This is a genomic window from Nocardioides agariphilus (assembly GCF_015352445.1).
Lineage (GTDB): Bacteria > Actinomycetota > Actinomycetes > Propionibacteriales > Nocardioidaceae > Nocardioides > Nocardioides agariphilus.
Map to the genome: position 1 here is coordinate 1 of NZ_JADKPO010000009.1, position 111,608 is coordinate 111,608.

At 70.0% G+C, this 111,608-nt stretch carries 111 protein-coding genes, 3 tRNA genes and 1 other RNA gene (1 of these 115 running past the window's edge); 64 read left to right on the top strand and 51 right to left on the bottom strand.

What is annotated here, in order from left to right; genetic code table 11:
• Nucleotides 1-623 precede the first annotated feature (623 nt).
• Nucleotides 624-1,355, bottom strand: a complete 732-nt coding sequence (locus ISU10_RS08140) for a methyltransferase (RefSeq protein WP_194695894.1) — start codon at nucleotides 1,353-1,355, stop codon at nucleotides 624-626.
• Nucleotides 1,356-1,398: 43 nt separating this feature from the next.
• Between ISU10_RS08140 and ISU10_RS08145 the strand changes: the two genes are divergently transcribed.
• Both ISU10_RS08145 and ISU10_RS08150 read left to right on the top strand, forming a co-directional pair.
• Nucleotides 1,399-2,592 (top strand): cysteine desulfurase-like protein, encoded by a 1,194-nt coding sequence (locus ISU10_RS08145; protein ID WP_194695895.1) that lies wholly within the window; start codon nucleotides 1,399-1,401, stop codon nucleotides 2,590-2,592.
• A 62-nt stretch (nucleotides 2,593-2,654) separates the two neighbouring features.
• Nucleotides 2,655-3,203 (top strand): DUF3455 domain-containing protein, encoded by a 549-nt coding sequence (locus tag ISU10_RS08150; RefSeq protein WP_194695896.1) that lies wholly within the window; start codon nucleotides 2,655-2,657, stop codon nucleotides 3,201-3,203.
• A gap of 115 nt (nucleotides 3,204-3,318) precedes the next feature.
• On the opposite strand, the gene ISU10_RS08155 is transcribed toward ISU10_RS08150, so the two are convergent.
• From ISU10_RS08155 to ISU10_RS08165, 3 genes are all read right to left on the bottom strand, one after another.
• Complete coding sequence (locus ISU10_RS08155) at nucleotides 3,319-4,041, bottom strand: C40 family peptidase (protein ID WP_194695897.1); 723 nt, start codon at nucleotides 4,039-4,041, stop codon at nucleotides 3,319-3,321.
• Complete coding sequence (locus ISU10_RS08160) at nucleotides 4,038-5,117, bottom strand: mandelate racemase/muconate lactonizing enzyme family protein (protein ID WP_194695898.1); 1,080 nt, start codon at nucleotides 5,115-5,117, stop codon at nucleotides 4,038-4,040. Before ISU10_RS08160 ends, ISU10_RS08155 begins: the two co-directional genes overlap by 4 nt.
• A 521-nt stretch (nucleotides 5,118-5,638) precedes the next feature.
• Nucleotides 5,639-6,019: an HIT family protein gene (locus ISU10_RS08165; protein WP_370864982.1), complete on the bottom strand. Its 381-nt coding sequence runs from the start codon at nucleotides 6,017-6,019 to the stop codon at nucleotides 5,639-5,641.
• A 37-nt stretch (nucleotides 6,020-6,056) separates the two neighbouring features.
• On the opposite strand from ISU10_RS08165, the gene ISU10_RS08170 reads away from it, so the two are divergent.
• Complete coding sequence (locus ISU10_RS08170) at nucleotides 6,057-6,875, top strand: purine-nucleoside phosphorylase (RefSeq protein WP_194695899.1); 819 nt, start codon at nucleotides 6,057-6,059, stop codon at nucleotides 6,873-6,875.
• Between the two features lie 4 nt (nucleotides 6,876-6,879).
• Nucleotides 6,880-8,409, top strand: a complete 1,530-nt coding sequence (locus tag ISU10_RS08175) for a purine-cytosine permease family protein (RefSeq protein ID WP_194695900.1) — start codon at nucleotides 6,880-6,882, stop codon at nucleotides 8,407-8,409.
• Between the two features lie 5 nt (nucleotides 8,410-8,414).
• On the opposite strand, the gene ISU10_RS08180 is transcribed toward ISU10_RS08175, so the two are convergent.
• The gene (locus ISU10_RS08180) at nucleotides 8,415-9,068 is read right to left on the bottom strand and encodes a response regulator transcription factor (RefSeq protein ID WP_370864984.1); all 654 of its coding nucleotides are present in this window, start codon (nucleotides 9,066-9,068) and stop codon (nucleotides 8,415-8,417) included.
• Between the two features lie 123 nt (nucleotides 9,069-9,191).
• Here ISU10_RS08180 and ISU10_RS08185 point away from each other — a divergent pair, with 123 nt between their 5' ends.
• The 4 genes from ISU10_RS08185 (at nucleotide 9,192) to recD (ending at nucleotide 18,107) form a co-directional block, all read left to right on the top strand.
• The gene (locus ISU10_RS08185; protein ID WP_194695901.1) at nucleotides 9,192-9,335 is read left to right on the top strand and encodes a hypothetical protein; all 144 of its coding nucleotides are present in this window, start codon (nucleotides 9,192-9,194) and stop codon (nucleotides 9,333-9,335) included.
• A 145-nt stretch (nucleotides 9,336-9,480) separates the two neighbouring features.
• Nucleotides 9,481-12,927, top strand: coding sequence for an exodeoxyribonuclease V subunit gamma (gene recC, locus ISU10_RS08190; RefSeq protein WP_194695902.1), 3,447 nt, complete (start codon nucleotides 9,481-9,483; stop codon nucleotides 12,925-12,927).
• 54 nt (nucleotides 12,928-12,981) lie between these two features.
• Nucleotides 12,982-16,335, top strand: coding sequence for a UvrD-helicase domain-containing protein (locus ISU10_RS08195; RefSeq protein WP_194695903.1), 3,354 nt, complete (start codon nucleotides 12,982-12,984; stop codon nucleotides 16,333-16,335).
• Nucleotides 16,332-18,107: an exodeoxyribonuclease V subunit alpha gene (gene recD / locus ISU10_RS08200; protein ID WP_194695904.1), complete on the top strand. Its 1,776-nt coding sequence runs from the start codon at nucleotides 16,332-16,334 to the stop codon at nucleotides 18,105-18,107. Before ISU10_RS08195 ends, recD begins: the two co-directional genes overlap by 4 nt.
• Here the strand turns inward: recD and ISU10_RS08205 are convergent.
• The 3 genes from ISU10_RS08205 to ISU10_RS08215 are packed head-to-tail and all read right to left on the bottom strand — an operon-like array spanning nucleotide 18,094 to nucleotide 19,729.
• Complete coding sequence (locus tag ISU10_RS08205) at nucleotides 18,094-18,702, bottom strand: ACT domain-containing protein (RefSeq protein ID WP_194695905.1); 609 nt, start codon at nucleotides 18,700-18,702, stop codon at nucleotides 18,094-18,096. The genes recD and ISU10_RS08205 overlap by 14 nt on opposite strands.
• Before the next feature lie 48 nt (nucleotides 18,703-18,750).
• Entirely contained in the window at nucleotides 18,751-19,194 is a 444-nt protein-coding gene (locus ISU10_RS08210) for a nitroreductase family deazaflavin-dependent oxidoreductase (RefSeq protein WP_194695906.1), read from the bottom strand.
• 37 nt (nucleotides 19,195-19,231) lie between these two features.
• A complete protein-coding gene (locus ISU10_RS08215) occupies nucleotides 19,232-19,729 on the bottom strand; it encodes a ribonuclease H family protein (RefSeq protein WP_370864986.1) in 498 nt (165 codons plus the stop codon).
• 34 nt (nucleotides 19,730-19,763) lie between these two features.
• Here ISU10_RS08215 and ISU10_RS08220 point away from each other — a divergent pair, with 34 nt between their 5' ends.
• Both ISU10_RS08220 and ISU10_RS08225 read left to right on the top strand, forming a co-directional pair.
• A complete protein-coding gene (locus ISU10_RS08220; protein WP_194695907.1) occupies nucleotides 19,764-20,681 on the top strand; it encodes a 1,4-dihydroxy-2-naphthoyl-CoA synthase in 918 nt (305 codons plus the stop codon).
• A 248-nt stretch (nucleotides 20,682-20,929) separates the two neighbouring features.
• Nucleotides 20,930-21,625, top strand: a complete 696-nt coding sequence (locus ISU10_RS08225; RefSeq protein WP_194695908.1) for a DUF3800 domain-containing protein — start codon at nucleotides 20,930-20,932, stop codon at nucleotides 21,623-21,625.
• A gap of 87 nt (nucleotides 21,626-21,712) precedes the next feature.
• Here the strand turns inward: ISU10_RS08225 and ISU10_RS08230 are convergent, their stop codons facing one another.
• The 4 genes from ISU10_RS08230 to glgX all read right to left on the bottom strand — a co-directional run bounded on the left by ISU10_RS08230 (nucleotide 21,713) and on the right by glgX (nucleotide 28,391).
• The gene (locus tag ISU10_RS08230) at nucleotides 21,713-21,910 is read right to left on the bottom strand and encodes a YfbU family protein (protein ID WP_194695909.1); all 198 of its coding nucleotides are present in this window, start codon (nucleotides 21,908-21,910) and stop codon (nucleotides 21,713-21,715) included.
• Between the two features lie 65 nt (nucleotides 21,911-21,975).
• Nucleotides 21,976-23,727 (bottom strand): malto-oligosyltrehalose trehalohydrolase, encoded by a 1,752-nt coding sequence (treZ, locus tag ISU10_RS08235; RefSeq protein ID WP_194695910.1) that lies wholly within the window; start codon nucleotides 23,725-23,727, stop codon nucleotides 21,976-21,978.
• On the bottom strand, nucleotides 23,724-26,099 hold the full coding sequence (locus tag ISU10_RS22970; RefSeq protein WP_370864988.1) for an alpha-amylase family glycosyl hydrolase: 2,376 nt from the start codon (nucleotides 26,097-26,099) through the stop codon (nucleotides 23,724-23,726). The genes treZ and ISU10_RS22970 overlap by 4 nt, the downstream gene beginning before the upstream one ends.
• Nucleotides 26,100-26,165: 66 nt before the next feature.
• Entirely contained in the window at nucleotides 26,166-28,391 is a 2,226-nt protein-coding gene (gene glgX / locus ISU10_RS08245; protein ID WP_194695911.1) for a glycogen debranching protein GlgX, read from the bottom strand.
• Nucleotides 28,392-28,548: 157 nt separating this feature from the next.
• On the opposite strand from glgX, the gene ISU10_RS08250 reads away from it, so the two are divergent.
• The gene (locus ISU10_RS08250; RefSeq protein ID WP_194695912.1) at nucleotides 28,549-28,776 is read left to right on the top strand and encodes a hypothetical protein; all 228 of its coding nucleotides are present in this window, start codon (nucleotides 28,549-28,551) and stop codon (nucleotides 28,774-28,776) included.
• Here ISU10_RS08250 and ISU10_RS08255 read toward each other — a convergent pair.
• Complete coding sequence (locus ISU10_RS08255) at nucleotides 28,758-29,525, bottom strand: endonuclease/exonuclease/phosphatase family protein (RefSeq protein ID WP_194695913.1); 768 nt, start codon at nucleotides 29,523-29,525, stop codon at nucleotides 28,758-28,760. The genes ISU10_RS08250 and ISU10_RS08255 overlap by 19 nt on opposite strands.
• 47 nt (nucleotides 29,526-29,572) lie before the next feature.
• Here ISU10_RS08255 and thpR point away from each other — a divergent pair, with 47 nt between their 5' ends.
• From thpR to ISU10_RS08280, 5 genes are all read left to right on the top strand, one after another.
• A complete protein-coding gene (gene thpR / locus ISU10_RS08260; protein ID WP_228500199.1) occupies nucleotides 29,573-30,139 on the top strand; it encodes an RNA 2',3'-cyclic phosphodiesterase in 567 nt (188 codons plus the stop codon).
• Complete coding sequence (locus tag ISU10_RS08265; RefSeq protein WP_194695915.1) at nucleotides 30,136-31,278, top strand: NAD(P) transhydrogenase subunit alpha; 1,143 nt, start codon at nucleotides 30,136-30,138, stop codon at nucleotides 31,276-31,278. The genes thpR and ISU10_RS08265 overlap by 4 nt, the downstream gene beginning before the upstream one ends.
• Complete coding sequence (locus ISU10_RS08270) at nucleotides 31,278-31,595, top strand: NAD(P) transhydrogenase subunit alpha part 2 (RefSeq protein WP_194695916.1); 318 nt, start codon at nucleotides 31,278-31,280, stop codon at nucleotides 31,593-31,595. Before ISU10_RS08265 ends, ISU10_RS08270 begins: the two co-directional genes overlap by 1 nt.
• The gene (locus ISU10_RS08275; protein ID WP_194695917.1) at nucleotides 31,592-32,992 is read left to right on the top strand and encodes an NAD(P)(+) transhydrogenase (Re/Si-specific) subunit beta; all 1,401 of its coding nucleotides are present in this window, start codon (nucleotides 31,592-31,594) and stop codon (nucleotides 32,990-32,992) included. The genes ISU10_RS08270 and ISU10_RS08275 overlap by 4 nt, the downstream gene beginning before the upstream one ends.
• Before the next feature lie 71 nt (nucleotides 32,993-33,063).
• Nucleotides 33,064-33,237 (top strand): hypothetical protein, encoded by a 174-nt coding sequence (locus tag ISU10_RS08280; RefSeq protein WP_194695918.1) that lies wholly within the window; start codon nucleotides 33,064-33,066, stop codon nucleotides 33,235-33,237.
• A gap of 72 nt (nucleotides 33,238-33,309) precedes the next feature.
• Here ISU10_RS08280 and upp read toward each other — a convergent pair whose 3' ends face one another.
• Entirely contained in the window at nucleotides 33,310-33,951 is a 642-nt protein-coding gene (gene upp, locus ISU10_RS08285; protein WP_194695919.1) for a uracil phosphoribosyltransferase, read from the bottom strand.
• Between the two features lie 74 nt (nucleotides 33,952-34,025).
• Between upp and ISU10_RS08290 the strand changes: the two genes are divergently transcribed.
• Complete coding sequence (locus ISU10_RS08290; protein ID WP_194695920.1) at nucleotides 34,026-34,514, top strand: tRNA adenosine deaminase-associated protein; 489 nt, start codon at nucleotides 34,026-34,028, stop codon at nucleotides 34,512-34,514.
• 20 nt (nucleotides 34,515-34,534) lie between these two features.
• Entirely contained in the window at nucleotides 34,535-34,969 is a 435-nt protein-coding gene (gene tadA / locus ISU10_RS08295) for a tRNA adenosine(34) deaminase TadA (protein ID WP_194696027.1), read from the top strand.
• 6 nt (nucleotides 34,970-34,975) lie between these two features.
• Here the strand turns inward: tadA and ISU10_RS08300 are convergent, their stop codons facing one another.
• The 3 genes from ISU10_RS08300 to ISU10_RS08310 are packed head-to-tail and all read right to left on the bottom strand — an operon-like array spanning nucleotide 34,976 to nucleotide 37,526.
• The gene (locus ISU10_RS08300) at nucleotides 34,976-35,671 is read right to left on the bottom strand and encodes a hypothetical protein (RefSeq protein WP_194695921.1); all 696 of its coding nucleotides are present in this window, start codon (nucleotides 35,669-35,671) and stop codon (nucleotides 34,976-34,978) included.
• 59 nt (nucleotides 35,672-35,730) lie between these two features.
• The gene (locus tag ISU10_RS08305) at nucleotides 35,731-36,411 is read right to left on the bottom strand and encodes a response regulator (protein WP_194695922.1); all 681 of its coding nucleotides are present in this window, start codon (nucleotides 36,409-36,411) and stop codon (nucleotides 35,731-35,733) included.
• Complete coding sequence (locus tag ISU10_RS08310) at nucleotides 36,408-37,526, bottom strand: sensor histidine kinase (RefSeq protein WP_194695923.1); 1,119 nt, start codon at nucleotides 37,524-37,526, stop codon at nucleotides 36,408-36,410. Before ISU10_RS08310 ends, ISU10_RS08305 begins: the two co-directional genes overlap by 4 nt.
• A gap of 122 nt (nucleotides 37,527-37,648) precedes the next feature.
• On the opposite strand from ISU10_RS08310, the gene ISU10_RS08315 reads away from it, so the two are divergent.
• A tRNA-Ser gene (locus tag ISU10_RS08315) sits at nucleotides 37,649-37,738 on the top strand.
• An 81-nt stretch (nucleotides 37,739-37,819) separates the two neighbouring features.
• On the opposite strand, the gene ISU10_RS08320 is transcribed toward ISU10_RS08315, so the two are convergent.
• The 9 genes from ISU10_RS08320 to ISU10_RS08360 form a co-directional block, all read right to left on the bottom strand.
• Complete coding sequence (locus tag ISU10_RS08320) at nucleotides 37,820-38,647, bottom strand: serine hydrolase (protein ID WP_194695924.1); 828 nt, start codon at nucleotides 38,645-38,647, stop codon at nucleotides 37,820-37,822.
• A gap of 10 nt (nucleotides 38,648-38,657) precedes the next feature.
• A complete protein-coding gene (locus ISU10_RS08325) occupies nucleotides 38,658-39,314 on the bottom strand; it encodes an HAD family hydrolase (protein WP_194695925.1) in 657 nt (218 codons plus the stop codon).
• Nucleotides 39,307-39,498: a hypothetical protein gene (locus tag ISU10_RS08330; RefSeq protein ID WP_228500174.1), complete on the bottom strand. Its 192-nt coding sequence runs from the start codon at nucleotides 39,496-39,498 to the stop codon at nucleotides 39,307-39,309. The genes ISU10_RS08325 and ISU10_RS08330 overlap by 8 nt, the downstream gene beginning before the upstream one ends.
• A 126-nt stretch (nucleotides 39,499-39,624) precedes the next feature.
• The gene (locus tag ISU10_RS08335) at nucleotides 39,625-40,959 is read right to left on the bottom strand and encodes a Rieske 2Fe-2S domain-containing protein (protein WP_194695926.1); all 1,335 of its coding nucleotides are present in this window, start codon (nucleotides 40,957-40,959) and stop codon (nucleotides 39,625-39,627) included.
• 66 nt (nucleotides 40,960-41,025) lie between these two features.
• Nucleotides 41,026-42,831 (bottom strand): PEP-utilizing enzyme, encoded by a 1,806-nt coding sequence (locus ISU10_RS08340; RefSeq protein ID WP_194695927.1) that lies wholly within the window; start codon nucleotides 42,829-42,831, stop codon nucleotides 41,026-41,028.
• A gap of 22 nt (nucleotides 42,832-42,853) precedes the next feature.
• On the bottom strand, nucleotides 42,854-43,951 hold the full coding sequence (locus ISU10_RS08345; RefSeq protein ID WP_194695928.1) for a PEP/pyruvate-binding domain-containing protein: 1,098 nt from the start codon (nucleotides 43,949-43,951) through the stop codon (nucleotides 42,854-42,856).
• A 93-nt stretch (nucleotides 43,952-44,044) separates the two neighbouring features.
• Nucleotides 44,045-45,154 (bottom strand): histidine phosphatase family protein, encoded by a 1,110-nt coding sequence (locus tag ISU10_RS08350; RefSeq protein ID WP_194695929.1) that lies wholly within the window; start codon nucleotides 45,152-45,154, stop codon nucleotides 44,045-44,047.
• A gap of 10 nt (nucleotides 45,155-45,164) precedes the next feature.
• The gene (locus ISU10_RS08355; protein ID WP_194695930.1) at nucleotides 45,165-46,076 is read right to left on the bottom strand and encodes a catechol 2,3-dioxygenase; all 912 of its coding nucleotides are present in this window, start codon (nucleotides 46,074-46,076) and stop codon (nucleotides 45,165-45,167) included.
• A 40-nt stretch (nucleotides 46,077-46,116) separates the two neighbouring features.
• A complete protein-coding gene (locus ISU10_RS08360; RefSeq protein WP_194695931.1) occupies nucleotides 46,117-47,022 on the bottom strand; it encodes a catechol 2,3-dioxygenase in 906 nt (301 codons plus the stop codon).
• Between the two features lie 403 nt (nucleotides 47,023-47,425).
• Here ISU10_RS08360 and ISU10_RS08365 point away from each other — a divergent pair, with 403 nt between their 5' ends.
• From ISU10_RS08365 to ISU10_RS08415, 12 genes are read left to right on the top strand one after another with little or no spacing between them, the layout of a single operon-like run.
• Entirely contained in the window at nucleotides 47,426-48,205 is a 780-nt protein-coding gene (locus tag ISU10_RS08365; RefSeq protein WP_194695932.1) for a hypothetical protein, read from the top strand.
• Nucleotides 48,198-48,968, top strand: a complete 771-nt coding sequence (locus ISU10_RS08370) for an IclR family transcriptional regulator (RefSeq protein WP_194695933.1) — start codon at nucleotides 48,198-48,200, stop codon at nucleotides 48,966-48,968. The genes ISU10_RS08365 and ISU10_RS08370 overlap by 8 nt, the downstream gene beginning before the upstream one ends.
• Complete coding sequence (locus tag ISU10_RS08375) at nucleotides 48,965-49,762, top strand: 2-keto-4-pentenoate hydratase (RefSeq protein ID WP_370864993.1); 798 nt, start codon at nucleotides 48,965-48,967, stop codon at nucleotides 49,760-49,762. The genes ISU10_RS08370 and ISU10_RS08375 overlap by 4 nt, the downstream gene beginning before the upstream one ends.
• Complete coding sequence (locus tag ISU10_RS08380) at nucleotides 49,759-50,664, top strand: acetaldehyde dehydrogenase (acetylating) (RefSeq protein WP_194695934.1); 906 nt, start codon at nucleotides 49,759-49,761, stop codon at nucleotides 50,662-50,664. The genes ISU10_RS08375 and ISU10_RS08380 overlap by 4 nt, the downstream gene beginning before the upstream one ends.
• Nucleotides 50,661-51,683 (top strand): 4-hydroxy-2-oxovalerate aldolase, encoded by a 1,023-nt coding sequence (gene dmpG / locus ISU10_RS08385; RefSeq protein ID WP_194695935.1) that lies wholly within the window; start codon nucleotides 50,661-50,663, stop codon nucleotides 51,681-51,683. Before ISU10_RS08380 ends, dmpG begins: the two co-directional genes overlap by 4 nt.
• The gene (locus tag ISU10_RS08390) at nucleotides 51,680-52,438 is read left to right on the top strand and encodes a 2-keto-4-pentenoate hydratase (protein ID WP_194695936.1); all 759 of its coding nucleotides are present in this window, start codon (nucleotides 51,680-51,682) and stop codon (nucleotides 52,436-52,438) included. Before dmpG ends, ISU10_RS08390 begins: the two co-directional genes overlap by 4 nt.
• A complete protein-coding gene (locus ISU10_RS22975; RefSeq protein ID WP_228500176.1) occupies nucleotides 52,435-53,220 on the top strand; it encodes a 2-keto-4-pentenoate hydratase in 786 nt (261 codons plus the stop codon). Before ISU10_RS08390 ends, ISU10_RS22975 begins: the two co-directional genes overlap by 4 nt.
• Nucleotides 53,208-53,435, top strand: coding sequence for a tautomerase family protein (locus tag ISU10_RS22980; protein ID WP_228500178.1), 228 nt, complete (start codon nucleotides 53,208-53,210; stop codon nucleotides 53,433-53,435). The genes ISU10_RS22975 and ISU10_RS22980 overlap by 13 nt, the downstream gene beginning before the upstream one ends.
• The gene (locus ISU10_RS08400; protein WP_370864995.1) at nucleotides 53,432-54,907 is read left to right on the top strand and encodes an aldehyde dehydrogenase; all 1,476 of its coding nucleotides are present in this window, start codon (nucleotides 53,432-53,434) and stop codon (nucleotides 54,905-54,907) included. The genes ISU10_RS22980 and ISU10_RS08400 overlap by 4 nt, the downstream gene beginning before the upstream one ends.
• Nucleotides 54,904-55,275, top strand: coding sequence for a Rieske (2Fe-2S) protein (locus ISU10_RS08405; protein ID WP_194695937.1), 372 nt, complete (start codon nucleotides 54,904-54,906; stop codon nucleotides 55,273-55,275). The genes ISU10_RS08400 and ISU10_RS08405 overlap by 4 nt, the downstream gene beginning before the upstream one ends.
• Nucleotides 55,272-55,703 (top strand): GlcG/HbpS family heme-binding protein, encoded by a 432-nt coding sequence (locus ISU10_RS08410; RefSeq protein ID WP_194695938.1) that lies wholly within the window; start codon nucleotides 55,272-55,274, stop codon nucleotides 55,701-55,703. The genes ISU10_RS08405 and ISU10_RS08410 overlap by 4 nt, the downstream gene beginning before the upstream one ends.
• Nucleotides 55,700-56,449: an SDR family oxidoreductase gene (locus ISU10_RS08415; RefSeq protein ID WP_194695939.1), complete on the top strand. Its 750-nt coding sequence runs from the start codon at nucleotides 55,700-55,702 to the stop codon at nucleotides 56,447-56,449. Before ISU10_RS08410 ends, ISU10_RS08415 begins: the two co-directional genes overlap by 4 nt.
• A gap of 76 nt (nucleotides 56,450-56,525) precedes the next feature.
• Here the strand turns inward: ISU10_RS08415 and ISU10_RS08420 are convergent, their stop codons facing one another.
• On the bottom strand, nucleotides 56,526-57,128 hold the full coding sequence (locus ISU10_RS08420) for a TetR/AcrR family transcriptional regulator (protein ID WP_194695940.1): 603 nt from the start codon (nucleotides 57,126-57,128) through the stop codon (nucleotides 56,526-56,528).
• 36 nt (nucleotides 57,129-57,164) lie between these two features.
• On the opposite strand from ISU10_RS08420, the gene ISU10_RS08425 reads away from it, so the two are divergent.
• Entirely contained in the window at nucleotides 57,165-57,929 is a 765-nt protein-coding gene (locus ISU10_RS08425; protein WP_228500180.1) for an MBL fold metallo-hydrolase, read from the top strand.
• A 69-nt stretch (nucleotides 57,930-57,998) separates the two neighbouring features.
• On the opposite strand, the gene ISU10_RS08430 is transcribed toward ISU10_RS08425, so the two are convergent.
• Complete coding sequence (locus tag ISU10_RS08430; RefSeq protein ID WP_194695941.1) at nucleotides 57,999-58,658, bottom strand: hemerythrin domain-containing protein; 660 nt, start codon at nucleotides 58,656-58,658, stop codon at nucleotides 57,999-58,001.
• Nucleotides 58,659-58,782: 124 nt separating this feature from the next.
• On the opposite strand from ISU10_RS08430, the gene ISU10_RS08435 reads away from it, so the two are divergent.
• Nucleotides 58,783-59,592 carry a M10 family metallopeptidase domain-containing protein gene (locus ISU10_RS08435; protein WP_194695942.1) on the top strand — a complete coding sequence of 270 codons (810 nt, stop codon included), beginning with the start codon at nucleotides 58,783-58,785 and terminating at the stop codon, nucleotides 59,590-59,592.
• A gap of 56 nt (nucleotides 59,593-59,648) precedes the next feature.
• Complete coding sequence (locus ISU10_RS08440; protein WP_194695943.1) at nucleotides 59,649-59,870, top strand: hypothetical protein; 222 nt, start codon at nucleotides 59,649-59,651, stop codon at nucleotides 59,868-59,870.
• A gap of 6 nt (nucleotides 59,871-59,876) precedes the next feature.
• On the opposite strand, the gene ISU10_RS08445 is transcribed toward ISU10_RS08440, so the two are convergent.
• On the bottom strand, nucleotides 59,877-60,110 hold the full coding sequence (locus ISU10_RS08445) for a hypothetical protein (RefSeq protein ID WP_194695944.1): 234 nt from the start codon (nucleotides 60,108-60,110) through the stop codon (nucleotides 59,877-59,879).
• 97 nt (nucleotides 60,111-60,207) lie between these two features.
• Nucleotides 60,208-61,731: a hypothetical protein gene (locus ISU10_RS08450; RefSeq protein ID WP_194695945.1), complete on the bottom strand. Its 1,524-nt coding sequence runs from the start codon at nucleotides 61,729-61,731 to the stop codon at nucleotides 60,208-60,210.
• A gap of 63 nt (nucleotides 61,732-61,794) precedes the next feature.
• Here ISU10_RS08450 and ISU10_RS08455 point away from each other — a divergent pair, with 63 nt between their 5' ends.
• The 3 genes from ISU10_RS08455 to ISU10_RS08465 all read left to right on the top strand — a co-directional run bounded on the left by ISU10_RS08455 (nucleotide 61,795) and on the right by ISU10_RS08465 (nucleotide 65,779).
• Nucleotides 61,795-62,667: an AAA family ATPase gene (locus ISU10_RS08455; RefSeq protein ID WP_194695946.1), complete on the top strand. Its 873-nt coding sequence runs from the start codon at nucleotides 61,795-61,797 to the stop codon at nucleotides 62,665-62,667.
• A 17-nt stretch (nucleotides 62,668-62,684) separates the two neighbouring features.
• A complete protein-coding gene (locus tag ISU10_RS08460; RefSeq protein ID WP_194695947.1) occupies nucleotides 62,685-64,061 on the top strand; it encodes a vWA domain-containing protein in 1,377 nt (458 codons plus the stop codon).
• A gap of 218 nt (nucleotides 64,062-64,279) precedes the next feature.
• The gene (locus ISU10_RS08465; protein ID WP_194695948.1) at nucleotides 64,280-65,779 is read left to right on the top strand and encodes a potassium/proton antiporter; all 1,500 of its coding nucleotides are present in this window, start codon (nucleotides 64,280-64,282) and stop codon (nucleotides 65,777-65,779) included.
• Nucleotides 65,780-65,798: 19 nt separating this feature from the next.
• Here ISU10_RS08465 and ISU10_RS08470 read toward each other — a convergent pair whose 3' ends face one another.
• Both ISU10_RS08470 and ISU10_RS08475 read right to left on the bottom strand, forming a co-directional pair.
• On the bottom strand, nucleotides 65,799-66,311 hold the full coding sequence (locus ISU10_RS08470; protein WP_194695949.1) for a LytR C-terminal domain-containing protein: 513 nt from the start codon (nucleotides 66,309-66,311) through the stop codon (nucleotides 65,799-65,801).
• A gap of 20 nt (nucleotides 66,312-66,331) precedes the next feature.
• On the bottom strand, nucleotides 66,332-66,628 hold the full coding sequence (locus tag ISU10_RS08475; protein ID WP_194695950.1) for a type II toxin-antitoxin system VapB family antitoxin: 297 nt from the start codon (nucleotides 66,626-66,628) through the stop codon (nucleotides 66,332-66,334).
• A gap of 87 nt (nucleotides 66,629-66,715) precedes the next feature.
• Here ISU10_RS08475 and ISU10_RS08480 point away from each other — a divergent pair, with 87 nt between their 5' ends.
• Both ISU10_RS08480 and ISU10_RS08485 read left to right on the top strand, forming a co-directional pair.
• Nucleotides 66,716-68,422 (top strand): helicase HerA-like domain-containing protein, encoded by a 1,707-nt coding sequence (locus ISU10_RS08480; protein ID WP_194695951.1) that lies wholly within the window; start codon nucleotides 66,716-66,718, stop codon nucleotides 68,420-68,422.
• Nucleotides 68,423-68,445: 23 nt separating this feature from the next.
• Nucleotides 68,446-69,036: an HIT family protein gene (locus ISU10_RS08485; protein ID WP_194695952.1), complete on the top strand. Its 591-nt coding sequence runs from the start codon at nucleotides 68,446-68,448 to the stop codon at nucleotides 69,034-69,036.
• A 1-nt stretch (nucleotide 69,037) separates the two neighbouring features.
• On the opposite strand, the gene ISU10_RS08490 is transcribed toward ISU10_RS08485, so the two are convergent.
• Together ISU10_RS08490 and ISU10_RS08495 are read right to left on the bottom strand one after the other, a co-directional pair.
• Nucleotides 69,038-69,412, bottom strand: coding sequence for a cupin domain-containing protein (locus tag ISU10_RS08490; protein ID WP_194695953.1), 375 nt, complete (start codon nucleotides 69,410-69,412; stop codon nucleotides 69,038-69,040).
• Between the two features lie 125 nt (nucleotides 69,413-69,537).
• Entirely contained in the window at nucleotides 69,538-70,023 is a 486-nt protein-coding gene (locus ISU10_RS08495; protein ID WP_194695954.1) for a MarR family winged helix-turn-helix transcriptional regulator, read from the bottom strand.
• A gap of 108 nt (nucleotides 70,024-70,131) precedes the next feature.
• Here ISU10_RS08495 and ISU10_RS08500 point away from each other — a divergent pair, with 108 nt between their 5' ends.
• Nucleotides 70,132-70,470 (top strand): rhodanese-like domain-containing protein, encoded by a 339-nt coding sequence (locus ISU10_RS08500; protein ID WP_194695955.1) that lies wholly within the window; start codon nucleotides 70,132-70,134, stop codon nucleotides 70,468-70,470.
• 251 nt (nucleotides 70,471-70,721) lie between these two features.
• Here the strand turns inward: ISU10_RS08500 and ISU10_RS08505 are convergent.
• Nucleotides 70,722-70,809, bottom strand: a tRNA-Ser gene (locus ISU10_RS08505).
• A 106-nt stretch (nucleotides 70,810-70,915) separates the two neighbouring features.
• Here ISU10_RS08505 and ffs point away from each other — a divergent pair.
• The 7 genes from ffs to ISU10_RS08540 all read left to right on the top strand — a co-directional run bounded on the left by ffs (nucleotide 70,916) and on the right by ISU10_RS08540 (nucleotide 77,170).
• Nucleotides 70,916-71,006, top strand: an RNA gene (ffs, locus tag ISU10_RS08510) — signal recognition particle sRNA small type.
• A gap of 111 nt (nucleotides 71,007-71,117) precedes the next feature.
• Nucleotides 71,118-73,127: a DNA polymerase III subunit gamma and tau gene (locus ISU10_RS08515; RefSeq protein ID WP_194695956.1), complete on the top strand. Its 2,010-nt coding sequence runs from the start codon at nucleotides 71,118-71,120 to the stop codon at nucleotides 73,125-73,127.
• Nucleotides 73,128-73,142: 15 nt separating this feature from the next.
• Nucleotides 73,143-73,514, top strand: a complete 372-nt coding sequence (locus ISU10_RS08520; RefSeq protein ID WP_194695957.1) for a YbaB/EbfC family nucleoid-associated protein — start codon at nucleotides 73,143-73,145, stop codon at nucleotides 73,512-73,514.
• 11 nt (nucleotides 73,515-73,525) lie between these two features.
• Complete coding sequence (gene recR / locus ISU10_RS08525; protein ID WP_194695958.1) at nucleotides 73,526-74,125, top strand: recombination mediator RecR; 600 nt, start codon at nucleotides 73,526-73,528, stop codon at nucleotides 74,123-74,125.
• A gap of 21 nt (nucleotides 74,126-74,146) precedes the next feature.
• On the top strand, nucleotides 74,147-74,788 hold the full coding sequence (locus ISU10_RS08530) for a DUF5063 domain-containing protein (RefSeq protein ID WP_194695959.1): 642 nt from the start codon (nucleotides 74,147-74,149) through the stop codon (nucleotides 74,786-74,788).
• Nucleotides 74,789-74,862: 74 nt separating this feature from the next.
• Nucleotides 74,863-76,137: an aspartate kinase gene (locus ISU10_RS08535; RefSeq protein ID WP_194695960.1), complete on the top strand. Its 1,275-nt coding sequence runs from the start codon at nucleotides 74,863-74,865 to the stop codon at nucleotides 76,135-76,137.
• Nucleotide 76,138: 1 nt separating this feature from the next.
• Nucleotides 76,139-77,170, top strand: coding sequence for an aspartate-semialdehyde dehydrogenase (locus ISU10_RS08540; RefSeq protein WP_194695961.1), 1,032 nt, complete (start codon nucleotides 76,139-76,141; stop codon nucleotides 77,168-77,170).
• A gap of 134 nt (nucleotides 77,171-77,304) precedes the next feature.
• Here the strand turns inward: ISU10_RS08540 and ISU10_RS08545 are convergent, their stop codons facing one another.
• The 3 genes from ISU10_RS08545 to ISU10_RS08555 form a co-directional block, all read right to left on the bottom strand.
• On the bottom strand, nucleotides 77,305-78,426 hold the full coding sequence (locus ISU10_RS08545; RefSeq protein WP_194695962.1) for a glycoside hydrolase family 6 protein: 1,122 nt from the start codon (nucleotides 78,424-78,426) through the stop codon (nucleotides 77,305-77,307).
• A gap of 306 nt (nucleotides 78,427-78,732) precedes the next feature.
• A tRNA-Pro gene (locus ISU10_RS08550) sits at nucleotides 78,733-78,806 on the bottom strand.
• A 78-nt stretch (nucleotides 78,807-78,884) separates the two neighbouring features.
• Complete coding sequence (locus ISU10_RS08555; protein ID WP_194695963.1) at nucleotides 78,885-79,811, bottom strand: metallophosphoesterase; 927 nt, start codon at nucleotides 79,809-79,811, stop codon at nucleotides 78,885-78,887.
• Between the two features lie 35 nt (nucleotides 79,812-79,846).
• Between ISU10_RS08555 and ISU10_RS08560 the strand changes: the two genes are divergently transcribed.
• A complete protein-coding gene (locus ISU10_RS08560) occupies nucleotides 79,847-80,305 on the top strand; it encodes a GatB/YqeY domain-containing protein (RefSeq protein ID WP_194695964.1) in 459 nt (152 codons plus the stop codon).
• Between the two features lie 176 nt (nucleotides 80,306-80,481).
• Here ISU10_RS08560 and ISU10_RS08565 read toward each other — a convergent pair whose 3' ends face one another.
• A complete protein-coding gene (locus tag ISU10_RS08565) occupies nucleotides 80,482-82,884 on the bottom strand; it encodes a penicillin-binding protein (protein WP_194695965.1) in 2,403 nt (800 codons plus the stop codon).
• 288 nt (nucleotides 82,885-83,172) lie between these two features.
• On the opposite strand from ISU10_RS08565, the gene ISU10_RS08570 reads away from it, so the two are divergent.
• Nucleotides 83,173-83,466, top strand: a complete 294-nt coding sequence (locus tag ISU10_RS08570) for a WhiB family transcriptional regulator (protein ID WP_194695966.1) — start codon at nucleotides 83,173-83,175, stop codon at nucleotides 83,464-83,466.
• 19 nt (nucleotides 83,467-83,485) lie between these two features.
• On the opposite strand, the gene bagB is transcribed toward ISU10_RS08570, so the two are convergent.
• Both bagB and bagA read right to left on the bottom strand, forming a co-directional pair.
• Nucleotides 83,486-84,709, bottom strand: a complete 1,224-nt coding sequence (gene bagB, locus ISU10_RS08575) for an ArsA family ATPase (protein ID WP_194695967.1) — start codon at nucleotides 84,707-84,709, stop codon at nucleotides 83,486-83,488.
• Nucleotides 84,706-85,722, bottom strand: a complete 1,017-nt coding sequence (bagA, locus tag ISU10_RS08580) for an ATPase BagA (protein ID WP_370865004.1) — start codon at nucleotides 85,720-85,722, stop codon at nucleotides 84,706-84,708. The genes bagB and bagA overlap by 4 nt, the downstream gene beginning before the upstream one ends.
• A gap of 22 nt (nucleotides 85,723-85,744) precedes the next feature.
• Here bagA and ISU10_RS08585 point away from each other — a divergent pair, with 22 nt between their 5' ends.
• From ISU10_RS08585 to ISU10_RS08600, 4 genes are read left to right on the top strand one after another with little or no spacing between them, the layout of a single operon-like run.
• Nucleotides 85,745-86,575, top strand: coding sequence for a CoA transferase subunit A (locus ISU10_RS08585; protein ID WP_194695968.1), 831 nt, complete (start codon nucleotides 85,745-85,747; stop codon nucleotides 86,573-86,575).
• On the top strand, nucleotides 86,575-87,204 hold the full coding sequence (locus tag ISU10_RS08590) for a CoA transferase subunit B (RefSeq protein ID WP_194695969.1): 630 nt from the start codon (nucleotides 86,575-86,577) through the stop codon (nucleotides 87,202-87,204). Before ISU10_RS08585 ends, ISU10_RS08590 begins: the two co-directional genes overlap by 1 nt.
• Before the next feature lie 4 nt (nucleotides 87,205-87,208).
• Complete coding sequence (locus ISU10_RS08595) at nucleotides 87,209-87,838, top strand: DUF1345 domain-containing protein (RefSeq protein ID WP_194695970.1); 630 nt, start codon at nucleotides 87,209-87,211, stop codon at nucleotides 87,836-87,838.
• A 10-nt stretch (nucleotides 87,839-87,848) separates the two neighbouring features.
• The gene (locus ISU10_RS08600) at nucleotides 87,849-88,508 is read left to right on the top strand and encodes a dihydrofolate reductase family protein (protein WP_228500182.1); all 660 of its coding nucleotides are present in this window, start codon (nucleotides 87,849-87,851) and stop codon (nucleotides 88,506-88,508) included.
• A gap of 61 nt (nucleotides 88,509-88,569) precedes the next feature.
• Here the strand turns inward: ISU10_RS08600 and ISU10_RS08605 are convergent, their stop codons facing one another.
• Nucleotides 88,570-89,916, bottom strand: a complete 1,347-nt coding sequence (locus ISU10_RS08605; protein ID WP_228500238.1) for an MFS transporter — start codon at nucleotides 89,914-89,916, stop codon at nucleotides 88,570-88,572.
• A 210-nt stretch (nucleotides 89,917-90,126) separates the two neighbouring features.
• On the opposite strand from ISU10_RS08605, the gene sp36 reads away from it, so the two are divergent.
• The 4 genes from sp36 to ISU10_RS08625 are packed head-to-tail and all read left to right on the top strand — an operon-like array spanning nucleotide 90,127 to nucleotide 92,404.
• Nucleotides 90,127-90,285, top strand: a complete 159-nt coding sequence (gene sp36 / locus ISU10_RS08610) for a Sp36 family protein (protein WP_180935256.1) — start codon at nucleotides 90,127-90,129, stop codon at nucleotides 90,283-90,285.
• A 3-nt stretch (nucleotides 90,286-90,288) separates the two neighbouring features.
• Nucleotides 90,289-90,747: a RidA family protein gene (locus ISU10_RS08615; RefSeq protein WP_194695972.1), complete on the top strand. Its 459-nt coding sequence runs from the start codon at nucleotides 90,289-90,291 to the stop codon at nucleotides 90,745-90,747.
• Nucleotides 90,747-91,607, top strand: coding sequence for an NUDIX hydrolase (locus ISU10_RS08620; protein ID WP_194695973.1), 861 nt, complete (start codon nucleotides 90,747-90,749; stop codon nucleotides 91,605-91,607). Before ISU10_RS08615 ends, ISU10_RS08620 begins: the two co-directional genes overlap by 1 nt.
• Nucleotides 91,604-92,404, top strand: coding sequence for an MBL fold metallo-hydrolase (locus ISU10_RS08625; RefSeq protein WP_370865005.1), 801 nt, complete (start codon nucleotides 91,604-91,606; stop codon nucleotides 92,402-92,404). The genes ISU10_RS08620 and ISU10_RS08625 overlap by 4 nt, the downstream gene beginning before the upstream one ends.
• Before the next feature lie 81 nt (nucleotides 92,405-92,485).
• Here the strand turns inward: ISU10_RS08625 and ISU10_RS08630 are convergent, their stop codons facing one another.
• Entirely contained in the window at nucleotides 92,486-93,163 is a 678-nt protein-coding gene (locus tag ISU10_RS08630; protein ID WP_194695974.1) for a Crp/Fnr family transcriptional regulator, read from the bottom strand.
• 158 nt (nucleotides 93,164-93,321) lie between these two features.
• Here ISU10_RS08630 and nth point away from each other — a divergent pair, with 158 nt between their 5' ends.
• The 4 genes from nth to ISU10_RS08650 are packed head-to-tail and all read left to right on the top strand — an operon-like array spanning nucleotide 93,322 to nucleotide 96,561.
• A complete protein-coding gene (gene nth / locus ISU10_RS08635) occupies nucleotides 93,322-94,065 on the top strand; it encodes an endonuclease III (protein ID WP_194695975.1) in 744 nt (247 codons plus the stop codon).
• The gene (locus ISU10_RS08640; protein WP_194695976.1) at nucleotides 94,062-94,673 is read left to right on the top strand and encodes a TlpA family protein disulfide reductase; all 612 of its coding nucleotides are present in this window, start codon (nucleotides 94,062-94,064) and stop codon (nucleotides 94,671-94,673) included. The genes nth and ISU10_RS08640 overlap by 4 nt, the downstream gene beginning before the upstream one ends.
• The gene (locus tag ISU10_RS08645) at nucleotides 94,670-95,386 is read left to right on the top strand and encodes an NUDIX hydrolase (RefSeq protein ID WP_370865006.1); all 717 of its coding nucleotides are present in this window, start codon (nucleotides 94,670-94,672) and stop codon (nucleotides 95,384-95,386) included. Before ISU10_RS08640 ends, ISU10_RS08645 begins: the two co-directional genes overlap by 4 nt.
• Entirely contained in the window at nucleotides 95,386-96,561 is a 1,176-nt protein-coding gene (locus ISU10_RS08650; protein ID WP_194695977.1) for a MarP family serine protease, read from the top strand. Before ISU10_RS08645 ends, ISU10_RS08650 begins: the two co-directional genes overlap by 1 nt.
• 161 nt (nucleotides 96,562-96,722) lie before the next feature.
• On the opposite strand, the gene ISU10_RS08655 is transcribed toward ISU10_RS08650, so the two are convergent.
• A complete protein-coding gene (locus ISU10_RS08655) occupies nucleotides 96,723-97,142 on the bottom strand; it encodes a phage holin family protein (RefSeq protein WP_194695978.1) in 420 nt (139 codons plus the stop codon).
• Between the two features lie 163 nt (nucleotides 97,143-97,305).
• On the opposite strand from ISU10_RS08655, the gene nhaA reads away from it, so the two are divergent.
• The 3 genes from nhaA (at nucleotide 97,306) to ISU10_RS08670 (ending at nucleotide 100,430) form a co-directional block, all read left to right on the top strand.
• On the top strand, nucleotides 97,306-98,487 hold the full coding sequence (nhaA, locus tag ISU10_RS08660) for a Na+/H+ antiporter NhaA (protein ID WP_370865009.1): 1,182 nt from the start codon (nucleotides 97,306-97,308) through the stop codon (nucleotides 98,485-98,487).
• Between the two features lie 24 nt (nucleotides 98,488-98,511).
• Nucleotides 98,512-99,036: a CBS domain-containing protein gene (locus ISU10_RS08665; protein ID WP_194695980.1), complete on the top strand. Its 525-nt coding sequence runs from the start codon at nucleotides 98,512-98,514 to the stop codon at nucleotides 99,034-99,036.
• A gap of 92 nt (nucleotides 99,037-99,128) precedes the next feature.
• A complete protein-coding gene (locus ISU10_RS08670) occupies nucleotides 99,129-100,430 on the top strand; it encodes an ArsB/NhaD family transporter (protein ID WP_194695981.1) in 1,302 nt (433 codons plus the stop codon).
• Between the two features lie 9 nt (nucleotides 100,431-100,439).
• On the opposite strand, the gene acs is transcribed toward ISU10_RS08670, so the two are convergent.
• From acs to ISU10_RS08705, 7 genes are all read right to left on the bottom strand, one after another.
• Nucleotides 100,440-102,434: an acetate--CoA ligase gene (gene acs, locus ISU10_RS08675; RefSeq protein WP_194695982.1), complete on the bottom strand. Its 1,995-nt coding sequence runs from the start codon at nucleotides 102,432-102,434 to the stop codon at nucleotides 100,440-100,442.
• A gap of 110 nt (nucleotides 102,435-102,544) precedes the next feature.
• On the bottom strand, nucleotides 102,545-103,903 hold the full coding sequence (locus ISU10_RS23805; RefSeq protein WP_194695983.1) for a hypothetical protein: 1,359 nt from the start codon (nucleotides 103,901-103,903) through the stop codon (nucleotides 102,545-102,547).
• Nucleotides 103,900-105,276, bottom strand: coding sequence for a hypothetical protein (locus ISU10_RS08685; RefSeq protein ID WP_194695984.1), 1,377 nt, complete (start codon nucleotides 105,274-105,276; stop codon nucleotides 103,900-103,902). Before ISU10_RS08685 ends, ISU10_RS23805 begins: the two co-directional genes overlap by 4 nt.
• A 37-nt stretch (nucleotides 105,277-105,313) precedes the next feature.
• Nucleotides 105,314-106,879: a PKD domain-containing protein gene (locus ISU10_RS08690; protein WP_194695985.1), complete on the bottom strand. Its 1,566-nt coding sequence runs from the start codon at nucleotides 106,877-106,879 to the stop codon at nucleotides 105,314-105,316.
• Nucleotides 106,876-108,738, bottom strand: coding sequence for a PKD domain-containing protein (locus ISU10_RS08695; protein WP_194695986.1), 1,863 nt, complete (start codon nucleotides 108,736-108,738; stop codon nucleotides 106,876-106,878). Before ISU10_RS08695 ends, ISU10_RS08690 begins: the two co-directional genes overlap by 4 nt.
• A gap of 24 nt (nucleotides 108,739-108,762) precedes the next feature.
• Nucleotides 108,763-110,322 carry a PKD domain-containing protein gene (locus ISU10_RS08700; RefSeq protein WP_194695987.1) on the bottom strand — a complete coding sequence of 520 codons (1,560 nt, stop codon included), beginning with the start codon at nucleotides 110,320-110,322 and terminating at the stop codon, nucleotides 108,763-108,765.
• On the bottom strand, nucleotides 110,319-111,608 hold the 3' portion of the coding sequence (locus ISU10_RS08705; RefSeq protein WP_194695988.1) for a PKD domain-containing protein. It continues 288 nt past the right edge of the window; 1,290 of the gene's 1,578 nt are visible here — the last part of the coding sequence; its start codon lies beyond the right edge, outside the window; it ends in the stop codon at nucleotides 110,319-110,321. The genes ISU10_RS08700 and ISU10_RS08705 overlap by 4 nt, the downstream gene beginning before the upstream one ends.

Genomic DNA, 111,608 nt, shown 5'->3' on the forward strand with positions numbered 1-111,608 from the left:
ACCAACCAGGAGGTGGCCAAGCCCGAACTCATGACGGCATGATCAACTCACTGACCCCGCACGGTGTCGAGAAACTCCACCACTCAGCGGGACGTCACCCGGGCTGTCGACGAGCGGGAAGTAGAACTCCTCCAGCGGATCACGGGCGTTATGTCGGAGCGGGACACACGCCCGCCTCGCGGGTACCTGTCTGTCCTTCAGATGGCCTGCGATGCCGACGGTCTGGAACTTGATGAAGGGCAAGTCGAGCGTCTATGGCGAGCTGCTAGCGGCTCAGCGCATGGCATGTTCTGGCCGACACTCGAGCTCCAACACCTAATTGAGTTGGAGGACGAAGCCGGGGTGGTTCAGACGGTCCGGATGCCTGACGCAGATGGCATGACGGAAGTTCTACGCGCCGCCTACAAGATGACGCAGCATGCGGTGCTGCAGTACGCCAACTACGCAGGCGCAGACGTCCACGGTCTGATTGCCGATGCCATGGAATGGCTGATCGAACGCGTGCCGCTCAAAGCGGACGCAGACCCCACCGTGATCGGCCAGCTCAGGACAGCCGGGGGCTGGAATGCACCAGACGGAGTAGCGACGGCAGTGGCCGCCACGCGGCGGTTTGACGCGGACGCTCAGGATCGAGCTCTCCGGTGCACCACGACCACGTCGTCCCCGTCCTCCGCGACCACCTCGAAGCCCGGCGGCACTTGCTGGCGGGCTAGCAACGTGACGAAGGCTCCTCTTGGCGCCAGCCACGAGTCGGCATCGGCAAGCACGGCGCGCAGCGGGTCGAGGCCGTCGGGGCCGCCGTCCACCGAGAGGTCGGGCTCGTGCGCGCGGAAGTCGTGGTGGATGTCGGAGAGGTTCCCTGTGGGGACGTGAGGCAGGTAGGCGACCGCGAGGTCGACGCGGCCTCGCAGCGACGTGGGCAGACCGGACCACCAGGAGCCGTGGTGCACGTGGAAGCCGCCGGTGCGGCGGGCGCACTGCAGAGCGGCTTCGTCGACGTCGACGCCGTGGACCTCCGCAGACGGCAGCAGAGAAGCGAGCGACGCGGCCAGGGCCCCGGCGCCGCAGCCGAGGTCGACGACGACTCGCGCGTCCGGCTTCAGGGCGACCGCGGGTTCGAGGAGAGCTTCAGCTCGTCGGCGGGGCACGAAGACGCCGGGCGCGAGGGCGACGCGGACGGGACCGAACTGAGCCCAGCCGACCACCTGCTCCAGCGGGCGTCCTGACGAGCGGTCCGTGACAGCGCCGGCGCGCAACGAGGGCTCGTCGTAGGTCTCCCAGATCGCGGTGGCTTCGTCCTCGGCGTAGACGCAGCCGGCGGCGCGGAGCGCGAGCACGGCCTCGTCGAACGTCACGCCGCTCATTGTCGGGGACGGCAAGCCTGGCAGGATCCGCAGCATGTACGACGTCCAGGCACTGCGGTCGCACTTCCCGAGCCTCGCCGGCGGCACGGCGTACTTCGACGGGCCGGGAGGTACGCAGACGCCCGACGTGGTGGGTGAGGCCATGCGGCACGCCATCACGCAGCCGCTGTCCAACCGCGGCCGCCTGACGCCCGCCGAGCGTAACGCCGACGACATCGTGCTGGGTGCTCGCGCCGCGATGGCCGACCTGCTCGGTGGTGTGCCCGAGGGCGTCGTGTTCGGGCGCAGCATGACCCAGCTGACCTTCGACATCTCGCGGGCCCTGGCCAAGGACTGGGAGCCGGGCGACGAGATCGTGGTCAGCAAGCTGGACCACGACGCCAACGTGCGGCCCTGGGTGATCGCTGCCGAGAGCGTCGGCGTGACCGTGAGGTGGGCGGAGTTCGACCCCGAGTCGGGCGAGCTCGACCCATCAGCCGTCATCGACCTGCTCACCGACGACACGCGACTGGTCGCGGTGACGGCCGCCTCCAACCTGATCGGCACCCGCCCCGACATCCCGGCGATCGCCGCGGGTGTGCGTGAGGCCGGAGCGCTGCTCTACGTCGACGGTGTGCACCACACGGCGCACGTCGCCACCGACGTCGGCGAGCTGGGCGCCGACTTCTACGCCTGCTCGCCCTACAAGTTCCTCGGTCCCCACTGCGGCGTCCTCGTCGCCTCGCCCGACCTGCTCGAAGGACTCGACCCCGACAAGCTGGTGCCGGCGACCAACCAGGTGCCGGAGCGCTTCGAGCTCGGCACGCTGCCCTACGAGCTGATGGCCGGCACGACGGCTGCCGTCGACTTCCTGGCCTCGCTCGGTGACGGCGGTGACCGGCGGTCTCGGCTGCGCGCCGCGTTCACGTCGATCGAGGCCTACGAGGACGGGTTGCGCGATCGCCTGGAGGACGGTCTCTCCCGGCTACCGGTCGTGGTCCACTCGCGGGCGGGCCGTCGTACGCCGACAGTGCTGCTCACCTTCCCCGGTGTAGACGCCGCCGACGTCTCGGTCGCGCTCGCCGAGAGCGACATCAACGCACCAGCGAGCAACTTCTATGCCTGGGAGCCCTCTCATCACCTCGGCCTGGGTGCCGACGGGGGTCTGCGGGTCGGCCTCGCGCCGTACTCGACCGAGGACGACGTCGACCGCCTGCTGACCGCACTGGGGTCGCTCCTGGGGTCGTAGCCCCGGTTTCCTCAGGTCCTCCGTAGTTTCGGGCGACGTGGCATCGACGCGACCGTTGAGGCATGAAGCTCCCACTCTCACAACCGCACACCCGCCTGGGTGCTGCCGCCGCTCTCGCAGTCATCGCCATGGCGGCTCCGGCCTACGCCGGTCCGTCCTCGCCGGGCGCGCCCGGAGTCATCGCCCCACCCGCCGGGCACAAGGTGTTCCTGGTCGCACACGCGGAGGGCGTCCAGATCTACACCTGCAACGCGGCCACCAGCGCCTGGGCGCTGCAGGCACCGCGTGCCCAGCTCTACGCGCAGAACGGCAAGACCCTGGGCAGCCACTACCTCGGTCCGACCTGGGTCGCCAACGACGGCAGCTACGTCGTCGGTCGACGCGTGGCGGGCGTCAACGTCGACCCGTCGGCGATCGACTGGCTGCTCCTGGAGAAGGACGCCTCGGGCCCGGGCGCCGGTGGTGATCGCCTGACCGGCACGACGTACGTCCAGCGGGTCAACACCGTCGGCGGCCGCGCACCCGCTGCATCGCAGTGCCACGTGCCCGGCGAGACCGCCGAGGTGGAGTACTCCGCCGACTACTACTTCTGGAAGAGGAGCGGATCATGAGGAACAGGCTCAAGCGCTGCCGCGAGGTCGTGACGTCGCCCTGGGATCGGATCCCGTCGCGGGTGTACGTCGACTACGGCCTCTCGCCGCTGTCCACGAAGTTCTCCTAGCTTCGCTAGTGACCCAGGTCGAAACGGCCGGCCGCCACCAGGTGCGCTCGGCGCTCGTCGTCGAGGTCCTCGTCGACGATCCGGCCCGAGCCGTCGCGCTCGGGGGCGTGCAGCATCCGACCCTCGGCCGCGACGAACCCCACGTGGTAGATCCGGCCGTCGTCGCGGGCGAAGAAGTAGAGGTCGCCCGGCTCCTCGGTCCCGAGCGGCACGGGGGTGACCGCACGGGCCTGGTCGGGGGAGTCGCGTGGCACCACGACGCCCGCCTGCCGATAGCAGTAGTGCACGAGGCCCGAGCAGTCGAAGCCCGCAGGGCTGGTGCCGCCCCACAGGTAGGTGAGGCCCTGGAAGCGCTCGGCGTAGGCCGCCACCGCGATGCGGTCGGCCGGCACGTGAGCGGGCGGGACGTCGGGATCGTCGTCGTCTGCCTCGCGCAGGTGCGCGAGCCGGACCCAGCCCCGGTAGCCGTCCTGGCCGAGGACCGGCTGCCACGGCGCCACCACCTCGCACCAGCCGTCCCGCTGCTGGTCCACGATGACCGGCTCGCCCCCGAGGAGCTGGGTGAGCGTCCGACCGTGCAGCCCGAGGCGGTCCCCGGGCGTCAGGCCTGACAGCCAGGCAGCGACATCGGGTACGTCGGCAGCGGCTGCCGCGTCGAGGTCGCGAGGAGCCTCGGGAGAGGCCCACATCGTGGCCACAGGTACGCCGACGCGCAGGACGTCGCTCATCCGCTGAGACCCTCGATGCCCAGGCCTGCCGCATCGGGCAGCACGATGAACCCGCCGTCGTACGACGCGCCGCCGACCACGGGCGACTCCCTCGCCCACCAGAAGGCGTCGAGATCGCTGACCTGCGTGGTGCCGACTGCCGCCACCAGTGCCGCCGCAGCACCGACGCCGATCGGCCCCTCCATCATGGAGCCGACGATGGTGCCCATCCCTGCGGCGCGGGCCTGCTCGAGCAGTTGGCGCGCGACGCCGAGACCACCGCACTTGGCGAGCTTGACGTTGACCAGGTCGGCAGCCCGGCGGTCGATGATCGCCCGGAGGTCGCGCAGCGAGAAGACCGACTCGTCGGCCATCACCGAGGTCTCGACGGCAGCAGTCACCTCGGCGAGGCCGTCGATGTCATAGCGCTCCACGGGTTGCTCGACGAACTCGACGCCGAGACCGGCGTCCTCCAGGGCCCGGATCACCCGGATCGCCTCGTCAGGAGTCCAGCCCTGGTTGGCATCGACCCGGATCGCCGCCTGCGGAGCGGCTTCGCGAACGGCGCGTACGCGCGCCACATCGGTCGTCGCATCGGTGCCCACCTTGAGCTTGAGGACCGTGAAGCCCTCGGCGAAGCGCTTGGCCGCGGCCGCTCCCAGCTCGTCGGGCTCGCCGGCGGAGAGCGTGACGTCGGTCGCGATCCTGTTGGTGCCGGCCTCGCCGCCGAGCAGCTGCACGAGTGTCAGGCCGCCACACCTGGCGGCCAGGTCGTGGAGCGCGACGTCCATCGCCGCCTTGGCCCCGAAGTTGCCGACGACGGCGTCTTGCACCTCTCGCGTGAGGTCCTCCAGGTCATCGACCGACCGTCCGACCACGACGTCTGCGAGCGGTCCGCTGAGGCAGGCCTCCGCGCCGGCCAACGACTCACCCGTGACCCGCCAGACCTGCGGTGCCTCGCCGTACCCAGGGCGACCGTCGTCGTCCAGGACCTCGACCACCGTCGTCTCCAGGTGCTCGGTGCGCCTGAGCGCTGTGACGAACGGCGTGTGCAGCGGGGCCGTCAGCCGGTGACAGCGGACCTCGGTGATGGTCATCGCCGTCCAGCGTAGGGCCGTTCCTCACCGCTGGTTGAGGAGGTTGCGCAGCAACCGTCTCGAAACCATGGTGGTCGGCGTGGTCTGGTTTCGAGACAGGCGCTAGCGCGCCTTCCTCAACCAGCGGGTTTCGTGACAGGCGTTGGCGCGCCTTCTGCAACCAGCGGGTTTCGAGACAGGTGCTAGCGCGCCTTCTTCAACCAGCGGGTTTCGAGACAGGGGTTGGCGCGCCTTCCTCAACCGGCGGGTTGCGTGACAGGGGTTGGCGCGCGTTCTTCAAGCGGCGGGTTGCGTGACAGGGGTTGGCGCGCCTTCTTCAACCGGCGGGTTGCGTGACAGAGGTTGGCGCGCCTTCTTCAACCGGCGGGTTGCGTGACAGGCGCTCGCGTGCCTTCCTCAACCGGCGGGTTGCGTGACAGGCGTTAGCGTGCCTTCCTCAACCGGCGGGTTTCGTGACAGGCGTTAGCGTGCCTTCCTCAACCAGCGGGTTTCGAGACAGGCGACTTCCTCAACCAGCGGGCTCACCAGGCGTTCTCGTCGCCCTTGAGGTGGGCGCGGATCCCCTGTCCCGCAAGGGGTTCCCGGGCGAACCGGGGGATCACGTGGAGATGGGCGTGGAAGACCTGCTGGCCGGCGACTGCGCCGCAGTTCCAGCCGAGGTTGTACCCCGCGGGCTGGTGCTCGGCATCCAGCCAGGCCTTGGCCTCGGCCAGCATCGCGAACGTCGCCGCGATCTCGTCGGCCGTCAGGTCGAACACGGTCTCGGCGTGACGGACCGGCACGATGATCCCCGAGTGCTTGAGCGCTCCCTGCCAGCGTTCGTCGTCGAGGTACATCACCAGGTCGTCGGCGAACCGCACCACCTGCTGGGCTTCGAGTGGTGGGCAGTAGGGGCAGGGCACGCGTCAAGAGTGCCAAAGGCGGTGGGAAGGTGGGCGCGTGCGGACACCCGACGGGTACGACGAGGCGCACGCCGCCGCGGCCGTGCTCGCGCAGCTCACGGGGGCTGAGCGACACGACGCGCTCGTCGTCCTGGGATCGGGCTGGGGGCCGGCGGCCGAGGCGTTCGGCGAATCCCAAGCCAGCTTCGCGATGACGGAACTGCCGGGGTTCCACGCGCCCGTCGCCGAGGGTCACCGCGGAGAGGTGCGGTCGGTGGAGGTCGGTGACCACCGCGTCCTGCTGTACCTCGGTCGCACGCATCTCTACGAGGGGCATGGACCCGCGGTGGTCGCGCACCCGGTCCGCACGGCCGCCGCCGCCGGCGTACGCCTGGCGGTGCTGACGAACGCCAACGGCAGCCTGCGCGATGACGTCGCGCTGGGCGAGGCGCTGCTCATCAGCGACCACCTCAACCTTGCCCAGCTCAGCGGTGAGGGCAGTCCCCTGCAGGGGCCGAGGTTCGTGGACCTCACCGACGCCTGGTCGCCACGACTGCGGGCGATCGCCCGGGACGAACAGCCCGGACTCGTGGAGGGCGTCTACGCGCTGCTGCGTGGTCCGCACTACGAGACCTGGGCCGAGGCCGGGTGGCTGCGCCGGATCGGTGCGGACCTGGTCGGCATGTCGACGGTGTGTGAGGCGATCGCGGCGCGAGAGTGGGACGTGGAGCTGGCCGGGCTCTCCACCGTGACCGCGATCGAGGGGGCCCCGAGCGGGATCGACCCCGCCGAGGTCGTGGCGGTTGCGGAGACCACGGCAGGAAGGCTCGGCCCGCTCCTGGTACGACTGGTCCAGCGGGGACTAGACGAGAGGTGAGCCGATGAGCACCGAGACCGCACCCCAGGTCGACCCGCCCGAGCAGCGATCCCAGCCGGCCAAGCGCGGTGCGATCGAGACCAACGGCATCAACGTCATCGACGAGAGCGAGCGCAAAGGCAGCTCGTTCGGGCTGTTCTGGCCGTGGTGTGCCTCGAACATCTCGGTGCTCGCGGTGTCCTACGGCGCGTTCGTGCTGGGCTTCGGGATCAGCCTCACGCAGGCACTGGTCGCCACCGTCGTCGGCGCAGTGGTCAGCTTCTTCCTCGTCGGCCTGGTGTCGATCGCGGGCAAGCGAGGCTCGGCGCCGACGCTGGTGCTGAGTCGGGCGGCGTTCGGTCGCGTCGGCAACGGCCTGCCGGGCCTGGTGTCCTACCTGCTGCTCATCGGGTGGGAGACGGTGCTGGTCAGCCTGTCGACCCTCGCCACCGCGACGGTCTTCGAGCGGATGGGCTGGGCCTCGGGGGACGCGACGAAGGTGGTCGCGTTCGTGGTGGTCGCGCTGGTGATCGTCGCTGTCGGGATCCTCGGCTTCGAGGCGATCATGCGGATCCAGCTCTGGCTGACGGTGGCCATGATCGTGGTCACCGGCGTCTACGTCGGGCTCACCTTCGACCACGTCGACCTCGACGCCGCGCGGGCGCTGCCCGACGGCGCGACGACCGCCGTGATCGGCGCGACGGTGCTGGTGATGACGGGCTTCGGCGTGGGCTGGGTCAACGCCGCTGCCGACTACTCGCGCTACCTCCCGCGCTCGGTGCGCACGCCCGGCGTGGTCTTCTGGCCGACCTTCGGGGGCAGCCTTCCGGTCGTGGTGCTGGTCTCCTACGGGATCCTGCTATGCGCCAGCGATCCCGACCTGGCAGGCGAGGTCGGCGCCGACCCGATCGGTGCGTTGACGACCTTGCTGCCGGACTGGTTCCTGCTGCCGTTCGCCCTGGTCGCCGTCGGGGGTCTGGTCAGTGGCGCGATCCTCGACATCTACTCGTCGGGGCTGACGTTGCTCGCGCTCGGACTCAAGACACCGCGCTGGACCGCTGCCCTGCTCGACGGCGTCCTGATGATCCTGGGCACGATCTACATCCTCTGGATCGCCGACGACTTCTTGTCGGTGTTCATCGCCTTCCTGATCATCTTGGGCGTGCCGATGGCGGCCTGGTGCGGGATCTTCCTGGCCGACCTGTTCATGCGCCGCTACTCCTACGACGAGCGTGCACTGTTCGGTGCCACCGAGACCGGTGGCTACGGCCTGGTCCGCTGGGAGTCCGTGCTGGTGCTGCTGGCAGCAACCGCCGTCGGGTGGGGGCTGGTCATCGACACGACGGGCGCGGGCGACGGCCTCGGTTGGCTCGGCTATCTCCTCGAGCCGCTCGGGCTCGGCGGCCGCGACGGCGAGTGGGCCTACGCCAACCTGGGCGTCCCGGCGGCGCTGGTGGTCGGACTGCTCGGGTACGCACTGCTCGGTGCACCCGCCGTACGCCGGCAGGAGCACGAGCAGGTCGTCGCCGGCGTCAGGGCCGAACGTGTGGACTAGGTGGACTAGTTCGCGCCGGGGATGTCGGGGTCGACGACCCGGACCCGGTCGAGCTGCATGCCGTGGTCGACGCCCCACAGCACGGCGCGCGAGCGGCTGTCGACGTTGATCTTGCGGTAGCACGAGCGGATGTAGGACTTGATCGAGTTGATCGAGAGCTGGGTGCGATCGACGATCTGGGCGTTGGTGAGGCCCTGGGTGATCAGGCAGAGCACCTCGGACTCGCGCGCGGTCAGTCCCTCCTCGCGGCCCGGCCAGTCGCCACCGATCAACGGCAGCCGGGAGGGCTCCTCGCTCACCACGAGCTCGCCCTGCTGAACCTTCTCGAGCGAGGTCACCAGCTCGGAGGCGCTCAGTCGCTTGGACAGGTAGCCGGAGATGCCCAGTTCGAGCGAGGACTCCCGCAGCGCCCGGTCCGTGCTCCACGTGTAGACCACGACCTTGCCGACCCGCGGGTTCTCCAGCAGGTGCACCACGCCTGTGCCGTCGTCGCGCGACTGGGTGAAGGTGTCGAACAGCGCGATGTCGACGGGCTCCGCGACGCTGCTCGACGCATTGAGCTCGACGACCTCGACGCGGTGGGTGTGAGACCGCAGCATGGAGGCGATGCCGTGCACGACGACCTCGTAGTCGTTGACGATCGCGACGCGGATAGGCACCCGGCCAGACTAGGGCCCTGCACCTTCCCGCTCCACCCTCACGGGTGTGGCTCGCCCCCTGATGCCGGTCCATGCTCCGAGTAACCGCGCCATCCCAGGCGGCGAAGACAAGGAGGGCACCACATGATCGTCCTCGGGCTGATCCTGCTCATCATCGGCCTGGTCGCGAGCATTCCGATCCTCACGACCATCGGCGTGATCCTCATCATCGTGGGCCTCGTGCTCAACCTGGTGCCCATCGGTGGCACCCGGCGGAGGGTCTACTAGCAACGTCCGCACGGGCCGGCTCATCGCCCGTGTCGGCACTGCCCACCCCGCGTGCGGGGTGGGCCGTAGCCGTTTGGGGCACACCCCTCGCTTGCGCCTGTGTACGGCGGAGCTCGCCGTCGGTGCCACCGCATAGGGTCGGCCCGTGGCGCTGCACCTACACCGGGCTCCGCGCACCGACCTGCTCGCAGACGCCCTGGCTGACCTCCTGAGTCGGCCGCTCGACGACCCCCTGCTCCAAGAGGTCGTCGTCGTTCCTGCCCGGGGCGTGGAGCGGTGGCTGACCCAGCGGCTCTCCCACCGACTCGGCATCGCCGGCGACACCGCTGGCGGCGACGGTGTGTGCGCGGGGGTGCGGTTCCTCAGCCCGAGGTCCCTGGTGACGCTGGTGCTGGGCCGCGACCACGATGACCCCTGGGACCCCGAGCGCCTGGTGTGGCCGCTGCTGGCCACGATCGACGCCAGCCTCGACGAGCCGTGGTGCAAGCCGCTGGCCGACCATCTCGGCCACGGGCTCACCGGCGACGATGCCGAGCTCCGCCGCAACCGGCGTTACAGCGTGGCGATCAGGTTGGCGTCGCTGTTCGCCTCCTACGCCGCCCAGCGACCCTCGATCGTCACCGACTGGCGTGAGGGCCGAGACACCGACGGCGCGGGTGGTCGGCTCGACGCCGACCTCGCCTGGCAACCCGAGCTGTGGCGACGCGTGCTGACCAGGGTCGACGCCGCGCCACCCGACATCCGCCACACAGCCACGCTCGACCTCCTTCGGTCCGGTGGCACCGCGCTCGACCTGCCTCCGCGGCTCTCGCTGTTCGGCCACACCAGGCTGCCCGCCACCGAGGTCGAGCTGCTGGGCGCGTTGGGCGAGCACCACGACGTCCACCTCTACCTGCCTCAGGCCTCGCCCGCCCTGTGGGACGCGCTCGCGGGTCTGGGCGGCTCGGTAGCCCGGGTGGACGACGACTCCGCGACCCGCGTCGGTCACCCGCTCCTGGCCTCGCTCGGCCGCGACGCCCGCGAGCTGCGGCGCTCACTCGACGGGGCCGGGTTCCCGTCGGGTGACGCGGTGCCGCTCGCAGACGACGAGCCGGCCACGTTGCTCGCGATGCTCCAGCACGACCTCCGTGCCAACCACTCGCCGACCGTGGAGGAGCGTGCGGGCCGTCACCACGACATCGACGACCGCAGCCTCCAGGTGCACGCGTGTCACGGGCCCTCGCGTCAGGTCGACGTGCTCCGCGAGGTGCTCGTCGGGCTGCTCGAGGACGACCCGACGCTCGAGCCGCGCGACATCTTGGTGATGTGCCCCGACATCGAGACCTACGCCCCCCTGATCTCGGCCGGCTTCGGGCTCGCCCCGACCGGCCCGGAGGCCGCCGACGGAGTCGGCGTGGCCGCCCACCCCGCTCACCGCCTGAGGGTCAAGCTCGCCGACCGGGCACTGGTGAGCACCAACCCGCTGCTCGCGATCGCCGGAGTGCTGCTCGACCTCAGTGGCGGCAGGGTGACGGCTTCCGAGGTGCTCGACCTGGCCGCCAGCGACCCCTGTCGACGCAGGTTCGGATTCACCGACGACGAGCTCGAGCGAGCCGGCCGCTGGGTCGCCAGCACCGGCATCCGCTGGGGCCTGGACCGCGAGGCGCGGGCGGCCTTCTCGATGGAGCGCTTCCCCCAGAACACCTGGCGCACCGGCCTCGACCGGATCCTGCTGGGTGTGGCCATGAGCGGTGACGACCACCGGCACCTCGGCACCGGCCTGCCGCTCGACGACGTGGGCAGCAACGAGGTCGACCTGGCCGGTCGCCTCGCCGAGCTGGTCGACCGGCTCGGCCAGTGCCTGCACGCCCTCGACGAGGCCCGCACGGTCGCCGACTGGATGACGGCCTTGCGCGCCGGCGTACGCAGCCTGACCGACGTACCCGCCGACGACGCCTGGCAGTACCCCCAGCTCGAGCGCGAGCTGGCGCGCGCCTCGGCCACCGACTCTGGCCCCGACTCTGGCCCCGACTCTGGCACCGACTCTGGCACCGACTCTGGGTCCGGGCTGGAGCTGAGGCTCGCCGACGTACGCGCCCTCCTCGGGGGCCGCCTGGCCGGTCGGCCGACGCGGGCCAACTTCCGCACCGGCACGCTCACGGTCTGCACGATGGTGCCGATGCGCTCGGTCCCCCATCGGGTGGTCTGCCTGCTCGGCCTCGACGACGGGGTCTTCCCGCGAGCCGGGTTCGTCGACGGCGACGACGTGCTCGCCCGCCGGCCGCGCACCGGCGAACGCGACGGCCGCAGCGAGGACCGCCAGCTCCTGCTCGACGCCGTGATGGCCGCGACCGAGCACCTCGTGGTGACCTACACCGGCGCCAACGAGCACTCCGGTGCCCGCCGCCCACCCGCCGTCCCCCTGGGCGAGCTGCTCGACGCCGCCGACCGCACCACCGCCGCGCCCGTGCGCGACGAGATCCTCACCCGGCACCCGCTCCAGCCCTACGACCCGCGCAACCTCAAGGCCGGCGACCCGGCCGGTGATCCTCCCGAGTGGTCGGTCGCGGAGCTGCGCGGACCTGCGCAGCGCCCGTTCAGCTTCGACGTCTCGTCTCTGGCCGGCGCTCGTTCTGCTGCCGGCCCGCGCCGGCCCGCGCCACCGCTGCTCACCGGCGCCCTGCCGCCCCGTGAGGCAGAGGACGTCACGCTCGACGACCTGGTGCGGTTCTTGCTGCACCCGGTCCGCACGTTCCTTCGTGACCGCCTCGACCTGGCGACGCCGTTCGAGCCCGACGAGCTCGACGACGCGATCCCGGTCTCCCTCGACTCGCTCGAGGTGTGGCAGGTGGGAGACCACCTGCTGCGCGAGCTCCTGGCCGGACAAGACCCCGTGGCGGTGATGACGGCCGAGCAGCTGCGCGGCACCCTGCCGCCCTTCCGGCTCGGCGAACGAGCCCTGACGGGCGTGACCGAGGAGTGCCAGAAGCTGTGGAACGGCACCGCCGAGCTGCGCACCGGCACCCGCCGGTCGGTCGACGTCGATGTCGACCTGGGCAACGGCCGTCGGCTGACCGGCACCATCCCCGGGGTCTACGGCACCAAGCTGGTCTCGCTCGGCTACTCCCGGCTCAAGGCCAAGCAGCGCCTGCGCACGTGGGTGGAGCTGCTCGCTCTCTCGGCATCCGACCCCGACCAGAGCTGGACGGGTCACGCCGTCGGGCGCGAGCGGGCCGGACCCAAGAGGGCGCTGACCGGGCCACTCGACCAACGAGCTGCCGCCTGGCTGCGGTCGCTCGTCGAGCTGCGCGACCTGGGTCTGACCACACCGTTGCCGATGCCGGTCGCCACTGCCGCAGCCTGGGCCGACGCCCACGCCAAGGCCGAGCGCGGCATGGACATCGACGTCAAGCAAGCCGCTCGTCGCGAGTGGGAGACCGACCGCTTCGCGGGTGCGGCGTCGTTCGCCAAGGAGGACCAGGACGCCTACCACGTGCGCGTGTTCGGGCCACACCTCTCGGTCGAGGGGCTGATCGACCTCGGCCTGCCGCAGTACGCCTGGCAGGTCTGGGAGCCCCTGCTCAGTGGTGCCGAGAAGGTCGGGCCACTATGACGCGCGCGGACGGAACCCCCTGTGCCGTCAAGGCTCCAGCCACCGGGATTCCCTGTGGTTGAGCCCGTTCCCTTCTCCATCACAGACCCGCTGCCCCAGGGCACGGTGCTGCTGGAGGCGAGCGCCGGCACGGGCAAGACGTGGACCATCGGGGCGCTCGTCACGCGCTACGTCGCCGAAGGTGTCGCCAGGCTCGAGCAGATGCTGGTGGTGACCTTCGGGCGCGCGGCCAGCCAGGAGCTGCGTGAGCGGGTGCGGGCCCAGCTGGTCGAGGCCGAGCAGGCGCTGAGCGACGACGAGGCCGAGCGGGTCGCCGTACCCTCCTCGGAGCTGGTCGAGATGCTGCGCCGATACGAGCCCGACGAGCGTCGGGTCGCGCACCGCCGGGTCGTCGATGCCCTGGTGGGCTTCGACGCCGCGACCATCGCGACCACGCACCAGTTCTGCTCGATGGTGCTCGACTCGCTGGGCGTCGCGGGCGACTCCGACTCGCGAGCACGTCTGGTCGAGGACCTCGACGACCTGGTCAAGGAGACCGTCGACGACCTCTACCTGCGGGCGTTCGCTCTCGACGAGGAGGGTCCGGCGTTCGACTACGCCACCGCCCTCGACATCGCCCGCAAGGTCGTCGACGACCCGCAGGCCGCGCTGAGGCCGCTGGGTGAGGACCGGTCGACGACTGCAGGACGCCGGGTCTCCTTCGCCGAGGCCGTCCGCAAGGAGATGGAGCGCCGCAAGCGCCGGCTCGGCATCTTGTCCTACGACGACCTGCTCAGCGAGCTGGCACGTGCACTGGAGCCCGGTGAGGGCGGCGGCACCACGCCTGCTGCCCAGCGGATGCGCCAGCGCTGGCAGATCGTGCTGGTCGACGAGTTCCAAGACACCGACCCCGTGCAGTGGCAGGTGCTCGACCGGGCCTTCAGCGGCCACGCCACGATGGTGCTCATCGGTGACCCCAAGCAAGCCATCTACGCCTTCCGCGGCGGCGACGTCACGACCTACCTCACCGCAGCCGCCACCGCGGCGACCCAGCAGACGCTGTCGGTCAACTGGCGAAGCGACGCCCCGCTCCTCTCGGCGGTGCAGGAGCTACTGCGAGGAGCCGCACTCGGCGACGACCGCATCCTGGTGCGCGACGTCGACGCCCACCACGACGAGAGTCGGCTGCAAGGCGCTGGTTCCCCGTTCCGCGTGCGGGTCATCCGCCGCGGCGACATCTCCCGGCGACCCGTGCTGCTGTCGGTCGGCCAGGTGCGACCGCGCATCGCCCGCGACCTGGCCCACGACGTACGCCGGCTCGTCGACTCGGGGGCCACCTTCGACGGGCGTCCCGTGCGGCCACGCGACATCGCCGTGATCGCCTACCGTCACGCGGACCTCGCCGATGCCCAAGCGGCGCTGGCCGACGTCGGCATCCCTGGTGTGATCGCCGGCGGTGGCAGTGTGTTCGCAACGCCCGCGGCAGTCGAGTGGCTGACCTTGCTGGAGGCGTTGGAGCAGCCGCACCGCAGTACCCGCGTCCGCGCGGCGGCACTGACCTGCTTCTTCGGGCACACCGCCGCAGCCCTCGACGCGAGGTCCGGTGGCGGCGGCGACGAGCTCACCGACGAGGTCGCCGACGAGCTGCGGTCGTGGCTCGAGCTGTTCGGCAGCCGTGGGCTGGCCGCCGTGCTCGAAGCAGCCACGACCGGTGGACTTTCCGGGCGCGTGCTCGCCGAGGTGGGTGGCGAGCGGCGGCTGACCGACATCCGCCATATCGGCGAGGCCCTCCACGAGGCAGCGCTCACCGAGCGTCACGGGCTCGTCTCCCTGTTGTCCTGGCTGCGGGAGCAGGTCGCCGAGGGACGCGCCGGACGTGGTCTCGAGCGGACCCGACGCCTCGATAGCGACGCCGCCGCGGTGCAGCTGGTGACGATCCACGCGAGCAAGGGCCTCGAGTACCCCGTCGTCTACCTGCCTGCGCTCGCCGACCGACACGTCTCCGAGCCGGAGCTGCCGCGCTACCACGACGACGAGGGTCGCCGCTGTCGCAACGTCGGCGCCGGCGGAGCAGGCTGGGCCGATGGCGTGCGCCGGGCCCAGGACGAGGACGCCGGCGAGTGGCTGCGGCTGCTCTACGTCGCGCTCACGCGCGCACAGTCCCAGGTGGTGTGCTGGTGGTCGCCGACCAAGAACACCGAGGCGTCGCCGCTGCACCGGATGCTGATGCGTGCCGAAGGAGTCGCCGAGGTGCCCGAGCGGCCCTCCGTCCCGTCCGACGACGAGGTGGTCGCGCTCTTCGGGCAGTGGCGCGACCGCGGCGGCCCGGTTCCCGAGCTGGCGGTGGTCGCCGAGCTCACCGAGGCGCCCGAGGTCGAGGACATCCCCGTGCTCGGTGTGCGCACCTTCACCCGTTCGGTCGACGCCGCGTGGCGCCGCACGTCCTACTCCTCGTTGTCGGCCGTGCGCGCCGACACCGTGGTCGATGCCGTCACCAGCGAGCCGGAGGTGATGGGCAAGGACGACGAGCAACTCTCGCTGGTCGAGGAGGTTGCGCAGCAACCGTCACGAGACCCGGTGAGTGATCTGCCCTCGCCGATGGCGAACCTTCCCGTCGGCGCGACGTTCGGCTCGCTCGTCCACGCGGTGCTCGAGCACGCCGACCCGGCGGCAGCCGACTTCCGAGCCGAGCTGCTGGGTCACATCGACGAGCAGCGGGGCTGGTGGCCGGTCGAGCTCGACCGCGAGGAGCTCGCTGACGCGCTGGTGGCCGTGTGCGACTCGCCGCTCGGAGGGCCGGGTTCGGGGCTCGAGGGCATCACGCTGCGGGGCGTCTCCCTGAGCGACCGGCTGCGCGAGATGGACTTCGAGCTGCCGCTGGCCGGAGGTGACGTGCGGGGTCCGCGCTCCGACATACGTCTGCTCGACCTGGCGCCCCTCCTGGAGAGGCACCTGCCCGAGGGCGATCCGGTGCGCGCCTACTCCGGGCCGTTGCGCGGGCCGCTCGGCGACCAGACGTTGCGCGGCTACCTGACCGGTTCGGTCGACGTGGTGCTGCGGGTGCCGACGCCCGACGGTCCGCGGTTCCACGTCGTCGACTACAAGACCAACTGGCTCGGCCCGGCCGACGAGCCGCTGACGGCCGCGGCCTACCGTCCGCAGGCGCTCGACGCCGCCATGGGTCACTCCGACTACCCGCTCCAGGCGCTGCTCTACGCCGCCGTGCTGCACCGCTTCCTGCGCTGGCGGCTCCCGGACTACGACCCCGAGCGACACCTCGGTGAGGTGCTCTACCTCTACGTCCGCGGCATGTGCGGTCCCGCGACGCCGCTGGTCGATGGCGCCCCGTGCGGCGTCTTCAGCTGGCGGGCCCCCGTCGGCCTGGTCGAGGAGCTGTCCAGCCTCCTGGCGGGCAGGGTCACCGCATGACCGAGCTGTTCGAACCCACCAGCGAGCACGACTGGCGCCTGGCCACCGACCGGTCGGGCCTGCTGGGTGCCTTCAACGACGGACTGATGCTGACCTCGGGCGATCTCCACGTCGCCAGGCGGGTGGGCGCGCTCGGCGGCGAGGACGACGAACGCGTGCTGCTGGCCGTGGCCCTGGCCGTACGAGGCGTACGCCGCGGGTCGGTGTGCGTATCGCTCGACCAGGTTCGCGCCGACGCACCGGAGCTGCCGTGGCCCGACCTCTCGTCCTGGCAGCAGGCCGTGGCCGCGTCCGGCCTGACCGATGCGGGCGTGGTCAGGTCCGAGTTCGGCCTGCTCTACCTCGACCGCTACCACCGCCTCGAGCGGCAGGTCTGCGACGACGTGATGGCGCGTGCCGACCAACCGCCGCCGATGGTCGACGAGTCACGTCTGGCCGCCGCTCTCGAGCACGTCCGCGGCACGCGCGCGAGCGAGGAGCAGCTGGCCGCGGCTGCTGCGGCCGTGCGTCGCTGGACGACCGTCGTCACCGGCGGTCCCGGCACGGGCAAGACCACGACCGTGGCCCGGATGCTGGCGTTGATCGCCGACCAGGCGGTCGCGCGGGGGGAGCGCATCTCGGTGGCGCTGACGGCGCCGACGGGCAAGGCCGCGAGCCGGCTGCAGGAGGCGGTGTCCGGCGAGCTGGCCGGCCTGGCTGGCGTGCCCGACGCGGTCGCGGTCCTCGGTCGCCCGCTGGGTGTCACGCTGCATCGGCTGCTGGGATGGCGACCTGACAACACCACCAGGTTCCGTCACGACCGGGCCAACCGCCTCAAGTACGACGTCGTGGTGGTCGACGAGTCGTCGATGGTCGAGCTGACGATGATGGCCCGGCTGCTGGAGGCGCTGAAGCCCGACAGCCGGTTGATCCTGGTCGGCGACCCCCAGCAGCTGACCTCGGTGGGGGCCGGCGCAGTGCTCGGCGACCTCGTGCGCGGCTATGCGACGCGGACCGACTCGCCGGTCGTCGGGCTGACCCACAACCACCGTTTCAAGGCCGAGATCGAAGCACTGGCTGCCGCCCTCCAGGCCGAGGACGCCGACGCCGTGCTCGACGTCCTGCGGTCGGGCTCGCGTGAGGTCTCGTTCGTGGAGGCGGCGAGCGAGGAGGACCTGTCCGCGGCTCTGCGCCCCGAGCTCGTCGCCGCCGCGCGTCAGGTCCGCGACCTGGCGGAGGCCGAGGACGCACGCGGCGCGCTCGACGCGCTCGACCAGCACCGGCTGTTGTGCGCTCACCGTGAGGGGCCCTTCGGCGTGCGCCGCTGGAACTCCCTGGTCGAGCGCTGGCTGGCCGAGGAGGTCGGCGAGCTGGGCGGTCCGCAGGTCCGGGGCTGGTACGTCGGGCGGCCACTGCTGGTCACCAACAACGACTACGCCCTCGATGTCTACAACGGCGAGTTCGGTGTGGTCGTCCGCCAGGGGCTGCGCCGTCGGGTGTTCATCTCGGGATCGGGCGAGCTGCGCGACTTCGCGCCCGGCCGGCTCGACGCGGTGGACACCATGCATGCGATGACCATCCACAAGGCCCAGGGCAGCCAGGCCCGGCGAGTGACCGCGCTGCTGCCCGAGGAGGGCTCGCGGCTGCTGACGCGCGAGCTGTTCTACACCGCGATCACCCGCGCCCAGGAGCACGTCCGCGTCGTCGGCACCGAGGCCGCCGTGCGCGCCGCCGTCGAGCGTCCGGCCCAGAGGGCCTCCGGCCTCGCGGAGCGGATCGCTAGTCGCGGCTAGCGATCGAGGCGGCCAGCGCGGCGAGGTGACCGAGCCTGGCGAGCTCGGACTGCAAGAACTCCGGGCCGCCTCGGCGGCCCAGCACCACGATGTCCTTGCCGGTCAGCGGCGCCGCGCAGAGCAGGTCCTCGCCCTCGTGGGCGTCGAGGTGCACCGGCTTGTCGGCCCACGAGTACGGAACGTTCGGCGGTGCGCCCTCGGTGCCGCGCAGCACCTCGTCGCCCGGCCCGACCCACGCGCCCCACTCGCAGCGGAAGGTCACCGGCAGCATGTCGACCAGTCGCTCCAGGGCCACGTCGGGGGCGGCGGTCAGCTCCTCGACGACCTCGAGGTCGAGGAACAGGTTGTTGCCTGCGGCGTAGCGGCTGATCCACACGACCCGCACCCCGTCGAGCGCGTTGCACGCTGACACGATCGAGTCGGGCATCACGCCCGGCGGGGTCTCGAGGAGCACGTCGTCGACGGCCGTGCCGTCGTACCGCTTCTCGACGATCTCCAGGGCCTCGATGTCACCGCCGGCGCTACCGATCGCGGTGGCCAGACGGCCCAGCGAACCGGGCACGTCGGGGAGCTCGACCCGGAGCAACAGGCTCATGGCCCGAGCCTAGGCCCCCTGTGTTGCCCCGAGGTGAAGTCTCGGCAGTCAGATCTCCTCGAGCACGAAGAGCGGGATCTGCCGCTCGGTGCGGGTCTGGTAGACGGCGTAGGTCGACCAGGTCTGCACGGCGTAGGCCCACCAGTCCTCGCGCTCGGCGCCCTCGAGGAGGCGAGCGCGGTAGAGCTTGGCCTCCGGCCCGTCCTGCAGCTGGACGACCGGGTTGGCCAGGAAGTTGTAGTACCACTCGGGGTTGCTGGGGGCGCCTCCGATGGAGGCGACGGCGAGGTAGGTGCCGTCTCGCTCGACGCGCATCAGCGGGTTCTTGCGCAGCGCCCCGGACTTGCGGCCGACCGAGGTGATCACCACGATCGGGTCCTGGCCGCCGCGCAGGGTGTTGGCGCGGGCACCCCCGGAGGCTTCGTACTCCTCGACCTGGTCACGGACCCACTGCTCGGTGCTCGGCACGTACTCGCCCTGGAGAAGAGTCATGGTGCGCTCAACGACACCTATCCGGCTGGGATTCCCGTCACCGAGGGCAGGCGGCGACCGCGAGGCCGTCGACCAGGTCGTTCATCCGGTCGCCGGAGTGGCCCTTGACCCACGAGAACGCGACGTCACCGCGGTCGACGTAGAGGCCCACGAGCGGCTCCCACAGATCGCGGTTGGCCACCGGCTTCTTCGCGCTGTTGGTCCAGCCGCGGTCGAGCCAGCCCTGCCACCAGCGGTCGCGGAAGCAGTTCACGACGTACGTCGAGTCGCTGACGACCAGCAGGGGTCCCTCGTTGGCCAGCACCGCCTCCAGCGCGGCCTGGACCTCCATGCGCTGGTTGGTGGTGCGGACCGCGCTGCCGGCGGCGTACGTCGTCTCGTCCAGAGCCCAGGCCCAGCCGCCCGGCCCGGGGTTGCCCGAGCAGGCGCCGTCGGTCCAGACGCGAGTCGCGCCGACCGGGACCTCCATGTCGGGCGGTCGCGGCCGGCGTACGCGGGTGCCCTGGCGAGGGCTAGGGCTCGGGGCGGGGGTCACCCGAGCAACCTAGTCGCCCACTACGGTCACTCCCATGAGCGCCATCGACGGTGTGTCCGAGACGTTCGACGCATCCGCATGGGATGTCGTCGCGGGGTTCGAGAGTCTGACCGACCTGACGTACCACCGGGCCAAGGCCCATGGCACGGTCCGGATCGCGTTCGACCGGCCCGACGTCCTCAACGCCTTCCGGCCCCACACGGTCGACGAGCTGCTGCGGGTCCTCGAGCACGCGCGTACGTCGAGCGACGTCGGCTGCGTGCTGCTCACGGGCAACGGACCCTCGGACAAGAACGGCAAGTGGGCCTTCTGCACCGGCGGGGACCAGCGGATCCGCGGCCGCACCGGTTACCAGTACGCCGAGGGTGAGGACGCCTCGACCGTCGACCAGGCGCGCTTCGGCCGCCTGCACATCCTGGAGTGCCAGCGGCTGATCCGCTTCATGCCCAAGGTCGTCATCGCCCTGGTCAACGGCTGGGCCGCGGGTGGCGGCCACAGCCTCCACGTCGTCTGCGACCTGACCCTCGCCTCGACGGAAGAGGCGAGGTTCAAGCAGACCGACGCGGACGTCGGGTCCTTCGACGGCGGGTACGGATCGGCGTACCTCGCCCGCCAGGTCGGCCAGAAGATCGCCCGCGAGATCTTCTTCCTCGGCCAGGAGTACTCCGCCGAGGACGGCGTGCGGATGGGCACCGTCAACCGCGCCGTCCCCCACGCCGAGCTCGAGGCGACCGGCCTCGAATGGGGCCGGCTCGTCAACGGCAAGTCCCCGCAGGCCCAGCGGATGCTGAAGTACGCCTTCAACCTCCTCGACGACGGTCTCGTCGGTCAGCAGCTGTTCGCCGGCGAGGCCACCCGGATGGCGTACATGACCGACGAGGCCGTCGAGGGTCGCGACCAGTTCCTCGAGAAGCGCGATCCCGACTGGTCGCGGTTCCCCTGGTACTACTGACTCGCCGCGTTTCCGCTGGTCATCCCTGTAGGAGCGGGGCCGGTCAAGGGGTGTTCTTGGGTGCCGCGACGTAGTTGCGGGCGCGCCGGACCGGGTGTGCGGTTTGGTTGGGCGCTGACGGTGCCCGGTGTTACAGTTGTCAACCTGGGCTGGCCGAGAGGCCCTGGTCCAACCTTTAGGCGGGGACATCCCCCGCCACCCCTTGAGGCGGGTTCTTCCCGCCTCAAGTCGTTTCCAGGGGTCTTGTCGTGCGTGAGCTGAGCATCTTCATCGACGAGTCCGGTGACTTCGGCCCCTTCGAGAAGCACTCCCCGTTCTATGTGCTGAGCCTCGTCTTTCACGACCAGAGCGACGACATCGCTGGGCACTTGGACAAGATCCACGACGCGTTGGTAATGCGTGGCTTGCCGACAGACCACGCGATCCACACTGGTCCCCTGATCCGTCGAGAGCACGACTATCGGCTGCTCGACATGCCATCCCGCCGCTTGATCTTCCGGGTGCTTGTCGACTTCGTCCGGACGTGCGAGGTCACGCACCACTCGTGGGTGTTCAGCAAGCGCGAGCTTGGTGACACAGACCGGCTCGTGAGCGCGATGTCACGCGAGCTTGGCATGTTGATCCGGTCGAACTCCGAGTTCTTCAGTTCTTGGGAGCGCATCGTCATCTACTACGACAACGGTCAGAAAGAGATCACGAACCTCGTCAACAGCGTCTTCAACGCACACCTGAGTGTCGAGGTGCGCAAGGTGGTTCCGGCTGACTACAGCCTCTTTCAGGCAGCTGACCTGTGCTGCACGCTGGCGCTCCTCCGGCAGAAGATCGAGACTGGCGGGCTGTCACCGTCCGAGCGCGGTTTCTTCTCCACGCCCAAGGACAGCGCCGAGCGCGCGCTCAAGAAGGGCTACTTCAAGACGCTGGATCGCAAGCGCTTCGGCGCCTGAACCCGTAGGAAACGTAACCCCCGCTGGCCTGCAGATCGAACTACGTGTCAGTCACCGTCCGCCGTGGTGCGCCAGACGTGGGCCACGTCAGAGCGCGCGACGCCTCGACGGATGGGTTCGAGCGTCGCGGATCTGCTGCAGTTCGTCGGCCGAGAGCAGGTAGTCGAGCCTGTTGAAGTGCGCTCGATCCCGGCCATCCATGATCCGGCGGTACTCGTTCAACATCCGCATGTAGGTGTCCAACATCGGGAAGTGTGAGTTTCCGTCGTCGTGGCGCTTCAGCATGGACAGGATGCCGTCGTGCGCGCGCTTTCCCGCGCCGAGAGAGCGGCTCGTCCTGCAGCGGCCTTCTAAGCCACGGGTGCCAGCAGCGCGCCCGCGTGCGCGGGCAGCGACACGGTCGTGCCGTCGAGCTTGACCCCCGACTCCGTCTCGAACCTCAGATCCAGGCCGGCACCGACCTCGACTCGCGCCGGCTCGCTGCCGAAGTTGACCAGCACCACAACGTCTCCGCGTCGCATCGTGAAGAGGCCTGAGTCCTCGACCGTGCAGCGGACGTGGGCGAACGACGGGTCGGTGAGCTCCGGCAGCTCGCGTCGCAGCGTGACCAGCTGGCGGTAGACGGCGAGCATCCGGGCGTGCCGAGGCTCGTCCAGCTCTGACCAGTCGAGCTTGCAACGCTCGAACGTGGCCGGGTCCTGGGGGTCGGGCACCACCGCCGGGTCCCACCCGAGCCGGGCGAACTCCTCGATGCGCCCGCCGGCGGTGCCCGCCGCCACGTCGGGGTCCTCGTGCGAGGTGAAGAACTGGAACGGCCTCGCCGTGGCCCACTCCTCACCTTGGAACAGCATCGGCGTGAACGGGCCCGCGAGCGTGAGCAGAGCCGCGCAGGCCAGCTGGTCGTCGTCGAGGTGCGCGGTCATGCGGTCGCCGACTGCGCGGTTGCCGACTTGGTCGTGGTTCTGCGAGCAGACCACCAGCCGCCAGGTCGGCACGGCAGCCGTGTCGATCGGCATGCCGTGGCTGCGCCCGCGAAACGACGACCACGTGCCGTCGTGGAAGAACCCCCGCTCCACCACCTTGGCCAGGGCCGACAACGGCTCGAAGTCGGCGTAGTAGCCGCCTGTCTCGTGCGTCAGTGCCACGTGCACGGCGTGGTGGAAGTCGTCGCTCCACTGGGCGTCCAGTCCGTAGCCGCCGGCCTCCCGCGGCGTCACGAGCTTGACGTCGTTGAGATCCGACTCGGCGATCAGTGACAGGGGCCTTCCGAGGTGCGCCGAGAGGTCCGCCACCTCGACTGCGATCTCCTCGAGCAGGTGCACCTCTGACTCGTCGGCGAGGGCATGCACGGCATCGAGCCGCAACCCGTCGGCGTGGTAGTCCTCGAGCCACATCCGTACGTTGTCGAGGATGTAGCGCCGAACCTCGGCTGAGCCTGCGCCGTCGAGGTTGACCAGCTCGCCCCAGGTGTTGCGGCCAGCCTTGAGGTAGGGACCGAACTCCGGCAGGTAGCTGCCCTCCGGGCCGAGGTGGTTGTAGACGACGTCCTGGATGACCCCGAGGCCCGCCTGGTGACAGCCATCAACGAACCGCTGGTAGCCGGCCGGGCCGCCGTACGGCTCGTGGACCGCGTGCCACAGCACGCCGTCGTAGCCCCAGTTGTGGGTGCCGCTGAAGGCGTTGACCGGCATCAGCTCGACGAGGTCGGCGCCGAGCGAGCGCAGGTGGTCGAGCTTGCCCAGCGCCGCGTCGAACGTCCCCTCCGGAGTGAACGTCCCGACGTGGAGCTCGTAGACCACCGCGCCCGCCAGCTGTCGGCCGGTCCAGGCCTGGTCGTGCCAGACGTGGGCCGAGGGGTCGAAGGTTCGCGAGCGCTGGTGGACGCCCGCCGGCTGACGCCGCGACCGTGGATCGGGTCGAGGCGTGTCCGAGTCGTCGATCAGGTATCCGTAGTCCACCTCCGAGCAGGTGTCGGCAACAGGGTCTGCGGGGGTCCACCAGTCGTCGTCCCCGCGTCTCATCTCGACGATGTCATCGCCCACCGACAGCCTCAGCCGTCGTGCGCGCGGCGCCCACACCTCGTAGCGGTCCCGAGCCGTCACGAACGCCCATCCTCCTGCACCAGCAGGGCCACCGGCAGGTCGCGCAGTACGTCGGCCACCAGGTCCGTGACCGGCCGACCGGAGATCACCTCGCGCCAGCGGCCCGGGAGGTCCAGCCGGGTCTCGCCCCAGCCGTTGCCGCGCGCAACACCGAGGGGCAGGCGGGTGACGACGGCGACGGCGCCGCCGCGGTCGTAGGCCACGACGTGGTCGGCCGCAGGCCCCGAAGCCAGCACCGGCACGTAGGCCGTGAACAGCTCGGGTCGGTCGCGTCGGAGCCGGAGTGCGGACGAGGTGACCCGCAGCTTCGGGTGCGCTCCGTCGGCGAGCAGTGCCACGCGGTCGTCGTAGTCGACGGGGCGCCGGTTGTCGGGATCGGCGAGGCTGCGGTCCCACAGCTCGCTGCCCTGGTAGACGTCGGGAACGCCGGGCAACGTCAGCGCGAGGAGCTTCACGGCGAGGCCGTTGCTGCGGCCGGCCTCGTCGATCTCAGCGACGAAGGACTCGACCGCCGACCGCACCTCGGCCGAGTCGAAGGCCGCGTCCACGGCGGCATGCACGGCCCGCTCGTAAGCAGGATCCGGGTCAGTCCACGCCGTGTGGTCGCCCGCCTCGCGCATGGCCTTCTCGGCGTAGGTGTGGAGACGCTCTCGCGAGGCGGGCCAGGAACCGATGACCGCCTGCCACAGCAGCGCTCCGAATCCGGGGTCGGGCAGCGGCGCCAGGTCGAGCAGACGATCGAGGGTGGCTTCCCAGAGCTCCGGTACCTCGGCGAGCACGGCGATGCGCGCCCGCGCGTCCTCGCTGCGCTTGGTGTCGTGGGTGGTGGTGGCCGTGAGCGCTTCGGGCCAGTCGCGCTGTCGGTGGCCCATGGCATCGTGGAACTCGGCGACGGAGATGGCGTACGCCGAGGGGTCGCCGCCCACCTCGTTCAGCGAGGTGAGGCGGGAGTAGCGATAGAACGCGCAGTCCTCGACGCCTTTGGCCATCACCATGCCGCTGGTCTGCTGGAAGCAACGTGCCGCCGGGTGTGTGGGGTCGGCGAGGAGCGGGGCAAGCGCCTCCAGGGTGTGCGCGAGGTCGGGCCGCCGGGACCTCGCTTCGGCCAGTGCGTGGTCGAGGTGCTCTCGGCCGATGGGGAGGTAGGACCGGTAGACCGGGAAGTTCGCGAGGACCTCGGCGATGGCGTCCTCCAGTTCGTTTGGCTCGCTTGGTTTCGAGACGGGCGCTAGCGCGCCCTCCTCAACCAGCGGGGCTGGCACCAGCGGGGCTGGCGCGTCCTCCTCAACCAGCGAGCTGGCTGGCGCGCCCTCCTCAACCAGCGAGCTGGCTGGCACCAGCGGGGCTGGCGCGTCCTCCTCAACCAGCGAGCTGGCTGGCGCGCCCTCCTCAACCAGCGAGCTGGCTGGCGCGGCCTCCTCGACCAGCGGGGCTGGCGCGGCCTCCTCAACCAGCGAGTTGGCTCGCGCAACGTCGTCGACCAACGACCTGGCGATGCGGCGTACCTCGGCCAGCAGCGGCCCGTCGGCCACCGCTCGCCTCGTGTCGTGGGTGAGGTCGGGCCAGGAGACCGGTCCGCCTCGCAGCCGGGACTCGAGGGCGTCGAGGGGTGCCTGGCCGGCCGGATCGACCAGGACGCGGTCGATCACGCCGAGGACGTCGTAACCGGTCGTGCCGGCAGTCGCCCACGACGTCGGCAGGGTCTCGTGCGGCTCGAGGATCTTCTCGACGACGACGTAGGCGCCGCCCGTCAGACGGGCGAGATCGTCCAGGTAGGCGCCAGGGTCGAGGAGGCCGTCGGGGTGGTCGACGCGGAGGCCGTCGACCAGACCCTCGGCGAACCAGCGGCCGATCTCCCGGTGTGACTCGGTGAAGACCCACGGTTCCTCGACACGTACGCCGGCAAGCGTGGTGATCGTGAAGAAGCGGCGGTAGTTGAGCTCGGCGTCGCCTCGTCGCCACGAGACCAGCTCGTAGTGCTCGGCTGGCTCGGGGAGCGCTGTGTCCGGGCGGTCGCCGTCGTCGCCCAGCACGGGCAGGAGGACCCGTCCGCCGTGGGCCTCCCAGTCGATGTCGAACGCGGCGGAGTACGCCGACGACCGGCCCAGGCGCAAGACGTCCCACCACCACGCGTTCTCGGCTGGAGTGGCCACGCCCATGTGGTTGGGGACGATGTCCACCAGCACGCCCATGCCGAGTCGCCGCGCCTCGGTTGACAACGCCAGCAGCCCCTCGGGCCCGCCCCGGGAGGAGTCGACGCGCGAGGGGTCGACGACGTCGTACCCGTGGCTCGACCCGGCGGCTGCCTGGAGGATCGGTGAGAGATAGACCCAGTCGACGCCGAGGTCGTGGAGGTAGGGCAGGACACGCACGGCGGAGTGCAGATCGAACTCAGGCGTGATCTGCAGTCGGTACGTGCTGCGTGGAGTCCGCATACCTCAGGGGCGCTTGGCCGCACGCTTGACGGCGGGCGGCGCGGGGCTGTCGCCCTGGGTCAGTGCGGCGACGGAGGCGGCGACGGAGTGATCCGGCTCGGGCTCCGCTTCGGCGTGCTCCTGGAGCACCACGACGGTTCGGCTGTCGAGGGCGAGCGTGGCCCCGGCCTCGAGGCCGGTCGTGGACGAGGCCACCCCGCTGGTGTCGATGACGACATCCCAGGCCTTCGCGTACTCCTCCGGCGGCAACGTCACCGTCGCTGGACCGTCGGCGTTGAAGTAGAGCAGGAAGTGGTCGTCGGTGATCGTGCGCCCGCGGGCGTCCTTGCCGTCGATGCCGTCGCCGTTGAGGTACATGCCGAGTGCCTGGGCGCCGCTCGTCCAGTCGTCCTGCTCCATGGCGCGTCCGTCGAGGTGCAGCCAGACGATGTCGTTGAGACGCCGGCCGTCGCCGGTGCGCACGGTGTTGCCGGTGAAGAAGCGCTTGCGGCGGAAGGTCGGGTGGAGGTGGCGCAGTCTGGCGACGGCTGAGGTGAACTCCACCAGGGGCTTGTCGGCGGTCTCCCAGTGCATCCAGGCGATCTCGGAGTCCTGGGCGTAGGTGTTGTTGTTCCCGTCTTGGCTGCGACCCATCTCGTCGCCGTGGAGGATCATCGGCACGCCCTGGCTGAGCAGCAAGGTGGCCAGGAAGTTGCGCTGGGCCTTGGCCCGCTCGGCCTGGATCTCGGGGTCGTCGGTCGGGCCCTCTGCGCCGTGGTTCCAGGAGCGGTTGTGGCTCTCGCCGTCGTTGTTGCCCTCGCCGTTGGCGTCGTTGTGCTTCTCGTTGTAGGACACCAGGTCGCGCAAGGTGAACCCGTCGTGGGCGGTGACGAAGTTGATGCTCGCGACCGGACGGCGCCCGGAGTGCTCGTAGTAGTCCGCCGAGCCCGCGAGCCTGGAGGCGAACTCGCCGAGCGACGGCTCGCCGCGCCAGAAGTCGCGCACGGTGTCGCGGTAGGCGCCGTTCCACTCGGTCCACTGGGGCGGGAAGTTGCCGACCTGGTAGCCACCGGGGCCGATGTCCCAGGGCTCGGCGATCAGCTTGACCTGCGAGACCACCGGGTCCTGCTGCACGAGCTCGAAGAACGACGAGAGCCGGTCGACGTCGTAGAACTCGCGCGCCAGCGTGGCCGCGAGGTCGAAGCGGAAGCCGTCGACGTGCATCTCGGTCACCCAGTAGCGCAGCGAGTCCATGATCAGCTGCAGCGAGTGGGGCTGTCGCACGTTGAGGGAGTTCCCGGTGCCCGTGTAGTCCATGTAGTAGCGGGCGTCGTCCTCCATCAACCGGTAGTAGGACGGGTTGTCGATGCCCTTGAAGCTCAGCGTCGGGCCGAGGTGGTTGCCCTCAGCGGTGTGGTTGTAGACGACGTCGAGGATCACCTCGATGCCGGCGGCGTGCATCGAGCGCACCATCTGCTTGAACTCCTGCACCTGCTGGCCGATCTTGTCCTCGGCGTCCGCGGCGCTGGAGTACTCCTGGTGCGGGGCGAAGAAGCCGAGGGTGTTGTAGCCCCAGTAGTTGCGCAGGCCCTTCTCGGAGAGCGTGCTGTCGTGCACGAACTGGTGCACCGGCATCAGCTCGAGAGCAGTGACCCCGAGCTTGGTCAGGTGGTTGGTGATCGCGGGGTGGGCGAGGCCGGCGTAGGTCCCGCGCAGCTCCTCGGGGATGTCGGGGTGCAATTGGGTGAGCCCCTTGACGTGCGCCTCGTAGATGAGGCTCTCGTTGTAGGGGATGTTGAGGCGGCGGTCGCCCTCCCAGTCGAAGAACGGGTTGATCACGACCCCGTGCACCATGTGTGCCGCCGAGTCGGCGTCGTTGCGCGAGTCGGGGTCGCCGAAGTCGTAGCCGTAGAGCGACTGGTCCCACTCGATGGAGCCGGCGGTCGCCTTGGCGTAGGGGTCGAGGAGCAGCTTGTTGGGGTTGAAGCGCAGACCCTGCTCCGGCTCGTAAGGGCCGTGCACCCGGTAGCCGTAGCGCTGCCCGGGCTGAACGGTCGGCAGGTAGCAGTGCCAGACGAAGCCGTCGACCTCTGTCAGCTCGACGCGCGTCTCCTCCACTCCGGCGCCGTTGCTGCCGGCGAGCAGACACAGCTCGACACGCTCGGCGTGCTCGCTGAAGATGGCGAAGTTGGTGCCGCTGCCATCGAACGTCGCGCCCAAGGGGTAGGCGCTACCCGGCCAGGTCTCCACGGGGTTCCTCCGTCCGGACCTCTTTGGATCGATCCAAGGAGGATCCAAGCACAGCGTGCACGGTCTGGGGCCATTGAAGCGGGTGATCGGTCTGGCCCGCTCGCTCGGCCGCGACCATTGCGAACACCTGCCCGAACTGCTGGGGTACGCTAGGTGAATGCTGGGTTACGAGAAGGTGAACAAACGGCGCGTCGAGCGTCGTGTCGTCGAGACCTTGCCGGTCGGCGACCACCTGATCGCCCCGGGCAAGCAGAAGAAGCGCCCCAAGGCTCGCCGTCGTCTTGTCGACTTCAGCGCCATTGCCGCTGAGCCGCCCGCCGTGTCGATCGCCCGCGAGCGAGAGATCGTCGCCAACCTGGGCCTGCGTCAGGATCGCGCCAGCTGAACCTGGCTCACCAGAGCGCAGTGGTCCGAGACCGGCACCCGCACCGGACCACCCGAGATCGACACGAGGCCGTCCGACCCCATCACGTGGTCGATCTGACGAGCCGGTGACCACGACGGGTACGTCGGGCCCACCGCCAGCGGCTCCAACCCGCTGATCCGACTCGCGCAAGCCGGACCCATGTTGAGGTCGCCGAGCAGGACCCGCGATCCCGGGTGATCGGGCAGTCCGCCCAGCAGGTGCCGCAGCTGCACGCCGTTCCACACCGGCAGGAACGACAGATGCGTCGCCACCACCGACACCGGACCCACAGGCGACTCGGCCACCGCGATGATCGCGACGCGCTGCTCGTCGCGGACCAGGGTCGGGAGCCGTTGGCCGGGCCAGCGGAACGGCACTCTCAGCGGTGCTCCCGGCAGCCGGACGATTCTCCAGTCTCGGATCGGATGACGACTCAGGAGCGCGACGCCGTACGCCGGCGCGTCGACGTCCTCGTCGTCTCTCGCCGCCCGCCACGAGTCGGGAGTACCCACGAGGGCCGGAACGAACCTCCATTCGTCGGCCCCCATCGCCTCGGCCGCGATTGCGGCCAGGTCGAGTCGCTGCGAGCGGGGCTGGTTGCGGTCGACCTCCTGCAGCGCGAGCACGTCCGCGTCGAGTGCGCGGACCGCCGCGACGTACGCCTCGACATCGACCCGCTCGGCGCCGCGCGACCGTCCGCTCCAGATGTTCCAGGTCGCGAGCCGCATGCCGTCAACTGTGCAGGCGGGAGCGTCGTACGCTCCAGCGGGTGCGCATGTTCGCGGCGGTGATCCCTCCCGACGACGTGCTCGACCACCTCGACGAGTTCCTCGACGCCCGACGCGAGGCGGACGACTTCCGGTGGGTGCCGCGCGAGCAGATGCACATCACGCTGGCGTTCCTGGCCGAGGTACCCGAACGCCGTCTCGACGACCTCGAGGAGCGACTCGAACGCGCGGCCTCCCGACGTACGTCGTTCGCCGCGAAGATCACCGGTGGCGGCGCCTTCCCCAACGTAGGTAGGGCAAGGGCGCTCTGGGCAGGACTCCAGCTCGACGACCCGGCCAGGGTCGAGCTGGGTCGACTGGCCACCGGCGTGCGGGCCGCGGCGGGCAAGGCTGGTATCGCCATCGATGGCGCCAGGTTCAAGCCGCACCTGACCGTCGCCCGCCTGAGACACCCGCAGGAGTCCACGTCGTGGGTCCGGCTGCTGGATGCGTACGTCGGGCCGCCCTTCACCGTCGACAGCGTGGAGCTGGTCGCGTCCTACCTCGGCGAGGGCCCCCGCAACCGACCGCGCTACGAAGCCACCGCCTCCTTCCCACTAAGGTCACCTGCGTGAAGATCGCAGTGGCGGCCGAGACCCGCGACGGCGAGTCCAGGGTGGCCATGGTCCCCGAGCTCGTCGGCAAGCTGACCTCGCTCGGCTACGACGTCGCGGTGGAGCCCGGTGCGGGCCAGCACGCGTTGCTGTCGGACGAGGAGTACGTCGATTCGGGCGCGGTGATCGACGCCGATGCCATCGTCGACGCAGACGTCGTCGTCTCGGTGCAGCCGTTGACGATCGAGCGGATCCGGCGGCTGCGTCGCGGTGCGTCGACGGTCTGCTTCCTCCCCACGACGTTCGAGCAGGACGCCGTCATCGACCTGCGTGACTGCGGCATCACGGCCTTCGCGATGGAGCTGGTGCCGCGCATCTCGCGCGCACAGTCGATGGACGCCTTGTCGTCCCAGGCACTTGTCGCGGGCTATCGCTGCGCGATCGTCGCGGCCGGCATGCTGCGCCGCTTCTTCCCGCTCAACATGACAGCAGCGGGCACGGTGCAGCCGGCCGAGGTCGTCGTGCTCGGTGCTGGTGTGGCCGGCCTGCAGGCGATCGCGACCGCCAAGCGGTTGGGCGCGGTGGTGCGCGCCTACGACGTGCGTGCCGCCGCGGCCGAGGAGATCCGGTCGATGGGCGCCAAGTCGATCGACCTGGAGCTGGAGACCCTTGAAGGTGCCGGTGGCTACGCCCGCGAGATGACCGAGGACCGCGCCGCCCGCCAGCGCGAGCTGCTGACTCCCTACATCGCCAACGCCGACGCGCTGATCACCACCGCGGCCGTGCCCGGCCGGCAGGCGCCGATGCTGGTGACGGCGGCGATGGTCGAGGAGATGCGACCGGGTTCGGTGGTCGTGGACCTGGCGGCGGAGACCGGCGGCAACGTCGAGGGTTCGGTCGCTGGTGAGGTGGTCCGCATCGGCAACGCGCAGGTGTGGGGTGGACGCAACGTCCCCTCGCAGATGCCGGGGCCGGCCTCGCGGCTGTACGCCCAGAACATCGTCAACATCCTGACCCTGATGACCGCCACAGGCGAAGGGACCGAGACCGGCACGTTCGCGCCGGACTTCGACGACGAGATCGTGGCCGGCTCGTGCGTCACCCACGACGGTGAGATTCGGCACGAGCCCACGCGTACTGCTCTGGAAGGAGCCTCCTGATGGACGAGGGAGTCGTCTGGCTGACGATCTTCATCCTCAGCGTGTTCGTCGGCATCGAGGTGATCAGCAAGGTCTCCTCGACGCTGCACACGCCGCTGATGTCCGGCGCGAACGCGATCCACGGAGTGATCCTGCTCGGCGCGATCATCGTCACCGGGTCGACCGACAACGGGCTGGCGCTGAGCATCGGGCTGGTCGCGATCGTGCTGGCCGCCGTCAACATGGTCGGTGGCTTCCTGGTCACCGACCGGATGCTGCAGATGTTCGTGCGCAAGAAGCCGGCCGTCCGGGCGGCTGGCGACGGGGCCGACTCGTGAGCATCCCCGTCTGGGCGCAGCTGGCCTACCTCGCCGCCGCTGTCTGCTTCATCTTGGCGCTCAAGGGTCTCTCCGGTCCGAAGACGGCGCGCAACGGCAACATCATCGGAGCGGTTGCCGCAGTGGTCGCGTGTGCGATCCCGTTCTTCTACCTCGACCTCGACCACGTGCCGCTGATCCTGGTGGCGATCGCGGTCGGCACTGCCGGCGGCGTCTACGGCGCCCGCACCGTCCAGATGACCCAGATGCCGCAGATGGTGGCCCTGTTCAACGGCGTCGGCGGCGGGGCGGCCGCGCTGGTCGCGCTGCTGGAGCTCCACGAGATCACCTCAGGCGCCGGGGACGAGCCGGGCTGGTTCATCCTGCTGGCGACGGCGTTCACGATCCTGGTCGGGTCGGTGTCGTTCGCCGGGTCGGTCATCACCTTCGCCAAGCTGCAGGAGCTGATGACCTCGCGGCCGGTGGTCTTCCCCGGCCTGCCTGTGGTCTTCGGGCTCGCCCTGATCGGCGCCCTCGTTCTGGGCGGTCTCCTCATCGGCGACGCCGGCAACGGATCTGGCATGAGCGCCGGCATCGTGCTGGCACTTCTCGGTCTGCTGGTCGGGGTCCTGCTGGTGCTGCCGGTCGGCGGGGCCGACGTACCGATCGTCATCTCGCTGCTCAACGCGTTCACCGGTCTGACCGTGGCGGCCGGCGGATACGTGCTGTCCAACACCCTGCTGCTCGTGGCCGGCACGCTCGTCGGTGCGTCAGGCACGTTCCTGACCCTGCTGATGGCCGGTGCCATGGGCCGCTCGGTCGCCAACATCATGTTCGGCGCGCTCAAGGGCGGCTCGACGCTCGGGTCGGGCGTGGCGTCCGACCGCCCGGTGAAGAGCGCCGGCGCCGAGGACATCGCGATCCTGCTGGCGTACGCCGAGCGGGTCATCATCGTGCCGGGGTACGGACTGGCCGTCGCCCAGGCCCAGCACACCCTGCGCGAGCTGGTCGACGTACTGACCGCCCGGGGCATCGAGGTCGACTACGCGATCCACCCGGTCGCCGGCCGGATGCCCGGCCACATGAACGTCCTGCTCGCCGAGGCCCAGGTGCCCTACGAGCAGCTCAAGGAGATGGACGAGATCAACGGCGAGTTCAAGAACGCCGACGTCGTCCTCGTGGTCGGCGCCAACGACGTGGTCAACCCGGCCGCCAAGACCACGCCCGGCGCCCCGATCTACGGCATGCCGATCCTCAACGCCGACGAGGCCAAGCAGGTCATCTTCATGAAGCGCTCCATGCGCCCCGGGTTCGCCGGCATCGAGAACGAGCTCCTCTTCGAACCCACCACCACCTTGTTCTTCGGCGACGCCAAGGAGTCCCTCGGCAAGCTGCTCAATGCGGTGAAGGCGCAGTGAGGGTGGCTGCTCCGACGGGATTCCCTGACCTGAAGGCATGACCCGGGGCGCGCGGCGTCGTTGAACCCGCTATGAGCGACCCTCACGACGACCGCATGGGCCGCCCGGACGGCCACCACTACGACGCGCCGGAGTCCGATGACGACCGGGTGGGCAAGGCCTGGGTGTACCTCGCCTTGGGTGTCCTCGTCCTCACCCTCATGGTGCTGATCGCCACGGGGACGGTCGAGGTCTTCCCGCACTAGGTTCGGCGGCGTGAACCTCGGCGACGTACGTCGACTCCCGCTCGGTACGTTCGCGGTGGAGCGAGCCGGAGACTAACCGGCCAGGCCGTAGAGACGGTCGCCGGCGTCGCCGAGGCCGGGAACGATGTAGCCCTTCTCGTTGAGCCTCTCGTCCATGGCGGCGGTCACGATCGTGACCGGGACGTCGAGGCCGGCGAGCTCCTTCTCGATCCGCTCGCAGCCCTCGGGGGCGGCGAGGAGGCAGATCGCGGTGATGTCGTCGGCGCCGCGGTCGGTGAGGAACTTGATGGCGGCGGCCAGCGTGCCGCCCGTGGCCAGCATCGGGTCGAGCACGTAGCACTGGCGGCCGGACAGGTCGTCGGGCAGGCGCTCGGCGTAGGTCGAGGCCTCCAGCGTCTCCTCGTTGCGCATCATCCCGAGGAAGCCGACCTCCGCCGTCGGCAGCAGGCGCATCATCCCGTCCAGCATGCCCAGACCGGCACGGAGGATCGGTACGACGAGGGGCTGCGGGTCGGTGAGCCGCACTCCGGAGGTCGGGGCGACGGGAGTCACGATCTGGACGGGGCCGACGCGCACGTCGCGGGTCGCCTCGTAGGCCAGCAGGGTCACCAGCTGGTCGACCAGCCGTCGGAACAAGGGCGAGTCCGTCGTCTCGTCGCGGAGGTTGGTCAGCTTGTGTGCGACGAGCGGGTGATCGACGACGTGGATGCGCATGGCACGCACCCTAGTGGTGGCTGCCGGAGGCGAAAGGGGTTGGTTCACCCGGGCGCACATGCCACTCTGGTCGCGTGCCCGATGGGACAGACGGCATCGACTTCGCCCTCGCGGCCTACCGCGAGGGGAACTCCTGGCAACTCCAGGAGCTGGTGCACGACGTCCTGGTCGACGTCGACACGCTGGCCCACGCGCTGCGCCGGTTCCCCGGCGACGGTGGCGCGGTCGGCCTGGTGGGCGTCGACGAGGACTTCTTCCTGATCGTCCGCGTCGCGGGCACCACCACGCGTGTGCTGCTCTCGGACGTGACCGCCGCCGACGAGTGGGAGCTGGCCGCATCGGCCGTCGAGTCCCTCGGCCTTCCCTCGCTGGAGGAGGACGACGACCAGGTGCCCGCCGGCGATCTCGATCTGCTCGCCGACCTCGGCCTGAGCGCGACCGAGATGGGCGAGCTCCTCGACGAGGAAGCGGACCTCTACCCCGACGAGGTGCTGTCGGACGTCGCTCGCGTCCTCGGGTTCGGAGAGCTGTTCGACGAGGCCGTGGGACTGGCCTCAGCTTGAGACCGGCGTACGACGCCCTGATGCAGGCCGCCCTCACCGAGGCTCGGTCCGCCCTGTCGACCGGTGACGTGCCCATCGGCGCGGTGGTGGTGGACGCCGTTGGGGAGGTGATCGGCCGCGGTCGCAACGTACGCGAACGCGACCACGACCCCACGGGTCATGCCGAGATCGTCGCCCTGCGTCAGGCCGCAGCCGAGCTCGGCTCGTGGCGCCTCGAGGGCTGCACGCTCGTGGTCACTCTCGAGCCGTGCACCATGTGCGCCGGCGCCATCGTGTTGGCGCGGGTCTCCAAGCTGGTCTTCGGCGCGTACGACGAGAAGGCCGGCGCCGTGGGCAGCCTCTGGGACGTCGTCCGAGACCGGCGCCTCAACCACCGTCCCGAAGTACTCGCCGGCGTGCTGGCAAACGAGTCAGCGGCGCTGCTCGACGAGTTCTTCGCCGAGCAGCGCCGCTGAGTCCGATCAACCGGCGATCGAGCGGCTGACCGCGCCGCGGAGCGAGTACGCCCACACCAGCAGTCCGGCAGCGCAGATGAGGCCACCCCAGACCGCGCCCTGGCTGGCGAACAGCGCCGCCAGCGGCACGATCACCGCGAGCAGGGTCCACCAGCGCACGAGGCGGGCACGGATCAAGGCGATGACCGACAGCGGCACCCCGATCACGAAGCCCGCCATCGCGGCGATCCCGAAGCCGGGAACACCCCACATCGTGGACTCCATGTAGGACTCGACCGCCTGGGTGCCCTCGAGCCCGAACTCGTGGCCGATGGCCGAGGCGTACCAGTCGGTGATCAGCATGCCGGGCAGCGTGACCATGCCGGCGAACGCGAGCAGGGCCGCGACGTTGGCCAGCCATGCACCCTTGCCGCGGACCAGCCCGGCGCCCAAGAAGGCGGGGAGGATCCAGAAGGCGTAGGCCCAGTGGTAGCCCGTGGACTTCCACTGCAAGGGGCTCGGGTTCTCGATGTAGATCTTGATCATCTCGCTGCCGTTGATCCCTGCGGCGGGGTCGCCGACGGCACCGACGATCGTGAAGGCCGCGGCGAGCACGGGGGCCGCGACCAGGAGGGTACGGCGGGCCGTGACGGCCGAGGAGCGGGGCGCCGCGGACGGCGTCGTGGTGGTCTCGTAGCTCTGGATCTGGGTCGAAGTCGTCATGGGAAGACTCTCTGACGAGACCCCCTCGGCGCGGATCGGTCGCGCGAGGGGTTTGCGCCTCAGCCGAGCGACTGATCTTCGGCGCCGGGGACCACGACGCCGTTCTCGTAGGCGAAGATCACCGCTTGCACGCGGTCGCGCAGGCCGAGCTTGGTCAGCACGTTGCTGACGTGGGTCTTGGTGGTGCCCTCGGAGACGAACAGGCGCGCGCCGATGTCGAGGTTGGACAGCCCGCGAGCGAGCAGGCCGAGGACCTCCAGCTCGCGCGGGGTGAGCTGGGCCAGGCGTACGTCGTGGGTCCGGGTCGCCGGATCGGCCCGGCGTACGAACGCGTCGATCACGCGCCGTGTCACTCCCGGAGCGAGCAGCGAGTCACCGGCGGCGACCACGCGGATCGCCGCGGCGAGCTCCTCGGCGGGCGCATCCTTGAGCAGGAAGCCGGACGCCCCGGCGCGTAGCGCCTCGAAGACGTACTCGTCGAGGTCGAAGGTCGTCAGCACCAGTACGTGCGTGGCGACTCCGGCCTCGACCAGCCGCCGGGTTGCGGCGAGACCGTCGAGCACGGGCATCCGGATGTCCATCAGCGTGACGTCCGGCTGCAGGCGCGTGACGATGTCGATGGCCTCCTGGCCGTTGGACGCCTCACCCACGACCTCGAGGTCGGGCTCGGCCTCGAGCAGCGACCTGAAGCCGGCTCGCACCATCCCCTGGTCGTCGCAGATGACAAGACGCGTGGTCATTCGGGTCCCTTCAAAGGCAGATGGGCGACGAGGCGGGTGCCACCGCCACCTCCGGGCGCAGGCTCGAGGCGCACCGTGCCGCCGTAGAGAGCCACCCGCTCGCGGATGCCGACCAGGCCGTGGCCGCCCGACGACGGCGGGTCCGACAGCCCTCGGCCGTCGTCGGCGACCTCGATGTCGAGTCTGGCCGGTGTCCAGCGCAACGAGACCCGGACGTGTTGGGCGCCGCTGTGACGCAGGGCGTTGGTGAGGCCCTCCTGGGCGATCCGGTACGCCGCGAGGTCGAGGCCAGGGCTCAGCTCGACCGGCTCTCCCTCGACGTGCAACGTGGCGGTGAGGTCGCCCGTGGTGGCCTGCTCGACCAGGCGGTCGAGTTCCGAGAGACCGGGCTGCGGGGCGAGCGAGGCGGACTCCCCGCTGCTGCGCAGCACCCCGAACAGCCGCCTCATCTCGGCGAGGGCCTCGCGTGCCGTGGCCTCGACGGCGGCGAGGTCCTCGGCCTCGCGCGCCTGCTCGGGGCCGAGGCGACGGCGTACGGCCTGGGTCTGGATCGTCACCACGCTGATGGAGTGGGACACGATGTCGTGCAGCTCGCGCGCGATGCGGGTGCGTTCCTCCTGGGCGATCCGGGCGGCCTCGACCTCCAGCCGCGCCGCGCGCGCCAGGGCCTCCTCGGTGGCCGCGGCGCGTTGTCGGGTGATCTGGCCGACGGCCCACGGCCCGGCGAAGAAGACCAGGGCGGCGGCCGCGTCGCTGAACTCGAAGGAGTCGCGCACCGAAACCGCGAGGAACGGCACGATCACGATCGCCAGACCCGCGTAGGACTGCGGCGGCCGCGTCTCGTACCCCACCGTGAAGCAGACCAGTACCAGCGACAGCAGCGTCGTGAACTGCCCCTCGGGGTTGGTGGCGATGTTGACCGCGACCACGATCGCGGCCACGGCGAGGGGTGCGCGGCGGCGCCATGCCAGAGACGCCATCGCGATGGCGCCCAGCACCGGGCGCCACCACGGCGCATCGCTGGGGCCGAACGCCTCGCCCAGCGTGAGCGCCACGAACACCGCGGCGATGCAGGCGTCGAGGAGGGGTGGCTTGAGGGCCGCGAGTCGGGTCACGCAGAGGAACGCTAGGCGAACAAGGCCCTGCGCACATCGGTCGCGCGACCGATGAGCGCGGTGGGTTGCTCGGCCGGGCCGTGATTTCGAGGGCCTCCTGAACCTCGGGTAACCTTCCCGGCGGTGGCGTGTCCGAGCGGCCTAAGGAGAACGCCTCGAAAGCGTTTGTGGGCGCAAGTCCACCGCGGGTTCAAATCCCGCCGCCACCGCCACGGTTTCTCGCGGCAACGTCATACGTTCTGGTCGCTATAGCGACCAGAACGTATGACGTCCCGGAGCAGCCCGGTCGTCCGTCATGCGACGGGGGCGACCAGGTGGCCGAGGCCGAGCAACCTCAGCGTGCGCGCCAACGCCCGGCCCATGCCGACGGCCGCGACGTCATCGAGCAGCTCGTCGCGCTCGGGACCGTCGGTGAAGCAGTGCACGACCACAGCGTCCTGTGACCCCGGAAGCAGGACCCCGCCATCGTGGCGGACGCCACCGACAGAGCCTGACTTGTGGGCGAACGGCGTCTCGTCGACCAGGTGCCGGGCCAGCGAGTCGCGGTGCCACTGCTGCTCCAGCATCGCCCGCGCGACGGCGTGTGAGGGCGAGGAGACCATCCGCGAGACCGCGTCAGCGTGCTCGCGGGGCACGACCACGCTGAGCCCGGCGCGCGACGGCAGTGCGGGTGAGGCGTCCCACGAGTCGCAACGCGGGTCGGAGTGCCTTCCCGTCACCCAGCGCCGCATCCGCGACGAGCCACCCGCTGCGGCCAGCGCGTCGTTGACGACCTCGAGCCCCCCGAGGGTGTCGACGACGGCGTTGGTGGCCGTGTTGTCGGAGAGTGCGGTCATCAGCTGTGCGACGGCGTGCAGTGGCACGGTCACCGGGAGCGGCCAGCTCTTGAGGACTCCGTCGCCCTCGGCGAGGTGCTCGCTGGTCACGGTGACCGGCTGGTCCCACGCGAGGCGGGTCGAGGCCTGCTCCAGCAGGAACGTCTTGATCGTCGAGGCTCCGCTGTAGGCCAGGTCTCCGCGCACGTCCACGTCGAGGTCGCGCCAGCGGAGTACGAGCGACCAGGCCTCGACGCCGGCCAGCTCGTGGTCCCAGATCGCGATGACGTCGTCGGCGAGGGCCATGGCGCGAACGCTAGACGAGGGCCGCCCTGAGCCGCTCGAGGGACTCCTCGACCTGCGTCGGGTCGAACCAGACAGCGGTCATGCCGGCGGCTGTCGCACCTTCGACGTTGGGCAGCTGGTCGTCGAGGAACACGACGGCTGACGCAGGCACGCCGAGCTCGGCGATCGCCCTCTCGAACGCCTCCGGCTGTGGCTTGAGCACGCCGGCGTGGGACAGGTCGATGAGCGGGTCGAAGCGCTGGATCACCGTCATCCGGTCCCGCCACTCCTGGGGGTGGAACTTGGCGAGGTCGTTGGTCAGCGCTGCCACCCGAAGCTCGCGATGCCCGAGCTCGTCGATCAGGGCGACGATCTCCGGGCGTACGACGACGTCCTCGGGTCGCTCGTAGAGCGTGCGCATGAACGTGAACGTCGGGTCCTCGCTGTCGGGGTGCAGCTCCGCGGCGCGTCGGTGCCAGTAGTCGCGCTCGGTGATCTCGCCGCTCTGCGACAGCTCCCACAGCTCGTCGTTGTTGTCCGGGTCGAAGGGCCCCATCCAGTCGCGACCGTGTTCATGACTGGCGAGCTCGAAGGGCGTGCGGATGACGACGCCGCCGAAGTCGAAGAGCACGACCTGCACCTGGTTGCGAGACGGCGCGACCTCCTCCGCCAGCGAACGACTACTCATGCGGCGCCTCGGGCCCGATCATCCGCTCCACCTTCGTCACGTCACCGCTCCAGGAGCACGCACCACACCTCGTGTGGAAGGTGCGGTGCTCACCCTCCCAGTACTCGACGGCGATCGACCCGGGCTTGTCGAGCGAGACGCCGCAAGAGGGGCAGTACGCCGGCGCGTCCTGAGTGTGGGCCACGCGATCAGGGTCCCACCAGTGCGCGCCCGACAGTCGTCGGTCGGTGACGGGATCGGGCACCTCCACGTGGTTGCTCCACGCCGGTTCCTTGCGGTAGCGCCGCTCGGGTTGGGTGCTCAGGGCGGCTCACTCCCTCGCCAGGCGCTTGCGGCGGGCGACCTCGGCAGCAGAGTTCTCGATCATCTCGTCGGCCCTGGCCACGGTCCACGTGTCGTCTCCGCGCAGGGTGGCCGCCTCGACGTACAGCTTCTTCAGCGTGTCCATCGCGGGGGAGTAGCGCATCGAGCCGCCGGATACCCATGACAAGGCGAACTCGGTGTAGTCGACGCCGAACTTGTCCTTCTCGCAGGGGAGCTCGATGCGGTCGTGCGGCTCGCGGGTGAAGCCCACGGTCGGGTCCTGGCCCTCGGCGACCAGACCCATCTGCTCGCGGAACATCTTGCGCAGCATGATCACACCGATGTCGGACTTGCCCAGGTGCTCGGCTGTGCGGTCGTTGATGTCGCCCTGCGTCACCCAGGCCATGATGTCTTGGCCCTCGATGTAGTCGACGATGTGCTCGCCCCTGTCATCGAGCCAGGGGAACTCGTAGTCGACCGGGTAGACCTGCTGCGGGAAGTCCGTCATCCCCGGTGGCTGGTGGCTGGTGTAGAACGCCACCCAGGTGTGGTTGTCGTCGACCGGTACGCGGATCTGCATCTGCTCGATGCCGGCGCCGCCGACTCGCATGCAGTAGGGGAAGACGAGCGGGTGACCGACGGCCCAGTCGTCGTTGTCCTCGGAGTTGCCCTGGAGGACACGACGCTTGAGGATGCCCCACTCCATCTCGTCGAAGCCGACCTTCATGTGCCGCTTCTGGAAGCCGGGCGGCGCCAGGAAGCCTTGCTGCTCGCCGAGGAACTTGAAGTAGCGCCCGTGCAGCCACTCCACGTGGTGCGGGTCGACGGAGTTCTCCATGATCTGCAGCCAGTTGCAGGGGAGCAGCGTCCAGCCGCAGTCCTTGAAGCCCTCGTCGACGTAGACGTCGAACTTCGGCAGCTCGGGGGCGGGATCCGGGCCGATGTAGGCCCACACCATGCCCCCGAGTGCCTCGGCCTTGCCGGCGAACGCCTGAATCCGATTGGCGAACGTCGAGTCCTCCGGCTCCGCCGGTTGGTCGAGGCACTGGCCGGTGTGGTCGAAGAGCCACCCGTGGTAGCCGCAGCGCAGCCCCTCCTCCTCGACCACCCCGTAGACCAGCGACGCGCGTCGGTGGGGGCAGTGCTCCTGCACGATCCCGTAGGTGCCCTTGGGTCCCTTCCAGAGCGCGAAGTTCTCGCCGAGCAGCCGCACCTTCTTGATCGGCCACTCGTCGAGCTCGCGGACGAACGCCACGGGATACCAGTAGCGGCGCAGCATCTCGCCCATCGGGGTCCCGGGCCCCACCTGGGTGAGCTGCTCGTTCAGCTCCTGCTTGAGCACTGTTACTCCTTTGCGCACTGGGTTTCGAGACAGGCGCTGGCGCGCCTTCCTGAACCAGCGAAATGACTAGAGCTTGGTGACCTTGCCGGTGTTGCCGTCGACACGGATCATGTCGCCGGTGGCGATGGACGTCGTGGCCTGGCCGGTGCCGGTGACGGCGGGGACGCCGTACTCGCGGCAGACGATCGCGGCGTGTGACATCAGGCCGCCGATGTCGGTGACGGTTGCCTTGATCTTGGAGAACACCGGTGCCCACGAGGGCGCGGTGATCGGGGCGACCAGGATCTCGCCGTCCCTGACGTCGCCGATGTCGTCGGCATTGAACACCACGCGGGCGGGGCCCTCGGCCACTCCGGGCGAGGCTGCCATGCCGGTGATGGCACCGCCCTCGTCGGGGTTGAGCCACATGTCGATCGAGTCGGTCGTGATCCCCCAGAGCATGATCGTGAAGGGCTCGGTGACGACTGCGGGCGGTGGGCCGAGAGCCTTGGGCGGGCGGGACTTCTGCAGCGCCTCGACGATCGCGCGGCGCTTGGTCACCTTGTTCGGCCAGTAGTGCGGGCCGGCGGGCGAGGCGCCCACCGCCCACGCGGAGTACAGATCGAACAGGAGGTTGTCCATCTCCTCACGACGCACGAAGTAGACGTCGTCGGCCTGGGTGAAGAAGCCCTCCTTGACCAGCATTTCGCCGAGCTCGCGCGACTTCTTCCAGAACGTCGACATCGACCAGTGCTCGATGTAGAAGTTGTGGTTCTCGACGTAGGGGAACACCGTCCGCGCCAGGCCGAGCTTGCCGGCGAACGCCTCGCGGTCCTCGTCGGAGGCCAGCAGCTCGGAGTACTCCTCGACGATCCGGTCGCGCTCGGCGCGGATCTCCTCGATGGGGCGCGAGATGTCCTCGCCTGCTTGGAGCTTGGCGATGTAGTCGGCGATGAAGCCGTAGGGCGTGGAGCGATCCTGCAGCCACGTCTTGTCGTAGTAGTAGAAGCCGGTCCCGGAGGAGAAGTTGAACCAAGGTTGAGAGATCTCGTCCCACGCTGCCAGCCACTCGCGCCCGGCATCGCTCTCCAGCACCGCGTGCACCTTGTCGACGTCGTCCGGGTTGGCGAACGCGTCGGCCACGCCGAGGTCGATCGCCTTCTGGGCAAGGTTCTTGAGCTCCTCGTTGGGCCGGAACAGGTCGACCTCGATGCCGGCGACCATCTTGGCGATCGCCAGGTCGGGGATCGAGGGGAAGGCCTGCTTGCAGAACCCGAAGAAGTCGAGGTACGCCGCGTAGCCGAGGTTGAGGAACTCGAAGTGGTACTGCCAGATCTTCTGCGCCAGGTCCTGGAAGCGGTGGTACTCCGCCTGCAGGTCCCAGCCGGTGCCGACGCCGCGCCCTGAGGTGACGATCTCGAGCGGCTCTACCTCCGGCAGAGGTGAGAAGTCGACCGACTCCAGCTCGGCGATGTTGGCCTTCACCTTCTCCAGCCAGTTGTCGTAGAGGCTGTCCCAGTTGGCGAAGTAGTGCCCTGCGCGCTCCATGAACTGCGGAACGCGTGCACCGATCTCGGCCTCGTCGGCGATACCGACGGGAGAGAAGTACGGGTAGCCGAGGTGCACGCGGAAGTCGATGCCGTTGGCGGGTGGCACCAGGTAGTGGCGCGAGTTGTACTGGCTCAGCGAGGCGATCGCGTACATCAGGTGGTCGGCGTCCCATGGGGACATCGCCCAACCCCAGTGCATCGAGTCCATGAACCAGAACTGCTGGTCCTCGTAGTCACGGCGTCCCTCCGAGAACAGGACCGAGTAGGGGTACAGCTCCTCCCAACCCTCGGCGCCCTCCGGCGTCGGGAGCTCGAAGGGGCTGGGGAAACGGTTTTCGCCCATTGCTGCTTCCTTCTTCTCGGACTTACTGATTCTTGCGGTGCATCGGGGAGACCAGGGTTGAGACGATCGACGTCAAGGGGTCGTACGCACCGTGCGAGACCGACGCGCGGGGGGCCTTGGACCAGACGGTCTCGGGCCTCGCCTGCAGGAGGATGACGTTGTCGCCGTCAGGCAGGTCGCGGTCGATCGCCCACTCGACGTCCTGCGGACGCCCGTAGTGCTTCTCGGCCCGTCGGGCCATCGCCGCCACGGCGCAGATCTCCTCGTCGGTCAGGCACTGCACGGTGCGACGCTCGTCCTCCACCTCGCACACGGTCACGACGCCGTCGACTCGCCTGTACTCGATCGCCTTGTCGGAGATGGTGCGCTCGACGACCTCGCGCAGCACCTTGTCGACGAGGAAGTTGTCGGGGGTGACCTCGCCGGAGACGACCGACTCGCCGAGTCCCCAGGACGCGTCGATGGCGACCTGCGAACGGTCGCCGGTCGAGGGGTTCAAGGTGAAGGCGACCCCGGCCGCGCGCGGGTCGACCATCTTCTGGACCCCCACGGACATGGAGATCTGTCGGTAGTCGTAGCCGAACTGCTCGCGGTAGGCGATCGCGCGGTCGGTGAAGATCGAGGCCCAGCACCGGCGTACGTGCTCGACGACCGAGTCAGCGCCGGTGATCCAGAGGTAGGTGTCCTGCTGGCCGGCGAAGGACGCATCGGGCAGGTCCTCGGCCGTGGCCGAGGAGCGTACGGCGACCCCGATGCCCTGCTCCGGACCGGCCGGGCTGCCGCAGTGCGCCGAGAGCTGGGCGTACGCCGTCCGGATCGCCTCCTCGATGTCGGCATGGATCGGGAGCGCGACGATGGCCTCACGGATCTCGGCGGCGACCTTCTGCAGCAGGCGCGAGTCGCTCACGTCGAGCGGGTCGAGCAGGCCGCGCACGTGGGCCACGAGGTCGGGGTGCGATCGCAGGCTCTCGTAGGCGTCGGTGGTGACCGCGAAGCCGGGAGGTACGGGCAGACCGGCGGTGATCATCGAGCCGAGCGAGGCGTTCTTGCCGCCCACGCGTGGGCGGTCGTCCTCGGTGTACTCGTCGAACCACAGGACGTACGGCGATGCGTCACGCATGCGCGCCACCCTCGGGACAGGCGTAACGGTGCGATGCACCCACCACTCGTGCTCCTCGACCACCGGGCAGCTGCGGCACATCTTCTCCGTCCTTCAGTCGCTAGTGGCCATGGGCTGGTCGCCTGCTCGGGGCGGGACCCAGGCCTCGTCGAGCTGCCAGGTCGGCAGCGTTGAGATCTGCGGCACGTGGATCTCCTGCACCCTGTTGCGGTAGGACACCAGCGCCTCGGTGCCGCCCTCGAAGACCTTGATGCGCACGTGCTCGGTGTTGTAGGGCTCGCCGGGGTCGTAGCCCAGGGCGGCGACCGCGAAGGCGCGGATCGGGCCGGAGTGCGTGGCGATCATCATCCGGGCGCCAGGGTGCTCGTGCGCCAGGCGTTGAATGCCGGTCCAGAACCGGCGTATGCACATGACTGGCGGCTCGAAGTGCAGCATCGGGATCTGCAGCCAGTGCTGGATCGGGTCGGCGCCGCCTTGTTGGGTGCGCCAGAACCGGTCGATCTCGACCAGCCAGAGCGGACGGTCGCCGAGGGCGGTGCGCTCGAACTGCTCGAGGGTGGAGTAGTACTTGCGGAACGCCGCGGTCACGTCGCGGATGCCCTCGGGGGTGGCGACGCCGAAGTTGCGGAACTCCTCCATCGGCTCGGGCTCGAGGACCTTGACGTCCTTGTCGAACATCGCGAGCCCGTCCTGCAGACCACGCTCGATGTTCTGCGCGGTCTCGCGGGCCCGGTTCGTGTCGGCGTGCCGGAGCACGATCGTCTCGCCGGGGGAGACGCGCTTCGACACGGTGTGCCCGTAGGTGTGCGCCTGCCAGGTGCCGAGCGGCGTGAGGCCCGACTCGGTCGAGTACCCCTGGGTCTCGCCGTGCCGGATCAGGTAGACGTCGGCGACGACCGCCTTCTTGGCGTGCGGCGGTGCGGAGATCTCCTTGGTGCGGTTGTCCTCCGACATCGCCTTCTGCATGCCGTGACCGATGTTCGGCCTGATGTCGCGTTGCTCCAGCGGCAGCGATGTCGGCCCTTGGCGGTCCTCGCCCTGGCGCTGCCTGAACCGGCGGAGGTACAGCGGCAGGCTCTCGTCCGAGTCCCCCTCCGTGGGGTCCTGGGTCTTCTGGCGGTCCAGGTACGTCGCGAGGTAGCGCGGCGGGTCTACCCGCTGCGTGTTGGGCAGCCCGCGCCGGTCTCGGGGTTCGTCGGTCATGAACGTCCCGTCATGAGTGCACCGTCAGGAAGTTCTGGTCGACGACGCCTTCGTAGTAGAAGACGGCGCGACCCATCTGGGCCTCGGTCCAGGTGATCGGCTCGCGGTCGGGGTCGGCCCAGTAGCCGCCGGTGTAGACCTCGTTGCGGTTGCCGGCGGGATCGAAGAAGTAGAGGCCCCAGCCGCGCGTGGCACCGTGCCGCGTGGGGCCTGCGTCGATGCGCACCCCGTGGTAGGCCGCGATGTCCGCGGAGCGACGCAGGTCGTTCCAGTCGTCGACCCAGTACGCGACGTGGTGGAAGGCGGCGTCGGGCCCGACGATGAAGGCGATGTCGTGCGCCGTGTGTGTGCGCTCGAGGAACGTGGCCAGCTGGTGACCGTCGTCGGCGACGATCTGCTCGGTCAGCCGGAAGCCCAGCACCTCGGTGTAGAAGCGGGTGATCTCGTCGACGTCCTCGCACATCAAGAAGACGTGGTCGATGCGCGGCGGGTGCATGCCCGACAGGCCCTGTGGCTCCGGGGGCGGGTTGTGCAGCGGCAGGGCGTTGCCGATCTGCTCCATGCCGTGCACCAGCTCGATGGTGTGGCCGCTCGGCGCGACAAACCGCACCGTCTCTCCCGAGCCGGGCCCCAGCTCGCCGGCCGCGAAGCGCTTGGTCGCGATGCCGTAGCCCTCGATCGCACTCGTGAGCTCGTCGAGGTCCTCGGCGTGCTGCACCTTGAAGCCGACGCGCTCGACGCCGTACGTCGGGGCGTAGCGCAGGATCAGCGAGTGGTGCTGCTGCTCGTCCCAGCCCTTGAGGTAGACCGCCTCGTCCTCGACCGCGGTCTCGATCAGGCCCATCACCTCGGTGTAGTAGGCCGTGGACAGCTCGAGGTCGGGGCAGCGCACCTCGACGTGGCTCAGTCGCAAGATGCCCAAGGTTGCCCCCTTTCTGTCGCAGCTCGGTCGTGAAGAACGGTCAGGTGTGGACGGTGACGAAGCGTTCGTTGACCTCGCCCTCGTAGTAGAAGACGGCCTGGCCGATGTTGTCCTCGGTCCAGGTGATGGTCGGGAAGTCGGGGTCAGGGCGGTAGCCACCGGTGAACACCTCGTTGCGGGTGCCCATGGGGTCGAAGAAGTAGATGGTGTTGCCGCGCGTGACGCCGTGTCTTGTCGGGCCTACGTCGATCTGGATCGCGTTGTAGGCCAGGATGTCGGCCGACCTGCGTACGTGGTCCCAGTCGTCGAGCCAGAACGCGAAGTGGTGCAGCGCGCCATTGGGGCCGTTGACGATCGCGATGTCGTGAGGCGAGTGCGAGCGCTCCATCCAGACGCCGATCTGGTGTCCGTCGCCGCCGACCAGCTGCTCGGTCATCCGGAAGCCCAGCACGTCCATGAAGAACTTTGCGGACTCGCCGACCTCCTCGGCGTTGATGAGCATGTGGTCCATCCGCGGCGGCGCGATGCCCTGCAGGTCGATCGGGATCTCTGGGTTCAGCTTGCTCATCCGCCCGCCGACCTTGTCGACCTCGTGCACCAGCTCCATCTCGTGGCCCGAGGGGGTCTCGAACCGGATCGACTCCCCCTGACCGACCTCCTCCCCGCGTGAGACGCGGTGGACGTGGAAGCCGTAGCTCTCGACGGCCTTCTCCAGGTCGGCCAGGTCGTCCTCGGTCTCGACCTTGAACGCGAACCGATCGATGCCCACGCGAGGGTCGTACCGGACAGCCAGCGAGTGATGGTCCTCCTCGTCCCAGCACTTGAAGAACGCGCGGTCGTCGGTGGTCTCGGTGATGTCGAGCCCCATCACGCCGGTGTAGTAGGCCTTGGCCAGGTCCATGTCGGGCACCGTGATGTCGACGTGGGAGAGGCGGAGGATGCCCATGGGTGTGACCGTGACAGACGTCACGGGCCCCGCCAAACACTCTCCCGCTCCCCGGGAAGGCCTCCTGCCGGTTGAGGTTTGTTGAGCAGCAACCGTCTGGACACCGGTGGTCGCTGACGTGCCTCGTCGCCATGGTTTCGAGACAGGCGCTAGCGCGCCTTCCTCAACCAACGGTGCGCGCCTTCCGCGACCAGCGGTGCGCGCCTTCTTCAACCAAGGGTGCGCGCCTTCCGCGACCAGCGGTGCGCGCCTTCCTCAACCAACGGTGCGCGCCTTCCTCAACCAACGGTGCGCGCCTTCCTCAACCAACGGAGCGCGCCTTCCTCGACCAGCGGAACGAATCTTCCCGGATAGCGGGATGCCGCTAGGTATGGCGCTATCCGGGTCCCTACTGTCGTGAGCTGTGACGAGTGAGTCCGCGACCGAGGGCGCCCGGCGTGCCGAGGGGATGCGGGCGGCGATGGCGGACTACGTGCGGACGGTGCACCAGGCCTATCTCTCGGCCGCGGCGGGCCAACCACCTGGTGTGCGCGGACGGCTGCCGCTGCTGGGCAATGACGTGACCGTACTTGCGGCCGGGGCCCGCAACCTGCACGTGCTTGCCACCACCGAGCGCCTCCCGGCGCCGACCGGGCCGGAGGTCGCGCTGGACGACGAGCTGGGCGACATGCGGTGGAGCCTGCGGTTCTACGACCCGGTGATCGTGCCGCAGCTCGGCATGGTCGACGAGAGCAACGGCCCGGCGTTCGCGCAGGTACGTCGGGTACTCGGCGTGGGCACGGTGATCTACCACCTGATCGTGCAGCCGGGCTCGCAGCTCGATGGTCATCAGGCTGGCCACGCGGGTGCTGGCCTGGCCATGGACCACCTCGCCGAGGCTCGCGACTTCGAGTCGATCCGCTCGCGGTCGCGCGGCGCGGAGTCACTGGTCGACGAGATGGAGAGCGCTGCCGTCGCCGGCCTGCCGCGAGCTCTTGCCCTGCTGGCGGTGGAGATCGTCCGGCAGGTGGCGCCGTGGGACGACGAGGTGGCCACCCTCGCCAAGGCCCGCGAGGTCGACCCCGTCGCCGTACGGCGGGCGCTGCTGGCCGCCGTACGGGGGGTGGTCTCGACAGGCTCGACCACCGGGGAGGGCTCGACCACTGGTGAGGGCTTGACCACCGAAGGCGCACGTCATGGGTGAGTCGCTGTCGAGCGTCACCAATGCCGTGCGCGTGCTGAAGGCGTTCTCGTCGCGGCACCGCAGCTATGGCGTCACCGAGCTCGCCCGCAAGCTCGGGCTCTCGACCTCGACGACCCACCGCCTCCTGGCAACGCTGGTCGCCGAGCACATGGTCGAGCAGGATCCCGAGACCGGTCGCTACCGGCTCGGGCTGGCGGTCTACGACCTCGTCGCCGCGACCTCGCCCGGCTACGACCTGACCGAGGCCGTGCTGCCGCCGATGACGATGCTGCGCCACCGGACCGGCGAGACGACCCAGCTCGGCGTGCTCGACGGCCGCGAGGTCGTCTACGTCGAACGCCTGCAGAGCATGCACTCGTTGCGGATGTTCCTCGACGTCGGTCGCCGCAACACCGCCCACAGCACCGGCACCGGCAAGGTGCTGCTCGCCCACCTCGACAAGGCCGTGCTCGACCGCACGCTCGACGGCTGGGAGCTCCAGGCGTTCACCCCGTTCACCATCATCGACACCGACCTCCTGCGCAAGGAGCTGGCCCGGATCCGCGAGCAGGGCTGGGGCTGCAACATCGAGGAGGCCGAGATCGGCGCGACCTCGGTGGGAGCGCCCGTGCGCGACGTGACGGGCCAGGTGGTCGCGGCCCTCTCCGTCGCCGGCCCGACGGCACGGATGTCGCCGGAGCTGCCCGCGATCACCCATGCCGTGGTGGAGGCCGCAGCCGCGGCCAGCCGCAGGCTGGGGCACAGAAGCCGGGGGCACGAGTGACCAACCACGAGAGCATCGCCGAGGTGCTGCACCACGCGATGCGCACACGCCAGCCGATAGCGCCGCTGACGAGCCCCGAGTCCAGCTCCAGCCTCGACGTCGATGACGCCTACCAGATCCAGCAGGAGATGGTCCGCCTCATCCTCGACGCCGACGGTGGCAGGCCGATCGGCTACAAGCTCGGCCTGACCTCCAAGCCGATGCAGGAGATGCTCGGGGTCGACCAGCCCGACTACGCGCCCGTGCTGTCGTCGATGGTCTTCCCCGACGGGCACACGGTGGACCTCGACCGCTACATCCAGCCCCGCGTCGAGGCCGAGATCGCATTGGTGCTCGGCGAGGACCTCACGGGACCGGGGGTCACGCCCATGCAGGCCTGGCGGGCCGTCGACGGTGCGGTCGCGGCCATCGAGATGGTCGACTCCCGCATCCAGGACTGGAAGATCGGCCTGGTCGACACCATCTCCGACCTGGCGTCGTCGGCCGCCACGATCCTGGCCTCGCGCGTCGTGCCGCTCGACGGTTGGGACCCGCGACTGACCGGCATGGTCGTCTCACGCAACGGCCGGGTCGCCGACAGCGGTGCCGGGGCGGCAGCGCTCGGCGACCCCGTGGGGGCGGTGGCGTGGCTGGCGAACACCCTGGCGCCGTACGGCGTGACGCTCGAGGCCGGCTGGTTCGTGATGACCGGCGCGCTGCACCGGGCCTTTCCCGTCGAGGCGGGAGACGTCGTCCGTGCGGACTTCGACCGGCTGGGCTCCGTCACGGTCCACTTCACGAGGGGACAGTCATGAGCATGCGCTGCGCGATCGTCGGCTCCGGCAACATCGGTACCGACTTGATGGTCAAGCTCCAACGCACTGCGGAGCTGGAGCTCGGCGCCGTCATCGGTGTGGATCCCGACTCGGACGGCCTGGCTCGAGCGCGAGCCGCCGGCATCGAGGCGACGCATGACGGCGTCGACTGGCTGCTGCAGAGGGCTGACGACTTCGACCTCGTCTTCGAGGCCACGAGTGCCTGGGTGCATCGGCAGAACGCCCCGCGCTACGCGGAGGCCGGCCTTCGGGCGATCGACCTCACGCCAGCCAGACTCGGCCCGCTCGTCGTACCTCCCGTCAACGGCCACGACCACCTCGACGCGCCCAACGTCAACCTGATCACGTGTGGCGGCCAGGCGACGGTGCCGATGGTGGCGGCGGTCAACCGGGCGTGCGACGTGCCCTACGCCGAGATCGTCTCGTCGGTCTCCTCGGTGTCGGCCGGCCCCGGAACCCGGCAGAACATCGACGAGTTCACCAAGACCACGTCCGATGCGCTCGTGACTGTGGGGGGCGCCACGCACGGCAAGGCGATCATGGTGCTCAACCCGGCGGACCCGCCGATCCTGATGCGCAACACGGTGTTCTGCGGGCTGCCAGAGGGCTACGACGAGGCGGCCGTCACCGAGTCGGTGCTGGAGATGGTCGACGCCGTCGCGGCCTACGTCCCGGGCTACCGCCTCAAGAACGAGCCGGTCTTCGAGCGCGACTACTTCAAGACGCCGGGCGGCGACGTGCCGGCACGCGTCGTGATCCTCCTGGAGGTCGAGGGTGCAGGCGACTACTTCCCGCCGTACGCCGGCAACCTCGACATCATGACCGCCGCGGCGGTCCAGGTAGGTCTGGCGATGGCCGAGCACGTGGGGGTGCCCGCATGAGTGCGGAACGGGCCTTCCGGCTCACCGACTCGACCCTCCGCGACGGCTCGCACGCGGTCCGTCACCAGTTCACGACCGACCAGGTGCGCACGGTCGTCGGCGCCCTCGACCGGGCCGGGGTCCCGGTCATCGAGGTCACCCATGGCGACGGGCTGGGCGGGTCGTCGTTCAACTACGGCTTCTCGCACACCTCCGAGATGGAGCTGCTGCGCGTCGCCGTCGACACCGCGACGTCGGCCAGGATCGCGGTGCTCTTCGTGCCCGGGATCGGGGTCAAGGACGACCTGCGGCAGGCCGCCGACATCGGCGCCAAGGTCGCGCGGATCGCCACCCACTGCACCGAGGCCGACATCGCCGAACAGCACATCGCGCTGGCCAAGGAGAGCGGCATGGAGGCCGTCGGCTTCCTGATGATGTCGCACATGATCAGCCCCGAGGACCTGGTCGAGCAGGCCAAGAAGATGGAGTCCTATGGGGCCGACTGCGTCTACGTTGTCGACTCCGCCGGCGCGATGACGATGGACGGCTTCAAGGCCAGGGTCGCCGCGGTCAAGAGCGCCGTCGACGTCCAGGTGGGCGTGCACGCCCACAACAACCTCTCGCTCGCCGTGGCCAACTCCCTGGCGGCGTTCGGCGAGGGTGCTGACCAGATCGACGCGTGCACCACCGGCCTGGGCGCAGGCGCCGGCAACTGTCCGACCGAGGTGCTGGTCGCGACGTGCGCCAAGTCGGGGATCGAGACCGGTGTCGACACCTTCGCGATGATGGACGCCGCCCAGGACGCCGTCCGTCCGATCCAGCCGGAGATGGGGGTGATCGACCGCGACGGCCTGATGCTCGGCTATGCCGGCGTCTACGGCTCGTTCCTGCTCCACGCCAAGCGCGCCTCGCAGAGGTACGGCGTCGACACCCGCGACATCCTGCTCGAGCTCGGCCGGCGCGGGATGGTGGGCGGCCAGGAGGACATGATCATCGACGTCGCGCTGGAGCTGAAGCGGGAGGGCGCGAGGGTCCGATGAACGACTATGCAGACCTGCCCCGACGTCTCGCTGACGCGATCACCACCCGTACGGCGATCAGCCCGGACGCCGACGAACTCACGGTCAGCCGTGCCTACGAGCTGCAGGACGAGCTGATCTCCTTGCTGGGCAGGGCTCCCGTCGCCGCCAAGCTCGGCCTGACGAGTGTGGCCAAGCAGCAGCAGATGAACGTCGACGAGCCGGCGTACGGCTGGCTGCTCCAGGGCTCCCACGTCGAGGTCGGCAACGAGCTCGCGTGCGGCGAGCTGATCCAGCCGCGGGTGGAGCCCGAGATCGCGTTCCTCATGGGGCGCGACCTCGAAGGCCCCGACGTCACCGCGACCGACGTCCTGCGTGCGACCGAGGCAGTGCTGCCGGCGATCGACGTGCTCGACAGTCGCTATGCCGGCTACTGGTTCACCTTGCCTGCGGTGGTCGCGGACAACGTCTCCTCGGCTCGCTATGCGGTTGGGAATCCCGTGCCGTTGAGCCAGATCGACCTCCGCCTGGTCGGGTGCGTGTTCGAGGTCGACGGCCGTCTGGTGGCAACTGCGGCGGGCGCGGCGATCCTCGACCACCCGGCGGCCGCGGTCGCGTGGTTCGTGCGGGCGCTGGCGTTGCGGGGTCGCCGTCTGGAGGCCGGGACGCTGGTGCTGGCGGGCGCGATGACGGCCGCCGTACCGGTCTCTCCGGGCCAGGTGGTGCGCGCGACGATCGACCGGATCGGATCCGTCGAGCTCAGGTGCGGGCCGTGAGCCAGGCTGCCGCCGAGCTCCACCGCGCGCGTCTGGACCGCGTGCCGGTCACGCCGTTCACCGACCGGCCCGACGGCCTCGACATCGAGGCGGCCTACGCCGTGCAGGCCGAGGGCATCGCGCTGCGCGAGGCCGCCGGCGAGCGCGTGGTGGGCGGCAAGCTGGGCTTCACCTCCGAGGCGATGCGGCGGGCGATGGGCGTCGACTCGCCCAACTACGGGTGGCTGACCGACGCGATGGTGGTCGAGGACGGAGAGGTCGACCTCGGCATCTTGATCCACCCGAAGGTCGAGCCCGAGATCGCCTTCGTGCTGGGCTCGCAGCTGGAGGGCCCGGGGGTGACGGCGGACGACGTGCTGGCCGCCACCGCCCAGCTGGCGCCGTGCCTGGAGGTCGTCGACTCGCGCTACGTCGACTTCAGGTTCCGGGCCGCCGACAACATCGCCGATGACTCCTCGGCCGGCCTGCTCGTCCTCGGCGACCCCGTCGAGGCCAGCGCGCTCGAGGGGGTCGACCTGCGCCTGGTCGGCTGCGTCGTCACCGTGGACGGAGCGGTCGTGCACACCGCGGCCGGTGCCGCCGCCCACGGCAACCCGGCCGAAGCCGTTGCCTGGATGGCCAACGCATGCGGGAGTCCGCTCCTCGCCGGGTACGTCGTCATCGCCGGGGGACTGACCCCGCCGGTGGACCTGGTACCCGGCCGACGCGTCACCGTCGAGCTCGACCGCATCGGCTCGGTCGGCCTGCTTGCCACGAAGAGAGGGGACCCATGCCCATCGTGACCATCTCGCTGATGCGAGGACGCGACCCGGAGAAGATCCAGGACATGATCCGGGGCGTCTCACGAGCCATCGCCGATGCGCTCGACGACGCCCCCATCGAGACCGTGCGAGTGATGGTGCACGAGATGGAGGACCACCAGTACGGGGTCGGCGGGGTGGCCATCGCCGAGGTGAAGGCCGAGCGGGCTCGGCGGGCAGCGGGGGAGGCATCGTGACGGACGCACACAAGGTGGCCCAGCCGCTCGAGGTCCGGCACTTCATCGGCGGCGAGTTCGTGGACTCGCTCGACGGCAAGACCTTCGACTCGCTGACGCCCATCGACAACAGCGTGGTCGCGCACGTGGCCGAGGGCTCGGCGGCCGATGCCGACAGGGCCGTGGCGGCTGCGAAGGGCGCCTTCGACCGGTGGTCGACGATGTCGCCTGCGGCGCGCAAGAAGATCCTGCACGCGGTGGCTGACGGGCTCGAGGCCCGGCTCGAGGAGATCGCCGCCTGGGAGACCCGCGACATGGGCAAGCCGCTCGCCGACTCCCGGACCAAGGACGTGCCGCGCGCGGCGTACAACTTCAGGTTCTTCGCCGACTACGCCGACCTGGCCGGGCTGCACGCCTACGACAAGCCGTGGGAGGGCAGCTTCGGCTACGAGCTGCGCGAGCCGATCGGGGTCGCGGCTGCGATCAGCCCCTGGAACTTCCCGCTCATGCTGCTGACCTGGAAGGTCGCGCCGGCGCTGGCGTTCGGCTGCACGGTGGTGGCCAAGCCTGCCGAGCAGTCGCCGGTGACCGCGTCGCTGCTGGCCGAGGTGTGCCGCGACGCGGGGATGCCCGACGGCGTCTTCAACGTGGTGCAGGGCTTCGGCCCCGACGCCGCGGGCGAGGCCCTGACCCGCAATCCCGACGTCGCTGCCGTGACGTTCACGGGGGAGTCGGCGACGGGCAAGGCGATCATGGGGGCCGCCGCAGGGACGTTGAAGAAGCTGTCGTTCGAGCTCGGAGGCAAGTCGCCCGCCGTCGTGTGTGCCGACGCCGACCTCGACGCCGCTGTCGACGGCGCGCTGCTCGGTGTCTTCCTCAACCAGGGCGAGGTCTGCCTGGCCGGCACGCGGATCATCGTGCAGCGGCCCGTCTACGACGAGTTCTGCGCGCGGATGGTCGACCGCCTGGCCCAGTGGAAGGTCGGCAACCCGTTCGACGACGGCGTGCGCGTCGGCCCACTGGTCAGCCAGGAGCACCTCGACAAGGTGCTCGGCTACATCGAGCTCGCCGAGGAGGAGGGCGCCAAGCGGTTGATCGGGGGCTCGCGCCTGACCGACGGCGACCTCGCGCTCGGCAACTACCTCGAGCCGACGATCTTCGCCGACACCCACAACGGCATGCGGGTCTGCCGCGAGGAGATCTTCGGTCCGGTGGCCACCGTGATGCCGTTCGACGAGATCGACGACGCGATCACGATGGCCAACGACTCGCCGTACGGCCTGGCGGGCATGGTCTGGACGCAGAACCTCAACACCGCCCACCGGCTGGCGCGCAGCATCAAGACCGGCAACGTCTGGGTCAACTGCTTCTTCGTGCGCGACCTGCGGCTGCCGTTCGGCGGCTACAAGGAGTCGGGCGTCGGCCGTGAGGGCGGCGAGTACTCCTATGAGTTCTTCACCGAGTCCAAGGCCGTGGTGATGAAGCTGTCGTGAGGGTCTCGATCGGCTCCTTGGACGACGTGCCGGCGGATCACTGCGTGGCGGTGGCCGACGGCGCGGCAGTCGCGGTGCGCGTGGACGACGGCGTCGTCGCCTTCCCGAACCGCTGTCTGCACGTCGGCGGCGCCCTGGCCGGTGGCCGCGTCTGGGACGGTGGCCTGACCTGCCCCAACCACTTCTGGCGCTACCGGCTCTCCGACGGCTCTCACCTCGGCGGCTCCGGTTCGCTCCCGTCGTACCCGACCGAGGTGACGGCGACCGGCGAGGTGTACGTCGAGCTCCCCGATCCCCAGCGCCAGCTCTCGATGCGTGAGCGCCTGCTCGCCCATGCGCGCGAGTGGGAGCGGGGCGGACGAGGGTGACCGGTACGCACGCGACCTCGTGCATCTCGGCGGACGGCGCCCGCGTGGTGGTGGACGCCGCCCTCGCGGCAGCAGCCGACCTCGGCGTCGCGGTCGTGGTCTGGGTCCTGGACCCGGGCGGCAACGACGTGGCGATGACGCGCATGGACGGCTCGCCGTTGCTGTCTCGGCAGGTGGCCGCGGACAAGGCCTGGACAGCGGTGGCGTTCGGGCAGGAGACGACGTGGTGGTCGGAGCTGCTGACCGCCCAGCCGCCGCTGTCGGCGCTGGGGCGTGGCAACCGGCTGATGCCCGTACCCGGCGGCGTGCCGCTGGTCGTCGCTGGCGCCGTCGTCGGCGGCGTGGGTGTCTCGGGGGCCACCTCCGAGCAGGACCATGCGATCGCCAGGGCAGCCGCCCAGGCACTGACCGAGATGGGGAACCGATGAGCGAGGACGCCGTCGTCGTCGGCGCGACGGGGACGTTGGGGTCGGCCCTCGTACGTCGCCTCGCGTCGCGTGGTCTGCGGGTCGTGGCGGTCGCCAGATCCGAGGAATCCCTGTCCACGATGGCCGATTCCATCGACGGCGAGGTAGCGCCCTGCCCCGCGGACATCGCGTCGAACGACGCCATCGCGGCGATCCAGGGGGCGCTGAGCGGGCAGGTACGGATAGCGGTACTCGCCGCCGGCCTGCCGGTCAGAGGCTCCGTCGCCACGATCGACGCCGACCTGCTCGCCGTCGGCGCCCAGGTCAAGATGGGCGGGATCGTGCGTCTGCTGCAGGCGGTGCGCCCGTCGTTGGGACCAGGCTCACGCTTCGTCGCGGTCGCCGGGACCCTGGGGCTCGAACCCGGCCGGGACGAGGCCGGACCCGGCGGCATCAACGCCGGCCTGATCAACCTGATGAAGCAGATCTCCCAGCATCACGGGCCCGACGGCGTCACCGTGCACACCGTCGTCCCCGGCCCCATGGACACCCCCCGCCTGCGCACGATCGCCGGCACCATCGCCGCCGAGCGCGGGACCACGGTCGAGGAGGTGTGGCAGGAGTACGGCGCGAAGGTCTCGCTCGGCCGCCTGCCGCGGGTCGATGAGGTCGTGTGGGCGATCGAGAACCTGCTCGCGCCCGAGGCCGATGTCATGCACGGCACGGTGCTGCACCTCGACGCCGGCGGGTTGCGCTCGCCTCACTAGGCAGCCGCGCCTTCGTATTCAAACAGGCAGAACTCCGCTGCCGGGCCGACCGCCCGCCTGGGCGAGATCTCGCAGCTCAGGTTCTGCCTGTTCGAGTACGAGACACCCGACCGGCGACCGGTCGGGCGGTCACCACTAGTGCAGCGGCCAGCCGGTCGAGCGCGAACTCCCACGCCTGGTCGACGTCGCCGCCGAGCTGGAAGGCGCTGGCGAGCTCCATCGACACGAACCCGTGGGCCCAGGCGGTGAGCAGTCGGGCGGCGCTCAGCTCGTGCTCCGGGCCGGCGAGGGCTGCGGCCACGCGGCGTACGGCGGCAGCGGACCTCTCGCGTACCTCGGGCGACACCGCACCCTGATCGGGGTCGAACAGCAAGGGGTAGGTCCCTGGGTTGCGGTGCGCGAACGAGCGGAAGGCGTCGGCGAACGCACGTAGCTCGTGAGCCGGGTCGCCGCTGCCGATGGCACTCTCGACCTCGTCGACGAGCTCGAGGGTGACCTGCTCGGCGATCATCGTGACCAGCGCGGCCCGGCTGGGCACGCGCTTGTAGAGGGAGGCACCCTTCACCCCGACGGCCTCGGCCACCGCGAGCATGGTCAGCGCAGCCAGGCCGTCGCGCTCGATGATCGCGCGGCCGGCCGCGACCACGGCCTCGGTGCTGGTACGGGCCTTCGCCGGCATCGGGCTTCCCTTCGTCGGCTACAGCATGTAGCCTTCATGGCTAGAAAGTATAGCCTTCCCGTTCAGACCCTGGAGCACGACATGCAGCTCGCACCCGGACTTCACCGCCTCGGCTCGCCCACCGAGGACACCGTCAACAGCTACCTCGTCGTCGAGGGCGGCGAGGTGACGTTGATCGACGCCGGCCTTCCGGGTCATCGACGGTTGCTGCTCGCCGAGCTCGACGCTCTCGGGTTGCCGCTGGCCGCGGTCAGGGGCCTCCTGCTCACGCACGGCGACAGCGACCACATCGGGTTCGCGAAGTGGCTGTGGGGGGAGACGGGCGTGCCCGCGCAGGTGCACGCCGATGACGTGCCCCGCGCGCGACTCGAGGTCAAGAAGCCGATGAGCGGCTGGGGTCCGATGAAGGTCGGGGCCGTCGCAGGGTTCATGTGGTACTCCGCCAGGCGCGGCGGCCTGCGCATCCCGCCGGTCGGCGAGGTGACGCCGTACGCCGGTGCCGACGCCCTCGACCTGCCCGGCCGTCCGCGCGTGATCCACGTCCCCGGCCACACCCCGGGCAGTGTCGCCATCCACGTGCCGCAGGTCGATGCGGTCTTCCTCGGCGACACCATGACCACCCGCAACGTGCTCACCGGCGCGCAGGGTCCCAGGCCCGCGCCGTTCACGCTCGAGCCGGAGCAGGCGCTGTCCTCCTTGGAGAGGCTCGCCGGTGTCGACGCCACCTGGGTGCTGCCCGGCCACGGACCGGCGTACGACGGCGGCGTGCCCGAGGCGGTCCGGTTGATCCGCGAGGCCTGAGTGCCGGGAGATAGCGGAGGATCGCAGCCACCAGGTGGCCGCGATCCTCCGCTATCTCGTCGACGAGGCTCAGCCGCGCAGCTCCGCAACGTAGCGCTGGAACATGCCGCGACCGGTGTTGGTCCAGAAGTCGTGGACGGGCGGCGGCATGTTCGCCTCCATCGTCTCGTTCTCGCTCGCGAGCAGCTGCTCCTGGATCAGACCGACGGCCAGCCAGACCTTGTCGCCCGTGAAGTGCTGGAAGGCGACCGCGCTCATCTGGCCCCACTCGGCGACGTTGATGCACCTGCCGATGAGGGGGACCACGTCTGCCTCCTCGTGGTCGAGGTGCTCGAGGAGGATCGATCCCATGGCCGCCAGGGCCGCCGCAGCCGAGTCGCGCGACTCGGTCGACGGGGCCGCGCGCCACGCCGCGACCGCTTCCTCGGCCGCGCCCAGGCTGCCCAGCACCGTCTCGTGCTCGGCGTTGACCCGCTCGATCACCTCGACGTGCTCGGGCAGGCGCTCGACCATCATCGGGTAGATCGTCAGGTCCTCGGCCTCGTGGTGGGCGTGCAGGAGCCTGAGGACGTTGTCGTAGTAGGACCCGACGAGCTCGGCCCGCGCAGCATCGCCGGCCGGTGCCCCCGCGACGAAGCTCGGCACCCCGTCGAGCGCCTCGCGGAAGATGCGGTGGAAGCGGGTCATCGCCGTTGCGTCGGCGAGCGGCAGCTCGGGTGCAGTCGTCATCGGTAGGTTCCTCACTCGGGAGACCCTCTGAGGGTCGTGCGTCAGCCGACCTGGGTCAAGACGCCGACCGACCTCGCGCAAACACTCCGGATCTCGCCGGTCCTCGGCTTACAGTCGTGCCGCCATGGACGAGGAACCCGATTTCCCGACGGCCGCCGAGCTGGGCGTCACAGACGCCGAGTACGCGCGGATCCTGCGCGACCTCCAAGGCCGCCACGGTCTCGACGTACCTCCCGCGGCCGCGGCCCCCACGACTCCGGCGCGGCCGCTGCCGCGCTGGCCGTTCGCGCTGGCGGCGATCGTGGCAGCCGTGGCCATCCTCGTCCCGCGGCTGGGGCTGATGCCTGGCAAGGATCCCGAGCCGGTCTACGAGTTCGGTCAGACCTACGCCGGCAAGCCGGTCGGCTTCAGCTCCTGTCGGATGATCCAGGTCGCGGTGTACCCGGCCGGTGGCCCGCCCAACGCGGAGGCGCTGGTCCGCGAGGCCGTGGCCACCGTGCGCTCGGCCACGGGCCTCGACATCGTCGTCATCGGCGCGTACGGCGGCCACGCGCCCAACTGGAACTTCGCGGCCGCCCCCGTGCGTCCGGGGGACCCCGTCAGCGTCTCGTGGCAGGACGCCTCCGCGATCGCCGAGATGACCGACGACATCGCCGGCCTCGGCGGCAGCCCCGTGGTCAACGGACCCGATGGCACGCCGTACCGGATCGCCGGCACCATCGCTCTCTCGCGCGACTACTACTCCTACCTGGCCGGCCGCGACGACCGCGCCGAGGAGCGCGCGATCATCCTCCACGAGTTCGGCCACGTCCTCGGCCTCGCGCACGTCCACTCCTCGGCGGAGCTGATGAACGAGGACAACGTCGGCCTCACGGCCTACGGGCCCGGTGACCTGGAGGGGCTGCGCCGGCTGGGGGACGCGCCCTGCATCTAGGCTCCCGGCCGGCCCGGGGCTCGCTCCTTAGACGCGGGTAGCGCACACTGGCAGTAATGACCACTTCGCCCGGGGCAGGACGCCGATATCTCGCCAGCAGCCCATTCAAGCCCGATCCCGAGCCGATCATCGAGCACTACGACCTCGAAGACCTTGTTTCGCACGACTCCTACGGGCTGGGTCGGGTCACGGGAGCCGACGCGGGCGGGGTGACCGTCGACTTCCGGACGCACACGGTGCGCATCCCGAGTCCCTTCAAGAGGATGACCAAGCTCTAGCCTCGCTCAGGAGTATCTGTGGCTCTTGGCCGAGTGCGCGCGCTCGCGCGTGCAGGTGCGTCCGCTGATGGCGCGATGGCCGCACAGCTCCGACCCCGCGACGTCGTCGCCCACTGCCTTTGCGACCTCGAGCGGCCGCGCGGCCGGCGCCTTCGGTGTGGTCGACGCCGCGACCGGCTTGGCGGCGCGTGCGGACATCTTGTCGAAGCGGGCCTCACGCATCGCGCGGAGTCCGTCCATCTTGCTCATCGTGTGCTCACCCGGTCGAGCCTAGGGCGAGGGTCCGACATCCACCGCAGGCTCACCGCGGCGCAGGGTGGACATGACCGACACACGCTCAGCTCGGACAGTCCGTCGGCATCGGGGCGAGCATGCGCTTGACCCCGCGGTGCAGGTAGACCGGGATGCCGCACACCCGGGCGACCTCGCGGTAGCTCAGGCTCAGGGTGGCCAGCAAGACGCGATCGGGGTCCAGACCCCAGGTGTCACGCGGCATCCACTCGATGACCCACGTCGGTGGGTGGGGTCCGTTGAGCTGCTGGTTGAGGTGGAGCAGTCGCGGGTCGAGGGCGCGGGTCGGCAGTGACCAGAGCTGGTCGGTGCCGGGCGGGAGCTGTGCGATGAGCAGGAGGTCCGCGTTGCCGTAGAGGACCGTGCCGGTGTCGCCGGCAACCGTCGTCTCGCGCAGCCAGGTGCCCACGATCTCCGTCCTGCCCGGCTTGGCCTCGGCGACCCGTGCGGTGCCGGCCTGCAGGCCCGTCGCCACGAGTGCGGAGGCCACCGTGAAGACCAGCGAGACCAGGCCTATCCGGCGGACGGCTCGCCCACGCATGGCCGTGAGTGCCACGAGAAGGACGGCGCCGGGGAGCAGGCCGACCAGGTAGTGCGCCCAGTAGCTGCCCCCGCCGACGATCCCCACCACCTCCCACGTCACCATCGCGCCGGTCGCCACGACGAGCGGGTCCCGCCCACGAAGCGGACGCCACAGGGTCACACTTCCGGCCACGACGATGCCGGCCAGGCCGGAGACCACGGCCAGCCACGCGAGGCTGATGCGGCGGGCCCCGTTGGCCGGGGAGTGCACGCCGCCGATGGCACGGGACGCGTCGATCCGGAAGGCGTAGAGGGTCTCCCACAGCTGTGCGAGCCCCGGGCCCTCGGTGACGGCCCAGGCCGCGGTCAGCCCGGCCGGCAGCAGGGCTCCGGCCAGGCCGAGCATGAGGACGACGCGAGCCCGCGCCCACGGCCAGCGCCCGGTGAGGGCGGCGGTGACCGTCAGCGCCACCCCGAACACCAGCGCGTCGAGGAGGTTCTGCTTGACCAGCATCGCGCCGGCCCCGGCAGTGCCGGCCAGCGCGATCTGCGACGTGCGCACCCAGCTGAGCTGGCGGCGTACGGGTGGGCGGGTGCCAGCCAGCAGCAGAGCTACCGACAGCAAGGTGAGCGGGGCGCCGAGCAGCTCGGCGTTGACCTCGGTGGTGCCGATCATCGGGTTGGCCACGAGTGCCGCAGCGGTGAGCGTGGCCCACGCGGTGCCGCGCCGACCGGCCAGGGTGTTGCCGATCCAGCCGGCGGCGATCACCACGATGGCGGCTGCCACGAGACCCATCAGCCGGGCTGCCTCGATGCCGCCGAGTTCGCCGGCCCACTGGTAGAACAGCAGCAGGAGCGGCGGGCGGTCGACGAACAACGTGCCATAGAGGTTGGTGCCGCCCTCGTGCCAGTTGTCGGCCACGATCAGCAGCCCGGCCTCGTCCGGGAAGGCCAGGTGCCCGAGGAACGGCAGGCGCAGCACCAGCGCCAGGCCTACCGCCAGGACCACGATCCCGGTCGGCGTTCGCAGCGCCCGCCACACCCGCATGCCCCGACGTTAGGCGGCTCACATGAAGGGCACCTGAACGCGGCGCCCGCCTATGCTCACCGGGTGAGTGGCCCGCGCTGGTTCGCTTCCCCTGACGATGCGTCGCGACGACTCGGTGAGAGCGGCTACCTCGCTGACGCGGCGACCGCGGTGACGGCGTACCTGACTGGTGCTCTGGAGAAGCCGCTGCTGGTCGAAGGTCCGGCAGGTGTCGGCAAGACCGAGCTGGCCAAGGCCGTCTCGCGGGCGACCGGCGCGGACCTGGTGCGGCTGCAGTGCTACGAGGGTCTCGACGAGGCGCGGGCGCTGTACGAGTGGAACTACAAGAAGCAGCTGCTGCGGATCCAAGCCGAGTCTGCAGGCTCTTCGTGGCAGGAGACGCATGACGAGATCTTCACCGAGGAGTTCCTGCTCACCCGCCCACTCCTGACCGCCATCCGCCGGGACGAGGCGACGGTCCTGCTCGTCGATGAGGTGGACAAGACCGACGTCGAGGTCGAGGGCCTGCTGCTCGAGGTGCTGTCGGACTTCCAGGTGACGATCCCGGAGCTCGGCACGGTCGAGGCCGTACGCCGGCCCTTCGTGGTGCTGACCTCCAACGCGACGCGTGAGCTGTCGGAGGCCCTGAAGCGGCGCTGCCTGTACCTGCACCTCGACTACCCGTCGGCCGAGCGCGAGCGCGAGATCGTCACCCGGCAGGTGCCCGACCTCGACGAGCGGATCGCGGAGCAGCTCGTGGCCACCATCGGCCGGCTGCGAGACCTCGACCTGAAGAAGTCGCCGTCCATCGCCGAGTCGGTCGACTGGGCGCGCACCCTGCTCGCGCTGGAGATCAAGGACCTGGATACCACGGCGATCGACGAGACCCTCGGCGTCGTGCTCAAGCACAGCTCCGACCAGGCCAAGGCCGTGCGCGAGCTGAGGCTGAGGGCCTGAGGGCCTGAGGGGTTGTGGTGAGCAGCAGCGGGCTGGCCGACCGCCATGTCGACTTCCTGGTCGCACTCCGGGCGGCGGGGGTCCCCGTCTCACTTGCCGAGGACGTTGACGCGTTCGCTGCGCTCTCCGTGCTGCGGTGGGACGACCGCGAGGTCGTGCGGACGGCGTACGCCGCGACCGTGTTGAAGCGTCAGGTGCACCGACCGACGTTCGACGCGCTCTTCGACCTGTACTTCCCGCGCCTGGTCGGTGGCGGCGCGATGGATGCTGAGCGCTCGGATCGGCAGGACGGGCCGGAGGCCGTGGCCGAGCTCAGGTCACGACTCCTGGCCGCCCTCGGTGCGGGCGACGTCGACGAGCAGCAGCGGCTTGCCGTCGAGGCGCTCGGCCGTCTCGGCGCGATGCCGGGCCGCGGCACGGGACTGGCCTCGTGGTCGGCGTACACGGCCCTGCGCCGGCTCTCGCCGGACGACCTGATCGCGCGCATCATCGCCGCCCTCCTCGATGACGGCCGGGTGGAGGAGGAGGCCGCACGCGTCGCTGCGCGGCGGGTCGGCTCCTTCACCGCGATGGTCGAGGCGGAGGCGCGGCGCAGGATCGCGGAGGAGAAGGGCGTCGACCACGTCGCCGAGGTGACCGTGCGACCCAGCATCGACCGGCTCGACTTCACGGCGGCCAAGCGGGCTGACCTGGAGGAGATGCGGCGAGAGATCTACCCGCTCGCCCGGCGGCTCGCGTCGCGGCTCGCGCGGGAGCAGCACGCGCGGCGTCGCGGCGCGCTGGACTTCCGGCGTACGGTCCGCGCTTCCCTCTCCTCCGGCGGCGTACCTCTCGTCACCCACCACCGCCCACGGCGTCCGCATCGCACCGAGCTCGTGGTGCTGTGCGACGTGAGCGGGTCGGTCGCGTCGTTCGCGAGGTTCACGCTGATGCTGGTCTTCGCGCTGCGCGAGCAGTTCCAGGCGGTGCGGGCGTTCACGTTCGTCGACCAGGTGCACGAGGTGACGCAGCTGTTCGCACCCAGATCGATGACCGGTGCAGATCCCGGTGACGTGCTCGCTGAGCTTGCCGCGAGCACCGAGCACGCCGCGCGTTGGGGGCGCACCAACTACGGGCGGGCGTTCACCGACTTCGCGTCCTCCTTCCCCACGGCGATCGGCCCGAAGACCTCGCTGCTCGTGCTCGGCGACGCGCGTTCCAACTACAGCGACCTGGCGCTGCCGGTGCTCGGCGACCTTGCCGACCGCGCACGCCATGCCCACTGGCTCAACCCCGAGCACCGCCGCCACTGGGACACCGGCGACTCCGCCGCCTCGGCGTACTCCGCCGTCGTACCGATGACCGAGTGCCGCAACCTGACCCAGCTCGGCCAGTTCGTGCACGACCTCGTCTGAGGCCAGAAGTGGCTCAGTTCTGTCGGGGAGGGCCCTGTGGATGCGGCCGGCGGGCGCGGTACTCCCGTGCGGTTGACGGGTCATGGAGCCGATTTCACCCGTCAATTGCACGGGACTACCCCACCGCCGGCAGTTCTCACCGCTGGGCGAGGGGAGAGGGGTGGACCGGTGACGTCGATAGACTCGCGCCTCGGCCGCCCACGGGAGAGGGGTGACTCGTGACCTTCGACGTCCACCAGCTCGACCAGTTCGTGCTGGTGGGGTCGGCTGTCACGATCCTGGCGATCCTCGCCGTGCGGATCTCGTCGCGAGCTGGACTGCCCAGTCTGTTGATCTACCTGGCGATGGGCGTCGCGCTGGGCGAGAAGGGTCTCGGGATCCAGTTCGACGACGCTGCGGTCGCGCAGGCGCTCGGGTTCGCCGCGCTGGCGCTCATCTTGGCCGAAGGTGGTCTGACCACGAGCTGGCGCGACTTCCGCCCCTCGATGCCGATCGGGCTGTCCTTGGCGACGATCGGCGTCGCGGTCTCGATCGCAGTGATGGCCGTCGGCACGCACTACCTGCTGGGGCTGCCGTGGGAGCTGGCCGTACTGCTCGGTGCGGTCACCTCGCCGACCGACGCGGCAGCGGTGTTCTCGGTACTTCGGGCGGCACCGATCAAGAAGCGCCTCTCGGGTGTGCTCGAGGCCGAGTCCGGTCTCAACGACGCACCGACCGTCGTTCTCGTCACGCTGATCTCCAGCGACGCGCTGGGCGAGCACGGCATCACCGTGACGGCCGCGATCGTGGGCTACGAGCTGCTGGTCGGCGTCGGGTGCGGGCTGCTGGTCGGCTTCGGCGGGTCGTGGCTGATGCGCCGCGCGGCGCTGCCGGCGTCCGGTCTCTACCCGATCGCCGTGCTGACGCTGACGTTCTTGTCCTACGGCTCCGCCGCGTACGTCCACGCCTCCGGCTTCGCGGCGGTGTACGTCGCGGCCCTCGTGCTCGGCAACTCCGAGCTGCCCCACCGTGGCGCGACGCGTTCGTTCGCCGAGGGTGTCGCGTGGCTGGCGCAGATCGGGCTGTTCGTGATGCTCGGCCTGCTGCTGACTCCGTCGCGCATCGATCTCTGGGCGACCCTCGGCCAAGCCCTGGTCGCCGGTCTCGTCCTCACCGTCCTGGCCAGGCCGATCTCGGTCCTGGCCAGCTCGGTCGTACGCCGGATGCCGTGGCGCGACGTCACCTTCTTGTCCTGGGCGGGGCTGCGTGGCGCCGTGCCGATCGTGCTGATGACCATCCCCCTGGCCGAAGGCGTGGTCGACTCGGAGCGGCTGTTCGACGTGGTCTTCGTGATGGTGGTGCTGTTCACGCTGCTGACCGGCCCGACTCTCCCGCTCGTGGCTCGTCGGCTCGGTGTCGACCGTCGCTACGAGCCACGCGAGCTGGACCTGGAGGCCGCACCCCTCGAACGCATCGCCGCCGACCTGCTGCAGGTCACGATCACCCCGGCCTCGCGGTTGCACGGCGTTGAAGTGGGCGAGCTGCGCCTGCCTGAAGGAGCGTCGGTCTCGATGCTGATCCGCGAGGGGCGCTCGCTCGTCCCCGAACGGCGTACGGTCCTCAAGCGCGGCGACGACATGCTCGTGGTGACGCCTCGCAAGCTGCGGGAGGCCACCGAGCGCCGCCTGCGCGACGTCTCGCTCGGAGGACGGCTGGGGCGCTGGCTGACCGAGGAGTGACCCGACAGAGGCGTCGGTATCAGCTCGTCTCGACGTTGGGCACGCAGATCTCGGTGTCCTCCTCGACGGCCACCGTGCGCTTGCCCTTGACCAGCTTCTCGAAGTCGTCGCCCACCACCACGACCACACCGGCGCCGGTGACGTCGCGTCGTACGACATCGGCCTCGGGCCCGAGGCGAGTGCGGACGAGGCGTACGTCGGCGCGGTTCGGGTCGTCGGTCCAGATCTCGGCGACCTTGACCTCGCTGCCCTCGGGTGCGTTGCCGATGTCGCCCTCGCCGAAGCCCTGGTCGGCGAACAGGTTGAGGGTGCGGTCGGCGAGACCGCTGCGGTTGCTGGCGTTGAGAACGCTGACCGTGACCTGGCTGGCGCGGATGCGGTCGCCGGCAGTGAGCGTGGTCAACGTGCACTTGCCGGGGTCGGGATCGGCCGGCAGCGGTCGCGTCATCGCGGCATAGCCCCAGAAACCGCCGGCGACCAGCATCACGCAGAGCACGGACAAGGTGATGATCGTCTTCAGGTGGAAGTTCATCGCGCCCCCGGTTCCCCGACTCAGCCGGCAACCGGGAGCACGCGCGCGTGAAGGACGTTGCGTTGCTGCAGCGCCGCTCGCAGTGCCCGGTGGAGGCCGTCCTCGAGGTAGTACTCTCCGCGCCACTCGACGACGTGTGCGAACAGGTCTCCGTAGAACGTGGAGTCCTCGTCGAGCAGTGCTGCCAGCTGCAAGGTGTCCTTCGTGGTGACGAGCTCGTCGAGCCGTACCTGCCGCGGTGGTACGTCGGCCCACGCGCGCGAGTCCATCCCGTGGTCGGGATAGGGCCTCCCCTCACCCACGCGCTTGAAGATCACGCGGGCAGTGTAGGCAGAAGTGGGGCGTGCTGACTCCACCCGTTTCGGCTGATCTGCGCAGATGGTGTCGCGGTTAGTCTTCGCCCCATGAGCGCAACTCCGCCCGAGCAGCCCGCCGAGACCAGCGCAGCGGCCGCGGCCGCGCCTCCACCCGCTGCCGAGCCCGCCCCCGTTCCCGCTCCTGCCGCTGCTCCCCCTCCGGCGGAGCCGGTGGCAGCAGCCGAGCCGGACCCCCTCGTCGACGCGGTCGCTCCGGGCTACGCCTTCGAGGGCGCGGCGCTCGAGCTGGGCGGCCTGATGCGCAACGCGACCGACCTCACCGACGTACACATTCGCATCCCCCTCGGCATGCTCAACCGCCACGGCCTCGTCGCGGGTGCGACCGGAACCGGCAAGACCAAGACCCTGCAGCTGCTCGCCGAGCAGCTCAGCGCCAACGGGGTGCCGGTCTTCGCCGCCGACATCAAGGGCGACCTCTCGGGCATGAGCGTGCCGGGCGAGGGCGGCGAGAAGATCGCCGCTCGGGCGCAGTCGGTCGGGCAGGCGTGGACGGCGACGGCGTTCCCGGTGGAGTTCTACGCCCTCGGCGGCCAGGGCACCGGCATTCCGCTGCGCGTGACGATGACCGCGTTCGGGCCGATCTTGTTGTCGAAGGTCCTGGGTCTCAACGACACCCAGGAGTCGAGCCTCGGGCTGGTCTTCCACTACGCCGACCAGAAGGGCCTGCCGCTGCTGGACCTGGCCGACCTCCGCGCGGTCGTGCAGTGGCTGACCAGCGACGAGGGGAAGGCCGACCTCAAGCTCCTGGGCGGCCTGTCTGCCGCGACGGCCGGCGTGATCCTGCGCGAGCTGATCGGCTTCCAGGACCAGGGCGCCGATGCCTTCTTCGGCGAGCCGGAGTTCGAGTCCTCGGAGTTCCTCCAGACGACGCCCGACGGTCGCGGCCTGGTCAGCCTGGTCGAGCTGCCCAACCTCCAGGACCGGCCCGCGGTGTTCTCGACGTTCTTGATGTGGCTGCTGGCCGACCTCTTCCACGACCTGCCCGAGGTCGGCGACATCGACAAGCCCAAGCTGGTGTTCTTCTTCGACGAGGCACACCTGCTGTTCAACGACGCGTCCAAGGCGTTCCTCGACCAGATCGCCCAGACCGTGCGGCTGATCCGCTCCAAGGGGGTCGGCGTGTTCTTCGTGACGCAGTCGCCGACCGACGTACCCGACGTCGTCCTCGCCCAGCTCGGCTCGCGCATCCAGCACCAGCTGAGGGCGCACACGCCCAACGACGCCAAGGCGCTCAAGCAGACGGTCAACACCTACCCGACGTCCGCCTACGACGACCTCGGCGAGGTGATCACCTCACTCGGCATCGGCGAGGCGGTCGTGACGGTGATGAACGAGCGCGGCGCCCCGACACCGGTCGCGTGGACGCGGCTGCGGGCGCCCGAGTCGCTGATGGGCATCGCCGACGCGGCCGTGATGCAGGCGAGCGTGAACGCCTCTCCCCGCTACGCGAAGTACGCCCAGCTCGTCGACCGCGAGTCGGCCCACGAGATGCTCACCGCCAAGGTCGAGGAGGGCGCACGCCGTGCCGCCGAGGAGGCCGAGGAGAAGGCTCGGGCCAAGGAGGCCGCGAAGCCGGCGCCGCGCTCGAGCGGATCGTCTCGGCGTACGTCGAGCAGGCGCGACGACGGCGGCATCGTCGAGGACGTCGTCAAGTCGGGAGCCTTCAAGGACTTCATGCGTACGGCGGCCCGCGAGATCGCCCGCGGGATGTTCGGAACCGCGCGTAGGCGCTGACCAGCGCCGCCTAGGGTCGGGCCATGGCCCTGGACCCTGACGAGTTCTATGCCCACGCTCTCGCTGCCACGGACGATGAAGGTCGGCTCCCGCTCTCGCGGATGACCATGTGGGAGGTCGCGCCCTTCGACCAGGACGGGTTGCGTGTCGTGCCGCTGCGGCCACCGGTGGTACCCGAACCGCCGCGCCACGGAGAGGACCCTGCCACCTGCAGGACGTGTGGGCGTGAGGACGGCGTCTGGACCAACGACCGCTGGCGGTTGACGCGGATCGGCGGAGTCGGCGTACCGCTCGTACTGATGCTCATCCCGCGCGCTCACCACGACATGGGCGACCTGCCCGACGACCTGGCGGCCGAGCTCGGTGTGCTGAGCGCCCACATCACCCGCCATGTCGAGGCCCTGCCCAACGTCGCGCGCTGCCACACCTACCGGATCGGCGACGGGGGTGCGCACCTGCACATCTGGTTCTTCGCCCGTCCGCTGGGGCAGGGCCAGTTCTACGGGTCGTGGCTGCCGGTGTGGGACGACCTCCTGCCGGAGTACCCCGAGGACCTGGCCCAGGCCGACGCGGAGTCGGTGGGCCGGGCCGTCGAGGCGAGCCACAGCCGGTAGGTCAGCTCACGGTCGCGTAGTGCTCCGCCGCGTTGCTCTCGAACTCGAAGCCGACGAAGGCCTCGTCGCCGATCACCCAGGCGTCGTGGCCGGGCTCGATGACGTAGACGTCGCCCTTGGCGAGCTCGAAGGTGTCGGTGCCGTGGGAGACGCCGAGCCGTCCCTCGTGGACGACGCCGACGTGCAGCACCTGGCAGTGCTCGGTGCCGACGATGGGCTTGACCGACTCCGACCATCGCCACCCCGGCTGCAGGGTGAGGCGTGCCGACGAGTGGCTCCCGAGACGGACGACGTCGACCACGGCGTGGGGCGGGGTGCGCCTCTCGTCTGGCTCGTCGTAGGACCGCTTGATGAAGGCGGTGTGCTGGGTGTCCATCTCTCCTCCTCGGTTGGTGGGTGGATCGATGCTGGCACTGCGCGCGCGTCGGCGGAATAGACCTACCTTATGGTCGGATGTCGACCAGACCGCGATGTCGCCATTGGCGGGGATTGGCGGTCGACCTACCCACTCCTCGACGCTCCTGCGTCTCCAGAGCGTTCCTCGGCCGCCAGGACCTTGCCGAGGGCCGTTGCGATCACCGACAGCTCTTCGCGGTTGAGGTGGCTTGCGAAGTGACTCTCGATGGCTGCGATGTAGGTGGGAGCGGCGGCGCGCAACCTGCTGCGCCCGCCGGCGGTGATGGTGGCGAACGACGAACGCTTGTCGTCCGGGTTGGGCACTCGCTCGACCAGCCCGGCGTGCTCGAGCTCGGTGACCACCCGGCTGATCTGCTCCCGGCTCAGCACTGCAGCTGCACCCAGATCAGACATGCGCAAGCGTCGCTCGGGAGCTGCGTTCAGCACCAGGAGAACGTCGTACCAGGAAATGGGCAGGCCGGCCGCCGCCACCTCACGTGCAAGCTTCGGGACGACTGCCGCGTGGACGCGCAACACCGTGGCCCATGCGGCCACGCCCGGTCCTTCGCGCCCGCCGGTCTCGTCCGTCATGCGTGCAACCTAACTCATCTGTGCGTGCGCACGCACATTGACAATGCCGCTTGATGGTGCCAATCTTATGTACGTGCACACGCACATACATCCGGAAAGGAACAAGCAATGCCGACATTCATGACTCGCGCTGAGGTCGAGGACCTGATCGCGAACGACCAGGACCACACCCTGATCGATGCCCTGCCCCACAGCTACTACGCCCAGCAGCACCTTCCTGGCGCCCTCAACCTCGTGGAGACCGACGTCGCCACTCTGGCGGCACAGCTCCTGCCGAACAAGGACGCCACGGTCGTCACCTACTGCTCCAACGAAGCCTGCCCCAACAGCAAGGCCGTCGCCCGCCGCCTCGAGGCGCTGGGCTACACGGACGTCCGCACCTACGCCGCCGGCATCCAGGACTGGGTCCAGGCCGGCAACGCGACCGAAACCAGCCTGGCTTCCTGACAAGCCTCGATCACAGACAAGGAACAGACCCATGACGGAAACCATCACCACCCCATCGAGGGCTACGGGGTGACCTGGAACGTCGCCCTCGAAGCGGGCGGCGTCCTGGTGGGCAAGGACATCAAGATCACCATCGACATCGAGACCGTCCTGTCTCGTTGAGCAACCTGCGACAGGTGTCGCGGCACCCGCAAAGCTACGTCGACCGCCTGCGACACAGTCAGCCCGAACCGACGCCAGTGTGTTGCGGTTGGCGGAGGATGCGGGATTCGAACCCGCGAGGGCGTGAACCCAACCCGCTTTCCAAGCGAGCGCCATAGGCCTCTAGGCGAATCCTCCGCGCAGGAGGCTACCCGGCGCCGTACTCCGCCGGGAAATCCGCTCCGCTGCCCGAAGGGCGCCGTCGGATTGGTCGGCTCCGAAGCCCTCACCTACACTCGTCGGCAACCCCCCATGTGGCGGCATCTCGCTGAACTCCCCCAGGGCCGGAAGGCAGCAAGGGCAGGCGCGCTCTGCCGGGTACGTGGGGGGCCTTTTCATGTCCGGGTGCGGGCGGACTCGTCGTCTGACCTGCGGTGATCCGATGATCGGCTGATGCCTGCGTACGACGGCTGACGGACGTCGGCGGGCCTGGTTAGGGTTCAGGGGTGGACGCACCCCTGGCTCTCTACCGGCGCTATCGGCCGGAGACGTTCACCGAGGTCATCGGGCAAGACCACGTCACCGAGCCGCTCCGGGCGGCGCTGGCGGGCAACCGGGTCAACCACGCCTACCTCTTCTCGGGTCCGCGGGGTTGCGGCAAGACCACCAGCGCCCGCATCCTGGCGCGCGCGCTCAACTGCGAGCAGGCCCCGGTGGCCGACCCGTGCGGCGAGTGCGACTCGTGCCGCGACCTGGCACGCGGGGGGCCGGGCAGCATCGACGTGATCGAGATCGACGCCGCGTCCCACGGAGGCGTCGACGACGCCCGCGACCTCAGGGAGAAGGCGTTCTTCGCACCGGTGCGCAGCCGCTACAAGGTCTACATCATCGACGAGGCGCACATGGTGACCACGCAGGGCTTCAACGCCCTGCTCAAGCTGGTCGAGGAGCCGCCGCCCCACCTGAGGTTCATCTTCGCCACGACCGAGCCCGACAAGGTCCTGCCGACGATCCGGTCGCGCACCCACCACTACCCGTTCCGGCTGATCCCGCCCAAGCTGCTCTCCTCCTACCTCTCCGAGCTCTGCGACAAGGAGAGCGTCGCCATCGAGCCGGCCGCGCTGCCGCTGGTCGTGCGGGCCGGAGCAGGCTCCGCGCGAGACAGCCTCAGCGTGCTCGACCAGCTGATCGGGGGAGCCGGCAGTGACGGGGTCACCTATGCCCTGGCCTCCGGACTGCTCGGCTACACGCCCGACACCTTGCTCGATGACGTGATCGACGCCTTCGCGGCCGGAGACGGGGCGTCGATCTTCGGTGTGGTCGACCGTGTGATCGAGACCGGACAGGACCCCCGCCGCTTCACCGAGGACCTGCTGCGGCGGCTGCGCGACCTGGTGATCATCTCGGCGGTCCCTGATGCTCCTGCCAGCGGGCTGATCGACGTGGCCGAGGACGCCGGCGAGCGATTGGTCGCCCAGGCCGCGAGGTTCGGCGCTGCCGAGCTGAGCCGGGCCGCCGACCTGGTCGCCACGGGACTGACCGAGATGCGCGGAGCCACCGCTCCACGGCTGCTGCTCGAGCTGATCTGTGCCCGAGTGCTGCTGCCCGGTGCCGACGGCAACGACGGGGTGATGGCCCGCCTCGACCGGCTCGAACGCCGGATGGCGATACCCGGCCAGGTGGCCGCCGTCCCCGCGGCGCAGCCGACCGCTGCGTCGGCGACGACGACCCCGCAGCCGACACCGGTCAGCAGGCCCGAGCCGCCGGGCGAGGCCGAGCCCCTGGCGGCGGCGCCGCCCGAGCCGATGCCCGAGCCGACGCCTGATCCTGGGCCGATGCCTGAGCTGACGCCTGATCCTGGGCCTGATCCTGGGCCTGATCCTGGGCCTGATCCTGGGCCCGCGGCCGTGGTCTCGACGGGCTCGACCGAGGTGGGTGGCGTGCTGGCCCTGGTCGACGTGCGCCGGCTGTGGCCCGACATCGTCGAGGCCGTCAAGGCCCGGCGCCGTCTCACCTGGATCCACCTCACCCAGCACGCCCAGGTCGTGGCGGTCGACGCGACGACGCTCACCCTCGGGTTCAGCAACGCCGGGGCCCGCGAGTCCTTCGACGGCGGCGGCAGCGCCGAGATCGTGCGCCAGGCCGCGATCGACGTGGTGGGCTCGGACTGGAAGGTCGAGACGATCGTCGACCCCGGCGCGCAGCCGGCCGCCACCGCGTCGCCCGTGACCCCGGCGCCGTCACCCGAGCCGACGGTCGGGGTCGAGCCGCCGGTCGCGGCCGAGCCGCCGGCCCAGGCCGATCCCGCGGCCGTCGCTGCTGCCCGCGAGGCGATCCAGCAGACGCGTGCACCCGGGTCCACCAACGACCGAGACCCGGCCACCGACCCGCGCGCCGCGGCCGACGCCGAGGCGCATCCCGACGACGATGACATCGACTCTTCCGGTCTCGCCGGGGCCGAGCTGCTCCAGCAGCAGCTCGGCGCCGAGGTGATCGAGGAGATCAAGCACCCCTAACCCGGAAGGCCACCGATGACCGAGGACCACGACCCCAGCCCCGCCAGCCCGCTCGACGCCTTCGGCGCCGGCGGCTTCGACATGAACGCGCTGCTCCAGCAGGCCCAGCAGATGCAGGAGCGTCTCGAGGACGCCCAGGCCCAGCTCGCCGACGCCACCGTCGAGGGCAGCGTGGGCGGGGGAGTGGTGAGCGTGACCGTCAACGGCGTGGGCGAGCTCGTCGGGGTCTCGATCCGCGAGGGCGGCTTCGACGGCGGCAGTGCCGAGGACCTGGCTGACCTGGGCGACCTGATCGTGGCCGCCTACCGCGATGCCAAGGGCCGAGCCGACGCGCTGGCCAGCAAGGCCCTCGGGCCGCTCGCCGGCGGCATGCCCGGACTCGGGTAGAAGCCCTCTCCATGTACGAAGGCGTCATCCAAGACCTCATCGACGAGCTCGGCCGACTGCCGGGCGTGGGGCCCAAGAGCGCGCAGCGCATCGCCTTCCACCTGCTGCAGGCCGACCCCGTCGACGTACGCCGCCTCGCCGACGTCCTGGTCGAGGTCAAGGCGCGCGTGAAGTTCTGCACCACCTGCTTCAACGTCTCCGAGGACGACCAGTGCCGCATCTGCCGCGACCCGAGGCGCGACCCGACGGTGCTGTGCGTGGTCGAGGAGTACAAGGACGTCGTGGCCATCGAGCGCACGCGCGAGTTCAAGGGGCGCTACCACGTACTCGGCGGCGCGATCTCCCCCATCGACGGCATCGGTCCCGACCAACTGCGCATCCGTGAGCTGCTGACCCGCCTCGCCGACGGCACGATCACCGAGGTCATCTTGGCCACCGATCCCAACCTGGAGGGTGAGGCGACCGCGACCTACCTCACCCGTATGCTCAGGGAGTTCGGCCTGCGGATCACCCGGCTGGCCAGTGGGCTTCCGGTCGGAGGCGACCTGGAGTACGCCGACGAGGTGACCCTGGGCCGGGCCTTCGCAGGCAGACGCTCCGCAGATGACTAGGCAGGACAGGAGAAGACGACGGTGACCGAGGACGAGCTTCTCGACGCGGTCGAGGACGTCGAGTCCCTCGACAGCACCACCGAGGACTTCGCGGCGTCGATCGCCGACTCGGTGGAGAGCTTCCTGATCGCGTTGCGCGCTGCCTCGCGCGAGTCCGATGGGGGCCAGGTCATCTCGTTGCTCCTGCTCGAGATCAGCCAGGTCCTGCTGGCCGGCGCGCGACTGGGCGCGCAGGTCGACTTCGAGACGCGTTCGGAGTACCAGCCCGACGTCGGCCCCGACGCCGACCTCGACGACATGCGGCTGCGGTTGGCCAAGCTGCTCGGCGGCATCGACACCTACAGCTTCGTCTTCGACCCCTACGACCCCGACGTCGTCGACAGCAACGTCTCCGACGACCTGACCTCGATCGCCTCCGACCTCGAGAACGGGTTGCGCCACTACCGGGCCGGAGACGTCGACGAGGCCCTGTGGTGGTGGCAGTTCTCCTACGTCTCCTCGTGGGGCAACCTGGCCGGTGCGCTGCTCAACGCGCTGCTCTCGGTGGTCTCCCACGACCGGCTCGACACCGATGTCGCCGAGCTCGACGCCGACCAGGTCGCTGCGGCAGACGAGATGTTGGCCCATGAGATGTCGACGGACTCGACCCCAGACGCTCGTTAGAATCGGAGCGCCGCCCGCGCAATGGCGCGCGTGACACGGCACTTCATCTGGTTGATTCCTAGGACGGACTTCCCGTGGGCATTGTCGTCCAGAAGTACGGCGGCTCGTCGGTGGCCGACGCGACCGGCATCAAGCGGGTCGCGCAGCGCATCGTCAACACCAAGCGCGCCGGTCACGACGTCGTCGTGGTCGTCTCTGCCATGGGCGACACCACCGACGAGCTGCGCGACCTCGCCGAGCAGGTGACGCCGCTGCCGCCACCGCGGGAGCTCGACATGCTGCTGACCGCCGGCGAGCGCATCTCGATGGCGCTGCTGGCGATGGCGATCGCCCAGCTGGGCCACAAGGCGCAGTCCTTCACCGGCTCGCAGGCGGGCGTGATCACCGACTCGGCGCACGGTCGCGCCAAGATCATCGACATCACGCCGGGCCGCATCGTCAACGCCATCGACGCCGGCTCGATCGCGATCGTCGCCGGCTTCCAGGGCGTCTCGCAGGACACCAAGGACATCACCACCCTCGGGCGCGGCGCGTCCGACACCACCGCGGTCGCGCTGGCCGCAGCCCTCGGGGCCGAGGTGTGCGAGATCTACAGCGATGTCGACGGTGTCTTCACCGCCGACCCCCGGATCGTGCCGACTGCTCGCAAGCTCGACCGGGTCTCCCACGAGGAGATGCTCGAGATGGCGGCATCGGGTGCCAAGATCCTGCACTTGCGCTGCGTCGAGTACGCCCGCCGCTACGGCATCCCCGTCCACGTCCGGTCGTCGTTCTCCACCAAAGAAGGCACCTGGATCCTGGCCGACCCGACCCAAGGAGACCCCGCTATGGAACAGGCCATCATCGCCGGCGTCGCCCATGACCGCAGCGAGGCCAAGATCACCGTGGTCGGCGTGCCCGACAAGGTGGGCGAAGCCGCGCGCATCTTCGAGGCGCTGGCCTCGGTCGAGGTCAACATCGACATGGTCGTCCAGAACATCTCGGCGGCCGCCACGGGCCTGACCGACATCTCCTTCACGTTGCCTCGCGAGGACGGCAACACGGCGATGAGCGCGCTGGCCCGCATCCACGACGAGGTCGGCTACGACAAGCTGCTCTACGACGACCAGATCGGCAAGGTGTCCCTGATCGGCGCCGGCATGCGCTCGCACCCCGGCATCACCGCGCGGTTCTTCGCGGCCTTGGCCTCTGCTGGCGTCAACATCGAGATGATCTCCACCTCCGAGATCCGCATCTCGGTGATCGTCGACCAGGCGCAGGTCGACGCTGCGGTGCAGGCCACCCACACGGCGTTCGACCTCGACGCCGACGAGGTCGAGGCTGTCGTCTACGGCGGGACGGGTCGCTGACATGGCGAGCATCGGAGTAGTCGGCGCCACCGGGCAGGTAGGCGTCGCCATGCGGCAGATCCTCCTCGAGCGCAACTTCCCCGCCGACGAGATCCGCTTCTTCGCCTCGGCCCGCTCGGCGGGCACCGTGCTGCCGTTCGGCGACCGCGAGGTCGTCGTCGAGGACGCCTCGATCGCCGACCCCAGCGGCCTCGACGTGGCCTTGTTCTCGGCGGGTGCGACGACCTCGCGCGCGCTGGCGCCGACCTTCGCCGCCGCCGGAGCGATCGTGGTCGACAACTCCTCGGCCTTCCGGATGGACCCCGACGTCCCGCTGGTGGTCTCCGAGGTCAACCCGGAGGCAATCGGCCAGGCCCGTCGAGGGATCATCGCCAACCCCAACTGCACCACCATGGCCGCGATGCCGGTGCTCAAGCCCCTGCACGACGAGGCCGGTCTGGTGCGGCTCATCGCCTCGACCTACCAGGCGGTCTCCGGCTCCGGCGTCGCCGGCGTCGAGGAGCTCGCCGGCCAGGTGGCCGCAGCGGGAGACAAGGCCCGCGAGCTGGCCTACGACGGCGAGGCGGTGACGTTCCCCGACCCCGTCAAGTACGCCCGCACGATCGCCTACAACGTGCTGCCGCTCGCCGGTGCGATGGTCGACGACGGTCTGTTCGAGACCGAGGAGGAGCACAAGCTGCGCAACGAGTCGCGCAAGATCCTCGGCATCCCCGACCTGCGCGTCTCCGGCATCTGCGTTCGCGTCCCCGTCTTCACCGGCCACTCGCTGGCCATCAACGCCGAGTTCGAGCGTCCGCTGACGGTGGCCCGCGCCCAGGAGCTGCTCGCAGGCGCTCCGGGGGTGGAGCTGACCGACGTACCCAATCCGCTCCAGGCGGCCGGCAAGGACCCGTCCTACGTCGGCCGCATCCGGCAGGACCCCGGGGTCGACGACGACCGTGGCCTGGCGTTGTTCGTCAGCAACGACAACCTGCGCAAGGGCGCGGCCCTCAACACCGTGCAGATCGCCGAGCTGGTCGTCGCCCGCGGCTGATCGGCCACGGCCGCATCTGTCACGCAGCGCCGACGAGAAAAATTGCCCCGCGGCGCCGTCCGGAAGGTGTGCCCGTCAGTAGCATTCCGGGTGACGCCGCGGGGCCCCCGCGGCAAATCTGGGGTTCGAGTAGCTCAGTACGGCGTGGTGCGGGCCAGGGTCAGCGCCCGGTCCATCTCGAACGGCGCGGCCTGGTTGTAGAGCCAGGGCCGACCGAACCACATGTACGCGTCGACGTACTGCGTGGCCAAGGAGTTGATCCTGGCGCTCATGCCCCACTTCGGGTCGCCGACGTCGACGGTCGGCGGGATGCCGAGGGTGACGCACCGGATCTGGGAAGGCGTCTGGCAGGCGTAGGCGTGGTCGAAGTTCGGGCCCTTGTAGGTGTAGCCCTTGAAAGGCCGGCCGTTCGAGGAGGTGTTGATGACCCCGAACTTATTGGGCATGCCCCGGGCAGCCAGCGCCTTGGAGATCCTCGCCGACTGCTTGACCTGTCGTGCCGTCGAGTCGTAGTGGGTGCTGTTGAGCGCGAAGCCGCGGGCCCACTGGATGCCCATCGGGATCAGCATCCGCAGCGCATTCTTGGCGCTGTCGCGCTGCCAGTCGGCGGCGCCACCGTCGATGTAGACGCTGACGTTGGGCAGGGCGCTCAGCGTGCGGACGGCGTAGCGGATCATCCGGGCCGGGAGCTTGGAACGTCCGGGCGCACACATCACGAACGGGCCGTCCGGCTGCATGATGATCGCCATGTGGGTGCTGCCCACACCGGCCGCGAAGCCGTCGATCCAGCGCTTGTAGGAGTCCCGCTCGGCCTGGGTCGGCAGCCGCCGGCAGGCCTCGCGCTCCCACGGGACCATCCGGAAGATGGAGACCTGCACGAGCACCTCGGGGTCGCCGCCGGTGGTCAGGGCGATGTACTTCTCGACGCGCTGCTTGATGTCGGAGTCGGCCTGCCAGTGTCCGAACCAGGTGGCCTTGGGGCGCTGGATGATCTTGTCGAGCACCGCCTGGTCGTCGGTCGGGGCGGCCAGGTACGGCAGCCACGCCTGCTCGGCCAGACCCTGGTAGACGCCCCAGCCGCGCACGAGCGGGTTGGCCGGCGTACCGACGTAGGCGGCCTGCTCGGACGGCTGGTAGACCGGCGGGTCGTAGTTCTCGTTGGCCGGTCCGCGGTTGACCGTCGTCGAGGTGACGTCGGCGTTGGCGCCGGTGGAGGTGGTCAGGGCAACCATGGCGAGCAGCGCTGCTGCGGCCACGGCGGGCTTCCTGATAAGGGGGGATGTACGCATTTCGGGGGGTGTCTTTCCTGCTCGCTGACGACTTGCGGGAATCCCCCCGGAGCTCCCCAGCTCCAGTGATGAGAAGTCTGTCCTCGATGGGTCGCCGGCGTGCGGGAACTGTCGACATTTGGCTGACCGGTCTGGACGACTGGACCGACCGGGCCGTTATCGGGCTCGGGGACTTCCCTTGGCGCGGGTTCGGGTGATAAGCGACCCAACCCGGCGCAGCGACTCCTGAGACGACGAATCCGCGACGCACCAGGTGCGTCGCGGATCACAAAGTCGGGCTGACAGGATTTGAACCTGCGGCCTCCTCGTCCCGAACGAGGCGCGCTACCAAACTGCGCCACAGCCCGATGCGGACCGCAAGAGTTCTCGACCGGTCCGCAACCTCGGCAACCCTACCGGAGCGTGGGACCGCGCTCCCAATCGGTTCAGTCGGCGCGAGGGGTCAAGGTGAGCAGGGTTGCCTCGGGTCGGCAGGCGACCCGGATGCGGGCGTAGGGGCTGGTGCCGACGCCGGCAGATACGTGCAACCAGGTGCTGCCCGGGTCGCCGTCACGCGAGTCGGCGGGATGGCGGTGCAGGCCCTTGGCGCGGGCGTTGTCGAGGTCGCAGTTGGTGGTCAGCGCGCCGATGATCGGCAGGCACACCTGGCCCCCATGGGTGTGGCCGGCGATGACCGCGTCGTAGCCGTCGGCGGCGAACTGGTCGAGCACCCGCAGGTACGGCGCGTGCGTGACGCCGAGACGTACGTCGGCGCCGGGGTCGGCCGGCCCGGCGATCAGGTCGAGGCGGTCGTAGCGCAGGTGCGGGTCGTCGACGCCGGCGAACGCGAACGAGGAGTCACCCACCTTGAGCTGATCGTTGCGGTTGGTGAGATCGAGCCAGCCCGCCTCGACGTACGCACGTTGCAGGTCCGGCCACGGCAGCTGCGGCTTGTCGACGTACCTCGTTCCGGTGTCGGGCAGCAGGTAGCGGATCGGGTTGCGCAGCGTCGGCACGTAGTAGTCGTTGGACCCGAAGACGAAGACCCCCGGACGTTCGAGCAGCGACCCGAGAGCGGCGGTGACGACGGGTACGGCGTCGCGGTGGGCGAGGTTGTCGCCGGTGTTGACGACCAGGTCGGGCTCGAGGTCGGCCAGGCTCGCGACCCACTCCTGCTTGCGGCGCTGGCCCGGGGTCATGTGGATGTCGCTCAGGTGGAGCACCTTGAGCGGGCGGTGACCGGCGGGTAGGAGCGGAAGCTCCACGGTGCGCAGGGTGTAGGCGCGAGCCTCCCAGGCGGCGTACGCCGTCAGGGCAGCACCGGTGACCGCTCCGGCGGCCACCGTGCCGGTGAGGAGGTCGACAGGGCGCACCCGACCAGGGTTCCACACAGGGGAGAATGGGGAGCATGAGCGCCCTGAAGGACCGACTACGAGCCGACCTGACCACTGCCATCAAGGCCCGCGACGAGGTGCGATCCGGCACCCTGCGCATGGTGCTCACCGCGATCACCAACGCCGAGGTCGCCGGCAAGGTGGCCAGGGAGCTCAGCGACGACGAGGTCGTCGGTGTGCTCTCGACCGAGGCCAAGAAGCGCCGCGAGGCCGCGGTCGCCTTCGCCGACGGCGGCCGTCAGGAGATGGCCGACAAGGAGGTCGCCGAGGCCGCCGTGATCGCCGACTACCTGCCCGAGCAGCTCACCTCCGCGGAGATCGAGGCGCTGGTCAGCGCCACTATCGCCGAGCTCGGCGTCGCAGGTGAGGGCATGAAGGCCATGGGCCGCGTGATGGGAGTCCTGACCCCGCAGGTACGTGGTCGCGCCGACGGCGGCGCCGTGGCCGCCGAGGTCAAGCGGCAGCTTGGGTAGTCGCGCGCGAGTCGGCGTCGGCTCACCGGGTTTCGAGACGGTTGCTAGCGCAACCTCCTCAACCAGCGGTGATCCGTCGCGCGCGAGTCGGCGTCGGCTCACCGGGTTTCGAGACGGTTGCTAGCGCAACCTCCTCAACCAGCGGTGGCTGGCGCAACCTCCTCAACCAGCGGTGATCAGTGGGGCTTGCCGCCGCCGTTGCCATGGCCGTTGCCAGGCCCTGTGCCGCCGCCGTCACCCCCGCCACCGCCGCCACCGGTGCCGCCACCGCCACCGCCGCCGGTTGGGCGAGGAGGTGGCTTGCCGGTGGACTGGTAGATCGTGACGGTGGTGCCGCTGGCGACGTCGGAGCCCTTGCCGGGCAGCGTGTAGGCGACGGTGTCCTCGGCGAAGCGGCTCGGTGCGTAGCCGCCGAGCTCGACGACGAACCCGAGCGACTCGAGCAGCGAGGTGGCCTGCTGCACGCTCATGCCGCCGGTGTCGGGGATCTCGGTGAGTACGCCGGCGACATCGACGCCGCTGGGCCGGGTGAAGTCCTCATCGGCGAGCCACTGCTCCACGACGTGCATGGCATCGCCCCACATCGGGCCGGCGACCGTGGACCCGAACGCCTCGCCGATGCCGGTGCCGCCGACCGTCTGGCCGTTGAGGGTCACCCAGGTTCCGTCGTCGTTGGCGCCGGCGATCATCGCGGACGTGGACAGGTTGGGCGTGTAGCCCATGAACCACACCGCCATGTTGCTCTGGATCGTGCCGGTCTTGCCGGCAGAGGGCTGGTTGAGCGCCAGCCCGTTGTCGTAGCCGAAGCCGCCGGGCTCCTGGACACCGCGCAGGATGTCGTTGACCGCGTCGGCGGTGGAGGCCTGGATGACCTGGTGGCAGTCCTCCTTGTAGTCCTTGAGCAGCTTGCCGTCGGCGTCCTCGATCGAGGTGACCGGACGGGAGGCGCAGGCCAGTCCGCGCCCGGCGAACGTCGCGTAGGCCGTCGCCATCTCCAGCGGGCTGGTCTCGGCGACGCCCAGCGTGAACGACGGGACCCGCTCGCGGTCGGGCGCGGTGAGGTCGATGCCCATCTCCTTGGCCAGCCGGTAGGGCTCGCATAGGCCCGTCTGCTTCTCCAGCTGGGCGTAGAACGTGTTCACCGACTGCTGGGTGCCGGTGTAGAGGTTGAAGGTGCCGCTCTTGGTGGAGTTCTCGGGCTCCCACACGTCGGTGCTGTAGAAGTTGTGGCCACCGCAGGTGGGGTACTCCGACATCGGGATCGAGATCTTCGGCGGTGCGTTGATCTTGGTGTCGAGGGAGATGCCCTTCTCGATCGCCGCAGCCAGCACGAAGGCCTTGAACGTCGACCCGGCCTGGAAGCCGGCCGAGTCGCCGTAGCGCTTGGGCACGACGTAGTTGAGGTAGGTCTCGCCCTTCTTGCGGTTGTTGCCCATCGGGCGCGACTGCGACAGCGCCTTCACGTCGCCGGTGCGCGGCTCGACCATGGCCATGCCGCCGATCGCATGATCGGTGGCGTAGACGTGGTCGGAGACCGACTTGTCGGCGGCCGCCTGCATGCGCAGGTCGATCGTGGTGTGGATCGTCAGGCCGCCGTTCTTGATCAGCGCCTTGCGCTCGGCGAGGGTGTCGCCCAGCGACTTGTCGGCGTAGAGGCGGCGAAGCACGTAGTCGCAGAAGAACGGTGCGCGCGAGAAGACGCAGCCGTTCTGGGTGGCGACGACGTGGAGCCCCAGGCCCTTCTTCTTCAGCTGCTCGGCCTTGTCGTCGGAGATGACGCTGAGCTGGGCCATCCGGTCCAAGACGATGTCGCGGCGCTCGAGGGCCTTGTCGGGGTAGTTGGTGGGGTCGAAACCGGTGGGGTTCTTGACCAGCCCGGCGAGCACGGCGGACTCGCCCCAGTCGAGGTCCTTGGCGTTCTTGTTGAAGTAGTGCTTGGCCGCGGACTGGATGCCGTAGGCGCCGTCGCCGAAGTAGGCGAGGTTGAGGTAGCGCTCGAGGATCCAGTCCTTGGAGTAGTGCTGCTCGAAGGCGATGGCGTAGCGCAGCTCGCGGACCTTGCGGGCGTAGGTGTCGTCGATCGCCTCGGCCTGGGCCTTCTTGTTGCCCTTGGCCTGGGCGATCAGCGTCATCTTCACCATCTGCTGGGTGATCGACGAGCCGCCCTGCACCACGCCGTTGTTGGCCTGGTTGGTGATCAGCGCGCGCAGCGTGCCCTTCAGATCGAGCGCGCCGTGCTGGTAGAAGCGGTAGTCCTCGATCGCCACGATCGCCTTGACCATCTTGCGGGAGATCGAGCGCAGCGGGACGTTGACGCGGTTCTCGTCGTAGAGGGTGGCGATCACGTTGCCCGCCTCGTCGACCATCTGGGTGCGCTGGGAGAGCGGCTCGGTCTCGAGCTGTTCGGGCAGGTTGGTCATGCCGGATGCGACCTGCTTGGTGGCGACGCCGAGCACGCCCGCGAACGGGATCGCGAGGCCGGCTGCGACCAGTCCCATGACCGCTGCCACGGCGAGCATGACCACGACGTGGCCGAGCACTCGGGGTGGGGTGAGCCGGTCGGACCGCGGGCGAGGCATGGGGACGAGAGTACGGGACTAGTCCGCTCATCCCCATTCCTGGACAGCAAAAGAGCATAGGTATGTGCATAGGTTTCAGGCTTGTGAGGCAGGGTGCTGCCCGGAGGAGTCCGGAACGTCCCAGGACTCGACCACCATTTGTCTAGTCACCCGGGCATAGTCAATTCGGACTAGACCAAACAGGCCGTTCGAGTCTGTGTGTCATGCCCCTAGGTTCTTTAACTTGCTGCATGGGGAAACCCGGCGGCGTCATGGGGACGTCGGTCAAGACGGATGTGGGGACGTCCTATGTGGAACGAAGACTGGGCAAGCCAAGCAGCTTGCCGTGCCAGCCAGCCCGACCAGCTGTTCGTGCGTGGTGCTGAGCAGAACAAAGCCAAGAAGCTGTGCGCCGGATGTCCGGTGAAGGCCGAGTGCCTCGCCGAAGCCCTCGAGAACCAGATCGAGTGGGGCGTCTGGGGCGGGATGACCGAGCGCGAGCGCCGGGCCCTCCTCAAGCGCAACCCGAACGCCAAGTGGCGCGCCGTGTTGGAGCAGGCTCGTACGGGGGCCGGCAACCGCGCTGTCGAGGCGACCGTCTGACCGCTGGCGTCGAGCGGACCTAACCGGTCTCAGACAGCGTGTCATCGTCCTGACCCCCCAGGAGGACGCCGACACGACGGAGATCGTCAAGGTCGTTGACGTCACCGGCCAGAGCCGGGACCCTCGCGGTCGCGACCTGCGGGTGCGCGGCTGCGAACCTCGCGCTCACGGTCGCCTCCCGATCCACGAGCCGACAACGATCGGCGTACAGACGTAGCAGGCCCACCACCAGCGGCTCAGGCAAGTCTGGTTCCTCTCTCGCCAGACTGGCCAGCTTGGCGGCGGCGGCGACGGCCGCCTCCGGGGTCAGCCCCCCGAGGGGCCGCTGGCCGGCTCGGTTGACCACCAGGCCGGCCAGCGGCATCCCGTCCTCGCTCAGCCGCTCGACGAAGTACGCCGCCTCGCGCAACGCGTCCGCCTCGGGTGCGGCGATCACGAGGAACGCGGTGCCATCAGCCTGCAGCAGCCGGAAGGTCTGCTGGGCGCGCTGGCGGAAGCCGCCGAAGAGCGTGTCGAACGCCGCCACGAACGTCTGCACGTCCCGCAGTACGTGGGCCCCGAGAACCTTGGTCAGTGCCGAGGTGACGATGCCCAGGCCCGCTGTCATGAACCGCGCCGGTCCCCGCGCGGGCACGAGCAGCAACCGGATGAACCGCCCGTCGAGGAAGCTCGACAGACGCTCGGGTGCGTCGAGGAAGTCGAGCGCGGAGCGAGACGGCGGCGTGTCGACCACGATCAGGTCGTACGTCGCGTCGGGCTGACCGACCCTCGCATCGCGGTGGATCTGCCCGAGCTTCTCCATCGCCATGTACTCCTGCGTCCCGGCGAAGGACGACGAGAGCGCCTGGTAGAAGGGGTTGTCGAGGATCTGGCGCGTCTTCTCGGGCGTGGCCTGGCTCTCGACCACCTCGTCGAAGGTGCGCTTCATGTCCAGCATCATCGCGGCCAGGGAGCCCCCGGCTCCGGCGTCGACGCCATCGACGGGACGGGGGGTGTTGTCCAGCTCTCGGATGCCCATCGACTGGGCCAGCCGCCGGGCCGGGTCGATGGTCAGGACGACGACGCGGCGTCCGCGTTCGGCGGCGCGCAGCGCGAGAGCCGCGGAGACCGTGGTCTTGCCGACTCCGCCGGAGCCGCAGCACACGATGATGCCGACCTCCTGGTCGTCGAGCAGCGCGTCCACGTCCAGGCGTGGTGCCTCGGCGGATCCTCGTGGTCCCACCCTGGTCCTGTTCTTGGTCATGGGAGTCCCTGCTCGCGCAACGAGCCGGCCAGCTCGTAGAGGGCGCCGAGGTCGATCCCGCTCGCGAGTCGCGGGAGCTCGTACGTCGGCCGGTCGAGGCCGGCGACGACGTCGCGCTGCTCGTCCTCCAGAGCCCGTCGCTCGGCGTGGTCTCGAGCCTCGGTGAGGAGGCCGGCGACGAGTGCGTCGTTCGCCTCGAGGCCGGCGCGCTCGAGGTCCGCCGCGACGGTGCTTGCGTCGATCGTGCCCGCGCGCACTGCCCGGAGATCCTCGGCTCCGAGCTCGCGAGGTCGGACCATGTTGACCACGACCCCGCCGACCGGGAGGTCGTGGGCCCGCAGGTCGGTGATGCCGTCGATCGTCTCCTGCACCGGCATCTCCTCCAGCAAGGTGACGAGGTGCACTGCTGTGCGGTCCGAGCGCAGCAATCGGGTGACGCTGTCGGACTGGGTCTTGATCGGACCCACCTTGGCCAGGCCGGCCAGCTCGTTGGTGACCCCGAGGAACTGTGTGATCCGCCCGGTGGGCGGTGCGTCGAGCACCACGGCGTCGTACTCGATCGCCCCCTTGTTGCGGGCGTTGCGCTTGGTGGCCTCGTAGACCTTGCCCGTCAGCAGCACATCGCGCACCCCGGGTGCGATGGTCGTGGCGAACTCGACGACCCCGAAGCGGTCGAGCGCGCGGCCGGCCGGGCCGAGCTTGTAGTACATCGACAGGTACTCCAGCAGCGCCGACTCCGGGTCGATGTGCAAGGCGTGCACCACTCCGCCTCCTGCATCGCCCGGTGCGGGCAGGCCGGTCGCCAGCCTGCGCTCGGCGTAGGGGAGCGGGTCGACGTCGAACATCCGGGCGATGCCCTGGCGTCCCTCGACCTCGCAGAGCAACACGTGCTTGCCACGTGTGGCCAGCGCCAGCGCGAGAGCGGCCGCAACCGTCGACTTGCCGGTGCCGCCCTTGCCGGTGACGATGTGCAGCCGCACGCCAGCCCATGGGTCTGGCGAGTCGGGGGGCACAACCAGAGACTAGAGTCCCCGCGTGGACAAGGTCGTTGCATCGGCCGCGGAGGCGGTCTCAGACATCCCCGACGGGGCAACGCTGGCAGTCGGGGGCTTCGGTCTCTGCGGCATCCCCTCAGTGCTCATCCAGGCTCTTCTCGACGCTGGCACCACCGAGCTCGAGGCGGTGTCCAACAACTGCGGCGTCGACGACTGGGGCCTGGGCCTGCTGCTCGGTGAGCGCCGCATCCGCCGGATGGTCTCGTCGTACGTCGGTGAGAACAAGGAGTTCGCCCGGCAGTACCTCTCCGGCGAGCTCGAGGTGGAGCTCACCCCTCAGGGCACGCTCGCCGAGCGGATGCGGGCTGGCGGGTCGGGGATCCCGGCGTTCTTCACCGCGACCGGGGGCGGTACGCAGGTGGCCGAGGGCGGGCTGCCCTGGAAGTACGACGAGGCGGGCAACGTGCTCCTCGCCTCTCCGGCCAAGGAGACGCGGGAGTTCACGGTCAACGGTGAGACCCGCGAGTACGTCCTGGAGCAGTCGATCGTCGCCGACTTCGGACTCGTGCGGGCCTGGAAGGGCGACCGCCACGGCAACCTCGTCTACCGCGACAGCGCCCGCAACTTCAACCCGCTGGCCGCGATGTGCGGACGGGTCACGATCGCCGAGGTCGAGCACCTGGTGGAGCCGGGGGAGATCGACGCGAACGACGTGCACACGCCCGGCGTCTTCGTGCAGCGCGTGGTCGCGCTGAGTCCCGAGCAGGCCGAGGACAAGCGGATCGAGAAGCGGACGGTGCGCCCACGCCCGCTGGTTGGAGAGATCGACCACCCACCGTCTCGAAACCCCGGAAGTGAGGAGGCCTCCTGATGGCATGGACCCGTGAGGAGATGGCGGCTCGTGCGGCCTCGGAGCTGACCGACGGCTCCTACGTCAACCTCGGCATCGGGCTGCCGACGCTCGTGCCCAACTACGTCGCCGACGACGTCGAGCTGGTGCTCCAGTCAGAGAACGGCATCTTGGGTGTCGGCGCCTACCCGATCGACGGCGAGGAGGACCCCGACCTGATCAACGCCGGCAAGGAGACGGTCACGCTGCGGCGCGGCGCGTCGTTCTTCGACTCGGCGACGTCGTTCGGGATGATCCGCGGCGGCAAGATCGACGCGGCGATCCTGGGCGCCATGCAGGTCTCGGCGAAGGGCGACATCGCCAACTGGATGATCCCCGGCAAGATGGTCAAGGGCATGGGCGGCGCGATGGACCTGGTCCACGGCGCCAAGCGGGTCATCGTGCTGATGGAGCACGTCGCCAAGGACGGCTCGAAGAAGATTCTCGACGAGTGCGACCTGCCCTACACCGGGCGCGGCGTCGTGCAGCGCATCATCACCGACCTCTGCGTGCTCGACGTCACGCCCGACGGTCTGCGGCTGGTGGAGCTGGCACCCGGGGTCACCGAGGACGAGGTCCGCGAGAAGACCGAGCCGGCGATCCTGGTCTGAGCCGGTGCGCAAGCCCTCCGGCGCGGTCGTCCGGCTCCTCTCGTCGCTCGTCGTCGGTGCCGTCGCCGGGGCGCTCGCGCAGGTGGCGTTGTCGGTCGTCGTCGCGACGATGGTCGGCGTCGTCGTCGGCCTCGGCCTGTTCGTGCTGCTGGGGTGGTGGGCGCTCTGGCCCATGGATGCCGAGCAGACCCGCGCCAACGCGCGTCGCGAGGAGCTTCGCCCGGCTGCCGAGGAGCCATTCGTCGTCGCGGTCGCGCTGGCCGGTCTGCTCGGGATCGTGGTGCTGCTGGTGGTGCACTCGAAGGATCGACACGTCGTGGCCGCGCTTGCGCTGGCCGGCGTCTTCATGGCCTGGGCCAGCCTGCACCTGATGTACGCCGCGCGCTACGCCTACCTCTACTACGGCACGCCGAGTGGCTCGGGCATCGACTTCAACTCCGAGGAGGCGCCGTCCTACCGCGACTTCCTCTACTTCAGCTACAACCTCGGGATGACCTACCAGGTCTCCGACACCGCCGTGTCGAGCGCTGCCATCCGCGCGGTCGTCCTGCGGCACACGCTGCTGTCCTATCTCTTCGGCGCCGTCGTCCTGGCCAGCACCATCAACCTGGTCGCCGGCATCGCGACCGGGTGAGGGATGACAGATGAGTGACGCCTCCTGCTCGGGTCTGTTCGTGGGGGACCGACTTCAGGAGGATGGGCAGATGGGCAAGGTCATTGCGGCGATCACGACGTCCGTGGACGGTTACGTCACCGGACCCGACGACGGTCCCGAGCACGGCCTGGGTCGCGGCGGCGAGCGCCTGCACTACTGGGTGATGGGTGGTCCGTGGACCTACGACGGTGGCCACGACGTCAACATGGGCGAGGCCGACAAGGCGTTCTACGAGCCGCTGGTGGCCAACATCGGCGGCGGCATCGTCGGCCGCGGGATGTACGACGCTGCCGGTGCGTGGGGTGGCAAGAACCCCTTCGGCGGCACGCTGACCGTGCTGACCCACCGCATCGAGGACCAGCCCGACCCGGCCAACGGCTTCCACTTCGTCGACGGCTTCGACCACGCGCTCTATGCCGCGCGATGCGACGCGGGCGACAAGGACGTCTCCATCGGCGGAGGTGCCGACGTGATCCGGCAGGCGCTCCTGGCCGGAGTGGTGGACACGCTCGTCATCTCGACGGCGCCGGTGATCCTCGGTGCGGGCAAGCGTCTCTTCGACGGCTTCGAGAAGGACGTCGACCTCCGGATCGCCTCGGTGCACCCGTCCGAGTGGGCGACCCACACGACGTACGACGTCGTGGGCTGACGCGCGATTCGTCAGCAGATGGCCGGCGGCGAGTACCCGAGAGACCGCTGACGAATCGGGATCAGCGGCGGGTCCGGCCCGACGCCGCCACGGCCATCAGGCCGGTGACGCAGCCGACGGTGAGCGCGGCGACGAACGGGTCGGCGTCTGCTCGCGTGGCGACCGCGAAGGCGACGCCCGACGCGGCGATCGTCAGCGCGGCGCCAAGGGAGTCGGCGATCGACAAGGCGGCGGAGTTGAAGCCCCGATCGGCATCGGTGGACTCGGCGAGGGTGGCGACGCTGGTGCGTGGGTAGGCCAGGCCCATGCCGGCGCCGGCCACGACGTACGTCGTCACGGCCAGCGCCGCGGGTACGTGCGTGATGACCGCCGCTGTCAGGCCCACGATCCCGAGCAGCACCACCGCGCTGCCGCCCACCATGGCGGTGGTGTCCCCGAGGGTGCGGGCAAGCCTGGACTGTGCCCAGCTGCCGGCGTTCCACGACAGGCCGACCCCGGTGAGCGCGAGGCCGGCGAGGCCGGCGCTCAGTCCCCAGCGCTCCATCAGCACGAAGATGATGTAGGTCTCCCCGCAGAAGAAGGTGCCGGCCAGCAGCCCACGGGTCGCGATCACCGCGGGGAGGCCCTGGCGCAGGGCCAGGACGCCGCGCGGGCTCAGGCGCGCGAGGGCCACGAGTGCGAGGCCGGCCGCAGCCACCGTGAGTGCGGCGATGGCACCCTCTTGCGAGCCGAGTAGGTCGAGGGCGAGAACCGCGCCGGCTCCGACGACTGCCCACACCAGCCTCGAGCGCGGAGTCCTGGTGCCTGTCGCGCGCGCGTCGAGGCCGCGCAGCGCGGGCGAGACCAGGGCTGCGGCGGCGCCCACCATGGCGACCACACCGAGGAACACCCAGCGCCACCCCACCGTGTGCGCCACCCAGGCCGCGAGAGCCGGGCCGAACAAGGTCGGCAGGATCCACGCCGCTGCGAAGCTGGTGAACACCGCAGGCCGGAGCACCTCCGGGAAGACCAGCCCCACCAGGACGTAGAGGCACACGGTGAGTGCGCCACCGCCCAGACCCTGGACGAAGCGGCCGGCGACCAGCATCTCCATGCTCGGTGCCAGCCCGCAGACGACCAGTCCCGTCGCGAAGAGCACCAACGCCGCGACCAGCGGGATCGTCGGACCACGACGGTCGCTCCACCCACCCGCTGCCACCATGCCGACGACGCCGCTGGCCAGCGGTGCTGCGAACGACAGCGCGAACAGGCGCACGCCGTCGAGCTCGTCGGCGATGGTCGGCATCACCGTCACGACCGCCGTCGCCTCGAAGGCCACGAACGCACACAACGCGAACATGCCGACCGTCGTCGCGGCGTACGCCGGCGACAGCAGTCGTTGGTCCGCCGCGTCGTGCACGGGAGTCATCGTCACACCCAGAGACGCTAGGAGTTCAAGCGGACCTGAGGTCAAGCGAAGCATCGGTGGTCGAGGTGGTTGCGCAGCAACCGTCTCGAAACCACCGGAAGGGAACCCATTCACCTCACCGGGTTTCGAGACAGGCGCTAGCGCGCCTTCCTCAACCAGCGGATGGGCGGCGCAAGCGACCAACGCAGCCGGCGACGTTAGGGTTCGTCCATGACCAAGTGGGAGTACCTGACGGCGCCGATCCTGACGCACGCCGCGAAGCAGATCCTCGACAACTTCGGCGCTGACGGCTGGGAGCTGGTGCAGATCGCGCCGGGGATGAACCCGGAGAACCTCGTCGGCTACTTCAAGCGTCCCCTGGAGGGCTGAGACGTGACGACACCCGAAGAGAAGCTGGCCGAGCTCGGTCTGACCGTACCCGTCGTGGCGCCGCCCGTGGCGGCGTACCAACCGACGTCGCGCAGCGGCAACCTGGTCTTCACGGCCGGACAGCTGCCCTCGCGCGACGGCACGATGCTGGCGACCGGCAAGCTCGGTGACGCGGTCAGCGAGGAGCAGGGCTACGCATGCGCGCGCCAGTGCGCGCTCAACGCGATCGCGGCGATCAAGGCCGAGATCGGCGAGCTGTCCGAGGTCAAGCGCGTGGTCAAGGTGGTGGTGTTCGTGGCCTCGACACCGGAGTTCACCGCCCAGCCGAAGGTCGCCAACGGGGCCTCCGAGCTGCTGGGGGAGGTGTTCGGCGAGGCCGGGAAGCACGCGCGTTCGGCGGTGGGCGTCTCGGTGCTGCCGCTCGACGTACCCGTCGAGGTCGAGCTGGTCGTCGAGGTCTGATGTTGCGAATCCCCTTGCCTGCTTCGCTCGTCGAGCAGGCACGGGCCTACACCGAGGGCGAGCTGACCCCGGTCGAGCCGCGCAACGCCGCGACCGTGGTGCTGTTGAGGCCAGGCACGTCGGCAGGTCCCGAGGTGTACCTGCTGCGGCGCCAGGCCTCGATGGAGTTCGCCGCGGGCATGTGCGTCTTTCCCGGCGGCGGCGTCGACCCGCGCGACTTCGACCACACCGTTGCCTGGGCAGGACCGTCGCCCACCGCATGGGCCGAACGGCTCGGCACCGACGAGGCCACGGCGCGTGCGTTGGTGTGCGCCGCGGTGCGGGAGACGTTCGAAGAGTCGGGGGTGCTGCTCGCCGGGCCCTCGGAGACCTCGGTGGTCTCCGACACCACCGGCGAGGAGTGGGAGTCCGACCGCGTCGCGCTGGAGAGCCGAGAGCTGTCCTTCACCGACTTCCTCGACCGGCGTGGCCTGGTGCTGCGCACCGACCTGCTGGGTGCCTGGTCGGGCTGGTTGACACCGGTGTTCGAGCCGAGGCGCTACCGCACGTGGTTCTTCGTGGCAGCCCTGCCCTCAGGGCAGGCCACCCGCGACGTGTCGAGCGAGTCGTCGGCTGTCACCTGGACCGGAGCGCTCGACGCGGCGGCGGCGGTCGATGCCGGTCAGCTGTTGATGCTGCCGCCCACCTACCTGACCTGCCTCGAGGTCGGGCTCCACGCGTCGCCGGGCGACGTGCTCGACGCGGCCCTGGCCCGCGGGCCGGTCGAGATGTTCACGCCCCAGGTCGAAGGGTCGGGGGACACGGCCACGCTCTCGATCCCCGACCGGCTACGCGCGCTCGTCGAGGCACGTCTGTCGTGAGCACCTGGTCCGGGGGAGCTTTCGGCGAGCGGGCCGTGTGCGTGCTGGCCGACAACGCCTCCCCGATGACGCTCGACGGCACCAACACCTGGGTGCTGCGCGAGCCGGGGGCTTCCCGCTCGGTCGTGGTCGACCCCGGCCCGCCGCTGCCCGCGCACCTGGATGCGGTACGAGACGCTGCCGGCGACGTGGCCGTCGTCCTCCTCACCCACCACCACCTCGACCACTCCGAGGCGGCCCGCGAGTTCGCCGAGTCGGTAGGGTGCGGCGTACGCGCCCTGGACCCTGAGTACCGGTGGGGCTCCGAGGGTCTCGGCGACGGTGATGTCGTCGAGGTCGACGGGCTCGAGGTGCACGTGGTGGCCACGCCCGGTCACACGGCCGACTCGCTGTCCTTCGTGCTGCCTGCCGAACGTACGGTGCTGACCGGCGACACCGTGCTCGGGCGAGGTACGACGGTCGTCGCCCATCCCGACGGCCAGCTCGGCGCCTACCTCGGTTCGCTGGACCGGCTTCACGCGCTGGCCTCGGAGCACGAGATCACCGCCATCTGGCCGGGACACGGGCCGGTGATCTCAGCCGCACTCCCCGCGCTGGACTACTACATCGCGCACCGGCGCGAGCGGCTCGCACAGGTGCGCGAGGCCGTCGCCGCCCTCGGAGCCGGCGAGCCCGAGACCTTGCCGAGACGGGTGGTCGAGCTCGTCTACGCCGACGTAGATCCCGTCCTCTGGGGCGCGGCCGAGCTCTCCGTACGCGCTCAGCTGGCCTACCTCAGGGGCGACCACCCCTTGTAACGCGGGGTTAGGCCAACTGACCACGGGCCCGGACGCTGGGGAAGTCGACTGAACCCCGCGTTACAAGCGCCCTGGAGGGCCTCAGCGGGCGCGGCGCTGGAGGCGGTCGACCTCCATGATCACCACGGAGCGGGGCTCCAGGCGCAGCCAGCCGCGGGAGGCGAAGTCGGCGAGGGCCTTGTTGACGGTCTCGCGGGAGGCGCCCACCAGCTGGGCGAGCTCTTCTTGGGTCAGGTCGTGGTGCACGTGCACGCCGTCGTCGGCGGTGCGGCCGAAGCGGTCGGCGAGGTCGAGCAGCGCCTTGGCCACGCGGCCAGGTACGTCGGAGAAGACCAGGTCGGCGTTGACGTCGTTGGCCTTGCGCAGCCGCCCGGCGATCTGGGCGAGCAGACCGCGGGCGACGGTCGGTCGGCCGTCGAGCCAGCGCAGCAGGTCCTCGTGGGACAGGGAGGCGAACGACGTGTCGGTCACGGCCGTGACGGTCGCCGAGCGCGGACCGGGGTCGAACAGGGACAGCTCGCCGAACATCTGGCCGGGGCCCAGGATCGCCAGCAGGTTCTCGCGACCGTCGCTCGAGGTGCGGCCGAGCTTCACCTTGCCGTCGAGCACGATGTAGAGGCGGTCGCCGGAGTCTCCCTCGTGGAAGAGCACCTCGCCGCGGCGCAGCCTGGTCTCCGACATCGAGCCGCGCAGAGCCGTCGCTGCCTCGTCGTCGAGCGCACTGAACAGCGGGGCCTGGCGCACCACGTCGTTGTCCACGAGTCCTCCTCGGAACGCCCGCGCCCACGCGGGCGAGGCTGCGGGCAGAATCCTATCGAGTGGTCTGGGTCACATGCAGTCGAGTCTCCCCAGATCTTCGGTACGTGCGGACCAGATGGGGCGAAAGGACCGTCGGTACGCCGCCGTAGGCTGACGCCGTGCCGCCCAAGGTCCCCGCGCCCGTCGCGCCCGAGCAGACACCGACGGGTGAGACGCGCACCGCTTTGGTGCGTCGCGCCAGGCGCATCGACCGGGTGCTCGCCGATACCTATCCCGACGCCAGGTGCGAGCTGGACTTCGACAACCCCTTCGAGCTGCTCGTGGTCACCGTGCTCAGTGCCCAGACGACCGACAAGAGGGTCAACGGGGTCCGTCCCACCCTGTTCGCGGCCTACCCCGACGCGGTGGCGATGGCCGGAGCCGACCGCGAGCGGCTCGAGACGATCATCGGCCCGCTCGGCTTCTTCCGTGCCAAGACCGAGTCGCTGCTCAAGCTCAGCCAAGCGCTCGTCGAGCGTCATGGCGGCGAGGTGCCGCCCCGGCTCAAGGACCTCGTCGAGCTCCCAGGAGTCGGGCGCAAGACCGCCAACGTCGTGCTGGGCAACGCCTTCGGCATCCCGGGCATCACCGTCGACACTCACTTCGGCCGGCTGGCGCGACGGTTCGGCTGGACCACTCAGACCGACCCCGTCAAGGCCGAGCACGAGGTCGGCGCCCTGTTTCCCAAGCGCGACTGGACGATGCTCAGCCACCACCTCATCTGGCACGGCCGCCGCGTCTGCCACGCCACCAAGCCCGCCTGCGGCGCCTGCACGATCGCGCGTTGGTGTCCCGCCTACGGCGAGGGACCGACCGACCCGGTCAGCGCCGCCAAGCTCGTCCGCACCGAGGGCCGCGCATGACCCTGGCCCGTCGGTCGGCGTTCGCGCTGGTTGCCGCGGCCGTCCTTCTCGTGGCGACTGCGTGCGCCGACGCGGGTGTCCCTGAGGCCAGCATCGACGTCGGCACCCCGGAGCTGGTGCGGGCCAAGGCAGCAGCCGGGGTCGAGCCGTGTGCGCCCGGTCCCGGACCCAAGGTCGTCGGCGGGATGCCGTCGGTCGACCTGCCGTGCCTGGGCGGCGGCCGTGACGTCGACGTCTCCTCCCTGCGCGGCCCGATGCTCGTCAGCATCTGGGCCTACTGGTGCCAGCCGTGCCGCGACGAGATGCCGGTCCTGCAAGCGTTCTACTCCGCTCACGGCGACCGGGTGCCCGTGCTCGGGATCGACTACCTCGACACCCAGCCGGGTGGAGCGCTCTCCTTGATGGAGTCCACCGGCGCGACCTACCCCTCCCTCGCCGACCCCTACGGCGACCTCAGCGCCCAAGCCCCGCTGCCTGCGATCAGGGGGCTGCCCTTCCTCCTTCTCATCGATGCCGATGGCAAGGTCGCCTTCATCCTCAACAAGCAGGTCACCTCGCGCCGCGAGCTGCTCGACCTCGTCGACGAACACCTGGGGGTGCGCCTGTGACGGCTGATCAGCACTCAGCGATCCCCGCCTGGCTGGAGCCGGTCCGTGTCGGTGCCGCCGCGATCACGGCGAGCGAGCTGTCGGCGTTCCTGCCTCCCGACGACGCCGACCCGAGGCGGGGTGCGGTGCTGATGCTGTTCGCCGACCCGGTCGGTGAGGGGCCGGAGTCCGCAACGCTGCTGCTGACCGAGCGGTCCCACCAGATGCGCTCGCACCCGGGTCAGGTGTCGTTTCCCGGAGGGTCCATCGACGCGGGCGAGACGCCGGTCGAGGCCGCGTTGCGCGAGGCCGAGGAGGAGACCGGCCTGGATCCCACCGGTGTCGAGGTCTTCGGCGAGCTGCCCGAGCTGTGGCTGCCGCCGAGCAACTTCGCGGTCACCCCCGTGCTCGGCTGGTGGCACAGCCCCTCGCCCGTCAGCGTGGTCGACCCCGGCGAGGTGCACGCCATCCACCTGGTGCCGATCGCAGAACTGCTCCGACCCGACCACCGCATCAACGTGCGGCATCCCTCGGGCTGGATGGGTCCGGCGTTCCTGATCGGACCCGATCGCGACGTCATCTTGTGGGGCTTCACGGCCGGGGTGATCACCCGCCTGTTCGACTATCTCGGGTGGGCCACTCCGTGGACCGACTACGAGGTCCGTGACCTGCCGTCCTACATGCTGCAGGGTGTGACCCGACGCGTCCCGCCCCCCGAGAGCCAGGAGCACTAGTGAACCTGCTCGACTGGCTGCTGGTCGGCCTGGTGCTGACCTACGCGCTGTCGGGCTACTGGCAGGGATTCGTGACCGGTGCGATGGCCACGACGGGGCTGTTGCTCGGCGGGCTCACGGGCGTGTGGCTGGCGCCGTTGGCGCTGGGAGACGCCGACCCCAGCGTGCTGGTCTCGCTCGGAGCGCTGTTCATCGTCATCCTCGCCGCCTCGCTCGGACAGGCCGTCTTCCAGTATGGCGGCGCCAGGCTGCGCGAGAACATCCGCTGGCAGCCGTTCCGAGCCGTCGACGCGGCCGGCGGCGCGGTGCTCAGCGGGGCTGCGGTGCTGCTGGTGTCGTGGGCGCTCGGAGTTGCGATCGCGGGCTCGGGCATCAGCGGCATCACCCCGATGGTTCGCGAGTCGCTGATCCTCAGCAAGGTCGACCAGGCACTTCCCTCGGGAGCTGACAACCTGCTCAAGGCGTTCAACAACGTCGTCGGCACGACGTTCTTCCCGCGCTACCTCGAGCCCTTCGCGCCCGAGCGGATCGTGCCGGTCGGCCCAGGCCCCAAGCGGCTGCTGACCGACCCCGACGTCCTGCGCGCGGAGCAGTCGGTGGTCAAGATCCACGGCGCCAACCGCTGCGGTCGCGGGATCGAGGGTTCGGGCTTCCTCTACGCCCCCGACCGGGTGATGACCAACGCCCACGTCGTGGCCGGAGTCTCCGAGCCATCGGTCGAGATCGATGGCAACGCCGTCGAGGCCACCGTCGTCTACTACGACCCCAACGTCGACGTGGCCGTGCTCGCCGTCGAGTCGGGCCAGCTGCCGACCCTGCCCTTCGACACCGAGGTCTCGCCTCGTGACGGCGTGGCCATCTTGGGCTTCCCCGAGGACGGCCCCTACGACGTGCAGCCAGGCCGCGTGCGATCCCAGCAGCGGCTGCGATCGCCCAACATCTACGGCGACGGTGCGGTGATCAGGGACGTGCTCTCCCTGCGCGGCATCGTCCGACCCGGCAACTCAGGGGGTCCGGTCGTGTCGTCGGCGGGCGAGGTCGTGGGCGTGGTGTTCGCCGCGTCCCTGACCGACTCCGAGACCGGCTACGCGCTGACCGCCGAGCAGGTCGGCCAGGCCGCCACCCTGGGCGTCGCCGGCTCCAAGGCCGTCGACACCCGGGACTGCGCGGCGTGAGCGCCGCGACCCTGAGCTTGCGAAGGGTCGGTCAGGCGCCAGGTCGTGGAGCGTCGACTCGGATCGAGGTGCGCTTGTCAGTCACCGGGTTTCGAGACGGGCGCTAGCGCGCCCTCCTCAACCACCGATGGGGTTTCGAGACGGGCGCTAGCGCGCCCTCCTCAACCATCGATCGGCTCGCCGCCTCGCTTGGTGAGGGCCTGCTTGATGTTCTGGGCTTCGGCGATGGCTTTGTCAGGCGGGCGCACCTTGCGGACCTTGCGGTAGCCGACGTAGGCCAGCAGCGCCGCGATCAGCAGGTAGAACACGAACACGCTCAAGAAGGCCCAGTGCAGGTCGAGCCCGCTGCCGTTCCAGTGGATCAGGTAGGCCAGCCCGACCGAGAACATGATCAGCGCCATCACCGCGAAGAACGCCGCACCCGCGAACAGCCCGGCGCCGAGGCCGCCGTTGCGCACGCTGACCTTGATCTCGCTCTTGGCGAGCTGGATCTCCTTCTGCAGCAACGAGGAGATGTCACGGCTCGCGTCGGAGACCAGACGTCCGATGGTCGGCTCGTCCTTCAGCGGCTCGATGGCCATGACCTCCACCCCCTGGTCGTCGCGGTCGGAAGCGACCCTACTCCGGGCGACTTCGCGCAGGCGCACCCGTCCGGGTGGACGGTCTAGGCTTGCCGTCGGTGAGCCGGGAAGCCTGGTCGGCACGTCGTCGGGTGGCGGCGTTGAGCTGACGAGAGGACCCTTCGTGTCGTTCGTACGCCGGATCTTCCCGGAGCCCGACGAGCGAGAGGCCAGCTATCTCGGTGACCTGTTCCGCAAGGAGACCGTCGGCGGCGCACTCGCCCTGGCCGCGGCGGTGGTGGGGATCGTCTGGGCCAACTCGGCGTGGGGCGGCTCCTACCAGGACCTGCGCCACTGGGAGCTCGGGCCGCTGGACGTGGAGCACTGGGCGGCCGACGGCGCGCTGACGCTGTTCTTCTTCGTCGCCGGGCTCGAGCTCAAGCGCGAGCTGGTCGTGGGGTCCTTGCGGCGTCCGGCCGACGCGGCAGTACCCGTAGCAGCAGCTGTCTGCGGGGTCGCCGTACCCGCGCTGCTCTACCTCGCGATCAACGCGAACGGCGGGGCTATGGAGGGGTGGGCCGTGCCGGCGGCCACCGACATCGCTTTCGCGCTGGCCGTGCTGGCGGTGGTGGGATCCAACCTGCCGACCGCCCTGCGGGCGTTCCTGCTCACGCTGGCGGTCGTCGACGACCTGATCGTGATCGCGATCATCGCGGTCTTCTTCACCGACTCGCTCGACCTGGCCTGGCTTGCGGTCGCGGTCGCCACGCTCGTGCTCTGGGCCGTGCTGCAGCGACTGCGAGTCTCCACGCCGGTGCTCTACGTGCCCCTGGCGATGTTGGCCTGGTGGGCGGTGCACGAGTGCGGTGTGCACGCGACGATCGCCGGTGTCGCGCTCGGACTGCTGATGCGCGTACGTCGCGACGCGGCCGAGGAGGTCAGCCCCGCCGAGCGAGTCGAGCACCTGCTCTCGCCCGTCTCCTCCGGGATCGCCGTACCCTTCTTCGCCTTGGTGTCGGCCGGCGTGGTGCTCTCCGGCGGTGGTGACCTCGTACGCGACCCGGTGGTGATCGGCGTGGTCGTGGGGCTGGTGGTCGGCAAGCCGGCCGGCGTCCTGCTCGGCGGGTGGACCGTCGCCCGCTTCACCCACGCGAGCCTCGACCCGTCCATCGGGTGGCGCGACGTCGTCGGCGTCGCCCTGCTGGCCGGTATCGGCTTCACCGTCTCGCTGCTCGTCTCGGACCTCGCTTTCTCAGGCCCCGAACGCGATGCGGCCAAGGCCGCGGTGCTTGCTGGGTCGGTGGGGTCCGCGGTGCTCGGCGTCCTGGTGCTCGGGCACCGGGACAGGTTCCACGCGACTCCGTAGATGGACGCGTGGCACCCTGGGCGCATGAGAGCCGCGCAGCTCGCCGAGCAGGTGCCGATGGTCCGGCGCGACACGACCGGCGCCGAGGCCGCCCGGGTCATCGCGGAGTACCGCCTGTCGGGCCTGGTGGTCGCGGGCGAGGACGGCGTGCCGATCGCGGTCGTCCCTGGCAGCCAGATCCTCAGCGTGGTGCTGCCACAGTACGTCCGCGACGAGCCGAACCTGGCGCATGCCTACGACGAGGCCGGCGCCGACGAGCTGTGCGGCGCCCTGAACCGAGCCACCCTCGGGGAGCTGCTCGAGGCCAAGCGGCTGACCGGTACCAAGCCGCCGTCCGTCCTGCCCGAGGACACCCTGATCGAGATCGCCAGTGCCATGGACACCGCGCGCACCCCGGTGATCCTCGTCGTCGACCGTGAGGGTTCCTTCCACGGCGTCATCACCTTGAGCCGGGTGCTGGCCGCCATCGCCACGGCGGCCGGCCAGGACAGTCCGCTGGTGCGTGAACGTCTCGCACGAGACGTCCTGGACAAGGGCGGGTCCTCCTGACGCGTCGCCCGGTGCCGGCACATGTACGGTGGCGTCCAGGTGTGCCGGGAAGTCTGGTCGGCGGTTGTTGTCCCCGACGCCGGAAGTGATCGATGTCCCTGACCGCCTGGCTCGCGCTGCTGGTCTTCGCGACGGCCTACGTCGTCATCGTCAGCGAGAAGTTCAACCGTACCCTCGTGGCGTTGCTGGGCGCGGCCGCCATGGTCGCGATCGGGTCGGTCCGGGGGCACGAGATCTTCTTCTCCGAGGAGACCGGGATCGACTGGAACGTCATCTTCCTGCTGTTCGGGATGATGGTGATCGTCGGGGTCCTGAGGCAGACAGGGGTCTTCGAGTTCCTGGCGATCTGGGCGGCGCAGCGCGCCCGAGGCCGGCCGTTTCGGATGATGGTGCTCCTGGTCCTCATCACCGCCGTCGCCTCGGCCCTGCTCGACAACGTCACGACCGTGCTCCTCATCGCGCCGGTGACCCTCCTGCTGTGCGACAGGCTCGCGCTGGATCCCGTGCCCTTCCTCCTGGCCGAGGTGATGTCCAGCAACATCGGCGGCACGGCCACCCTGATCGGTGACCCGCCCAACATCATCATCGGCAGCCGCGCAGGGCTCGGGTTCAACGACTTCCTGGTCCACCTGGCGCCGATCGTGGTGGTGCTCCTGGCGGTCTTCGTCGGACTGTGCTGGCTGTTGTGGGGACGCCGCCTGCGCTACAACGCCGAGCACGCCGAGGCGGTGATGCGGCTGGAGGCGCGGGAGACCATCCACGATCGGAAGCTGCTCGTGCGAGTCGGGATCGTGCTCGTGGTCGTGCTGCTGGGCTTCGTCACCCACTCGATCACCCACCTCGAGCCTTCCCTGGTGGCGCTCCTGGGCGCCGGCGCCGCGATCTTGGTCTCGGGCCTCCCGCACCACACCTATCTGGAGGACGTCGAGTGGGAGACCCTGCTCTTCTTCGCCGGCCTGTTCATCATGGTGGGCTCCTTGGTGCACCAGGGCGTGATCGGGGAGCTGGCCGAGACGCTCACCGACAGCATCGGTGACAACTACGCGCCGGCCGCCCTCGGTCTGCTGGGAGGCTCTGCGGTGCTGTCGGGCATCGTCGACAACATCCCCTACGTCGCGACGATGGCGCCGCTGGTCCACGAGCTCGTCGGACCGGCAGCCGGCCTGCCACCGCAGCAGCAGTCGTTGTGGTGGTCCCTCGCCCTGGGTGCCGACCTGGGCGGCAACGCCACGGCGATCGGCGCCAGCGCCAACGTGGTGGTCACCGGCATCGCCAAGCGCAACGGGCATCCGATCAGCTTCTGGCACTTCACCAAGTACGGGCTGGTCGTCACGGCCGTCACCATCGTCTTGTGCGTGCCATACGTCGCGCTCCGCTACTTCGTGTGGGCCTGAGCTGCGGCGTCATTCCTCCGAGCTCGCGCCCGCGCCTTCCTTCTTCTTGATCAGGTCCATCACGGTGGAGTCGGCGAGGGTGGTGACGTCGCCGACCTCGCGATGCTCGGCGACGTCCTTGAGGAGTCGGCGCATGATCTTGCCGGAGCGGGTCTTGGGCAGCTCGGGGACGATCATGATCTGGCGGGGCTTGGCGATCGCGCCGATCTCCTTCTGCACGTGCTTGCGCAGCTCCTCGATCAGCTCGTCCGGGGCGGCCTCGCCGCCCTCGAGAGCCGACTCGCGCAAGATCACGAACGCGCACACGGCCTGCCCGGTCATCTCGTCGGCCGCGCCGACCACGGCCGCCTCGGCGACCTTGGGGTGGGACACCAGCGCCGACTCGATCTCGGTGGTGGAGAGGCGGTGGCCCGAGACGTTCATGACGTCGTCGACGCGGCCGAGCAGCCACAGGTCGCCGTCGTCGTCCTTCTTGGCGCCGTCGCCGGCGAAGTAGAAGCCCTGGTCGGCGAACCGCGCCCAGTACGTCTCCTTGAACCGCTCGTCGTCGCCCCACAGCGTGCGCAGCATGGCGGGCCACGGCTTGGTGAGCACCAAGAAGCCGCCCGACCCGTTGGGCACGGGCTCGCCGTCGTCGTTGACGACCTCGGCGCCGACACCCGGCAGCGGGCGCATCGCGGAGCCGGGCTTGCCGTGGGTGACGCCGGGCAAGGGGCTGATCATGATCTGGCCGGTCTCGGTCTGCCACCAGGTGTCGACGACCGGGACTCTCGAGCCACCGATCGTCTCGCGGTACCAGACGTAGGCCTCGGGGTTGATCGGCTCACCGACCGAGCCGAGCACCCGCACAGACGACAGGTCGAACTTCGCCGGGATGTCGGAGCCCCACTTCATGAACGTCCGGATCGCGGTCGGGGCGGTGTAGAAGATCGTCACGCCGTAGTCCTGGATGATCTCCCACCAGCGGCCCTTGTGCGGGGAGTCGGGAGTGCCCTCGTAGACGACCTGCGTCACCGCGTTGGACAGCGGCCCGTAGACCATGTAGCTGTGGCCGGTCACCCAGCCGACGTCGGCGGTGCACCAGTAGACGTCGGTGTCGGCCTTGAGGTCGAAGACCGCCCAGTGCGTGTAGGACGTGCCGACGAGGTAGCCCCCCGTCGTGTGCAGGATGCCCTTGGGCTTGCCCGTCGTGCCCGAGGTGTACATGACGTAGAGCGGGTGCTCGGAGTCGAAGAACTCGCAGTCGTGCTCCGTGGAGGCCTGCTCGACGCTGTCGTGCCACCAGACGTCGCGGCTGTCGTCCCAGTCGACCTCCTGGCCCGTACGCCGGACCACCAGCACCTTGTCGACCCGCTGGCCCAGCTCGGCGGCCTTGGCGACCGCCTCGTCGACGGCCGGCTTGAGCGCTGACACCGCCCCGCGGCGGTAGCCGCCGTCGGCGGTGATGATGACCTTCGCCTCGCAGTCGGCGACCCGGTTGGCAAGCGCGTCGGCGGAGAACCCGCCGAAGACCACCGTGTGGGGTGCGCCGATGCGCGCGCAGGCGAGCATCGCGACGACGACCTCGGGGATCATCGGCAGGTAGATCGCGACGCGGTCGCCCTTCTGCACGCCGAGGTCGGTCAGCGTGTTGGCCGCCTGACTGACCATGCCCAGCAGGTCGGCGTAGGTGATCGTGCGGGTGTCGTTGGCAGGCTCACCGACCCAGTGGATGGCCACCTTGTCGCCCCGGCCCGCGAGCACGTGGCGGTCGACGCAGTTGTAGGCCGCGTTGATGCGACCGCCCACGAACCACTTGGCGAACGGCGGGTTGTCCCAGTCGAGAACCCGGTCCCACTTCTGGTCCCAGTCGAGGCGCTCGGCCTGCTCGGCCCAGAATGCCTCGCGGTCGGCGTCTGAGCGAGCGTAGGCCTCCTCCTTGACGTTGGCGTCGGCCGCGAGGTCGGCGGGCGGCTCGAACCGGCGGTTCTCCTGGAGCAGATTGGACAAGGTCTGGTCGCTCATTGCTGGGCCTTCCTGGGGTCGCTCAGGTCCTCGGTCGGAACCTACCGGCAGTGCGAGCGGTGCGTCAGGTCAGGTGCACCGTATGACCCGGTGGTTGTCGCGAGGTTGCCTCAGCGTTCGCAGAGACGGACGACCTCCGCCCGGCAGGTGTCGAAGCCGCCCCGGCCGTTGACCCTGTCGAAGCCCAGACCGCCCACCAGCAGGTCGTCGGACCTGGCGGAGTTGATCCGGTCGTTGCCGCTGCCGCCGTAGGCCCAGTAGTGGCGGACGTCGCAGGTGCCGTAGGAGCGCAGGACGATCTTGTCGTTGCCGGGCCCGGCCGCGACGCCGCCGGTGCAGGCGTTGATCGTGAAGGTCTCCGAGGATCGGCTGCCACGGATCCGGATGTGTCGAGCTTCCATCTGGACGTCCTCGAAGCTCGCCACGATCCCGTGCCCGCCGTCGGACCCGTAGTCGACCCGTCCCCGCAGGAGGTCGAGGTGCACGCGGGCAACCCCCGGGCTGAAGGCCAGCCGGTCCTCACCGTGCCCGCCGAGCAGGGTGAGCTGTGAGGGCTGGTCGCCCCAGCTCCCCTCGAGGAGGTCGTCGCCGCCGCCCATGCGCGCCGTGACCGGGAACGTGCGGCCGGGGGGCATCTCGAGGCTCAGCAGCTCGTCACGATCACTGCCGACGAACGTCAGGCGCGCCGGAGCCGGATCTGAGCGGAGGTTGAACACGTACCAGTCGATGTGCCCGTTCCAGGTCCACGAGACGTCGCCCCGCGTCAGCGTGCGCGTGTGATTGTCGACCCGCCAGATCTCGGATGTGGGTGCGCTGCCGTCCCTGAACCACAGAGAGTCTCGTGGGCCGGTGCCGAAGTCGAGCATGGTGCCGAGGTCGAAACCGTGCAGGTTGATGGCGTCGGAGCCTGGGCCGGAGTCGACGATGTCGGGACGAGGTTCTCCGAACTCGCTCAAGTCGATGTTGTCGTCGCCCCCTCGCGAGTCGATGACATCGGTGCCGTCCTGGGCCTCGAAGTCGGCACCCTGAGAGGGGGACGGGCCGTCGTCCACCACGTCGTTGCCCGGGCCGCCGACGAAGTGGTCGTCACCCAGTCCGAGCGTGGTCACGACGCGGTCCGTGACCGCGGAGGCGTCGAGCGTGTCGTCGCCCGGTCCCGCATCGACGTAGGTGGTGCCGCCCAGCACACAGATGAGGTCGTCGCCGTCGCCGGCCTGGACGAACCTCGTGCCCTCGGGCGCCAATTCGTAGGCCGCTGCCTGGACGACGATGACGTCGGGTCCGGGCGTCCCGGTCACCACCTCGTCACCGGTCGGCCCGATGGTGGCCGGCTGACCGTGGCAGGTCTCCACTGCACCAGCCGGCGTCGGCGCCCCCACCAGGCCGACGACGACCAACGCACCCAGCCCTGCTGCGGCCGCGAGCTTCCCCATGCCCGTGCGACGCGTCGTACGACGGTGCCGCTTCACGGCAGCTCGCAGCCGCGCGCTACCTCGGTGTAGCAGGTGTCGGTGCCGCTCATGCCCCGCGCCCTGTCGAAGCCCGGACCGCCGACCAGCAGGTCGTCGGTGATCTGAGAGCCCCACAGGATGTCGTTGCCGCGCCCGCCGTAGATGCGGCTGTTGACGTCTCCGCCACACAGCGAGATCACGTCTCGGCCCCGCACCAACCGGTCGGGTCCCGACCGGCCCCACACCGCGACGTCACACCCGTTGGCCGTGATCTTCTCGCCACCGCCGGTGCCGAAGGCGCGGACCAGGCTGGCGCCGGCGATCAACTCCTCGACACCCCAGACCGGGCTCTCGATCGGACCGAACCGGGCTCGGTGGGCGCGGAGGTCGACGCGGAGGTCCTCGATCGGGAAGGTGACGTTGATGTCGTCGTACTTGCCGAGCGTGAGCCTGTCGTGGCCCGCACCGAGCGCGAAGCTGCCGCCAGGTGTGGTCAGGGACCCGGCCCAGTCGTTCCCGCCGCCCATCCGGAAGTGGGGCACCAGACCCTTGCCGCTGACGAAAGCCTGCTCGTCGGTGCGGGTGCCGAGGAACACCAGGGAGGAGGGCGTCGACCCGGCCGCGAGGGTGAAGTACCAGCGCTGCACGTCGCCCTTCCAGTGCGAGGTGGCCTCGTCGAAGTGCAGGCTGCGCTTGGCCTCGTCGACCACCCAGGCGGTGGTCTCGGTCGCCGACAGGGTGACGATCGCGGTGTTGGTGCCCGGTCCGGCGTCGAGCTCGAGGGTGTGGTCGAGGCCGACGATGTCGATGCGGTCGCTGCCCGCGCCTGTCGTGAGCTTGTCGAGGTTGGGGGAGCCCAGCGAACCCGAGAAGACCTTGTCGTCGCCGCCGCCCGTGGAGATGACGTCGCGTTCGGTGTCGAGCGGGTTGATGCCGTGCTCGCCGAGGCCCTCGGGCGCCGAGCCGTACACGTCGTCCTCACCGCGCCCGCCGATGAGGGTGTCCTCCCCCTCGCCCAGGCTCACCACGGTGGCCACGAAGCTGCGCGTGGTGTCGACCGTGTCGTCGCCGGGACCCGCATCGACGTCGCTGCCGGGTGTCGAGGCGACGACGCAGATGAGGTCGTCACCGGCACCCGCGTCCACGCGTTGGTCGGCGAACGCGACGATGACGTCAGGCCCGGGCGTCCCGGTGAGACGACCGTTGGAGTCGGGCGAGATCGTGGCTGCCTGACCGTGACAGGTATCGACTGCGACAGCAGCGGACGGGACCAGCACAGCGGTGGCGGCGAGGAGGGCGCCCGAGATTGCGCCCGACATCTGCTTGGCGGTGAGCGGCTTCACGACCGGTACGACGCGTCGTACGGCGGGTTTGTTCGCTGACGGTTGCACGGGTCAACCTTCGCAGCCGCGACGCACTTCCGCGACGTCAACGCCTGGTGACCCTCACCGTCCGGATGCGGGTGGTCTTGTTGCCGACCTTGTCGGTGATGACCAGCGTGACCCGGAAGCTGCCGGCCCTGGCGTAGGTATGCCTGACCTGCCGGCCCGAAGCGTGGGAGCCGTCTCCGAACCTCCACTCGTAGGACCGGATCCGTGACCAGGTGTCCTTCGCCGTCACTGAGAACGTGGTGCGTGCGCCGCGCTTGGTGGTCCGAGGCACCTTCAGCACGGAGATCGCCGGTCCCGCTCGGTCGAAGGCCGCGCTACGCGCTTGGAGCGAGACGTCTCCGGCGTCGACCCAGAACGCGACCGCGTCTCCGGCGGCGTCGACGGCGACGAAGGGCGGGTAGGCGTTGCGGTCGGCCGCCGACAGGTTGACAGCCGGCTTGAACGCGCCGCCCGCGGGCTGCACCGCGCCCTGCGCCACGTCGACCGAGCCGTTGAACCGTTTCCACACAGCGGTGGCGTTGCCGTTGGGGTCCGTCACGACGCTGGGGTTCAGGGCGTTTTGGACCGGGTTGGAGATCGGCACTGCCGTCGACCAGGTGCCGTTGGGGGCCCGGGTGGCCGACTGCACCACGTGGGGACTCCCATCGGGTGTGCCTGCCCAGACGGCAACGGTGCGGCCGTGGCCGCCCGCCACGTCGGTCGAGTCGACGTCGACCGCCGTGGAGAGGTTCTTCGGGATGGTCCACTCGCCGCCGGGACCGTTGCGGGTCGAGGCCTGGGCGACGTAGTGGGTGCCGTCGAAGCGCGCCCAGACCGCGGTCGTGGTGCCGCCGGGGAGTGAGGCGACCGAGGCGGCGTAGGCATCCTGGCCCAGCACCGAGAGCGTGTCGAGCGAGCTCCAGACCCCTGCCGTTGACCGGGTCCTGCTCTCGATCACGTTGTAGGGACCGATGTCGCGCGACCACACCGCGGTGACGTTGCCGTGGGAGTCCACGGCCAGGTCGACGAAGCCCGGCGCCGACTCCGAGCCGTCGGACAGGTTGGTCGCCGGGCCGAACGTGCCGCCAGGAGGACGGACGGCAGTGGTGGTGTGCCAGGCGCCCGAGTCGAACCGGGTCCACGCGGCCACCACGGTGCCGCCGGGTGCGAGCACGAGGTTGGGCTCCGCCATCAGGGGACTGCCGGACGAGAGCGGCACCGGAGTGGTCCAGTCGCCCGAGCGGGTCTTCGTCGCGACCTCGACGTCCTGCTGGATCCCGCCGTTGGGCCGCATCCAGATAGCCGTCACCCGGCCCTTGTCGTCCATCACCACGTGTGGTGCGTTGGCGCCCTCGAGCGAGATCGGTGACGGGGTGCTCCAGTGACCACCCGCACGGCGGAAGCTTGCCTGCATGCGCTGCGCGGTCTCTCCCGCCGGGAACAGCGCCACGGCGTTGCCCGAGCTGTCGACGTCGACGGTGCCGACGTAGGCGCTCGCGTAGGCAGGACCCACGCCGAGCGCGGGCCGCCATACGGGCTTGGCGAAGCCCGGTGCTGGGGCGAGCATCGCCAGCAGCAGCAGGAGTGCGGTGAGCAGGGTCGTACGACGCAGCGTGCGGTTCATCGGACCACCTTCAGGGTGACGCGCTTGGGTGCGCTGGTGCCGGTGTTGTCGTTGGCGGTGGCGCTGATCACGTACGTGTCGGGCTTGAGCTTCTTGCCGCCCACGAAGGTGGTGATGGTCAGCGTCGAGGTGCCCCGCGGCAGCTTCTTCGTCCGGACCGCCGTGACACCGCGGGTCTTCCCCTTGAACACCAGCTTCAAGGTGGCCGCGCAATTGAGCTTGACCGTCAGCGTCGTCCGTCCGCCCACGTGGATGGTGCCCTTGGCCAGCCGCAGCACCTTGATGACGGGCCGGGCCGCAACCTTGAGGATCACCCGGCGGGTGGTGGTGTTGCCCAGCGTGTCGGTGACGATGAGCGTGGGGTGGTAGATGCCGGACTTGGCGTACTTGTGGGTCACGCTGGGTCCGGTCGCGATCTCGCCGTCGCCGAACGTCCAGTCGTAGGACGCGACCGACGACCACGTGTCGATCGCGGATGCCGAGAACGAGGTCGTCCTGAGGGCGGTGCCGGTCGTGGGTGCGAGGAACGCCTGCAGTGCCGGACCCGCCACGTCGAGCGCGCGAGCCCGCACGCGCACCGGACCGCCGCCGGGCTCCGCCCAGGTCACCAGGGCATCGCCTTGGGCGGTGACCCCGATCCCCGGCACGTGGAACGGGTCGACGTCGCCGCCCAGCAGCTGGGCGCTGCCCCACGAGCCCCCGCTGCGGCGAGACGCCCTGGTCTCCCAGCTCGCTGTCGGCTGGCTGTACCAGCTGGCCACGGCGCCCTCGCCCGAGCCGGCGGCGACGTTGGGGTACATCGCGGTGTGAGCAGGGTCGGACAGCGGCGACACCGCGCTCCACGGGCCTTCGAGGAGGTGCGAGGAGGCCTGCACGATGTAGACCGAGCCGTTGTAGCGCCGCCACACGACGGTGGCCTCGCCGAGGCCGTCGACGGCGACCCGCACGTCGAAGGCGTCCTGGTCCGCGCCCGACAGAGTCGTCGCGCCTCCCCAGATGCCGTCGGAGAAGTTCCACATGGCCTGGACGCGACTCTTGGCCCCGTCGAAACGGGTCCAGGCGATCGTGGTCTGGCCGACGTCGGCGATGGCGACGTGGGCGTCGGTCGCGCTCTGCTGGTCGTTGGACATGTCGAGTGGGTCGCTCCAACTGGCGTTGCCCGGACCTCGGAAGCTCATCTGGATCACCGTGTGGGTGCCGTCGGAGCGGTCCCAGACCACGGTTGCCTGACCGCTCGCACGGTGGACGTCGACATCGGGGTGCAGTGCGTCGCGGCCCGACTCCGACAGGCTCTGGGCAGCGCCCCAGACACCAGCCGACGTGCGCTGGGCGGCCCGGATCTCGTCGTAGGTCCCGGTGTCGCGGCTCCACACCGCAGTGGCGTGGCCCGCGTCCGAGACCGCCACCTTGGGCTCGCTTCCCGAGGTTGCGGCGCCGAGCGGGATAGGCGAGCTCCAGGTGCCGTTGGTGGAGCGGGTGGCCGAGGCGATCGAGTAGATGGCGCTCTCGTTGACCAGCCAGACCGCGGTCACCACGCCAGCGGCGTCGACGTCCACCGATGGCGCGGACGAGTCGGTGTCCAGGCTCGAGATCGTGACGGGGTCGCTCCAGGCGCCCCCGGCCGCGTGCGTTGCGGCGCGGATCCTGAGGATGCCGCCGAGCTCGGTCTCCCAGACGGCCGTGGTGTTTCCGGCACCGTCGGTCGCGACCACCGCGGGCTTGGCGGCCGCCGCGTCGTCACCGGAGATCGTCGTGGCCGCCACCCACGTCGGCGCCGCGGCGACCGGCGCCGTCGTGACGGTCGCCAGCGCGGCGACCAGCGCGACGGGCAGGGCCAGGACCCACCTGCGTCGCTTCATCGGACCAGATACCCAGGCAGCGAGCTAGTGCCGGACAATGACGACCACCTTCTTGCGGGCTCTGGTGTTGCCGACGCTATCGGTGGTGATCAGCTTGACCGTGTATCGGCCGGGCGCCCTGAAGGTGTGGCGTACCTTCCGCCCCTGGGCCGTACCTCCGTCGCCGAAGGACCACACCACGGAGACGACCTTCGACCAGGTGTCGACGATCGTGGCCGAGAACCTCAGTCGCGTGCCGACCGTTCCTCTCGCCGGCACCGAGAACTGCGAGATGGACGGCGGCGCTGCGTCCAGCGGCGATGCGTGGATGACGTAGTGGCTTGCGTCCCATCGTCTGCTCACCACGACGGCGTCCCCGTCGCCGTCTACGGCAACGCGCGGCTGGGTGGCGTTCTCCTCGGCCAGGGGCGCGATCCGGGTAGCTGCCTTGAAGGTGTGCGCACCCTTGCTCGTCGTGGCCCACACCGTGTCTCGCGTCTCGGTAGGGGAGACGAGGGACCAGGTGATGACCGTGCGGCCAGCCGGCCCAGCTGCGACGGCAGGGTTCCATGCGTCCTGCTCCGGGTCGGACAGTGCCTTGGGCTCGCTCCAGGACTCCCCGAGTCGGCGCACCGAGGCCATCACGATGTTGGTGGGGTCTGCCTGTTCCACCCATACGGCGGTCAGCGTCCCGGCAGTGTCGACCGCAACGTCGGGAAGTGCTCGCTGCCCATTCGTGGCCGACACGTCCTTCACCGGACCCCAGGTGCCGGCGACGTTGCGGGTGCGCGTCTGGATGACGGCGTTGGACACGCCGTCGAACAGCCGCCAGATCGCGGTGACCCTGCCCTGACGATCGATCACCACGGAGGCGTCCTGAGCGTCCCCCGCTCCCGACAGCGGCGCAGGATCACTCCACGCTCCGGTCTTCGAGCGTACCGATGCGGTGAGCACGCTGTCGCCGCTGGTGCGGTCGCGCCACACGACGGCGACCAGCCCGGCACCCATCGCGACCTCGGGATCGAACTGCTCGGCGGCGGGCGCGATCGTCTTGGTGTTCCACTGCCTGCCCGGCCTGCGATAGGCGACTCGGATCAGGTAGTCCGAGGTCGCCGGCACTGACTCGTACCAGGTCACGGCCGTGTTGCCGGCCTCCTCGGCGATCCGGGCGTGGAAGGCGCTCTCGTCAGACAGTGGGGTCGCGGTGTCCCAGGTACCTGCCGCCGACCGGGTCCTGGCCGTGATCACGCCCGAGAACGACTCGGTGTCGCGCCAGATCATCGTCGACCTGCCCTTGTCGTCGACCGCGACGTAGGCCTCCTGCGTGAAGTGCCTGGGATCGCTGACGGTCACGGCTTCGCCCCATGGCCGGCCAGCCGGCCGCCAGACGGCCTGGGCGTAGCCGTCGGTGTTGGTGCTCCAGACCGCCATGGTGTCGCCGCGCGCGTTCATGTCGACCTGTTGCCAGGTGCTGTCGAGGGCGGGATCGGAGACAGGCGTCGGCGGCTTGATCCACGTGGGAGCTGCTTGGGCGGGCACCGCGAGAAGACCAGCACCCAGGAGGGCGACGACGAGCAGCGACGTACGGCGGGTCCCGGGGGTCATCGGCCAACCCTCACGATCTTCGAACGCGTCGTGACGTTGCCGACCGCGTCCCTGATCGTCAGCTTCACGCGATAGGTGCCGGGCCTTGCGTAGGCGTGGCTCGTCGTCCGCCCCTTCGCCTTGGTGCCGTCGCCGAACCTCCACTGGTACGACGCGATCTTCGACCAGGTGTCCTTCGCCTTGACCGAGAACCGGGCCGAGGACCTGGGCAGAGCCGAGCCCGGCACCGTCAGGCTCGAGACCACTGGGCCTGCGCGGTCGAGGGCGCGAACCCTCACGCGCCGCGCCTGGGTGGAGGTCTCCTCGTACGCGACGACCGCGTTGCCGCCCGCGTCGACGCCGATCGAGTGCACCGGATCGAGCGAGGGCAGGCTGTCCGAGCCCAGGTCCTTCGTGCTGGACCACGCCCCGCCCGCCGTCCGCCGCACGATCTGGAGCGTGTAGGTCGGCACCAGGTGCCACATGACGTATGTCGAGCCGTCGGGTGCTACGCCGGTCGCGATGCTGGCGGCGTTGTAGGCCTCATCGGACAACGACACCGCAGCGGACCAGCCGCCCTGCGAGCGGACTGACGCGCGCACCACGAAGAACCCGCCGCGGTACTCGGTCCAGGCCGCGACGGTCTGGCCCTTCGCCGTGGTGGTGACCACCTGGACGGTCACGAAGTTGGCCGGGTCGGACAGGGGTTCGGGTGTGCTCCACGCGCCGGTGGGTGTCGAGCTCGACACATACGTGTCGTGGGACCCCGAGTCGTATCGGCCGAAGACAATGGTCGCGTTGCCCAGGTTGTCGACGGTGACCTGCGGGTTGTTGTTGGCGTCTTGGCCCGACTCCGAGACCTGCTGCGGCGTCGACCAGGTGCCTCCGGACGGACGCCGGCTGGCCCAGATGACGGAGTGGACGCCGTCGTTGCTCATCCACGTCGCGACGGTCATTCCCGACTTCCTGTCGGCGGCGACCGCAGGCGACACGCTTCCGTAGGCGAGGTTCGACAGTGTCTTGGCCAGGGACCAGTAGCCACCCGGTGCCAGGGTGCTGGTGCTGACGGCGTACTTGCCCGAACGCAGCTGAAGCCAGACCGCGGTCACCTGCCCACTGTGGTCGACCGCGACGCGTGGAGCCCCGAGGTCGGACAGCCCGACGAGGGTGGGGCTGCTCCAGCTGCCGCCGAGCTTGCGTCGCGCCGACTCGATCTGGTCGTGTTCGCCCGGCGCGCTGGCCCACCAGACCGCCGTCACCGTGCCCTTGTCGTCGACCACGACATCGGCGCCCTGGGCGTAGTGGTC

Bases quoted from the DNA above. Each gene is read 5' to 3' on its own strand.
- ISU10_RS08470 (WP_194695949.1), bottom strand. From the start codon at position 66,311: ATGAACTTCCACCTGAAGACGATCATCACCTTGTCCGTGCTCTGCGTG.
- ISU10_RS08360 (WP_194695931.1), bottom strand. From the start codon at position 47,022: ATGGGCATCCTCCGCCTCTCCCACGTCGACATCACGGTGCCCGACATG.
- ISU10_RS08150 (WP_194695896.1), top strand. From the start codon at position 2,655: ATGAAGCTCCCACTCTCACAACCGCACACCCGCCTGGGTGCTGCCGCC.
- thpR (WP_228500199.1), top strand. From the start codon at position 29,573: ATGTTCGCGGCGGTGATCCCTCCCGACGACGTGCTCGACCACCTCGAC.
- ISU10_RS08695 (WP_194695986.1), bottom strand. From the start codon at position 108,738: ATGAAGCGACGCAGGTGGGTCCTGGCCCTGCCCGTCGCGCTGGTCGCC.
- ISU10_RS08425 (WP_228500180.1), top strand. From the start codon at position 57,165: ATGGCTAGAAAGTATAGCCTTCCCGTTCAGACCCTGGAGCACGACATG.
- ISU10_RS08440 (WP_194695943.1), top strand. From the start codon at position 59,649: ATGACCACTTCGCCCGGGGCAGGACGCCGATATCTCGCCAGCAGCCCA.
- ISU10_RS08280 (WP_194695918.1), top strand. From the start codon at position 33,064: ATGAGCGACCCTCACGACGACCGCATGGGCCGCCCGGACGGCCACCAC.
- ISU10_RS08390 (WP_194695936.1), top strand. From the start codon at position 51,680: ATGAACGACTATGCAGACCTGCCCCGACGTCTCGCTGACGCGATCACC.
- ISU10_RS08445 (WP_194695944.1), bottom strand. From the start codon at position 60,110: ATGGACGGACTCCGCGCGATGCGTGAGGCCCGCTTCGACAAGATGTCC.
- ISU10_RS08665 (WP_194695980.1), top strand. From the start codon at position 98,512: ATGAGAGCCGCGCAGCTCGCCGAGCAGGTGCCGATGGTCCGGCGCGAC.
- ISU10_RS08175 (WP_194695900.1), top strand. From the start codon at position 6,880: ATGAGCACCGAGACCGCACCCCAGGTCGACCCGCCCGAGCAGCGATCC.
- ISU10_RS08255 (WP_194695913.1), bottom strand. From the start codon at position 29,525: ATGCGGCTCGCGACCTGGAACATCTGGAGCGGACGGTCGCGCGGCGCC.
- ISU10_RS22980 (WP_228500178.1), top strand. From the start codon at position 53,208: ATGCCCATCGTGACCATCTCGCTGATGCGAGGACGCGACCCGGAGAAG.
- ISU10_RS08155 (WP_194695897.1), bottom strand. From the start codon at position 4,041: ATGAGCGACGTCCTGCGCGTCGGCGTACCTGTGGCCACGATGTGGGCC.
- ISU10_RS08305 (WP_194695922.1), bottom strand. From the start codon at position 36,411: ATGACCACGCGTCTTGTCATCTGCGACGACCAGGGGATGGTGCGAGCC.
- ISU10_RS08480 (WP_194695951.1), top strand. From the start codon at position 66,716: ATGAGCGCAACTCCGCCCGAGCAGCCCGCCGAGACCAGCGCAGCGGCC.
- ISU10_RS08210 (WP_194695906.1), bottom strand. From the start codon at position 19,194: ATGACTCTTCTCCAGGGCGAGTACGTGCCGAGCACCGAGCAGTGGGTC.
- ISU10_RS08435 (WP_194695942.1), top strand. From the start codon at position 58,783: ATGGACGAGGAACCCGATTTCCCGACGGCCGCCGAGCTGGGCGTCACA.
- ISU10_RS08370 (WP_194695933.1), top strand. From the start codon at position 48,198: ATGGGTGAGTCGCTGTCGAGCGTCACCAATGCCGTGCGCGTGCTGAAG.
- ISU10_RS08185 (WP_194695901.1), top strand. From the start codon at position 9,192: ATGATCGTCCTCGGGCTGATCCTGCTCATCATCGGCCTGGTCGCGAGC.
- sp36 (WP_180935256.1), top strand. From the start codon at position 90,127: ATGACCAAGTGGGAGTACCTGACGGCGCCGATCCTGACGCACGCCGCG.
- tadA (WP_194696027.1), top strand. From the start codon at position 34,535: ATGCAGGCCGCCCTCACCGAGGCTCGGTCCGCCCTGTCGACCGGTGAC.
- ISU10_RS08605 (WP_228500238.1), bottom strand. From the start codon at position 89,916: ATGACTCCCGTGCACGACGCGGCGGACCAACGACTGCTGTCGCCGGCG.
- ISU10_RS08270 (WP_194695916.1), top strand. From the start codon at position 31,278: ATGGACGAGGGAGTCGTCTGGCTGACGATCTTCATCCTCAGCGTGTTC.
- ISU10_RS08420 (WP_194695940.1), bottom strand. From the start codon at position 57,128: ATGCCGGCGAAGGCCCGTACCAGCACCGAGGCCGTGGTCGCGGCCGGC.
- acs (WP_194695982.1), bottom strand. From the start codon at position 102,434: ATGAGCGACCAGACCTTGTCCAATCTGCTCCAGGAGAACCGCCGGTTC.
- ISU10_RS08570 (WP_194695966.1), top strand. From the start codon at position 83,173: ATGTGGAACGAAGACTGGGCAAGCCAAGCAGCTTGCCGTGCCAGCCAG.
- ISU10_RS08495 (WP_194695954.1), bottom strand. From the start codon at position 70,023: ATGACGGACGAGACCGGCGGGCGCGAAGGACCGGGCGTGGCCGCATGG.
- ISU10_RS08520 (WP_194695957.1), top strand. From the start codon at position 73,143: ATGACCGAGGACCACGACCCCAGCCCCGCCAGCCCGCTCGACGCCTTC.
- ISU10_RS08345 (WP_194695928.1), bottom strand. From the start codon at position 43,951: ATGCGTGACGCATCGCCGTACGTCCTGTGGTTCGACGAGTACACCGAG.
- ISU10_RS08350 (WP_194695929.1), bottom strand. From the start codon at position 45,154: ATGACCGACGAACCCCGAGACCGGCGCGGGCTGCCCAACACGCAGCGG.
- ISU10_RS08490 (WP_194695953.1), bottom strand. From the start codon at position 69,412: ATGGACACCCAGCACACCGCCTTCATCAAGCGGTCCTACGACGAGCCA.
- ISU10_RS08655 (WP_194695978.1), bottom strand. From the start codon at position 97,142: ATGGCCATCGAGCCGCTGAAGGACGAGCCGACCATCGGACGTCTGGTC.
- ISU10_RS08620 (WP_194695973.1), top strand. From the start codon at position 90,747: ATGTTGCGAATCCCCTTGCCTGCTTCGCTCGTCGAGCAGGCACGGGCC.
- ISU10_RS08230 (WP_194695909.1), bottom strand. From the start codon at position 21,910: ATGCTGAAGCGCCACGACGACGGAAACTCACACTTCCCGATGTTGGAC.
- ISU10_RS08640 (WP_194695976.1), top strand. From the start codon at position 94,062: ATGACCCTGGCCCGTCGGTCGGCGTTCGCGCTGGTTGCCGCGGCCGTC.
- ISU10_RS08565 (WP_194695965.1), bottom strand. From the start codon at position 82,884: ATGCCTCGCCCGCGGTCCGACCGGCTCACCCCACCCCGAGTGCTCGGC.
- dmpG (WP_194695935.1), top strand. From the start codon at position 50,661: ATGAGTGCGGAACGGGCCTTCCGGCTCACCGACTCGACCCTCCGCGAC.
- ISU10_RS08430 (WP_194695941.1), bottom strand. From the start codon at position 58,658: ATGACGACTGCACCCGAGCTGCCGCTCGCCGACGCAACGGCGATGACC.
- recR (WP_194695958.1), top strand. From the start codon at position 73,526: ATGTACGAAGGCGTCATCCAAGACCTCATCGACGAGCTCGGCCGACTG.
- ISU10_RS08560 (WP_194695964.1), top strand. From the start codon at position 79,847: ATGAGCGCCCTGAAGGACCGACTACGAGCCGACCTGACCACTGCCATC.
- ISU10_RS08220 (WP_194695907.1), top strand. From the start codon at position 19,764: ATGAGCGCCATCGACGGTGTGTCCGAGACGTTCGACGCATCCGCATGG.
- ISU10_RS08485 (WP_194695952.1), top strand. From the start codon at position 68,446: ATGGCCCTGGACCCTGACGAGTTCTATGCCCACGCTCTCGCTGCCACG.
- ISU10_RS08205 (WP_194695905.1), bottom strand. From the start codon at position 18,702: ATGAGCCTGTTGCTCCGGGTCGAGCTCCCCGACGTGCCCGGTTCGCTG.
- ISU10_RS08145 (WP_194695895.1), top strand. From the start codon at position 1,399: ATGTACGACGTCCAGGCACTGCGGTCGCACTTCCCGAGCCTCGCCGGC.
- ISU10_RS08415 (WP_194695939.1), top strand. From the start codon at position 55,700: ATGAGCGAGGACGCCGTCGTCGTCGGCGCGACGGGGACGTTGGGGTCG.
- ISU10_RS08380 (WP_194695934.1), top strand. From the start codon at position 49,759: ATGAGCATGCGCTGCGCGATCGTCGGCTCCGGCAACATCGGTACCGAC.
- ISU10_RS08300 (WP_194695921.1), bottom strand. From the start codon at position 35,671: ATGACGACTTCGACCCAGATCCAGAGCTACGAGACCACCACGACGCCG.
- ISU10_RS08590 (WP_194695969.1), top strand. From the start codon at position 86,575: ATGGCATGGACCCGTGAGGAGATGGCGGCTCGTGCGGCCTCGGAGCTG.
- ISU10_RS08320 (WP_194695924.1), bottom strand. From the start codon at position 38,647: ATGGCCCTCGCCGACGACGTCATCGCGATCTGGGACCACGAGCTGGCC.
- ISU10_RS08250 (WP_194695912.1), top strand. From the start codon at position 28,549: ATGCTGGGTTACGAGAAGGTGAACAAACGGCGCGTCGAGCGTCGTGTC.
- ISU10_RS08700 (WP_194695987.1), bottom strand. From the start codon at position 110,322: ATGACCCCCGGGACCCGCCGTACGTCGCTGCTCGTCGTCGCCCTCCTG.
- ISU10_RS08670 (WP_194695981.1), top strand. From the start codon at position 99,129: ATGTCCCTGACCGCCTGGCTCGCGCTGCTGGTCTTCGCGACGGCCTAC.
- upp (WP_194695919.1), bottom strand. From the start codon at position 33,951: ATGCGCATCCACGTCGTCGATCACCCGCTCGTCGCACACAAGCTGACC.
- ISU10_RS08690 (WP_194695985.1), bottom strand. From the start codon at position 106,879: ATGAACCGCACGCTGCGTCGTACGACCCTGCTCACCGCACTCCTGCTG.
- ISU10_RS08340 (WP_194695927.1), bottom strand. From the start codon at position 42,831: ATGGGCGAAAACCGTTTCCCCAGCCCCTTCGAGCTCCCGACGCCGGAG.
- ISU10_RS08500 (WP_194695955.1), top strand. From the start codon at position 70,132: ATGCCGACATTCATGACTCGCGCTGAGGTCGAGGACCTGATCGCGAAC.
- ISU10_RS08600 (WP_228500182.1), top strand. From the start codon at position 87,849: ATGAGTGACGCCTCCTGCTCGGGTCTGTTCGTGGGGGACCGACTTCAG.
- ISU10_RS08160 (WP_194695898.1), bottom strand. From the start codon at position 5,117: ATGACCATCACCGAGGTCCGCTGTCACCGGCTGACGGCCCCGCTGCAC.
- ISU10_RS08540 (WP_194695961.1), top strand. From the start codon at position 76,139: ATGGCGAGCATCGGAGTAGTCGGCGCCACCGGGCAGGTAGGCGTCGCC.
- bagB (WP_194695967.1), bottom strand. From the start codon at position 84,709: ATGACCAAGAACAGGACCAGGGTGGGACCACGAGGATCCGCCGAGGCA.
- recD (WP_194695904.1), top strand. From the start codon at position 16,332: ATGACCGAGCTGTTCGAACCCACCAGCGAGCACGACTGGCGCCTGGCC.
- ISU10_RS08325 (WP_194695925.1), bottom strand. From the start codon at position 39,314: ATGAGTAGTCGTTCGCTGGCGGAGGAGGTCGCGCCGTCTCGCAACCAG.
- ISU10_RS08450 (WP_194695945.1), bottom strand. From the start codon at position 61,731: ATGCGGGTGTGGCGGGCGCTGCGAACGCCGACCGGGATCGTGGTCCTG.